This is a genomic window from Streptomyces katrae, from assembly GCF_000717655.1.
GTDB classification, from domain to species: Bacteria; Actinomycetota; Actinomycetes; order Streptomycetales; family Streptomycetaceae; genus Streptomyces; species Streptomyces katrae_B.
Genome location: NZ_JNZY01000031.1, coordinates 1 through 82415 on the forward strand (window position 1 = coordinate 1; position 82415 = coordinate 82415).

At 71.6% G+C, this 82415-nt stretch carries 86 protein-coding genes and 1 tRNA gene; 37 read left to right on the forward strand and 50 right to left on the reverse strand.

The window, feature by feature from the left end:
- The first annotated feature begins 93 nt into the window (after positions 1-93).
- Entirely contained in the window at positions 94-1473 is a 1380-nt protein-coding gene (locus IF09_RS0129565) for an NAD(P)/FAD-dependent oxidoreductase (RefSeq protein ID WP_030300779.1), read from the forward strand.
- Between the two features lie 88 nt (positions 1474-1561).
- On the opposite strand, the gene IF09_RS0129570 is transcribed toward IF09_RS0129565, so the two are convergent.
- Positions 1562-1635: transfer RNA gene (locus IF09_RS0129570), tRNA-Thr, on the reverse strand.
- A gap of 144 nt (positions 1636-1779) precedes the next feature.
- Entirely contained in the window at positions 1780-2466 is a 687-nt protein-coding gene (locus IF09_RS0129575; protein WP_030300780.1) for a hypothetical protein, read from the reverse strand.
- Positions 2467-2640: 174 nt separating this feature from the next.
- Here IF09_RS0129575 and IF09_RS0129580 point away from each other — a divergent pair, with 174 nt between their 5' ends.
- The 3 genes from IF09_RS0129580 (at position 2641) to IF09_RS0129590 (ending at position 5151) form a co-directional block, all read left to right on the forward strand.
- Positions 2641-3729, forward strand: a complete 1089-nt coding sequence (locus IF09_RS0129580) for an ABC transporter ATP-binding protein (RefSeq protein WP_030300782.1) — start codon at positions 2641-2643, stop codon at positions 3727-3729.
- Positions 3730-3910: 181 nt separating this feature from the next.
- Entirely contained in the window at positions 3911-4324 is a 414-nt protein-coding gene (locus IF09_RS0129585; RefSeq protein ID WP_030300783.1) for a hypothetical protein, read from the forward strand.
- Between the two features lie 47 nt (positions 4325-4371).
- Positions 4372-5151, forward strand: coding sequence for a nucleotidyltransferase family protein (locus IF09_RS0129590; RefSeq protein ID WP_078613526.1), 780 nt, complete (start codon positions 4372-4374; stop codon positions 5149-5151).
- 80 nt (positions 5152-5231) lie between these two features.
- On the opposite strand, the gene IF09_RS0129595 is transcribed toward IF09_RS0129590, so the two are convergent.
- The 6 genes from IF09_RS0129595 to IF09_RS0129620 form a co-directional block, all read right to left on the reverse strand.
- The gene (locus IF09_RS0129595; RefSeq protein WP_030300785.1) at positions 5232-6830 is read right to left on the reverse strand and encodes a DoxX family membrane protein; all 1599 of its coding nucleotides are present in this window, start codon (positions 6828-6830) and stop codon (positions 5232-5234) included.
- Between the two features lie 158 nt (positions 6831-6988).
- The gene (gene rlmB, locus IF09_RS0129600; protein ID WP_030300786.1) at positions 6989-7960 is read right to left on the reverse strand and encodes a 23S rRNA (guanosine(2251)-2'-O)-methyltransferase RlmB; all 972 of its coding nucleotides are present in this window, start codon (positions 7958-7960) and stop codon (positions 6989-6991) included.
- Positions 7961-8061: 101 nt separating this feature from the next.
- The gene (cysS, locus tag IF09_RS0129605; RefSeq protein WP_030300787.1) at positions 8062-9462 is read right to left on the reverse strand and encodes a cysteine--tRNA ligase; all 1401 of its coding nucleotides are present in this window, start codon (positions 9460-9462) and stop codon (positions 8062-8064) included.
- Positions 9463-9564: 102 nt separating this feature from the next.
- Positions 9565-10077 carry a 2-C-methyl-D-erythritol 2,4-cyclodiphosphate synthase gene (gene ispF / locus IF09_RS0129610; RefSeq protein ID WP_030300788.1) on the reverse strand — a complete coding sequence of 171 codons (513 nt, stop codon included), beginning with the start codon at positions 10075-10077 and terminating at the stop codon, positions 9565-9567.
- On the reverse strand, positions 10067-10813 hold the full coding sequence (ispD, locus tag IF09_RS0129615) for a 2-C-methyl-D-erythritol 4-phosphate cytidylyltransferase (protein WP_030300790.1): 747 nt from the start codon (positions 10811-10813) through the stop codon (positions 10067-10069). The genes ispF and ispD overlap by 11 nt, the downstream gene beginning before the upstream one ends.
- Positions 10814-11064: 251 nt before the next feature.
- Positions 11065-11547, reverse strand: a complete 483-nt coding sequence (locus IF09_RS0129620; protein ID WP_003953493.1) for a CarD family transcriptional regulator — start codon at positions 11545-11547, stop codon at positions 11065-11067.
- Positions 11548-12172: 625 nt separating this feature from the next.
- Between IF09_RS0129620 and IF09_RS0129625 the strand changes: the two genes are divergently transcribed.
- Entirely contained in the window at positions 12173-12856 is a 684-nt protein-coding gene (locus IF09_RS0129625) for a hypothetical protein (protein WP_030300797.1), read from the forward strand.
- A gap of 283 nt (positions 12857-13139) precedes the next feature.
- Here IF09_RS0129625 and IF09_RS0129630 read toward each other — a convergent pair whose 3' ends face one another.
- Together IF09_RS0129630 and IF09_RS0129635 are read right to left on the reverse strand one after the other, a co-directional pair.
- Entirely contained in the window at positions 13140-13820 is a 681-nt protein-coding gene (locus IF09_RS0129630; RefSeq protein ID WP_007265514.1) for a response regulator transcription factor, read from the reverse strand.
- Between the two features lie 36 nt (positions 13821-13856).
- Positions 13857-15083, reverse strand: a complete 1227-nt coding sequence (locus IF09_RS0129635) for a sensor histidine kinase (RefSeq protein ID WP_234321189.1) — start codon at positions 15081-15083, stop codon at positions 13857-13859.
- A 215-nt stretch (positions 15084-15298) separates the two neighbouring features.
- On the opposite strand from IF09_RS0129635, the gene phoU reads away from it, so the two are divergent.
- Together phoU and IF09_RS46430 are read left to right on the forward strand one after the other, a co-directional pair.
- Positions 15299-15976 (forward strand): phosphate signaling complex protein PhoU, encoded by a 678-nt coding sequence (gene phoU, locus IF09_RS0129640; protein ID WP_030300801.1) that lies wholly within the window; start codon positions 15299-15301, stop codon positions 15974-15976.
- 101 nt (positions 15977-16077) lie between these two features.
- Positions 16078-16227, forward strand: coding sequence for a hypothetical protein (locus tag IF09_RS46430; protein ID WP_199920498.1), 150 nt, complete (start codon positions 16078-16080; stop codon positions 16225-16227).
- Positions 16228-16480: 253 nt separating this feature from the next.
- Here the strand turns inward: IF09_RS46430 and IF09_RS0129650 are convergent, their stop codons facing one another.
- Positions 16481-17242, reverse strand: coding sequence for a phosphoglyceromutase (locus tag IF09_RS0129650; protein ID WP_030300803.1), 762 nt, complete (start codon positions 17240-17242; stop codon positions 16481-16483).
- Positions 17243-17394: 152 nt separating this feature from the next.
- On the opposite strand from IF09_RS0129650, the gene IF09_RS0129655 reads away from it, so the two are divergent.
- On the forward strand, positions 17395-18681 hold the full coding sequence (locus IF09_RS0129655; RefSeq protein ID WP_030300805.1) for an MDR family MFS transporter: 1287 nt from the start codon (positions 17395-17397) through the stop codon (positions 18679-18681).
- A 6-nt stretch (positions 18682-18687) separates the two neighbouring features.
- Here IF09_RS0129655 and IF09_RS0129660 read toward each other — a convergent pair whose 3' ends face one another.
- Complete coding sequence (locus tag IF09_RS0129660; protein ID WP_030300807.1) at positions 18688-19191, reverse strand: YbjN domain-containing protein; 504 nt, start codon at positions 19189-19191, stop codon at positions 18688-18690.
- Positions 19184-20566, reverse strand: coding sequence for a D-inositol-3-phosphate glycosyltransferase (mshA, locus tag IF09_RS0129665; RefSeq protein ID WP_030300809.1), 1383 nt, complete (start codon positions 20564-20566; stop codon positions 19184-19186). The genes IF09_RS0129660 and mshA overlap by 8 nt, the downstream gene beginning before the upstream one ends.
- Positions 20567-20794: 228 nt before the next feature.
- Between mshA and IF09_RS0129670 the strand changes: the two genes are divergently transcribed.
- The 3 genes from IF09_RS0129670 (at position 20795) to IF09_RS0129680 (ending at position 24445) form a co-directional block, all read left to right on the forward strand.
- Positions 20795-21604, forward strand: coding sequence for a class I SAM-dependent methyltransferase (locus IF09_RS0129670; protein ID WP_078613529.1), 810 nt, complete (start codon positions 20795-20797; stop codon positions 21602-21604).
- A 258-nt stretch (positions 21605-21862) separates the two neighbouring features.
- A complete protein-coding gene (locus IF09_RS0129675; RefSeq protein ID WP_030300814.1) occupies positions 21863-22891 on the forward strand; it encodes a C40 family peptidase in 1029 nt (342 codons plus the stop codon).
- 249 nt (positions 22892-23140) lie between these two features.
- Positions 23141-24445, forward strand: a complete 1305-nt coding sequence (locus tag IF09_RS0129680; RefSeq protein WP_030300815.1) for a PP2C family protein-serine/threonine phosphatase — start codon at positions 23141-23143, stop codon at positions 24443-24445.
- Between the two features lie 22 nt (positions 24446-24467).
- On the opposite strand, the gene IF09_RS0129685 is transcribed toward IF09_RS0129680, so the two are convergent.
- The 8 genes from IF09_RS0129685 to IF09_RS0129720 all read right to left on the reverse strand — a co-directional run bounded on the left by IF09_RS0129685 (position 24468) and on the right by IF09_RS0129720 (position 29705).
- Complete coding sequence (locus IF09_RS0129685; protein WP_030300817.1) at positions 24468-24809, reverse strand: DUF2516 family protein; 342 nt, start codon at positions 24807-24809, stop codon at positions 24468-24470.
- Between the two features lie 145 nt (positions 24810-24954).
- Positions 24955-25530 carry a hypothetical protein gene (locus IF09_RS0129690; RefSeq protein ID WP_030300819.1) on the reverse strand — a complete coding sequence of 192 codons (576 nt, stop codon included), beginning with the start codon at positions 25528-25530 and terminating at the stop codon, positions 24955-24957.
- 25 nt (positions 25531-25555) lie between these two features.
- Positions 25556-25957, reverse strand: a complete 402-nt coding sequence (locus tag IF09_RS0129695) for a helix-turn-helix domain-containing protein (protein ID WP_030300820.1) — start codon at positions 25955-25957, stop codon at positions 25556-25558.
- A gap of 51 nt (positions 25958-26008) precedes the next feature.
- Positions 26009-26428, reverse strand: a complete 420-nt coding sequence (locus tag IF09_RS0129700; RefSeq protein WP_030300822.1) for a VOC family protein — start codon at positions 26426-26428, stop codon at positions 26009-26011.
- Between the two features lie 10 nt (positions 26429-26438).
- Positions 26439-26873: a helix-turn-helix domain-containing protein gene (locus IF09_RS0129705; protein WP_037636336.1), complete on the reverse strand. Its 435-nt coding sequence runs from the start codon at positions 26871-26873 to the stop codon at positions 26439-26441.
- Between the two features lie 77 nt (positions 26874-26950).
- The gene (locus IF09_RS0129710; protein ID WP_030300826.1) at positions 26951-27727 is read right to left on the reverse strand and encodes a putative protein N(5)-glutamine methyltransferase; all 777 of its coding nucleotides are present in this window, start codon (positions 27725-27727) and stop codon (positions 26951-26953) included.
- Between the two features lie 62 nt (positions 27728-27789).
- Positions 27790-29034 (reverse strand): GNAT family N-acetyltransferase, encoded by a 1245-nt coding sequence (locus IF09_RS0129715; RefSeq protein ID WP_030300829.1) that lies wholly within the window; start codon positions 29032-29034, stop codon positions 27790-27792.
- Between the two features lie 62 nt (positions 29035-29096).
- The gene (locus IF09_RS0129720; protein WP_030300831.1) at positions 29097-29705 is read right to left on the reverse strand and encodes a hypothetical protein; all 609 of its coding nucleotides are present in this window, start codon (positions 29703-29705) and stop codon (positions 29097-29099) included.
- A gap of 163 nt (positions 29706-29868) precedes the next feature.
- Between IF09_RS0129720 and dtd the strand changes: the two genes are divergently transcribed.
- Positions 29869-30294 carry a D-aminoacyl-tRNA deacylase gene (gene dtd / locus IF09_RS0129725; RefSeq protein ID WP_030300832.1) on the forward strand — a complete coding sequence of 142 codons (426 nt, stop codon included), beginning with the start codon at positions 29869-29871 and terminating at the stop codon, positions 30292-30294.
- A gap of 35 nt (positions 30295-30329) precedes the next feature.
- Here dtd and IF09_RS0129730 read toward each other — a convergent pair whose 3' ends face one another.
- From IF09_RS0129730 to IF09_RS0129790, 13 genes are all read right to left on the reverse strand, one after another.
- Positions 30330-31298, reverse strand: a complete 969-nt coding sequence (locus IF09_RS0129730; RefSeq protein ID WP_030300834.1) for a YgfZ/GcvT domain-containing protein — start codon at positions 31296-31298, stop codon at positions 30330-30332.
- A gap of 33 nt (positions 31299-31331) precedes the next feature.
- Positions 31332-31787 (reverse strand): Fur family transcriptional regulator, encoded by a 456-nt coding sequence (locus IF09_RS0129735; protein ID WP_030300836.1) that lies wholly within the window; start codon positions 31785-31787, stop codon positions 31332-31334.
- A gap of 100 nt (positions 31788-31887) precedes the next feature.
- Positions 31888-32460: an FABP family protein gene (locus IF09_RS0129740; protein ID WP_030300838.1), complete on the reverse strand. Its 573-nt coding sequence runs from the start codon at positions 32458-32460 to the stop codon at positions 31888-31890.
- A gap of 274 nt (positions 32461-32734) precedes the next feature.
- Positions 32735-33616 carry a hypothetical protein gene (locus tag IF09_RS0129750; RefSeq protein WP_030300842.1) on the reverse strand — a complete coding sequence of 294 codons (882 nt, stop codon included), beginning with the start codon at positions 33614-33616 and terminating at the stop codon, positions 32735-32737.
- Complete coding sequence (locus tag IF09_RS0129755) at positions 33613-34581, reverse strand: hypothetical protein (protein WP_234321190.1); 969 nt, start codon at positions 34579-34581, stop codon at positions 33613-33615. Before IF09_RS0129755 ends, IF09_RS0129750 begins: the two co-directional genes overlap by 4 nt.
- A complete protein-coding gene (locus IF09_RS0129760; protein WP_234321191.1) occupies positions 34578-35351 on the reverse strand; it encodes a hypothetical protein in 774 nt (257 codons plus the stop codon). Before IF09_RS0129760 ends, IF09_RS0129755 begins: the two co-directional genes overlap by 4 nt.
- A 114-nt stretch (positions 35352-35465) precedes the next feature.
- The gene (locus IF09_RS0129765; protein ID WP_030300849.1) at positions 35466-35729 is read right to left on the reverse strand and encodes a DUF3099 domain-containing protein; all 264 of its coding nucleotides are present in this window, start codon (positions 35727-35729) and stop codon (positions 35466-35468) included.
- A 123-nt stretch (positions 35730-35852) separates the two neighbouring features.
- Entirely contained in the window at positions 35853-36143 is a 291-nt protein-coding gene (locus tag IF09_RS0129770; protein WP_030300852.1) for a DUF1416 domain-containing protein, read from the reverse strand.
- A gap of 58 nt (positions 36144-36201) precedes the next feature.
- Positions 36202-37047: a sulfurtransferase gene (locus IF09_RS0129775; RefSeq protein ID WP_030300854.1), complete on the reverse strand. Its 846-nt coding sequence runs from the start codon at positions 37045-37047 to the stop codon at positions 36202-36204.
- A 222-nt stretch (positions 37048-37269) separates the two neighbouring features.
- The gene (locus IF09_RS48605; RefSeq protein ID WP_350875872.1) at positions 37270-37359 is read right to left on the reverse strand and encodes an Ms5788A family Cys-rich leader peptide; all 90 of its coding nucleotides are present in this window, start codon (positions 37357-37359) and stop codon (positions 37270-37272) included.
- Between the two features lie 156 nt (positions 37360-37515).
- Positions 37516-38226, reverse strand: a complete 711-nt coding sequence (locus IF09_RS0129780) for a DUF2993 domain-containing protein (protein WP_030300856.1) — start codon at positions 38224-38226, stop codon at positions 37516-37518.
- A gap of 119 nt (positions 38227-38345) precedes the next feature.
- Positions 38346-39566, reverse strand: a complete 1221-nt coding sequence (locus IF09_RS0129785; RefSeq protein WP_418953082.1) for a hypothetical protein — start codon at positions 39564-39566, stop codon at positions 38346-38348.
- A gap of 715 nt (positions 39567-40281) precedes the next feature.
- Positions 40282-40536, reverse strand: a complete 255-nt coding sequence (locus tag IF09_RS0129790; RefSeq protein ID WP_030300859.1) for a MoaD/ThiS family protein — start codon at positions 40534-40536, stop codon at positions 40282-40284.
- Positions 40537-40988: 452 nt separating this feature from the next.
- Between IF09_RS0129790 and IF09_RS0129795 the strand changes: the two genes are divergently transcribed.
- From IF09_RS0129795 to IF09_RS0129815, 5 genes are all read left to right on the forward strand, one after another.
- Positions 40989-41792 (forward strand): response regulator transcription factor, encoded by an 804-nt coding sequence (locus tag IF09_RS0129795; protein ID WP_030300861.1) that lies wholly within the window; start codon positions 40989-40991, stop codon positions 41790-41792.
- Between the two features lie 24 nt (positions 41793-41816).
- Entirely contained in the window at positions 41817-42839 is a 1023-nt protein-coding gene (locus tag IF09_RS0129800; RefSeq protein ID WP_030300863.1) for a LacI family DNA-binding transcriptional regulator, read from the forward strand.
- Between the two features lie 177 nt (positions 42840-43016).
- Entirely contained in the window at positions 43017-44156 is a 1140-nt protein-coding gene (locus tag IF09_RS0129805) for a S1C family serine protease (protein ID WP_037636342.1), read from the forward strand.
- 51 nt (positions 44157-44207) lie between these two features.
- On the forward strand, positions 44208-44960 hold the full coding sequence (locus IF09_RS0129810; protein WP_030300867.1) for a response regulator transcription factor: 753 nt from the start codon (positions 44208-44210) through the stop codon (positions 44958-44960).
- Positions 44957-46390, forward strand: a complete 1434-nt coding sequence (locus tag IF09_RS0129815; RefSeq protein ID WP_030300869.1) for a sensor histidine kinase — start codon at positions 44957-44959, stop codon at positions 46388-46390. Before IF09_RS0129810 ends, IF09_RS0129815 begins: the two co-directional genes overlap by 4 nt.
- Positions 46391-46451: 61 nt before the next feature.
- Here IF09_RS0129815 and IF09_RS0129820 read toward each other — a convergent pair whose 3' ends face one another.
- Together IF09_RS0129820 and IF09_RS0129825 are read right to left on the reverse strand one after the other, a co-directional pair.
- Positions 46452-47345: a phosphatidylinositol-specific phospholipase C gene (locus IF09_RS0129820; RefSeq protein ID WP_030300871.1), complete on the reverse strand. Its 894-nt coding sequence runs from the start codon at positions 47343-47345 to the stop codon at positions 46452-46454.
- Positions 47346-47447: 102 nt separating this feature from the next.
- On the reverse strand, positions 47448-48017 hold the full coding sequence (locus IF09_RS0129825) for a TetR/AcrR family transcriptional regulator (protein WP_030300873.1): 570 nt from the start codon (positions 48015-48017) through the stop codon (positions 47448-47450).
- A gap of 126 nt (positions 48018-48143) precedes the next feature.
- Between IF09_RS0129825 and IF09_RS0129830 the strand changes: the two genes are divergently transcribed.
- A complete protein-coding gene (locus tag IF09_RS0129830) occupies positions 48144-48929 on the forward strand; it encodes an alpha/beta fold hydrolase (RefSeq protein ID WP_030300875.1) in 786 nt (261 codons plus the stop codon).
- Positions 48930-49053: 124 nt separating this feature from the next.
- Here the strand turns inward: IF09_RS0129830 and IF09_RS0129835 are convergent, their stop codons facing one another.
- A complete protein-coding gene (locus tag IF09_RS0129835; RefSeq protein WP_030300877.1) occupies positions 49054-50868 on the reverse strand; it encodes a bifunctional metallophosphatase/5'-nucleotidase in 1815 nt (604 codons plus the stop codon).
- Between the two features lie 175 nt (positions 50869-51043).
- Between IF09_RS0129835 and mshD the strand changes: the two genes are divergently transcribed.
- The 7 genes from mshD to pstB all read left to right on the forward strand — a co-directional run bounded on the left by mshD (position 51044) and on the right by pstB (position 59847).
- Positions 51044-51976 (forward strand): mycothiol synthase, encoded by a 933-nt coding sequence (gene mshD, locus IF09_RS0129840; RefSeq protein ID WP_030300880.1) that lies wholly within the window; start codon positions 51044-51046, stop codon positions 51974-51976.
- 234 nt (positions 51977-52210) lie between these two features.
- A complete protein-coding gene (locus IF09_RS0129845; RefSeq protein ID WP_030300881.1) occupies positions 52211-54484 on the forward strand; it encodes an RNA degradosome polyphosphate kinase in 2274 nt (757 codons plus the stop codon).
- Entirely contained in the window at positions 54465-55421 is a 957-nt protein-coding gene (locus IF09_RS0129850) for a CHAD domain-containing protein (protein WP_030300883.1), read from the forward strand. The genes IF09_RS0129845 and IF09_RS0129850 overlap by 20 nt, the downstream gene beginning before the upstream one ends.
- Positions 55422-55707: 286 nt before the next feature.
- Positions 55708-56844 carry a phosphate ABC transporter substrate-binding protein PstS gene (pstS, locus tag IF09_RS0129855; protein WP_030300885.1) on the forward strand — a complete coding sequence of 379 codons (1137 nt, stop codon included), beginning with the start codon at positions 55708-55710 and terminating at the stop codon, positions 56842-56844.
- Between the two features lie 126 nt (positions 56845-56970).
- Positions 56971-57960 (forward strand): phosphate ABC transporter permease subunit PstC, encoded by a 990-nt coding sequence (gene pstC, locus IF09_RS0129860; protein WP_030300889.1) that lies wholly within the window; start codon positions 56971-56973, stop codon positions 57958-57960.
- On the forward strand, positions 57960-59042 hold the full coding sequence (gene pstA / locus IF09_RS0129865) for a phosphate ABC transporter permease PstA (RefSeq protein WP_030300891.1): 1083 nt from the start codon (positions 57960-57962) through the stop codon (positions 59040-59042). The genes pstC and pstA overlap by 1 nt, the downstream gene beginning before the upstream one ends.
- A gap of 28 nt (positions 59043-59070) precedes the next feature.
- Positions 59071-59847, forward strand: coding sequence for a phosphate ABC transporter ATP-binding protein PstB (gene pstB / locus IF09_RS0129870; protein WP_030300893.1), 777 nt, complete (start codon positions 59071-59073; stop codon positions 59845-59847).
- 135 nt (positions 59848-59982) lie between these two features.
- Here pstB and IF09_RS0129875 read toward each other — a convergent pair whose 3' ends face one another.
- The 3 genes from IF09_RS0129875 to IF09_RS0129885 form a co-directional block, all read right to left on the reverse strand.
- Positions 59983-61008 carry a hypothetical protein gene (locus IF09_RS0129875; RefSeq protein WP_051833084.1) on the reverse strand — a complete coding sequence of 342 codons (1026 nt, stop codon included), beginning with the start codon at positions 61006-61008 and terminating at the stop codon, positions 59983-59985.
- A 154-nt stretch (positions 61009-61162) separates the two neighbouring features.
- Positions 61163-62161: an inorganic phosphate transporter gene (locus tag IF09_RS0129880; RefSeq protein WP_030300897.1), complete on the reverse strand. Its 999-nt coding sequence runs from the start codon at positions 62159-62161 to the stop codon at positions 61163-61165.
- Between the two features lie 5 nt (positions 62162-62166).
- The gene (locus IF09_RS0129885; protein ID WP_030157116.1) at positions 62167-62787 is read right to left on the reverse strand and encodes a DUF47 domain-containing protein; all 621 of its coding nucleotides are present in this window, start codon (positions 62785-62787) and stop codon (positions 62167-62169) included.
- 207 nt (positions 62788-62994) lie between these two features.
- On the opposite strand from IF09_RS0129885, the gene IF09_RS0129890 reads away from it, so the two are divergent.
- On the forward strand, positions 62995-63333 hold the full coding sequence (locus IF09_RS0129890; protein ID WP_030300899.1) for a metal-sensitive transcriptional regulator: 339 nt from the start codon (positions 62995-62997) through the stop codon (positions 63331-63333).
- 27 nt (positions 63334-63360) lie between these two features.
- Here the strand turns inward: IF09_RS0129890 and IF09_RS46435 are convergent, their stop codons facing one another.
- Both IF09_RS46435 and IF09_RS0129900 read right to left on the reverse strand, forming a co-directional pair.
- Entirely contained in the window at positions 63361-63513 is a 153-nt protein-coding gene (locus IF09_RS46435; RefSeq protein WP_165937309.1) for a hypothetical protein, read from the reverse strand.
- A 162-nt stretch (positions 63514-63675) separates the two neighbouring features.
- Positions 63676-64509: a hypothetical protein gene (locus tag IF09_RS0129900; RefSeq protein WP_030300901.1), complete on the reverse strand. Its 834-nt coding sequence runs from the start codon at positions 64507-64509 to the stop codon at positions 63676-63678.
- A gap of 130 nt (positions 64510-64639) precedes the next feature.
- Here IF09_RS0129900 and IF09_RS0129905 point away from each other — a divergent pair, with 130 nt between their 5' ends.
- Together IF09_RS0129905 and IF09_RS0129910 are read left to right on the forward strand one after the other, a co-directional pair.
- The gene (locus IF09_RS0129905; RefSeq protein ID WP_030300902.1) at positions 64640-64849 is read left to right on the forward strand and encodes a hypothetical protein; all 210 of its coding nucleotides are present in this window, start codon (positions 64640-64642) and stop codon (positions 64847-64849) included.
- Between the two features lie 98 nt (positions 64850-64947).
- Positions 64948-65181: a hypothetical protein gene (locus IF09_RS0129910; RefSeq protein ID WP_030300904.1), complete on the forward strand. Its 234-nt coding sequence runs from the start codon at positions 64948-64950 to the stop codon at positions 65179-65181.
- Between the two features lie 111 nt (positions 65182-65292).
- Here IF09_RS0129910 and IF09_RS0129915 read toward each other — a convergent pair whose 3' ends face one another.
- The 5 genes from IF09_RS0129915 to IF09_RS0129935 form a co-directional block, all read right to left on the reverse strand.
- Positions 65293-66009 (reverse strand): phosphatase PAP2 family protein, encoded by a 717-nt coding sequence (locus IF09_RS0129915; protein WP_030300906.1) that lies wholly within the window; start codon positions 66007-66009, stop codon positions 65293-65295.
- Positions 66010-66221: 212 nt separating this feature from the next.
- Entirely contained in the window at positions 66222-67232 is a 1011-nt protein-coding gene (locus IF09_RS0129920) for an NlpC/P60 family protein (RefSeq protein WP_030300907.1), read from the reverse strand.
- 76 nt (positions 67233-67308) lie between these two features.
- The gene (locus tag IF09_RS0129925) at positions 67309-68973 is read right to left on the reverse strand and encodes a serine/threonine-protein kinase (RefSeq protein WP_030300909.1); all 1665 of its coding nucleotides are present in this window, start codon (positions 68971-68973) and stop codon (positions 67309-67311) included.
- A gap of 70 nt (positions 68974-69043) precedes the next feature.
- Positions 69044-69883 carry a thioesterase family protein gene (locus tag IF09_RS0129930; protein WP_051833095.1) on the reverse strand — a complete coding sequence of 280 codons (840 nt, stop codon included), beginning with the start codon at positions 69881-69883 and terminating at the stop codon, positions 69044-69046.
- Positions 69884-69967: 84 nt separating this feature from the next.
- Positions 69968-70576, reverse strand: coding sequence for a LysE family translocator (locus IF09_RS0129935; RefSeq protein WP_030300913.1), 609 nt, complete (start codon positions 70574-70576; stop codon positions 69968-69970).
- A 63-nt stretch (positions 70577-70639) separates the two neighbouring features.
- Here IF09_RS0129935 and IF09_RS0129940 point away from each other — a divergent pair, with 63 nt between their 5' ends.
- Positions 70640-71158, forward strand: coding sequence for a GNAT family N-acetyltransferase (locus IF09_RS0129940; protein WP_051833087.1), 519 nt, complete (start codon positions 70640-70642; stop codon positions 71156-71158).
- A gap of 10 nt (positions 71159-71168) precedes the next feature.
- Entirely contained in the window at positions 71169-72023 is an 855-nt protein-coding gene (locus IF09_RS0129945; RefSeq protein WP_030300917.1) for a pentapeptide repeat-containing protein, read from the forward strand.
- A gap of 37 nt (positions 72024-72060) precedes the next feature.
- Here the strand turns inward: IF09_RS0129945 and IF09_RS0129950 are convergent, their stop codons facing one another.
- A complete protein-coding gene (locus IF09_RS0129950) occupies positions 72061-72471 on the reverse strand; it encodes a YunG family protein (RefSeq protein WP_030300919.1) in 411 nt (136 codons plus the stop codon).
- Positions 72472-72506: 35 nt separating this feature from the next.
- Entirely contained in the window at positions 72507-73202 is a 696-nt protein-coding gene (locus IF09_RS0129955; RefSeq protein WP_030300921.1) for a hypothetical protein, read from the reverse strand.
- 404 nt (positions 73203-73606) lie between these two features.
- Between IF09_RS0129955 and IF09_RS0129960 the strand changes: the two genes are divergently transcribed.
- The 6 genes from IF09_RS0129960 to IF09_RS0129985 all read left to right on the forward strand — a co-directional run bounded on the left by IF09_RS0129960 (position 73607) and on the right by IF09_RS0129985 (position 80747).
- On the forward strand, positions 73607-73915 hold the full coding sequence (locus tag IF09_RS0129960; protein ID WP_008742356.1) for a hypothetical protein: 309 nt from the start codon (positions 73607-73609) through the stop codon (positions 73913-73915).
- 79 nt (positions 73916-73994) lie between these two features.
- Complete coding sequence (locus IF09_RS0129965; protein WP_030300924.1) at positions 73995-74831, forward strand: hypothetical protein; 837 nt, start codon at positions 73995-73997, stop codon at positions 74829-74831.
- Positions 74821-76155 (forward strand): hypothetical protein, encoded by a 1335-nt coding sequence (locus tag IF09_RS0129970; protein ID WP_030300926.1) that lies wholly within the window; start codon positions 74821-74823, stop codon positions 76153-76155. The genes IF09_RS0129965 and IF09_RS0129970 overlap by 11 nt, the downstream gene beginning before the upstream one ends.
- Entirely contained in the window at positions 76152-77714 is a 1563-nt protein-coding gene (locus IF09_RS0129975) for an SCO6880 family protein (protein ID WP_030300928.1), read from the forward strand. Before IF09_RS0129970 ends, IF09_RS0129975 begins: the two co-directional genes overlap by 4 nt.
- A gap of 19 nt (positions 77715-77733) precedes the next feature.
- On the forward strand, positions 77734-79152 hold the full coding sequence (locus IF09_RS0129980; RefSeq protein WP_030300930.1) for an ATP-binding protein: 1419 nt from the start codon (positions 77734-77736) through the stop codon (positions 79150-79152).
- Entirely contained in the window at positions 79152-80747 is a 1596-nt protein-coding gene (locus tag IF09_RS0129985; protein WP_030300932.1) for a hypothetical protein, read from the forward strand. The genes IF09_RS0129980 and IF09_RS0129985 overlap by 1 nt, the downstream gene beginning before the upstream one ends.
- Before the next feature lie 160 nt (positions 80748-80907).
- On the opposite strand, the gene IF09_RS0129990 is transcribed toward IF09_RS0129985, so the two are convergent.
- Complete coding sequence (locus IF09_RS0129990; protein WP_030300934.1) at positions 80908-81462, reverse strand: GNAT family N-acetyltransferase; 555 nt, start codon at positions 81460-81462, stop codon at positions 80908-80910.
- 40 nt (positions 81463-81502) lie between these two features.
- On the opposite strand from IF09_RS0129990, the gene IF09_RS0129995 reads away from it, so the two are divergent.
- The gene (locus IF09_RS0129995) at positions 81503-82324 is read left to right on the forward strand and encodes a DUF3626 domain-containing protein (protein WP_030300936.1); all 822 of its coding nucleotides are present in this window, start codon (positions 81503-81505) and stop codon (positions 82322-82324) included.
- Positions 82325-82415: the final 91 nt, after the last annotated feature.

The following is an 82415-nucleotide window of genomic DNA, read 5'->3' on the forward strand; positions in this document are numbered from 1 at the left end:
CCCGCCACATCAGCCAAACGGCCACCTCCCCCGCCCCAAAACCCGACATCCGGTACCTGGACACCCCTCCGGCACGCCCTGTAGCAACTCCCCATGACGATCAACGGCGGCATCTCCTTCTGGTACGCGACGGACCAGCAGGCCCCCCAGCCACCTCGCGCCCCCCTCACCGGCCACGCCACGGCCGACGTCGTCATCGTCGGCGGCGGCTACACCGGCCTGTGGACCGCGTACTACCTCAAGACCGCCGCCCCCGACCTCCGCGTCACCGTCCTCGAGCAGAAGTTCTGCGGCTACGGAGCCTCCGGCCGCAACGGCGGCTGGCTCTACAACGGCATCGCCGGCCGCGACCGCTACGCCGAACTCCACGGCCACCAGGCCGCGCTCCGCCTCCAGCAAGCCATGAACGACACCGTCACCGAAGTCATCGACGTGGCCGCCGAAGAATCCATCGACGCCGACATCCACCGCGGCGGCGTCCTCGAAGTCGCCCGCACCCCCGCCCAGCTCAGCCGCCTCAAGGCCTTCCACGCCGCCGAACTCGCCTTCGGCGAGACCGACCGCGAGCTCTACGACGCCACCGACACCCGCGCGCGCATCGACATCGCCGACGCCGTCGGCTCCAGCTGGACCCCGCACGGCGCCCGCATCCACCCCCTCAAGCTCGTCAAGGGCCTGGCCGCCGCCTGCGAACGCCTCGGCGTGGTCATCCACGAATCCACGCCCGTCACCGAGATCGCCCCCCGACGGGCCATCACCCCGTACGGCACCGTCCGCGCCCCCTACGTCCTGCGCTGCACCGAGGGCTTCACCGCAGCCCTCAAGGGCCAGAAGCGCTCCTGGCTCCCGATGAACTCGTCGATGATCGCGACCGCCCCGCTGCCGCCCGAGGTCTGGTCCCGCATCGGCTGGGCGGACGCCTGCACCCTCGGCGACATGGCCCACGCCTACATGTACGCCCAGCGCACCGCGGACGACCGCATCGCGATCGGCGGCCGCGGCGTCCCGTACCGCTTCGGCTCGCGCACGGACACCGACGGCACCACCCAGCAGTCGACGATCGGTTCCCTGACCGCGCTCCTGACGTCCTTCTTCCCGGTCCTCACGGGAGTGGAGATCACCCACGCCTGGTCGGGCGTCCTCGGCGTCCCCCGCGACTGGTGCGCCACGGTCACCCTGGACCGCACGACGGGCCTCGGCTGGGCCGGCGGCTACGTGGGTTCGGGCGTAGCCACGTCGAACCTCGCGGCCCGCACCCTGCGCGACCTGGTCCTGGGCGAACCCTCGGACCTGACCACCCTCCCCTGGGTCAACCACCGCGTCCGCCGCTGGGAGCCGGAACCCTTCCGCTGGCTCGGCGTCCAGGCCCTCTACGCGGCCTACCGCGAGGCGGACCGCCACGAATCCGCGACCCACACCCCGACCACAACCCCCTTGGCCCGCCTGGCGAACCGCATCTCGGGCCGCCACTGACGACAAAGCGGAAGGCTCCGGGTGATCACCCGGAGCCTTCCGCTTCTGTACGAATTCCCAAGATCATCAAGCCTCTGACCAGGGACGGAGCCGCCTGTCGGAATCGAACCGACGACCTCAAGATTACAAGTCAAGCGCTCTAGCCAACTGAGCTAAGGCGGCACACGTGACACTGCGCAGCGCACAGAATCGCCTTCACTTTACACAGCGACCAGACCTCACCGCGAAGAACTTTCCGCTATCGGGCCGTCAGGCCGGGGAGGAGCAGCGGCCGAAGCCACAGGTCAAAAGCGAGGTGCTCTGCCCTCACGTCGTCCCGCCCACGGGGTACCCGGTGCGGGCCAGCTCCGTGACCGCACGGGCGGGCCCCAGGTTCGGGTTGAGGGCCTTCAGCGTGTCCTCCGTCAGGGGGCGCAGGTCCCAGACGTGCCGGATCGCCGCCGGGTCGAGGGTGGTCCCGTAGTAGTCCTCGGCGAAGGAGCGGTAGGCCTCCGCGGTGCCGGCCGCCAGGACGTGGAAGAGGTGGCCCGTGCCGTCGTCCGTGTCCGCGGGGATCTCCACCGGTCCCGCCCGCCAGGCGGTGTCGGAGGTCTCCCGCCAGAACACCACGGTGGCCACATATACGTCGTCGTCACAGAAGGCCGGCTCCCTGAGCAGCGGCCGGAACGCCTCCGGCAGGGTGTCCACGAGCCCGGGCCACAGGGCCATGTCCTCGTTCGTGTAGGGGCTCATCCAGGACTCGTGGTCGAAGCCGCGGCCGAAGACTCCGTCGGACGTGAAGAGGATCGCGTACTCGTCACCCGCGCCGTTGTTCATCAGCGCGGCCTCGACGCCCGGACCCCACCCGGGGTCGTAGTCGAAGAAGCGCCCGCCCCGGCCGTCCATGAGAACGTCCAGGGCCGCCAGCGCCCGGCAGCGATCGCGCAGGACCGGAACGTCGGGGAGGACGCGGATCAGTTCGTGGACGTCGCGAGGACGGTGCGTGCCGGTCATGCCCGTCATCCAAGCAGCGGGTCCGACAGATCGCACAGAGTTCGAAGTCACGGCCTCGGGGGTGCTGACAGGAGGAGGGGCGCCCGGTAGCGTCGGGCGGAGTCCTTGTTACTGGACTAGACCTTCCACTCGGATCGTCCGGCACGTTCCTGCCGGTAGAAGGGATTCATCACCATGGCTTCTGTCACCTTCGACAAGGCGACCCGGCTGTACCCCGGCGGCGACAAGCCCGCCGTCGACGAGCTTGAGCTGCACATCGAGGACGGCGAGTTCCTCGTCCTCGTCGGCCCGTCGGGCTGCGGCAAGTCCACCTCGCTGCGCATGCTGGCCGGCCTGGAGGACGTCAACGGCGGCGCCATCCGCATCGGCGACCGCGACGTCACGCACCTGCCGCCCAAGGACCGGGACATCGCGATGGTGTTCCAGAACTACGCGCTGTACCCGCACATGACCGTCGCCGACAACATGGGCTTCGCGCTCAAGATCGCCGGCGAGGACAAGGCGACCATCCGCAAGAAGGTCGAGGACGCGGCGAAGATGCTCGACCTCACCCAGTACCTCGACCGCAAGCCGAAGGCGCTCTCCGGCGGCCAGCGCCAGCGCGTGGCGATGGGCCGTGCCATCGTGCGCAAGCCGCAGGTGTTCCTCATGGACGAGCCGCTGTCGAACCTCGACGCCAAGCTGCGCGTGTCCACCCGTACGCAGATCGCCGCGCTCCAGCGCGACCTCGGGATCACCACCGTCTACGTCACCCACGACCAGGTCGAGGCCATGACGATGGGCGACCGCGTGGCGGTCCTCAAGGACGGTCTGCTGCAGCAGGTCGACACCCCGCGCAACATGTACGACCGTCCGGCGAACCTGTTCGTCGCCGGCTTCATCGGTTCCCCGGCCATGAACCTGGTCGAGGTCCCGATCGCCGACGGCGGCGTGAAGTTCGGCGAGACCGTGGTCCCGGTGTCGCGCGAGGCGCTGTCCGCCGCCGCGGACGCGGGCGACCGCACCGTCACGGTCGGCGTGCGCCCGGAGCACTTCGACGTCGGCAGCGAGGGCGGTCTGACGATCACCGTCAACGTCGTCGAGGAGCTCGGCGCCGACGGCTACGTCTACGGCCGGACCACCGAGGCCGCGGGCGGTCAGGACATCGTGGTGCGCGTGGGCGGCCGCCAGGTGCCGGAGAAGGGCTCGACGCTGCACGTGGTGCCGCGGGCCAGTGAGATCCACGTGTTCTCGACGTCGTCGGGTGAGCGGCTCTCCGACTGACAGCCCGGACAGGCAGGACGACAGGGGCGCTTCCTCCCGGGGCGCCCCTGTTCGCCATCCAGGGCAGACCGGCCCATTCGGGCCCACTCGTCAACCCTTAATTCGAAAAGCCACGTCGAACCATCCCCCGACCGGGTGACTGAATGTCGCCAAATCTTCACCGAGCGCTAATCTCGCCCTCGTGACCCACACTGCCCGCCGTATCGGCCGTTCCCTCGCCCTGGTCCTGCCCGTCGTCCTGGTCCTGTCCGGGACCCTCGCGGTCACCATGGTCCCCTGGGCGGACAACACCCCTTCCCAGATCCTGACCGCCTCCGCCGAGGACGTGTCCGTCCCCGCGAAGCCCCGCGCCGCGCAGGACGTGCTGCGCGAAAAGCTGCTGAGCGAACTGCGGCAGGGCGAGACGCCGGGTGACGTACTGACGCACCTCCAGCGGGAGGTGGACCGGCGGCCGTCGCTGGCCGAGCACTGCGTGGGGATCGCGCGGGCGCTGGGGCGGGCTGCGGTGGATGCGTACGGTCCGACGAAGGCGCAGTCCTTCGCGCGGCCCGTGTGCGACACCTCGTACGCGACGGGTGTCGCCTCCATGGGCTGACGGGCGTCGCCGTACTCTCCCGGGCCGGGGCCCCTACCCTGACGGCCATGACCGACCTGCCTCCCGTGTCCCGCTCCTCCGTTTCCGCGGCCGCGTTCCCGGCCTCCCTCGCTCAGGCGCCTGCTCAGGCGGTCGTGTTGGCGGGTGGCCAGGGTTCGCGGCTGCGTCCGTATACGGACGACCGGCCGAAGCCGATGGTGGAGATCCCGGGGACCGGGGTGCCGATCATCGGGCACCAGCTGGCGTGGCTGGCGGCGGAGGGGGTGACGGACGCCGTGGTGTCGTGCGGGCATCTCGCGGAGGTGCTGCAGGACTGGCTGGCCAAGGCCGACCTGCCGCTCAGGGTGACGACGGTGGTGGAGGAGGAGCCGCTGGGGCGGGGCGGCGGGCTGAAGTACGCGGCCCGGCACCTGCCGCATCCGGACCGGGCCTGGTACGCGACGAACGGGGACATCTGGACGCGGTTCTCGCTGCGCGAGATGGCGGCGTTCCATGCGGAGCGGGGGGCGACGGCGACGCTGGCGCTGGCGCGGCCGCGGATTCCGTGGGGGGTGGTGGAGACCAACGAGTTCGGGCAGGTCCTGGACTTCATCGAGTCGCCGCCGTCGCCGTATCTGATCAATGCGGGCGTGTACGTCTTCGGTCCCGAATTCGCGGCGCTGCTGCCGGACTTGGGTGATCACGAGCGTACGACGTTCCCGCGGCTGGCCCGCGAGCGGCGGCTGGCGGGCTTTCCGCTGCCCCAGGGGGCCTACTGGCGGGCGATCGACACGGCGAAGGACCTGACCGAGGCGGCACGGGAGTTGGCCGCGCAGAGCGGCTCCTGAGGCCCTGCCCGTACGTACGAAGCCGGGGCCGGCGCGCTGTGTGCGCGCCGGCCCCGGCTTCGTTTCGTCCCGTCCCGCCGTCAGCCGAGGAGGCCGCCGACCAGGCCGGGCTTCTTGGACGGCGCGTCGCCGCCGCTGCCGCTGCCCGAGCTGGAGGACGGCGGCTTCGGGGTGGACTGCTTGGGCGTGCTGCCCGAGGTCTGGCCGCTGCCGGAGCCGCGGGTCGCGGTGGGCGACTGCGAGCCGGTGCCGGCGGTCTCCTTGGTGGTGGAACCGCTGCCCGCCCGCCCCGACTTGGCCGCGGGCGCCGAGGCGCTGGCGGTGGGTTCGGCCGGCTTGGAGGGCTGCTGGGAGGCGGGCTGGCGCTGCTGTTGCTGCTGCTTGGCGGGGGCCTGCGGGAGCGGGGAGCCGGGCAGGTAGTTGCTGGGGGCCTGGCCGGGTCCGGGGACGGTGACCACGGTGGTGGAGCGGACGGCGCCGCCGAGGAGCGAGCCGACGAGGAGGGTGAGTCCGCAGACGACGGTGGCCATGATGGTTCCGCGGCGCAGGACGCGCCGGCGCAGCCGCCAGATCTCGGAGCGGGGTCCGAGGGTGCGCCAGGCTTCCCCGGCGAGACGGCCGTCGAGGGAGTAGACGGGGGCGCCGGCGATGATCAGCGGGCTCCAGGCGGCGAGGTAGATGATGTCGGGGGCGTCGTAGGCGGGGACGGTCTTCCAGCTCACCGTCATGAGGAGCGCGGCGGACAGCAGGGCGCCGACGCAGGCGGCGAACCGCTGCCACAGGCCGAGGACCGTCAGGACGCCGACGACGACCTGGAGGAAGGCGACGCTGAGGCCGGCTCCGACGGGGTGGGCGAGGGCGAAGTCGCGCAGGGGTTCGGCGAGTGCCCAGGGGTGGAGGGTGCGGAGCCAGGTGACCATGGAACCGCGTTCGCCGCCGTCGAAGTAGACGGGGTCGCACAGCTTGCCCATGCCGGCGTAGATGCAGATGAAGCCGAGGAAGACGCGCAGCGGGAGGAGGACGACGCCGAGGTTCATGCGGCGGCCGGGGTAGTACGAGGCCTGCCCGCGGGTGTCGGAGGAGGCCCGGCGGGAGTCGGTGCCGGGTCCGGCGTCGTGGCCGCCTTGGCCGCCTTGGCCGCCGTGGCTGCCTTGGCCGCCTTGGCCGCCGTAGGGGCCGCCGCCCGCGTACCGGGCGTCGTACGGGAGGTCGCGCACGGGGGTCAGCCGGCGGGTATCGTCCGGGTCTCCGTAGGTGCGCTGGCCGATGACGGTCGGCGTGGCGAGGGTGTCCTCGGCGAGGTCGTGGGCGAGGTCGATCCGGGGGATGGTCTGGGTGATGCCCCCGTCGTATTCGTCGTGGCCGCCGTGTCCGCGCCCGTGTTCGCGTACGGCCTGGATGAGTCCGCCCATGGCGGCGGTGTCGCCGGGGGCGGACCTGCCGCTCCAGACGACGGGGGCCCGGCGGCGGCCGGCACCGGCGGCGGCGACCACGGCGCCGCCGAGGACGGGCACGCGGCCGGGGGCGTTCGCGGGCTTGGAACGCGCGCTCGGGCTCGGTGCGAGCCGCACGCGGAAGCTGGCGTGGTTGACGATGACCTGTGCGGGATCGCACGGCACCTTGACCATGCTCAGCGCGGGCTGGTCGTCGAACCCTGACGTTCTGGTGTCCACACTCATCTAACCGAGTGATCAGTGTTTAGGACACTGCCTTGACAGGAGGGATGTGTCCGAGACCCGTCAAGATCAAGCCACCCCGCCCGAAAGGGGCGGGGTGGCACGCTCACGGGTCAGTTCCTATGAGCCAAGTGGATCAAGGCGGCGGGGCCGCCCGGGGATCAGACGCGGCCGCGGGTGGCCCGGCGGCGGGCCGCCTCGTAGAGCACGACGCCCGCGGCGACACCGGCGTTCAGCGACTCGGCGCCACCCGGCATCGGGATGCGGACCAGGTAGTCGCAGTTCTCCCCGACGAGGCGGCCGAGGCCCTTGCCCTCGGAGCCGACGACGATGACGACGGGACCGCCGAGCGCCTCCAGGTCCTGCACCTCGTGCGTGCCCTCGGCGGCGAGGCCGACGATGGCGATGCCGGCCTTCTTGAAGTCCTGGAGGGCGCGGGTCAGGTTGGTGACGCGGGAGACCGGGGTGCGGGCGGCCGTGCCGGCCGAGCTCTTCCAGGCACCGGCGGTCATACCGGCCGCGCGGCGCTCGGGGATGACCACGCCGTGGCCGCCGAAGGCGGAGACGGAGCGGACGATCGCGCCGAGGTTGCGGGGGTCGGTGACCCCGTCGAGGGCGACGATCAGCGGGTCGTCGCCCTCGTCGTACGCGGCGGAGGTGAGGTCCTCCGGGTGCGCGTACTCGTAGGGCGGGACCTGGAGGACCAGGCCCTGGTGGTTGAGCCCGTTGGTCATGCGGTCGAGCTCGGGGCGCGGGGCTTCCATCAGGTTGATGTTGCCGCGCTCGCCGGCGAGCTGGAGGGCCTCGCGGACGCGCTCGTCGTTGTCGATGAACTGCTGGACGTAGAGGGTGGTGGCGGGGACGCCGTCGCGCAGCGCCTCGAAGACCGGGTTGCGGCCGACGACCATCTCGCTGGTGCCCTTGGGGCCGCCGCGGCGCGGGGCCGGGCGGCGCTTGGCAGCCTGGCGGGCCATGGCATTGGAGATGCGGTTCGCCTTGTGCTTCTTGCGGTCCTCGGCCTTGGGCGTGGGGCCCTTGCCTTCCAGGCCCTTGCGCCGCTGGCCACCGCTGCCGACCGTGGCGCCCTTCTTGTTGGACGTGCGGCGGTTCCTGCGCTGGCTGTTCCCGGCCATGACCTCTACCTGTTTTCGTTGGTGCTGCGATATGTACGTATGAAGAGTGTGCCGCCCGGAGCGCCGGGCGGCACAACATGGCTGGTCCGGGCGGGCCCGGATCAGCGGGGGCCGAGGGTCCAGCGGGGGCCGCTGGGGCTGTCCTCGATGATCAGACCGGACTGGTTCAGCTGATCGCGGATGGCGTCGGCCGTGGCCCAGTCCTTGCGGGCCCGGGCGGACTCGCGCTGCTCCAGGACCAGGCGTACGAGCGTGTCGACCGCGCCGTGCAGTTCCTCGCCCCGGTCGCCCTCGCCCGCCCACTGGGGGTCGAGCGGGTCCAGTCCGAGCACGCCGAGCATCGCGCGCACTTCGGCGAGGCGGGCGACCGCCGCGTCCTTGTCGTCGGCGGCGAGGGCGCTGTTGCCCTGGCGGACCGTGGTGTGGACGATGGCGAGCGCCTGCGGGACGCCCAGGTCGTCGTCCATGGCCTCGGCGAAGGCGGGCGGGACCTCGGGGGCGGGGTCGACGGTCTTGCCGGCCTTCTCGATGACGCGCTGGCAGAAGCCCTCGATGCGCGCGAACGCGGACTCGGCCTCGCGCAGCGCCTCTTCGCTGTACTCGATCATCGAGCGGTAGTGCGGGGTGCCGAGGTAGTAGCGCAGGACGATGGGGCGCCAGTTCTTGACCATCTCGGAGACGAGCACCGAGTTGCCGAGGGACTTGGACATCTTCTCGCCGGCCATGGTGACCCAGGCGTTGTGGACCCAGTACCTCGCGAACTCGTCGCCGAAGGCCTTCGCCTGGGCGATCTCGTTCTCGTGGTGCGGGAAGATCAGGTCCAGGCCGCCGCCGTGGATGTCGAAGGCCTCGCCGAGGTACTTGTGCGCCATGGCGGAGCACTCGAGGTGCCAGCCGGGGCGGCCGCGGCCCCAGGGGGTCTCCCAGTCGGGCTCGCCGGGCTTGCTGGCCTTCCACATGGCGAAGTCGCGGGGGTCCCGCTTGCCGGTGATGCCTTCCTCGGCGGGCTGCTGGAGGTTGTCGAGCTCCTGGTTGGACAGGGCCAGGTACCCGGGGTACGAGCGGACGTCGAAGTAGACGCTGCCGTCGGCCTCGTACGCGTGGCCGCGCTCGATGAGGCCGCGCATCATCTCGATCATCTCGGTGACGTGGCCGGTGGCCCGGGGCTCGTAGGTGGGCGGGAGGCAGCCGAGGGCGTTGTAGCCGTCGTTGAAGGCCCGCTCGTTCTCGTAGCCGATGGACCACCAGGGGCGGTTCTGCTGGCCGCCCTTCGCGATGATCTTGTCGTCGATGTCCGTGACGTTGCGGATGAAGGTGACGTCGTAGCCCCGGTACGTGAACCAGCGGCGCATCATGTCGAAGTTGAGGCCCGACCGGATGTGCCCGATGTGCGGGGCCGCCTGGACGGTGGCGCCGCAGAGGTAGATCGAGACGCAGCCCGGGACGAGCGGGGTGAAGTCGCGGATCTGCCGGGCGCTGGTGTCGTACAGGCGAATAGTCACGGCATCCAGGGTAGTGGGCCTGCGGCAGTGCCCCGCGACCCTTTGAGGGCGCGGGGGCGCTTTGTTGCCGAAGAGGTGTCGTCGGGGACCCGCCGGGACGGGCTACGCAGGGTTCGTCCGGTACACCAGTGCGGTGGCGATGGCGGCGAGCCCCTCGGCCCGGCCGGTGAGGCCGAGGCCGTCGGTGGTGGTGCCGGAGACGGAGACGGGGGCACCGGCGGCCGCGACGAGCGCCTTCTGCGCTTCTTCGCGCCGTTTGCCGATCTTCGGGCGTACGCCGATCACCTGGATGGCGATGTTGCCGATCTCGAAGCCCTCGGCACGGACGATGCGGGCGGCTTCCGCCAGGAGGGTGACGCCGGCGGCGCCGGACCACTCGGGCCGGGAGGTGCCGAAGTGCGCGCCCAGGTCGCCGACTCCGGCGGCGGAGAAGAGTGCGTCGCAGGCGGCGTGGGCGGCGACGTCGCCGTCGGAGTGCCCGGCGAGGCCGTCCTCGCCCTCCCAGAACAGCCCGGCGCACCACAGCTCGCGCCCGGCCTCGAAGGCGTGCACGTCGGTACCGATGCCGACCTGGGGGATCAGCGGGGCGGCGGAACCTGCGGAGCTAGTACGCATCGGTGGCCCTCCTGCGGGCGAGTACGGCCTCGGCGAGGACCAGGTCGAGCGGGCGGGTGACCTTGAAGGCCTCTTCGTGGCCGGGGACCACCATCACGGTGATGCCGAGCTGTTCCACCATTCCGGCGTCGTCGGTGGCGCCCTCGCCGTTGACGGCGATGGTCTCGTGCGCGCGGGCGAGGGTGGCGAGGTCGAAGCCCTGCGGGGTCTGTACGGCGCGCAGCCGGGCCCGCTCGGGGGTGGCGACGACCGGCTCGGGCTCGCCGGGCTCCCCGGGCTCGACCTCCTTGACGGTGTCGGCCAGCGGCAGCGCGGGGACCACGGCCGGCGAGCCGTCGCGCACGGCCTCGACGACGGAGTCGACGGTGTCCACGGGGACGAGCGGGCGGGCCGCGTCGTGGATGAGGACGGAGGTGATGTCCGAGGGGAGGGCGGCGAGGCCGGCGCGTACGGATTCCTGGCGGGTTTCGCCGCCGGGGACGACCAGGATGTCGGTCCGGTCGGGCAGGGCGTGCTCGTCGACGAGCCGGCGTACGTCGGCGGCGCCGTCGGGCGGGGCCACGACGACCACGAGGGAGACGGCCCGGGAGCGGGCCATCGCGCGGACGGCGTGGATGAGCATGGGGGTGCCGCCGAGGGCCCGCAGGGCCTTGGGGGCGCCAGGGCCGAGGCGTACCCCGCGGCCGGCGGCCGGGATCACCGCGGCGGTGCGGTGGGGGCGCGTTTCGTCAGACATCAGTAGCTCCGAGCCAGGTTTGTGACTTCGGCCGACATGGGTATGGCCTGAAGGGTGCCGGGTGCGACGCCCTCGCCCCTTCCGTGACGACCGGTCGAGCAGGCTGTCCGGACCCGGCACGCCGGTGGAAAAAGATGTGGGTGCAGACATGCCGCAGCGCCCGGCAACAGCCCTCTCGTGGAGGAGAGGGCGTGTCATCGGGCACCGCGGCACAACCGTGTGAACGCTGTTTTCCTGGGCGGCACGCCGCGTCAGGACGCGAGAACCTCGTCGAGGAGGGCTTCCGCCTTGTCCTCGTTGGTGTTCTCGGCGAGCGCGAGCTCGCTCACCAGGATCTGGCGCGCCTTCGCGAGCATGCGCTTCTCGCCCGCGGAAAGCCCGCGCTCACGCTCACGACGCCACAGGTCACGCACCACTTCGGCGACCTTGATGACATCGCCAGAAGCGAGCTTCTCCAGATTTGCCTTGTAGCGCCGGGACCAGTTCGTCGGCTCTTCGGCATACGGTGCACGCAGCACCTCGAAGACCCGGTCCAGCCCGTCCTGGCCGACTACGTCGCGAACGCCGACGAACTCCGCATTGTCCGCAGGCACACGAACCGTCAGGTCGCCCTGGGCGACCTTGAGCACCAAGTAGGTCTTGTCCACGCCTTTGATCTGGCGAGTTTCGATGGCCTCGATCAGCGCGGCCCCGTGATGGGGATAGACCACGGTGTCGCCAACCTTGAACGTCATGTGACAGGTACCCCTTCCGTGGCTATCCAGGGTAACACGAGAACTGACTGTTATGAATGGCGTTTTCGCAGGTCAGGGCACATCTCGGGGCTTGACAACAGCGACACGAACGTGCTGCGAAGGGCTTCCGGAGGGGGGTATTCGCAGGTCGGAGGCGCTGTGCGGACCGGGCGAAACGACCACGCTACACCCGGGCGATGACCCCGCCCCTGTGTCGTACGTCCCGTTTTGCCGGTTTCGAAGCCGGGAAACCGAACTACTCCGTTCGACTGGCGACCACCCGTACGGAGCGGTTCCGGCCCAATCCGGAATTGATCACGGAGGGCCGTTCGAAGGAATCCCGGAATTGATCACGGCAGGCCGGGAGGGCGATATGCGGGCGGCACATGATCGGCAGATGAACGGCGGGGGAAGTGCCCGGCGGAAGGGCGGACGGGAGAGCCGGCGGAAAGGAAGATCGCGGGGCCGGCAGAGGGCGGCCCGTGCGCTGCGGAGGGTCGGGTGCGGGGGCAGGGCGGCGGCTCGGTAACCTAAGCGCGCTGACACACCCTTAGGACGGCTTTACCTCGGCCGCCCTGGGACTGCCCACCCTTCCGTTCCGTACGTCCAAGGAGTTGCCGCCGCCGTGAGCCGCAGCCTTCGACGCGGCGCCCTCGCCGCCACCGCCATCGTGTTCTCGATCGCCTCGCTGGCCGCTTGCGGTGCAGGCAACAACGCGGAGACGCTCCAGATCAAGCCGGACAACGCCGCCGTCACCAAGGGCGACATCAAGATCCAGAACGCGCTGGTGATCACTCAGGCCGAGAAGGGCAAGAAGGGCCCGGCCGCGGTCTCCGCGACGGTCTTCAACTCCGGCGACAAGCCGCAGACCCTTGACGCCATCACCCTGCCGGGTGGCAAGTCCAAGGTCGTCCTGAAGGGCGCCGAGGGCGCAGCCGGCAAGGTCACCGTGCCGGCCGGCGGCTCCGTGGTCATCGGCGGCAAGGGCAACGCCTCCGCCGTGATCGAGGGCGGCGAGGCCGTGCAGAACGGCAACGCGCAGAAGGTCGTCTTCCAGCTGAGCAAGACGGGTGACGTGGAGATGGAGGCGTTCGTCGTCCCGGGCTCCGGCATGTACGCGGGCTTCGGCCCGACCGAGGCCCCGGCCGCGGCCCCCGGCTCCACCCCGTCGGGCAGCCCCTCGGGCACGCCGTCGGGCAGCCCGTCCGGCTCCCCGGCCACGACCCCCTCGGGCGCCGCTTCGGGCACCCCGTCGGGCGCGGCCTCGGGTTCGCCGTCGGGTTCCCCCTCGCACAGCGCCGGCCACTGAGCCGGTAGCACCCCGTACGAAAGGGGCCCCCTCCGCTCCGGCGGAGGGGGCCCCTTTCGTATACGCACCACAGATCACACCTGCCGGCTGCGGCTTACCGCTCGGACTTGTGGCCCAGGCCGCGGACCGTCACCGGCAGCGCGGCGCGCCCGGGTCGGGCTCGAGGCCCTCCCGCGTGCGCCCCTCGCGCCGCTCGGCCCTGGAGGCCTCCCGGGCTTCGGGCCGCCGGGCCGGCTTCCGGCCGGCCGTGGCCGGCCCGGAGCCCCGCACCACCGCCGGAGGTTTACGGCTCGAACTTGTAGCCCAGCCCGCGGACCGTCACCAGGTAGCGCGGCGCGCCCGGGTCGGGCTCGATCTTGGCGCGGAGGCGCTTCACGTGGACGTCCAGGGTCTTGGTGTCGCCGACGTAGTCGGCGCCCCAGACCCGGTCGATCAGCTGCATGCGGGTCAGTACGCGGCCCGCGTTGCGCAGCAGCATCTCGAGCAGGTCGAACTCCTTGAGCGGGAGGTCCACCTTGGCTCCGGCGACGGTGACCACGTGGCGGTCGACGTCCATCCGTACGGGGCCGGCCTCCAGCGCGGCCGGGGTGACCTCCTCCGGCTCGCCGCGGCGGCGCAGGACCGCGCGGATGCGGGCGACCAGCTCCCGCGACGAGAAGGGCTTCGTGACGTAGTCGTCGGCTCCTATTTCCAGCCCGACGACCTTGTCGATCTCGCTGTCCTTGGCCGTCACCATGATGACGGGGACGTTGGAGCGGCCGCGCAGCTGCCGGCAGACCTCCGTGCCGGGCAGGCCGGGGAGCATCAGGTCGAGGAGGACGAGGTCGGCGCCGTTGCGCTCGAACTCGTCGAGCCCGTCGGGCCCGGTCGCGGCGATGGCGACCTCGAAGCCCTCCTTGCGGAGCATGTAGGACAGGGCGTCGCTGAAGGATTCCTCATCCTCGACGACGAGCACTCGGGTCACGGAAGGACCTCCGGGGCAGGAATGGCTGGTTCTGGTTCAGGCAGGGGTGGGGTGGCCGGGTGTGGGAGCGGGCTCCCCGGCCGGGGCGGCCGTGGATGCCGGGGCCTGCGCGGCTGCTTCCGGCAGGCGCAGGGTGAACGTGGAGCCCTGACCCTCCGAGCTCCATACGGACACCTCCCCGCCGTGTGAGGCCGCTACGTGCTTCACGATCGCGAGGCCCAGACCGGTTCCTCCCGTGGCGCGGGAGCGGGCCGGGTCCACGCGGTAGAAGCGCTCGAAGATGCGCTCGCGGTCCTTTTCCGGGATGCCGATGCCCTGGTCGGTCACGGCGATCTCGATCAAGTCTCCCCCGGGTGCCGCGACCCTGCGTCCGGCTATGCCGACGCGGGTGCGGGCGGGGCTGTAGTTGACGGCGTTCTCGACCAGGTTCCCGAGGGCGGCCGCGAGCTGTCCGCGGTTGCCCCAGACGCGCAGGTCGGCGGTGCCGCCCGCGGCCATGGTGATGTGCTTGGAGGACGCCGTGTGGCGGCAGCGGTCGATGGCCTCGGCCACCAGCGTGTCCACCCGTACGGGCTCGGCGTCCTCGAGCGGGTCGTCGTTCTGTACCCGGGAGAGGTCGATGAGCTCCTGTACGAGGTTGATCAGGCGGGTGGCCTCGATCTGCATGCGGCCGGCGAAGCGGCTGACCGCCTCGGGGTCGTCGGCGGCGTCCATGACGGCCTCGGACAGCAGCGAGATGGCCCCGACCGGCGTCTTCAGCTCGTGCGACACGTTCGCGACGAAGTCGCGCCGTACGGCCTCGATGCGGCGGGCCTCGGTGAGGTCCTCGACCAGGAGCAGGACGAGCCGGGAGCCGAGCGGGGCGACGCGCGCCGAGACCGCGAGGGCCTCGCCGCGGCCGGTGCCGCGTCGGGGCAGGTCGAGCTCGACCTGGCGTATCTCCCCGTCGCGGCGGGTGTCGCGGGCCATGTGGAGCATGGGTTCGACGGCCAGTTTGCCGCCGCGTACGAGCCCGAGGGCGTATGCGGCGGACGAGGCCTTGACGACCGCGTCCCCCTCGTCGAGTACGACGGCGGAGGAGCGGAGCACGGAAAGGACGGTGTCCACGCCGGGCGGGAGCACCGCGTTGATGTCGGGGCGCATGGAGCTCCGGGTGGGGCGGGCCTGGTCGCGCTCGCTCCAGCGGAACGCCAGCATCGCGATCACACCGGTACAAAGCCCGGCGATCGCTGCAGCTGCGGCGACCGCCGCGTTCACGTCCATGGATCCAGGTTAAGCAGGCACGACGGCACTTCCACAGCCGTTCGGGTGGCACCTCGAACAGTCGTCGCCCAGAGTTCACCGTGACGACGGGGTTGATTCACTTGTGATGCCGGAGTCGGACGCGTTCGCAGCTCACCGTGTCAACGTGGGGGCATGAGGCCGCCCCGGCCCGGCCCGTGGGGCAAGAGGCAGAGCAGGCAAGAGAGGGACAATCCATGCGTGACGCGTACCACGAGGAACTGGACTCGATCGGAGAAGGCCTGGTCGAGATGGCGCGGCTCGTCGGTTCGGCGATCGGGCGGGCCACGACGTCCATGCTCGACGCCGACCTGAAGCTCGCCGAGAGCGTCATCGCCGCCGACCAGAAGGTCGACGACCTCCAGCACGACCTGGAGGCCCGTGCCATCGCGCTGCTGGCGCGCCAGCAGCCCGTCGCCACCGACCTGCGCATCGTGGTGACCTCGCTGCGCATGTCCGCCGACCTGGAGCGCTCGGGCGACCTGGCCCAGCACGTGGCCAAGCTGGCCCGGCTGCGCTTCCCGGACACGGCGGTGCCGCGCGACCTGCACGCGACCATCCTGGAGATGGGGCAGCTGGCGCAACGCCTGATGGCGAAGGCGGCCGAGGTCATCATCACGAAGGACGTCGACCTGGCGCTCCAGCTGGAGCACGACGACGACGAGATGGACCAGCTGCACCGCACGCTGTTCCAGCACCTGATGGACGACCGCTGGAAGCACGGCATCGAGACCGCGGTCGACGTGACCCTCTTGGGCCGCTACTACGAGCGCTTCGCGGACCACGCGGTGTCGGTGGCCAAGCGCGTGGTCTACCTGGTGACGGGCGAGCACGCGGACGAGCTGCAGGCGCCGACGCAGGTCGAGGGCGCCTGAACCGTTCTGCCCCTGTGCGCCGTTGACGCGCCGGTGCGGCTGGGCATGAATGAGGGCGAAGGCCAGTACGACTCCCTGTACGCCGCCTGCGAGGAGGATCCATGCCCGATTCCCCCGTCCCCATCATCCCGGAGCAGGAGCAGCCGCCGAGGCCGGAGCCCCTCCGCCTCACGCTGCTCGCAGCCTGCGGCTGCGGCTCGGGCTGCGGCTGCGGCTGCCAGTCCGGCGCGCCCTGCCAGTGCGGCGGCTGACCCCGCCCGGCCCCGCATCCCGTACGTGAAGGGCCCCGACCGCATTCCTCGGCCGGGGCCCTTCGTCTGCACGTGCTTCGTGACCGTGTGCGCCCCGGATTGACGCAGTGACGGCACGTCAGCATGAGTAACGCGAGCCGGCGAAGGCTCTGCGGCCGGACGATCCCCGCGCTGAGGGCCCACCGTGGGCCCGGAGCAGACGAGAGCCCCCGACCTGCACCGTACGCGCAGGTCGGGGGCGTGATCGCTCTTCTTACTTCTTCTTGCCCTGGTTCTTGACGGCTTCGATGGCGGCCGCCGCGGCGGTCGGGTCGAGGTAGGTGCCGCCCGGGTTGAGGGGCTTGAACTCGGCGTCCAGTTCGTAGGCGAGCGGGATGCCGGTCGGGATGTTCAGACCTGCGATGTCGGCGTCGGAGATGCCGTCCAGGTGCTTGACCAGGGCGCGCAGGGAGTTGCCGTGCGCGGCCACCAGGACCGTGCGGCCCGCGAGGAGGTCCGGGACGATGCCGTCGTACCAGTACGGGAGCATGCGGACGACGACGTCCTTGAGGCACTCGGTGCGCGGGCGCAGCTCCGGGGGGATGGCCGCGTAGCGCGGGTCCCCGGACTGGGAGAACTCCGTACCGTCCTCGAGGGCCGGCGGCGGGGTGTCGTACGAGCGGCGCCACAGCATGAACTGCTCCTCGCCGAACTCGGCGAGGGTCTGCGCCTTGTCCTTGCCCTGGAGCGCACCGTAGTGGCGCTCGTTCAGGCGCCAGGAGCGGTGGACCGGGATCCAGTGGCGGTCGGCGGACTCCAGGGCGAGCTGCGCGGTGCGGATCGCGCGCTTCTGGAGGGACGTGTGGACCACGTCGGGGAGCAGGCCGGCGTCCTTGAGCAGCTCACCGCCGCGGACCGCCTCCTTCTCGCCCTTCTCGTTGAGATTGACGTCCACCCAGCCGGTGAACAGGTTCTTCGCGTTCCACTCGCTCTCGCCGTGGCGGAGGAGGATCAGCTTGTGCGGTGCGTCGGCCATGCGTACGAGCCTAATGGACGCGCGGGGGCGCTCGCGCGCGGTGTCCACGCCCGTGGATTGACGGTGCGCGTCAATCCGGTGGCCTTCGCGGACCCCCCACCCGTAGGTTGCGGTGAGCAGGAGCGCCACTTACATCGCCGGGGGGATTCCGTATGTCCGTTGCCAGTCTCAGACGGGCGGCGCGCGAGAGCGTGTCGGGTCTGCCACGGGAGTTCTGGTGGTTGTGGACCAGCACGCTGGTCAACCGGCTCGGGGCCTTCGTCGCCACGTTCCTGACCTTGTACCTGACCGTGGACCGGGGCTATTCGGCCTCCTTCGCCGGACTCGTGGTGGCGTTGCACGGGCTCGGCGGGGTGATCTCCTCGCTCGTCGCGGGCGTGATGACCGACCGGCTGGGCCGGCGCCCTACGCTGATGGCGGCTCAGGCCTCGACGGCGTTCTCGGTGGCGCTGCTCGGGTTCATGGAGCACCCGGCGGCCATCGCGGCGGTGGCGCTGCTGGTCGGCATGACCTCGAACGCCTCGCGCCCGGCGGTCCAGGCGATGATGGCGGACATCGTCCGGCCGGAGGACCGGGTACGGGCCTTCGCGCTGAACTACTGGGCGATCAACCTGGGCTTCGCCGTCTCGGCGACGGCGGCGGGCTTCGTCGCCGAGTACAGCTACCTGGCCGGGTTCCTCGGGGAGGCGGCGCTGACGCTGGTCTGCGCGGTGCTCGTGTACGTGAGGCTGCCGGAGTCGCGGCCGGATCGGACCTCCGCGGAGAAGGCGGCCGCCGAGCCGGAGATCGGGCTCGGGACGGTGCTGCGCGACGGGCGCTTCATGGGCGTGGTCGGACTGTCGTTCCTGATCTCGCTGATCTTCACGCAGGGCTCGTTCGGGCTGCCGCTGGCCATGGGCTCGGGCGGCTTCTCCACCGGGGACTACGGGCTGGTCGTCGCCGTCAACGGGGTGCTGATCGTGCTCCTGCAGCTCCCGGTCACCCGGTTCCTCGAGACGGGCGACCCGCAGAAGCTGCTGGTGGTCTCGGCGCTGCTCGCCGGTTACGGGTTCGGGCTGACGGCCTTCGCCGGGTCGGTGTGGAGCCTGGGGCTGACCGTCTGCGTGTGGACGCTGGCCGAGATCATCAACTCCCCGACCCAGATGGGCCTGGTCGCCCGGCTCTCCCCGCTGCACGGGCGCGGCCGCTACCAGGGCATGTACACGATGTCCTGGGCAGTGGCCTCGCTGGTCGCTCCGCTGATGGCCGGGTCCATGATCGACCGGTGGGGCGCGGGCTGGCTCTGGGCGTCCGTGGCGCTGCTGGGCACGGTGGCGGCGCTGGGCTACTGGCTGCTGATGCGGAACCTGGCCGGAGCCGAGCCCGGGTCCGTGGTCTCGGCATCGGCTGCGGCGCCGGCGGCCCCCGCCCCCGCCCCGGCCACCGCCGTCGAGGCCTAGGCCGGGTCAGGACGACGGCTGCGTCAGGTGCTTGAAGGCGTCCAGGTTGTACGTCGGCTCGCCGCGCGAGACGCGCCATTCGTACTCGCGGCGGATCGCGCTCGCGAAGCCCAGCTCCAGCAGGGTGTTGAACGCGCCGTCCGCCGCCTCCAGGACCGTGCCGAGCAGCCGGTCCAGGTCCTCCGGGGTGACCACGGACAGCGGGAGCCGGGCCGTCAGGTAGACGTCGCCGAGCCCGTCGACCGCGTAGGCCATCCCGTACAGCTTGAGGTTGCGCTCCAGCAGCCAGCGGTGGACGCCCGCCTCGTTCTCGTCGGGGTGCCGGATGACGAAGGCGTTCACGGACAGGGAGTGCCGGCCGACCCGGACCGAGCAGGTGGTGCTCAGCTTGCGGGTGCCGGGGAGCTGGACCACGTACGAGCCCGGCTCCGGGTTCTCCCACGCGAGTCCGGCCTCGGCGAAGGTGCTCTCGATGATCGCGGCGGTGTCGGCGGTGTCAGCGTCAGCCATGGTGGGAGCGTACGCGACGGCGGTGATCGTGCATGGCTGCGGTGTACACGTCCGCCGTGCCGCTCGCCGCCGTGTCCCAGCCGAAGAACTGCGCGTGCCGCGCGGCCTCGGCGCCCATCCGGCCCGCGAGCCCCGGGTCGTCCACGAAGCGCCGGAGCTCCCGTGCGTAGTCCACCGGGTCGTGCCCGGGTACGAGGAGTCCCGTCACGCCGTCGTTGACGGCGACCGGCAGCCCGCCGACCTCGGCGGCCAGCACCGGCGTGCCGGTGGCCTGGGCCTCGATCGCCACGAGTCCGAAGGACTCGCTGTACGAGGGCATGACCAGCACGGACGCCGCCCGGAACCAGTCGGCGAGGGCGTCCTGGCGGACCGGCGGGTGGAAGTGGACGAGGTCGGCGATGCCGAGCTTCGCCGCGAGCTTCTGCAGCCCCTCCGGCTTGGCGAGGCCGCTGCCGCTGGGGCCGCCGACGACGGGGACGAAGAGCCGGCGGCGGAGCGAGGGGTCCCGGTCGACGAGCTCGGCGACCGCGCGCAGCAGGATGTCGGGGGCCTTGAGCGGCTGGATCCGGCCGGCGAAGAGCGGGATGACGGCGTCCTGCGGCAGGCCGAGGCGGGCGCGGGCGGCGGCGCGGCCGTCGCCGACGGTGAAGCGGTCGAGGTTCACGCCGGGGTGGACGACGGCGACCTTGCCCGGGTCGGCGTCGTAGTGCCGGACCAGCTCTTCGGCCTCTTCGGTGGTGTTCGCGATGAGCCGGTCGGCGGCGGCCACGATCTGGGTCTCGCCGATGACGCGGGCGGCGGGCTCGGGCGTGTCGCCCTCGGCCAGCGCGGCGTTCTTGACCTTGGCCATGGTGTGCATGGCGTGGACGAGGGGGACGCCCCAGCGCTCGGCGGCGAGCCAGCCCACATGGCCGGAGAGCCAGTAATGGGAGTGGACGAGGTCGTAGTAGCCGGGCCGGTGGCCGGCCCAGGCCTGCATGACGCCGTGGGTGAAGGCGCACAGCTGGGCCGGGAGCTCCTCCTTGGCGAGGCCTTCGTACGGGCCCGCGTCCACGTGCCGTACGAGGACGCCGGGGGCCAGCTCGACCACGGGCGGGAGGCCGCCCTCGGTGGCGCGGGTGAAGATCTCGACCTCGATGTTGATCGCGGCGAGGCGCTTGGCCAGCTCCACGATGTACACGTTCATACCGCCGGCGTCGCCGGTGCCGGGCTGGTGCAGCGGTGAGGTGTGCACGCTGAGCATGGCGACGCGGCGCGGCTTGCGGTGGTGGCCGACGGCCGGGAGGCGCAGGCGCGGCGGGTCGTGGCGGGTACCGCGGGCGGCGGCGATCCGGCCGCCGAGGCTGCCGCCGAGGCGGGACACGTACTGGCTCAAGAGAGCAGTTCCTCTCGCTCGGACGGCGGCGTGCTGGACGGGACGGGCATGCAGGGCAGCGCTGCGGAGCGCGCGGGGGCGCCCTCCAAGGAGTGCAACCGGTACGGCCGTGTCCCGCATTCCGGGAGCCGGTGTTTTTTCCTCGCTGTTTGCGGCGCGGTCTGCCCTCTTTTCATCCGGCGGGGGCCCTTTTTCCTCCGGCGGGGGCCCTCCGCTTACGCTCGGCGCATGTCCTCCCGCTCCGCCCCGCCCCCGCGCCGCCCTGTGGGCACGGTGACCCGCGGGACGACGAACCCGAACCGGCTGCGCCGGATGGACCGCTGGATCGCGGCCACGCACGGGGCGGTGCTGCGGCGCGCGCAGGCGCCCGTCGCGGTGGACCTCGGCTACGGGGCCGCGCCGTGGACGGCGGTGGAGCTGCTGGCCCGGCTGCGGGAGGCGGCGCCGCGCGTACGGGTGGTCGGCATCGAGATCGAGCCGGCGCGGGTCGCGGCGGCGAAGCCGTACGAGCGCGAGGGGCTCAGCTTCCGGCACGGCGGGTTCGAGGTGCCGCTGGAGGGCGGGGCCCGGCCGGCGCTGATCCGCGCGGCGAACGTCCTGCGCCAGTACGACGAGGAGCAGGTGGCGGCGGTGTGGGAGCGGCTGTGCGCGCGCCTGGCCCCGGACGGGCTGCTCGTCGAGGGGACTTGTGACGAGATCGGGCGGCGCCATGTGTGGGTTGCGCTGGGGCCCGAGGGGGCGCGCACGGTGACGTTCGCGACCCGGCTGGGCTCCCTCGAGCGCCCTTCGGACCTGGCGGAGCGGCTGCCGAAGGCGCTCATCCACCGCAACGTGCCGGGCGAGCCGGTGCATGCGTTCCTGCGCGACTTCGACCGGGCGTGGGCGGCGGCCGCCCCGTACGCCTCGTACGGGGCACGGCAGCGCTGGATCCGGACGGCGCGGGCGCTGGCCGCCGACTGGCCGCTTGCGGACGGCCCGGGGCGGTGGCGGCAGGGGGAACTGACGGTGCACTGGGAGGCGTTGCGCCCGGCGGGGTGAATGTGACGCGCGCGGGGAACCGGTTACCGGGGTGGCCCGTTGAGCCGTCGGGATGTGTGTGGGGGACTGGGGAAGATCGGGATGGCGCCTGTGAGGGTGTTGGAATTCACCGACTCGTGGCACCATCCCGAAGGCAGCGCAAAGTTACTGATGAATAGTCAGATCTGATGTCGGATCCGGTGCGGATCTGACGTCGGGTCGGACTCGGGGCACCTTGGGGGGACCATGGGGACCGTGGAGCGTAGGCGGCGCAGCGGTATGTCCGCTCTCACGCTGCTGTGTACGACGGCGCTGCTGGCCGTGGTGGGCATGAGCGGTGCGGCGCAGGCGGCGCCGCTTCCGGAGCCGGGCGCCAAGTCCCTCGAGCAGGTGCGCAAGGAGATCGACGAGCTGTACCGCCAGGCGGGCACGGCGACGGACGCGTACAACCTCGCCGACAGTGAGGCCAAGGCCCAGTCCGCCAAGATCGTCGAGATCGCGAAGCAGGTGGCGGCGGGTCAGGACCGGATCACGACCCTGAAGAACCGTGCGGGAGCCGCCGCGCGCGCCCAGTACCGCTCGGGCGGGATGCCGGCCGGCGCGCAGCTGGCGCTGAGCGGCACCCCGAGCCAGTTCCTCGACGGGGCGGACCGGATCCGCCGGGGCGAGAAGGCCGCCACGGACCTGATGTCCGAAATGAACCGCACGCAGAGCGACTTGCAGCAGTACGCGAAGGACGCGAGCGCTCAGTGGGAGAAGCTCGAGGCCAACCGGATCAAGCAGGAGACCTCGAAGAAGCAGATCGAGGAGAAGATCAAGGCGGCGGAGGCGCTGGAGAGCAAGCTGCAGGCCGAGGAGAAGGCCCGGCTGATCCAGCTCGAGCAGGAGGCGCAGTACAAGGCGCAGACGGCATGGCTGTCGACGGGCGTGCTGAAGGAGATCAACAGCTCGGCGTCGGAGTCGGGGAAGAAGGCGATCCAGTACGCCACGGCGCAGATGGGCAAGCCGTACGTGTGGGGCGCCGAGGGCCCGGACTCGTTCGACTGCTCCGGCCTCACCTCACAGGCCTGGCGCGCGGCGGGCAAGGGCATCCCGCGCACCTCGCAGGAGCAGCTGCGGCTGCTGCCGAAGGTCGCGATCAAGGACATGCGGCCGGGTGACCTGATCATCTACTTCGACGACGCCAGCCACGTCGGCATGTACGTGGGCGACGGCGCGATCGTCCACGCCCCCCGCCCGGGCCGCAGCGTCACCCTGACGGGGGCGGGCTCGATGCCGATCAAGGCAGTGGTCCGCCCGGACGCGTAACCGCAGCCCGCGGGGTGGGAAAGGCCGTGCCGGAGGGAACCCGCGGGGGGTTCCGCGCGTCTCGCCAGGCGGGACGACGACGGCCTCCGTCGTGACGTTGGTCATTCAGTGGTCAGTCAGTGAGGCGCATTCCCCCGCGATAACGGCATATGACGGCGGCCTTGGCCCGGAACGCCATTCCGTTCTGCGGCCACCGACCGCTAGGGTCTGCCGGACGCACCCTCGGGGGGAGGGAAGGAACCGGAGACGATGGCCGTACCCGTACCGCGGCAGAGGGAGACCCCCGCCACGGAGAGCGCGCAGGCCGCCCAGGCGGTCCTGGCCGCTCAGCTGCCCGCGGCGCCGCACGCCACCACACCCCAGGCGTCCCTGACCCTGCTGGTGATCGAGGACGATCCCGCAGGCGGGCTCACGGTGCCCGAGATCCTCGACGCCGACCGGCACCGCATCCGGCTCCGCACCGCCCGCAACCTCACCGAGGCCGCGCGCCTGCTCACCCACGACGTGCACTGCATCCTGCTGGACCTCTCCCTCTCCGGGACGGGGTCCACCGCCGGCGGCTCCCGTACCGCGGTCGTCGACGAGCTGGCCACCCTCCGCGAGGTGCTCCGGATCGCGCCCGGCCACGCCGTCCTCGTCCTCACCGCCGAGGCCGACGCCGAGCGCGCCGCCGAGGCCGTCCGGGTCGGGGCGCAGGACTTCCTCTTCCGTGACGAGCTGGACGGCCGCCTCCTCAGCCGGGCGATCCGCTACGCCGTGGAGAGAAAGCGGGCGGACATCGCCCAGTACAAGCTTGCAGAATCGAAACTTCGGGCCCAGGAGAACGCACGCCTCGAGCGCGGCCTGCTCCCCAACCCCCTCCTCGAGGGGTCGGACCTGCGCTTCGCCGCCCGCTACCGCCCCGGCCGCAGCCGCGCGCTCCTCGGCGGGGACTTCTACGACACCGTCCGCACCCCCGACGGCACCGTCCACGCGATGATCGGCGACGTCTGCGGCCACGGCCCCGACGAGGCCGCCCTCGGCGTCGAGCTCCGCATCGCCTGGCGCGCCCTGACCCTGGCCGGTCTGTGCGGAGACGACCTGCTGGCCACCCTCCAGGAGGTCCTGGAGGTGGAGCGCCCCTGCGAGGAGATCTTCGCGACCCTGTGCACGGTGGACATCTCCCCCGACGGCCGCCGAGCGGGCCTGTGCCTGGCCGGCCATCCGGCGCCGCTGATATCCCGGCCGGGCCGCCGGGCGCAGCTGCTGCCGTACGAGAACAGCGGTCCGGCGCTCGGCCTGCTGCCCAAGGCCCGCTGGCCCCGCCGGCAGGTCGAGCTGGGCGGCACCTGGAGCCTGATGCTCTACACCGACGGCCTGATCGAGGGCCGCATCGGAGACGGCAAGGAGCGGCTCGGGCAGGACGGCATGGTCGAGATGATCAACCGGCACCTGGATGAGGGTCTGAGCGGCGAGGGCCTGCTGGAGGCCTCCGTCACCGAGGCCCGGCGCCTCAACGGCGGCGAGCTCACCGACGACGTGGCCGTGGTCCTGCTCTCCCGCGCGGAGGGCTGACCGGCGGGCGAGCGGCGGCGGGTCAGCGCCCGCCGTTGTACGGGCCGTACGGGCCGTCGCTGCTGCTGCCGCCCTTGCGCCGGCCGCCACCGCCCGAGACCTGCTTGAGGGCCGGGCGTACGTCGACGAAGAAGACGATGGTGGCCACGAGGCCGGCGATCTGCAGGAACAGCATCCCCAGGAAGAAGTCCACCAGCACGGTGACCCCGAGGATGACCAGCCAGAACGTCTTGGTCTGCTTGTCGGCGGCGCGGTACGCGTCCTCGCGCGCGAGGACCGCGAAGACGAGGGCCACGACGGCGAGCGCCAGCATGGCGAACCCGAGCAACGGGAGCACTCCGTTATCGAACCCGTTCATCAACATCGCCTTTGACCGCCCTCTCACGCTGCGCACGCCTGATGCCGCCTGCCTCCACGCTACCGGCAGAGCGGCCCCCGCAGACGACAACGGGCCGGACACCCCGCTGGTGCCCGGCCCGCCGTCACGGAATCCGCTTCCGGTCCGCGGTTCAGCTCTCGTCGCCCGCCATGACGGCGGCCTTCTTCGTGTTGTTCCTGCGGGCCGGGGACTTCCGGGCCGAGGGCTTCTCCTCGTCGGAGCCCGCAGCCTCGGTGGAGGCGTCGGCGGGCTCTTGCGCCGGCTGCTCCGGCTTCGGCTCGACGGCGACCGCGATGTCGACGATCTCCTCGGAGACCTCGCCGCGCCAGGTGCGTACGGCCTGCTCGCCGTGCTCGGCGACCTTGTCGTACGTCTCCTTGGCGCGCACCGCGTACTCGGCGGCCACGCCGACGCCGCGCAGCGCCAGGTCCTGCGCGGTCTCCCCGAGCTTCTTCGGGTCGATCGCGGTGAGCACCTCGGCGAACTTGGCGGTGACCGCCTCCTGCGCCTCCCTGGCCTTCTCCTGCACGATCTTCGGGTCGGTGTTCTTCACGGCCTCGATGCGTGCGGGTGCCTCGGCGCGCAGCTGCTCGATGAGCCCGGGCACCTTCTTCGCCTGCTGCACCGCGAGGTCGGCGGTGCCGGCGGCGAAGTAGAGCGGAGTCGGGTCGGTGAGGGTCTTCTTCAGGTCATCGGCGATGGCCATGTGGCTGGTCCTCCCGGATCACAGTTCAGTTCGTAGGGTGCATGTCGGTGTCGTCGTCGTCCGCGCCGGCCGGTTCGGCCTCGGCCGCGTTCTCCTTGCGGAACGAGTCGTAGATCTGGAGCAGCACCTGCTTCTGCCGCTCGTTGATGGACGGGTCGCCGAGTATCGCGGCCCGCGTCTCCACCTCGTCGCGATCCCGCTCGTCGAGGATCCCGGCCTGCACGTACAGCGTCTCCGCGGAGATCCGCAGCGCCTTGGCGAGCTGCTGCAGGATGTCCGCGCTCGGCTTGCGCAGCCCGCGCTCGATCTGGCTCAGGTACGGATTCGACACCCCCGCCGCGTCGGCCAGCTGCCGCAGCGAGAGCTGGGCCTGCCGCCGCTGTTCGCGGAGGTACTCGCCGAGATTTCCGACGTTGAGCGATGCCATGCGTCGATCCTGCCGGACTTTGCTAACTATTGCAAGCGTGTGCTTGCAAAATCACCCAGCGGTGCGCGGCTGGTTGAAGCGCAGCATGTTGCCGGCCGGGTCGCGGAACGCGCAGTCGCGGACCCCGTACGGCTGGTCGGCGGGCTCCTGGAGCACCTCGCCGCCGGCGGCGCGGATGCGCTCGAAGGCGGCGTCGACGTCGTCGGTGGAGAAGATCACGCCGCGCAGCATGCCCTTGGCGAGCAGCTCGGCCATCGCCTGCTTGTCGGCCGGCGAGGCGTTCGGGTTCGCGGCCGGCGGTTCGAGGACGATCTCCACGTCCGGCTGCGCGGGCGAGCCGATGGTCACCCAGCGCATCCCCTCGAAGGCCACGTCGTTGCGGACCTCCATGCCGAGGGCGTCGCGGTAGAAGGCGAGCGCCCTGTCGTGGTCGTCGACGGCGATGAAGCACTGGGACAGCTTGATCTCCATGCCACCGACGCTAAGGGCGGGCGCCGGTTTCCGCTCCTCCGCCCGCGGCCGTTCCCCTTCTGACCGGCCGGGTGTGGATCTTGGCGATGCACGCCGGGACGGCCGCGCCGGGGTCGTGGCGGCGGGCCCGGTACGCGCTCGGGCTCTCGCCGACCAGCTCCGTGAAGCGGGAGCTGAACGACCCGAGCGAGGTACAGCCGACCTCGAAGCAGACCTCCGTCACGCTGAGGTCGCCCCGCCGCAGCAGCGCCTTGGCCCGCTCGACGCGGCGGGTCATCAGGTAGCTGTACGGGGTCTCCCCGAAGGCGGCCCGGAAGCTGCGGGAGAAGTGCCCGGGCGACATGAGGGCGACCCGCGCCAGCGCCGGGACGTCCAAGGGCTGCGCGTAGTCCCGGTCCATCGCATCCCGGGCCCGCCGCAGCCGCACGAGATCGTCGAGGTTCACCCTGCCAGCCTAAGGCGGCGGTGGCGACGGTGGCGGGAGACCGCGACCACCGCCAAAGAGGGGGCGCGGCCGGGGGCTCAGGCCGTGCGGGTGCCGATCACCACCGTGGCGTGCAGTTCCTCCGACGTGGTCGCGCGGACGGCCAGGCCCGCCGCCGAGAGGGCCGAGGCCGTCCGCGGGGACTGGCGGGCGCTCGTCTCGATCAGCAGCCGGCCGCCCGGCGCCAGCCACGGCAGGGCTCCCGCCGCGACCCGGCGGTGGACGTCCAGGCCGTCCGCGCCGCCGTCCAGGGAGGTCAGGGGCTCGTGGTCGCGGGCCTCCGAGGGGAGCAGCCCGATCTCCTCCGTCGGCACGTACGGGGCGTTGACCACCAGCAGGTCCACCCGGCCGCGCAGCGAGTCCGGGAGCGCGGCGTACAGGTCGCCCTCGTGGACCCGCCCACCGTACGGCGCCACGTTGAGCCGCGCGTACGCCAGCGCCGCCGGGTCGATGTCCGCCGCGTGCAGTTCCACCCGGGCGCCCAGCTGCGCCGCCACCGCCGCGCCCAGCGCGCCGACCCCGCAGCACAGGTCCAGGACGACCGCGTCCAACCGGCCCAGCGCCACGGCCTCCTGCACCAGGAACTCCGTGCGCCGGCGCGGTACGAACGCCCCCTCGCCCACGCGCATGCGCAGCCCGCAGAACTCCGCCCAGCCGACGACGTGTTCCAGCGGTTCGCCGCCGGCCCGGCGGGCCACCAGGTCCGCCAGGTGGCCGTCGTCCCCGGCGGCAGCCGTCAGCAGCTCCGCCTCCTCCTCCGCGAAGACGCAGCCCGCCGCGCGCAGGGTTTCCACAATCGAAGCCACGTAGTCCAGCCCACTCCTCGGTCGTCCACCAACGATCCCATGCCCTCTCACGCCCCCTCGTGCCCGCGGCATCAGAACATCGTCGGGCACCACGGGCGGCGGGCCGTGCGGAACACCGCGTCAGCGAGCGCCAGCGCCCCCGGCCGCTCCTCCGCGATCCGCCCCAGCGCCCCGAGCCGCACCGCCGACTCGTCGCCGAGGTACAAGGAGCCCAGCTCCGACACGTCGAGCCGCAGATCCGCCGGCTCCTCGGTGACCGTGCACTCCCCCGTGCCCGCGTCGAGCCGGTAGCGGCCCGCGGCCGGCCCCGCCGCGTCCGTCACCTCGAGCACGAGGACCCCGGGCACGGCGTACGTCCGCGCGCCCAGGGCCCGTACGACGTCGATCACCCGCACCCACAGGAAGTCCGAGGCGGTCACGATCGTGGCCGCGCGCGGGTCGGGCAGCAGGTGCGGGACGAGGTCGTCGGGGGCGCGGTAGCCGGTGCGGACCTTCAGCACCCAGTCGATGGAGCACAGGAAGTGCCACAGGGCGCGCTCCGCGTCCGGCGTGACGGCGATCAGCTCCTTGACCTGCACGGTGTTGAGCGGGACCTTCGCGTCCGTCCAGTGGTCATCGGACGTGTACACGGCGATGCCGGCCGGCTCGCCGTCCGCCGTCCGGTACACGGCGTGGAACTTGTCCTTGTACGGGCGCAGCGACGTCTCCTCCAGCCCGCAGGCCAGGCGCCACCAGCGCGCGTCCCGGCTGACCGCGCCCGGCGAGAGCGCCCGCAGCCGCTCGTGCAGCCCGGGGCCGAGCGCGTGCGCCTCGGCCACGTCCACCAGCTCGATGCTCCCGCCGTCCGCGGGCCCGGACCAGCGCGGATCGAGCCCGGTGCGGCTCACGTCGATCTCCCACTCGGCGATCGAGGCCGCGGACCCGAAGCCGTACCGCCCGTAGATCGGGTACTCGGCGGATATCAGCGTGGCCACCACGTCGCCGCGGGCCTGCGCCGCCGCCAGCCCGGCGGCCATCATCCGGGTCAGCAGGCCTTGGCGGCGGTGCGTGGGCAGTACGGCGACATTGGTGACGGCGCTCGCGGGCACGGCCGCGCCGCCCGGGACGGTCAGCTCCTGGGCGAAGGAGCGGAAGGTGGCCACGCAGCGGCCCGTGCCGGCGTCGAAGGCGCCCAGCGTGCGCTCCAGGTCGGTGTGCTCGGCCCGCTGGGCGATGTCGGACTCGGTGACGCGCTCGGGGCGCAGGAAGCCGGTGTTCACGGCTCTGAGCCACTCGGGGAGTTCGGATGCGGCGATCGGCCGGACGTCTGCACTCATAACCGGCCACGCTAACCGCAGCCCCGGACGGAGTCGCCCGAATTTCCCTGCGCCTGGACCGCCTACACCAGCAGGTCGTCCACCTGCGCCTCGCCCTCCCGGTAGCGCCGGGTGATCTCCGCACTGCAGTCGTCCGCCGTGCGCTGCAGCTGCTGCCGGCGCCGCGAGACCTGCTGCTCGTAGCCCACCAACCGGCCCATCGCGTCGTGCAGTTCGCCGTCGGTACGGGCGTCCAGGTCCGACAGCTCCACGTCGGACAGCATCTCCGCGGCCAGCAGCCGGAACTCCTCGCTGTGCGGGGTGCCGAGCGTGACGTGCCGGGCGGAGGCGCTGCGGCTGGAGGGCGCGTCGGCGAGGATCTCCGAGAGCCGGTCGACCACCGGCGGCTCCGGGGGCACCGGCGCCTCCGGGTCGCTGCGCCGGGCCAGTTCGGCGCGCAGGATGTCGATCCGGCCCTGGAGGAGTCTGCGTACGTAGCTCAGATCGGCCTCGTCGCGCTGCGCGTCGCGGCGCAGCGTGCGCAGTTCCGGCAGCCCGAGCGCGGTGGCGGGCGTGGTCGGCGCCCGATCCTCGCCCGTGCGCTGCGCGGGCGGTCGGACCGCGCCGGCCGGAGTGGCCGCAGTTGATGCAGGTACGGGTGATGCAGGTACGGAGGTACCCGAAGTATTCATGTGAACGTGTCCGTCCCCTCGACCGGTGCATGGGGTCTCGCCCGGCCCGTGGGACCGGAGGGAAGCACCGCCTGCGTGCATCGTGCCACTCTCCGTGGTGCAGGTGCAGTCCCACCCCACCCGATCGGCCCCTGATGGGTGCACGCCTGATACACAAGGTGGTATGCGAGCAGTGGTGCAGAGGGTGAACGGCGCGAGCGTCGTCGTGGCCGGCGAGACCGTGGGCGAGATCGTCGGCGAGGGGTTGTGCGTGCTGGTGGGGGTGACCCACGACGACACCCCGGAGAAGGCGGCGCAGCTGGCCCGCAAGCTGTGGTCCGTACGGATCCTGGAGGCGGAGAAGTCCTGCAGCGACATCGGTGCACCGCTGCTGGTGATCTCGCAGTTCACGCTCTACGGGGACGCCCGCAAGGGCCGCCGCCCCACGTGGAACGCGGCGGCGCCCGGCGAGGTCGCGGAGCCGCTGGTCGACGAGGTCGTCGCGCAGCTGCGCGCACTGGGGGCGACGGTGGAGACGGGCCGGTTCGGCGCGGACATGCGCGTCTCGCTGACCAACCACGGCCCGTTCACCATCGTCATCGACGTATAGTGCCGTGGCCTTTCCGGTCACAGCACTGGACGCCGTTACGGCGCCACGACGACCTCCTGCGCGGCGGCCGTCTTCCCGGCCAGCAGCGGGGCGTCGACCGGCACGTTCCGCTTGACCAGCGCCAGGGCGATCGGGCCCAGCTCGTGGTGGCGGACCGCGGTGGTCACGAAGCCCAGCTGGCGGCCCTCCTCCCCGTCGGCGGCGAGCCGGATCGGGGTGCCGTGTGCCGGGAGCAGCACCTCGGAGCCGTCCAGGTGCAGGAAGACCAGGCGGCGCGGGGGCTTGCCCAGGTTGTGGACGCGGGCCACCGTCTCCTGGCCGCGGTAGCAGCCCTTCTGGAGGTGCACGGCGGTGCCGATCCAGCCGAGCTCGTGCGGGATGGTGCGGTGGTCGGTCTCCAGGCCGAGCCGCGGCCGGTGCGCCTCCACGCGCAGGGCCTCGTACGCGAGCAGCCCGGCGGCCGGGCCGTGCGCGGCGGCGAAGGCCTCCAGCTCGGCGCGGGGCAGGAAGACGTCGCGGCCGTGCGCGGTCTCCCGTACGGCGTACTCCTTGGCGACCTCGGCGATGGAGCCGGCCGGCAGGTGCACGACGGCGAAGTCCTCGGTGCGGTCGGCCACTTCGACGCGGTAGAAGAACTTCATCGACTCCAGGTAGGCGATGAGCGCCTCCTGGGTGCCGGGCTCCACGTGCGCCCACACGGTCTCGCCGTCGTCGACGAGGTAGAGCGCGTGCTCGATGTGGCCGTTGGCGGAGAGGATCAGCGCCTCGGTGGCCCGCCCGGGCGGGAGTTCGGTGAGGTGCTGGGTGAGCAGCAGGTGCAGCCAGCTCAGTCGCTCCGGTCCGGTGACGGTGACGACTCCGCGGTGCGAGAGGTCGACGAAACCGCGGCCGTCGGCGAGCGCGCGTTGTTCGCCGTAGAGCTCTCCGTAGTGGGCGGCGACGCCCTCGTCGCGGCCTTCGGCCGGTACGGCGCCGGGGAGATGGAGCAAGGGGCTGCTGGTCATGCCACCAAGCCTACGACCCGGCCCGGCCCGCTCCTATGCCGGAGCGTCGTGCTGCTTTGCGGCGCACTTCTTGCAGAGCCCGAAGATCGCAAAGTGTTTCATGTCGGTCTCGAAGCCGAAGGTGGCGCGCAGCTTCGCGGTGAACTCGGCGGCGATGTCCACGTCCGCCTCGATCACCTCGGTGCACTCGCGGCAGACCAGGTGGATGTGGTGGTGCCGATCGGCGAGGTGGTACGTGGGGGCGCCGTGCCCGAGGTGGGCGTGCGAGACGAGCTTCAGCTCCTCGAGGAGCTCCAGCGTGCGGTAGACGGTGGAGATGTTCACTCCGGAGGCGGTCTTGCGCACGTGCGCGAGGATCTCGTCCGGGGTTGCGTGCTCCAGCGTGTCGACCGCTTCCAGCACGAGCTGGCGCTGCGGGGTCAGCCGGTATCCGCGCTGCCGCAGGTCGGTCTTCCAGTCAGCACTGCCGGTGTCTCCGATGGTCCCCACCCGGCCAGTGTAAGCGCGCGAAGGGGACCACGGGCCGGCCCGTGGTCCCCTTCTTGCACAGTCTGTGGAAAGCCGTTCGACGCGTCGGAGGCTCAGCGGCTCAGCGGAAGAAGGCGATGCCGTCGTCCGGCATGTCCGGCAGGTTGCGCGCCATCTCGGCGACCTCCTCGGGCGTGACGACCTTCTTGAGCTGGGCCGACATGTACGGACGCAGCTCGACGTCCGGCGTGGCCTTCTCGCCGACCCACATCAGGTCGCTCTTCACATAGCCGTAGAGCCGCTTGCCGCCGCTGTACGGGCCGGAGGCCGCGGTGCGCGCGACGGCGTCCGTCACCAGGTCGATCTGCGGCTTCTGGTCGGCGAGCTCGCCGTACCAGACCTCGACGACGCCCTGGTCGCGGACCATGACGATCTCGACCTTGCGGTCCTTGTCGATGCGCCAGTAGCCGGACTCGGACTCCAGCGGCCGCACCTTGTTGCCGTCGGCGTCGAGGACCCAGCTGTGGGAGGTGTACTCCAGGAAGTCCCGGCCGTCGTGGCTGAAGACGACTTCCTGGCCGAAGTTGCACTTCTCCTCACCGGGGAAGTCGAAGACGCCCGCGCCCTCCCAGGTGCCGAGGAGGAAGGCGAGGGGGACGAGGCCCGGGTTCAGGTCGGACGGGATCTGGATCATGTGTGGCTGCTCAGGCGATCTGTGGGGAGGGGTTCCGGGTCCGGGAGGGCGGCCGATCGGAGATCAGCGCTGGCCCTGGTACAGCTTCTTCACTGCGAGGCCGGTGAAGGCGAGCACGCCGACGCAGACCAGGATCAGCAGGGAGGTGAAGAATGCCTCAAGCACGGGGTGCTCCTCGGAGTGATGGGGGCGTGTACGGGGCCGGTCCCCAAGCCTACTGGCCCGGGGGCCGGCGCACTCCGTGAGGTAGGCCGCAGCCGCCTCCTGCGAGCGGTCAGCCCAGCAGCTGGCTCTGCAGGACCACCGTCTGGTGGAAGGGAACGGCGGCCACCTCGCCCTTGCGGGTCTGGAGGATCACGGCCTGGACGTCACCCGCCTGGAGGCATCCGAGCTTGGTCTGCTCGTCCCCGCCCGCGGACTTGGGCTCCTGGTACAGGCTGATGGCGCTGCTGCTGAGGGTGCCGGCGTAGCCCACCGTCTGCCCCTCCATGGTGGGCTGCGTGCTCTTGACCTTGCTCCAGGCCAGGTCCATCTCCAGGACCGGGGCGCCGGCGAGCTGCGTGTTGATGTTGCAGCCGCGGAAGGTGTTCACGAAGCCCGAGGAGTGGAAGCGCAGCAGGTAGATGTGCGTGCGCGTGCCGTCGGGGGTGATCCAGCCCCGGCCGGCGATCTGGCGCAGACCCTCGTACTCCAGGCCCTCCTTCAGCTTCGCCCGGCTGTCGGGGGCGTACTCCTCGAGGAAGGCGTCGGTGGACACCAGCCGGTCCTTGTCCGCCTTGAGCCCGGCATCCGGCCCGGCGCCCTCGGGGGCGGGCAGCAGCAGACCGGTGAGCGGCGCGTAGTGCCTGTCGTCCTTGTTGTCCTTGCCCGCGGGCAGCGGGGCGCCGGCGGGCAAGGCGGGCTTGGCCAGAGCGGGGTAGACCCAGCGGCCGTCGTCCTTGGTGGACAGGCCGGGGAGGTCGGTGCGCTCGGCCCGGCTGATCCCGTACGTGACCCCGGTGCCGACGGCGGCGAAGACCACGACGGCGGCCGTCCACCGCAGGGCGGCGAACAGCTTGCGACGGTCCTTGGGGGCGGTCGGCGCCGCTGCCTCTGCCGGCGCCGCTGCCGGCGGCTCCGCCACGGCAGCGGTGTCGGCGGTGTTCTGCTCGGTCACACGGACTCCCCGGGGGACTTCAGGTGGTTCAGCTGCTGCTTGAACAGGCCGGCGGCGTCGTTCGCGGAGAGGGGCTTCGGCCCGTACATCCGGAAGCTCACCAGCACGTCGCCCTGGAGGGCCTCGCAGTCGATGGTGTCGATCTTGTTGTGCTCTTCCTTCTTCTCTTTGCCGAGGACCGAAAGCGAGCACTTGGCGTCGGGGAAGCCCTCGATCTTCGGCGCGTCGCGGTCGCCGCCGAGCAGCTCGAGGATCTTCTTGCTGAACTCGGAGAACTTCGCGAGGGCCTGCGGGTCGGCCTGGGTGAGCTGGATCTCCATCACCTGCTGGTCGCGGAGATGGTGGTAGCTGCGGGCGGCCACGCCTTTGAGCTTCAGTCCGTCCAGCGCCTTGTCCCGTTCCGCCCGCTCCTCGCCGGAGAGCCCGGTGTCCGCGTCCTTCACGGCCTGGAGCGCCCGCTCGCCCGACACGTAGAAGTCGTTGCCCTCGGGGTCGAGGTCGGGACCGAGCTCGAAATCTGCGGAGAGCGGCAGCAGCTTGCCCGTCAGGGCGTTCGGCGGCACGGTCGGGACCGGCTCCGGCGTACCGGCGGGCCTGGGATCGGCGCTCGCCGCGACCCAGTACCGGGTCGGCGCGGTGCGGTCGGCGTCGGCCATCCGGCCGGCGGCCCAGAGGGCGCCGCCGGCGAGGACGGCGATGCCGAGCCCGCCCGCGATCAGCGCCACGGTCCGGCGGCTCCCCGCCCGCGGCGCGACGGCGGACGCCGCCTCAGGGGCGGTCGCTTCGGCCGGGGCGGTCACCTCGGCCGGGGCGGTCGCCCCGGTCGGTGCGGTCGCCCCGGTCGGTGCAGTCACCTCGGCCAGTACGTCCGGCGCAGCCGTCTCGGTTGCCGCGATCGCCTCGGCGGCCTCAGCAGGCTCGGCCGCCTCCGCCGTCACGTCCTTGCTGTCCTGCAGGTCGCTCACAGCCGCTCCCACTGTCGCTTCGCGATCTCGACGATGTCCTTCTCGTCGAGGACACCGCGGTTGTTCATGTAGCTGACCTCCATGACGATGTCCCCGCGCCGGGCGAGGACCCGGGCCGCCTTCACCGGGAGGTAGCCCGGCTTCTCCCGCGGCGCGGAGTCCACCCACAGGTGGCCGAAGTCGGCGGGCACGCCGGGCAGGTCCTTGCCCGAGTTGCCCGCGTACCTCTCTTCCGCCAGGTAGTCGTGGGCGTGCTGGTACCAGTCGGCACCGGAGCGGTCCCGGTACTGCAAGAGCCGGACGGTGACGAAGTTCCGGTCGTCCTGCGCCCATTCAAGTTCGGCGATCCGCCGTACGTCGTGCCGGAGCTGGCCGCCGAGGCCGCCGCCCGGCTTCTCGTAGTAGTCCGCCGAGAACTCGTCCGGGGACACCGTCCCCGACGAGCGGACCTCCACCCCGGCCGGGGCTTCGATCAGAAGCTTCGCCAGGTCGTCGTCCGTCTTGTGCCAGCGGTTGGCGTTGAGGGAGCGGGCGCTCGTCGACTCGTTCGGAGCCTGCGGCTTCGGCTGGTCGATCTCCTGCTGCGCCAGCGGCGGCAGCGGGGTGGGCTCGCGGTCGTACTGGATCGCGTAGCCGGTGACCGTACCGGCGAGCACGCCGAGCACGGCGGCGCCGGCGATCAGGAGGACCGTACGGCTGCGGCCGCGGGGGCGGCGTGCTGCGGTCTCCTCCCCTTCCGGCTGCTCAGGAAGGGTCTGTTCGTGTTCCAAAGGAAGTCCCCCCACAGGACGTGAGGCACTGGGTGGGTACCCGTGCGTACCCATGACCCGTCCGCGAGGGGAGCAGTTGTACGAATGCTTGTCACGTTTTGATGTCTGGGGCCTTCAGTCCTCGTGACGCCGCTTTCCGTCCAGTTCGTCCCACCACTCGTCGGACTTCGGGTCGCCCGAAGGGTCGTCCCACCAGCGGTCGTCCGGCCCGCGCCGGTTCGCGATCATCGCGGCGACCGGCGGGATGACCATGGCGACCACGCACAGGGCCACGGCCGCCTCGACCGAGAACAGCCGCACGAAGGACCAGGCGGAGACGAACAGGAAGATGCATCCGCCCATGAGGAGGAAGTAGACGCGGCGCCGCCGGGCGTACATGCCTCCAGGGTAGGCCCGCAGCCGGACGGCGCGAAGGGCCGCACCCCGTTCCAGTGGCGTCCAACCCCCTGGGGTGCGGCCCTTCGGCCGGTTCAGCTGCCGCTGCGTGCGCAGCGCGGGTCGTCAGACCGCGATCGCCACGTCCGTCACTCCGCCGGCCTCGGCCACGACCACGGCGCGGTCCGCCTGGGCGCCGGGGACCAGCGCGCGCAGGGTCCACGTGCCGGTCGCCGCGTAGAAGCGGAACTGGCCGGTCGCCGAGGTCGGGACCTCGGCCGTGAACTCGCCGGTCGAGTCGAGCAGGCGCACGTACCCGCTGATGGGCTCGCCGTCCTTGGTCACCTGACCCTGGATGGCGGTCTCACCGGGCTTGAGCGTTGCGAGGTCGGGCCCGCCGATCTGTGCTCCACACATGTTCTCTGTCCTGTCCTAGAGAGGTCGTACGGTCTACGGGGCGTCGCGTGCCCGGGAACTACTTGTTGGCGCCGAGCTCGATCGGCACGCCGACCAGCGAGCCGTACTCGGTCCAGGAGCCGTCGTAGTTCTTGACGTTCTCCTGGCCCAGGAGCTCGTGCAGCACGAACCAGGTCAGCGCGGAGCGCTCACCGATGCGGCAGTACGCGATGGTGTCCTTCGACAGGTCGACCTGCTCGGCCTCGTAGAGGGCGGTCAGCTCCTCGTCGGACTTGAAGGTGCCGTCGTCGTTGGCGTTCTTCGACCACGGGATGTTGCGGGCGCTCGGCACGTGGCCGGGGCGCTGCGACTGCTCCTGCGGGAGGTGCGCCGGGGCGAGCAGCTTGCCGGAGAACTCGTCGGGCGAGCGGACGTCGACCAGGTTCTGGGCGCCGATCGCGGCCACGACGTCGTCGCGGAAGGCACGGATCGAGGCGTCCTGCGGCTGGGCCTTGTACTGGGTGGCCGGGCGGTTCGGGACCTCGGTGCCGTCGACCAGGTCGCGGGAGTCGAGCTCCCACTTCTTGCGGCCGCCGTCGAGGAGGCGGACGTCCTGGTGGCCGTACAGCTTGAAGTACCAGTAGGCGTAGGACGCGAACCAGTTGTTGTTGCCGCCGTAGAGGACGACGGTGTCGTCGTTGGAGATGCCCTTGGCGGAGAGGAGCTTCTCGAAGCCCTCCTGGTCCACGAAGTCGCGGCGGACCGGGTCCTGGAGGTCCTGCTTCCAGTCGATCCGGACGGCGTTGGTGATGTGGTTCTTGTCGTACGCGGACGTGTCCTCGTCCACCTCGACGATCACGACGTTGGCGTCGTTCAGGTGGGCCTCGACCCAGTCGGCGTCTACGAGGACGTCGCTGCGGCTCATGGTGTTCTCCTCCGGGGCAGTGTGCGGCGGGGCGTGCTGTGCAGGTGCAGTGCAGGTGCTGCGGAGCGGTCTGCAGGTCCTGGGTGCTGCTGGTGCGTGCCGCGGCGGGCGGCGCCCCTCGGACACTGCGCGGGGAGGCGTCAGCGGGGAGGAGGGGGCGGCTGCGGTGCGGTCACGCGGGAAGGACGGTCGTCCGGCTGATGGAGCGGAAGCGCTCACAGGTCACATGGATCGACAGAGCATGGCGGCGACGCGACACAGGTCTACTGCCCGTCGCTTCGTGAGGTCCGCCTGCTGATGCTTCATAGCCATGGATCGTAGGGACGAATCGGCCGCCCTGTCACCGGCGTGTCATATTCCGAGACGGGATCGTCCGAATATTGGGATGCATATGCCCCCGGGCGGCTGCCGCACCGCCTCCGGGGGCCTTCGCAGGGCCCGTCCTTCTACGGATCGGACCATGCCGTCTCACGATCCGGCCAGCACCACGTCCGATCCGCTCAGCGTGAGGTGGACACCGGCCTCGTCCGAGGTCAGCGTGGTCAGCTTGAGCCCGGACGGCAGTCCGCCGTCGAGCCGGCGGTCGAAGTCGGTCTTCTTGCGGACCGCGCTCTCGATCCCGGGCAGGCCCTCGCCGGGCACCTCGTCGGCCCGGACCCGGACCATCTTGCCGCCGCCCGGCGCGTCCACGAGCGTGACGGTCGACACCACGCCGGGGGAGAGCTTGCGGCCGAGGACCTCCACCGTCGCCGTGACCTTCACCTTGCCCGGCGCACCGCCGTAGGTGACCGTCACACCGGTCTGCGAGGCCTCGGTCAGGTCCCGGTACGTGACGAGGGCCGTGCCCTCGGCCCGCTCGGCGGTGCCCCCGCTGTAGTCCCCGTTCAGCTTCACGCTGCGGAAGCTGGCGTCGAGCTGCGAGAGCCGCGTCTTGCGGCCGTCCGAGACGGCCTCGACGCCCTTCAGCTTCACGTCGACGCGGTCGAGGTCGTGGCTGAGCGCCTGGGTCAGGAAGGGGAACCCGTGGATGTCCACCTCCGTGCTCCCCGCCAGCCCCTGGCGGGCCTGGATGCGCTCGGCCAGCCGGTTCTCGGCATAGTTGACCGCCCAGCGGTCGGCGCCCGCGAACAGGGCGCCCAGCACCACTCCGATGATCACAACAACACGCAGGAACCGCACGTGCCCCTCCCCCTGTAGATCGGTACGTGCGTTCTAGTGGACCATGATCGGCCGTACGGAGGCCGTCAGCGGCGGTGTGATGCCTGCCGCGGCCGGCCGGCCGTACGGGAGGTCCGGCCTCAGCCCACGACCCGTCCGATCAGGTAGACGGCGGGAGCGGCGGCCGCCAGCGGCAGCGCGACACCGGCCGTCATGTGGACGAACTTGGACGGGTAGTCGTACGCGGCCACCCGCAGCCCGATCAGCGCGCACACCCCGGCGGCCAGCCCGACCAGCGCCCCGCCCACCCCGACGGAGGTCAGTCCGCCCACCGCGATGCCGGCGCCGGTGGCCGCGGCCAGCGAGACGCCGACGGAGGCCGGCGTCGGCAGCGGCAGCGCGCGGGTGAACACGGCGACCGCGACGGCCGCCGCGCCGACGCTGACGGCGGCGGAGCCGGCGGCCAGGTAGCCGGCGCAGACGATGGCGAGCGCGGCGGAGGCCACGGAGGCCATCAGCCCGTACATCCGCTCGTCGGGGTCGGCGTGGCTGCGCAGCTGGAGGACCAGCGTGAGCAGCACCCAGGCCCCGAGGGTGCCGATGATCGCGCCGGGGCCGTACGGGTCGCCCAGGGCGAGCACGGCGGCGTCGGCGACGAGCGCCCCGAGGAAGGCGAGGGCGATGCCCTGCCGGGCGGGCCACATGCCGTTGAGCCGGAACCAGCCGGCCGCGGTGAGCGCCTGGAGGGCGACCAGCGGGGCGAGCAGCGCGAGGTCGCCGAAGGCGGCGGCACCGGCCAGCAGCAGCCCGAGGGCGGCGGTCAGTATCGCCGGCTGCGGGCCGGGGTCGATGATCGGCGAGCGGCCCTCGGCCCGCGCCTGGGCGGGATCGACGGCGCGCAGGGTGTTGCCGGCGAGGGTGGGCGGGGAGTACCCGGGCTCCTCGCCCGGGATCTCGGAGCCGACGGGGCCCGCGGGCTGCTCCGCCGGAGCGGGGGCGGCCGTGGCGGCCGGCTCCTCGGCGCCCGGGCCGGGGCCCGGGTACGGCGGCAGGAAGGCGGTCTGCTCGGCGGCGTCGCCCGCGGGCGCGGCAGCCTGCGGCGGGAGATAGGCCGTCTGCTCGGCGGCGGAACCCTCGCCCCAGGCGGCACCCCCGCTCGGCGCCCAGTCGGCGGCGGGAGCCTGGGCCGGGGCGTGGGCTTCGGCTGCGGGCACCTCGTCGCGGAGGCTGCTCGGCGCCCAGTCGGCGGCAGGGGCCTGCGCCCGGGCGGCGGGAGCCTCGTCGCGGAACCAGCCCTCGGGCGCCACGGGCGGCGCCTGCGGCTGCGGGCCGGCCGTGTCGTGGCCGGGGTACGGCGGCAGGTACGCGGTCTCGGCGGCCGCGGCGGCATCCCGGCGCCCGGCCGCGGCCGGGCCGGGGTAGGGCGACGCGTACGGAGTCTCGGCGGCCGCCGGCGCCCCGGGGCCGGGGTACGGCGGGAGGTAGGCCGTCTGCTCGGGGGCACCGGCCGCCTGGGGCGGGAGGTAGGCCGTCTGTTCGGCGGCGGAACCCTCGGACCAGGCCGCGCCCGGGCCGCCGCTCGGCGGCCACTCGGCCGCGGGCGCCTGGGCCTGGGCCTGGATCTGGGCCTGGGCCTGGGCCTGGATCTGGGCCTGGGCCTGGGCCTGGACGGCGGGGGCCTCGTCCCGGAACCAGCCCTCGGGAGCGACCGGCTGCGGATCGGCCGCGGCCGGGCCCGGGTAGGGCGGCAGGTACGCGGTCTGCTCGGCCGCCGCGGCGGACCCGGCCGGCCACGAGGTGCCGGCGCCGCCCTGGGGCCAGCCCTCGGGGGTCTGGGCCTGGGGATGTGCCTGCGCGGCCGGGGCCTCGTCCCGGAACCAGCCCTCGGGAGCCGCGGGCTGGCCGGGCAGCGCCCCCAGCGGCGGCTGGACCGGCTGCACCTCGTGGACCGGCTGGTAGCCGGTGTCCCAGGTGTCCGACTGCCAGGTCTGGGTCCCGTACGGGTCCTGCCGGTCGTTCCGGGGCTGCTGCCGGTGCTGCTGTCGTTGTTCCTCGGGAGTGCTCATCGGTTTCCGCTCACCCGCCCGCGAACGGCGGGAGCACCTCGACGGTGCCCCCCTCGGTCAGCGGAACGGCATCGTGCGGGCGCTTGCCCACGGGCTCTTCGTTCACGAGGAAGGAGCAGCGCTGCAGGACCCGGGTCAGCTCCCCGGGGTGGCGCTCCCGCACGGCGTCGAGCGCCTCGGCCAGTGTCTGCGCCGAGTACGGCTCCTCCGCCGTCTTGGCCGCGGCCTTGGCCGCCGCCCAGTAGCGGATGGTTCCGGTTGCCACTGCAGCTCCTATCGTCGGCTCTCTACCGTCGGCCTCCATCATGAACCCTCCGGCGCGCTGATCCGGTGCGCCTCCGCGCGCCCCGTATGCGCCCGGGCGGCCCGCCGTACGTCCATCGATCCGGTGAAACCGGGGCATAAGCTGGGCGTAAGGGTGGCAGGAACCACAGCAGAGGCCAGGCCGAAGCCTCGGCCCCGCACCAGCGGGTGGGCTATTCTGCTGGCGAGAGGATCCGGGCAACGTTGCCCCCGGGTCCTTTTGTGCTTTCAGCACGTTGAACGGACCGAGAACAGTGGCGTCCGTCCGGGACCCCAGGGCGCGGGGACCGGCAAGGCGCCGCACGCACCACGTACGAAGCAGTGCCGCGAAAGTCCTCGACGGGACCGAGGAGGAACCGACGTGATGGACCAGCGAACCGTGCAGAACCGCCCCACCTGGGCAGGTGGTCGGGCATGAGCTCTCTCCTGCTGCTGACCAATGCCCTGCAGCCGTCCACCGAGGTGCTGCCCGCCCTCGGCCTGCTGCTGCACAACGTCCGGGTGGCCCCCGCCGAAGGCCCCGCGCTCGTGGACACCCCCGGCGCGGACGTCATCCTCGTCGACGGCCGCCGCGATCTGCCGCAGGTGCGCTCGCTGTGCCAGCTGCTCCGCTCCACCGGCCCCGGCTGTCCGCTGATCCTCGTCGTCACCGAGGGCGGCCTCGCCGCCGTCACCGCCGACTGGGGCATCGACGACGTCCTCCTCGACACCGCGGGCCCGGCCGAGGTCGAGGCGCGGCTGCGCCTCGCCACCGGCCGCCAGCAGCTGGGCTCCGACGACTCCCCGATGGAGATCCGCAACGGCGACCTGTCGGTCGACGAGGCGACGTACTCGGCGAAGCTGAAGGGCCGGGTCCTCGACCTCACCTTCAAGGAGTTCGAGCTCCTCAAGTACCTCGCGCAGCACCCGGGCCGGGTCTTCACCCGGGCCCAGCTGCTCCAGGAGGTCTGGGGATACGACTACTTCGGCGGCACCCGGACGGTGGACGTCCACGTAAGGCGGCTGCGCGCGAAGCTCGGCCCCGAGCACGAGTCGCTGATCGGTACGGTCCGCAACGTCGGCTACCGCTTCGTCACGCCGGAGAAGGTCGAGCGGGCGGCAGCGGAGGCGGCGGCCAAGGCCGCGGCGCAGGCTTCGGCCCAGGCGGCGGCCGGCGTCCCCCGTATGGAGGAACCTCCTGTGATCGTCCAGTCGGCAGGACGGCCTGCCCAGAGGTAGGTCACCCCGCGTAGACTCCCGAGCGTGGCCAAGGTGACGCGGGATGACGTTGCACGACTTGCGGGTACGTCTACCGCCGTCGTGAGCTACGTCATCAACAACGGACCCCGGCCGGTCGCCCCGGCCACGCGCGAGCGTGTACTCGCCGCGATCAAGGAGCTGGGCTACCGCCCGGACCGCGTCGCCCAGGCGATGGCGTCACGGCGCACCGACCTCATAGGCATGATCGTCCCCGATGCGCGGCAGCCGTTCTTCGCGGAGATGGCGCACGCGGTCGAGCAGGCCGCCGCCGAGCGCGGAAAGATGGTCCTGGTCGGGAACTCCGACTACCGGGACGAGCGCGAGGTGCACTACCTGCGGGCCTTCCTCGGGATGCGGGTGTCCGGGCTGATCCTGGTCAGCCAGGGCATGAGTGAGCGGGCGGCCTCGGAGATCGAGGCGTGGGACGCGCGGGTCGTGCTGCTGCACGAGCGGCCGGAGGCGATCGACGACGTCGCCGTCGTCACGGACGACATCGGCGGCGCGCAGCTCGCCACCCGGCACCTGCTCGAGCACGGGCACGAGTACGTCGCCTGCATCGGCGGGGTGGAGAACACCCCGTCGGTCGGCGACCCGGTCGCCGACCACGTGGAGGGCTGGCGCCGGGCGATGCAGGAGTCGGGCCGCTCGACGGAAGGCCGCCTCTTCGAGGCCCCGTACAACCGGTACGACGCGTACCGGGTCGCGCTGGAGGTCCTGTCGGGCCCGGACCGCCCGCCGGCGATCTTCTGCGCCACGGACGACCAGGCGATCGGCGTCCTGCGCGCGGCGCGCGAACTCCGCATCGACGTGCCGGGGGAGCTGGCGGTGGCCGGCTTCGACGACGTCAAGGAGGCGGCCCTGACGGACCCGCCGCTGACGACGATCGCCTCGGACCGCCCGGCGATGGCGCGGGCCGCGGTGGATCTGGTCCTGGACGACGCCCTCCGGGTGGCCGGATCCCGCCGGGAACGCCTGAAGCAGTTCCCGTCGGCCCTGGTGATCCGCCGCTCCTGCGGCTGCCACTAACCCTTTTCACATGCCCCGCAGGGCTCGGCCCTGGCGGCCCCCACCCTCTTCGCGTACCCCTCGCACCACCCGGCCCTGGCGGTGGGCCGGCCGGCTTATGTCGGGCATACGCGGTTCTGTCGGGGTTCTCAGGGGGGACTCAGGAAGCTCTCATGATCCGCGGACAGAGTCGTGGTCATGACCGAGAGCCTCCGCCGCGACGGCGAGTACCCGCAGGAGAACGGCCCGACCCAGAGCGCGCCCCTCGGCGGGGCCTACCCGCCGCCGCCCGCCTACCCGCCCCCGGCGGCACCCGGCCGGCACGAGGCGCACCAGCCCCCGGCAGCCCAGCCCCCGGCAACTCCGCCGCCCCTTGCGGGCCCCGCGCACGCGGCCCGGGCCCGGCGGCCCGTGGCGCTGCTCGCCGCCGTGGCGCTGGCCGCCGCCGTCGTCGGGGGTGGCACCGCCGCCGCCGTGCAGCAGCTGCTCGGCAGCCAGGCCCGCAGCGGCGGCGGCGTCAACGGCACCAACGTCTCGCGGTCCAGCAGCGGCACGGTCTCCGGAGTGGCCGAGCAGGTCAGCCCCTCCGTCGTGCGGATCGACACCCGCACCGGCTCCGGCCAGGGCACCGGCTCCGGCATCGTGGTCACCGCCGACGGCGAGATCGTCACCAACAACCACGTGATCGACGGTGCCACCGAGATCCAGGTGACGATGAGCGACGGCAAGAAGTACACCGCCAAGACCGTCGGCAGCGACCCCGACAAGGACCTCGCCCTCATCAAGCTCCAGGGTGCTGGGGGCACCTCCCAGGCCGAAGGCCTGGGGGGCGGCCTCAAGCCGGCCAAGCTCGGCGACTCCGACGGCCTCAAGGTCGGCGACCAGGTCGTCGCCATCGGCTCCCCCGACCGCCTCACCGGCACGGTCACGAGCGGCATCGTCTCGGCCCTGAACCGCGAGGTCAACGTGCCCAAGTCCGAGCAGCAGGCACCCCAGCGGCAGCGCAGCAACGGCGGCGGCTGGCCGTTCTCGTACGACGGTCAGCAGTTCAACGGGAACACCGGATCGAACACCACCTCGTACAAGGCCGTCCAGACGGACGCCTCCCTCAACCCGGGCAACTCCGGCGGCGCCCTCGTCAACATGAACGGCGAGATCGTGGGCATGCCCTCCGCGATCTACTCCCCCTCGAGCGACAGCTCCACCGCCGGCAGCGTCGGCCTCGGCTTCGCCATCCCGGTGAACACGATCAAGGCCGACCTGGCCTCCCTCCGCAAGGGCGGCACCGGTAGCAGTGACAGCAACAGCGTCGGCGACGGCTTCGGGACCTCCTCCTAGGGCTGCCGTGCGAGCCTGGTACGACCGACCACGACCCCTGGGGGACCGCAGATGATTCCGGCCGAAGGCGACCCGCACCGCATCCTCGTCGTCGACGACGAGCCCGCCGTGCGGGAGGCGCTGCGCCGCAGCCTCGCCTTCGAGGGGTACGCCGTGCAGACCGCCGTCGACGGGCTCGACGCCCTCGACAAGGCGGCCTCGTACGAGCCCGGCCTGATCGTCCTCGACATCCAGATGCCCCGTATGGACGGACTGACGGCGGCCCGCCGGCTGCGTGCCGCCGGCAGCACCACCCCGATCCTGATGCTCACCGCCCGCGACACCGTCGGCGACCGCGTCACGGGCCTCGACGCGGGCGCCGACGACTACCTCGTCAAGCCCTTCGAGCTCGACGAGCTCTTCGCCCGCGTCCGCGCCCTGCTGCGCCGCAGCGCGTACGCCGTCCCGCGGCCCGGCGGCGTCGAGGCCGAGGAGACGGACACGCTGGCGTTCGGCGACCTGCGCATGGACCTCGCCACCCGCGAGGTCACCCGGTCCGGACGCCCGGTGGAGCTCACCCGCACCGAGTTCACGCTGCTCGAGATGTTCCTGGCGCACCCGCGCCAGGTGCTGACCCGCGAGCAGATCCTCAAGACCGTCTGGGGCTTCGACTTCGAGCCGAGTTCCAACTCCCTGGACGTGTACGTGATGTACCTGCGGCGCAAGACCGAGGCCGGCGGCGAGCCCCGCCTGGTGCACACCGTGCGCGGGGTGGGCTACGTCCTGCGCGCCGCGGGGGCCGGCGACTCCGGAGGGCACGAGTGAGCCCGGTCGCCCGGTTCCGTGCGCTGCCGCTGCGCTCGCGGCTCGCGCTGCTGGTCACGGTCGCGGTGGCGGTCGCCGTCGCGGCCGTCGCCGTCGTCAGCTGGTTCATGGTGCGTACGCAGCTGAAGGGCCAGCTGGACAGCTCGCTGCGCTCCACCAACGCCAGCGCGCAGGCCAATCAGACGCTGCCCCAGCTCGGCTGCCGGGAGCAGGTGCCCGGCGCGATCGTGAACAACCTGAGCGCGCAGGTGCAGATCGTGCTGCCCACGGGCGGGCGCTGCTGGGTTGACGGCAAGAACACCCTCCCGGTGACGGGGTACGACCTCGAGGTCGCCCGGGGCGAGCGCGGCCCGGTGCTGTACGACGGCCACACCACGGACGGCACGCCCGTACGGGTCTACACCCAGCCGGTGAACGTCACCGGCCCGGTGGGCGGCAGCGTCGCCATCTCGGTCGCCAAGCCGCTCGCCGACATCGAGAAGCCGCTGTCCACGCTGGCCTGGGTGCTGCTCTTCGTCTGCGGGGTCGGTGTCGTCGGCGCGGGCGCGGCCGGCCTGTGGGTGGCCCGTACGGGGCTGCGGCCGGTCGACGAGCTCACGGGCGCCGTCGAGCACATCGCCCGGACCGAGGACCTCACCGTGCAGATCCCGCACGACGGCGACGACGAGATCGCCCGCCTGTCGCGGTCCTTCAATTCCATGACCGCGGCGCTCGCCTCCTCCCAGGAGCGGCAGGCCCAGCTGATCGCGGACGCCGGCCACGAGCTGCGCACGCCGCTGACCTCGCTGCGGACCAACATCGAGCTGCTCGCGCGCAGCGAGGAGACCGGCCGGGCCATCCCGCCCGAGGACCGCAAGGAGCTGCTGGCCTCGGTCAAGGCGCAGATGACGGAGCTGGCCGCGCTGATCGGCGACCTCCAGGAACTGTCCCGTCCGGACGCGGCCCCGCCCGCCAGGCTGGAGGTGGTGGCGCTGCAGGAGATCGTGCGGACCGCGCTGTCCCGGGCCCGGCTGCGCGGCCCCGAGCTGGACTTCACGTCCGACCTGGAGCCCTGGTACGTGCGGGGGGAGGCGGCGGCGCTGGAGCGGGCGGTCGTCAACGTCCTCGACAACGCGGTGAAGTTCAGCCCGCCCGGCGGCTCGGTGGAGGTCTCGCTGCGGGCGGGCGAGCTGACCGTACGCGACCACGGTCCCGGTGTCCCGGCCGAGGACCTCCCGCACGTGTTCGAGCGGTTCTGGCGGTCCCCGTCGGCCCGGGCCCTGCCGGGCAGCGGACTCGGGCTGTCGATCGTGGCCCGTACGGCGCAGCGCGCCGGCGGCAGCGCCGAGCTGCGCGCCCCCGTGGACGGCGGCCCGGGCACGGAGGCCCTGCTGCGCATTCCGGGGGCCCCGGCCCCGCCGCCGGCCGACCGGCCGGACCCGGCCGGCTGACAGGGGCCGGACCCGGCCCGGAGCCGGACCCGGCCCGGGGCGTCCCGGCCGAGTACCGGGCTCAGTTGTGCCGGATCAGGGAGGCGACCAGGCCCGAGCGGGTGTTCGGAAAGTCCATCGGGACGATCCCCAGCCCGGTCCGGCCGGCCAGCTCACCGCCGTCGACGAAGGCGTGCACCTGCGGGTTGAGCCGGTCGGAGTTCCAGCGCGGCGGCATGTAGGCGGCGGTGCTGACGTAGTTCACGAACAGCTTGCCGGGCTGCTGGACGGCCTTGCGGAAGTGGTTCTCGATCCGGCCGCGCTTGGCGAAGGGCTCGGTGTTGTAGTCGTCCTGGATGTCGAAGACGTTGCCGTCGCCGTAGCGCAGTCCGGGCAGGCCGCCGTTGTCGGCGAGGAGCACGACCTTGCCGCGGGCCTCGCCGAGGGTGGGCAGGCTGTCGGCGATGCGGAAGAGCGGGCGCCAGCCGCGGTGGTCGAGGTAGTCGTCGAAGACGGCGCGGAAGGTGGCGTCGCTGTCCGCCGAGTACTCCTGCTTGAGCCGCATCAGCAGGGTCTCGGAGGGGTGCGCGGCAAGGAAGTTCGCGCAGGCGGCGAGGACGTCGCCGAACATCAGGTCCTGGAAGAAGGCCGCGTGGTGGATGGCGAACGAGCCGCCCGTGACGCGGCAGCGGACGTCGAGGAAGCGGATCCCGGAGTCGAGCTGCTGGGCGATCGAGATGTTCTGGCAGGCGACGTAGAGGCCGCCCTTGGTGGCGCCGGAGTCGTGCGTGCCGGGGATGGTCATCCGCTGCAGGGCCGTTGAGTCGCCGAGTCCGGCCATCCAGTCCTGCGTCCCGAGGGCAGCGCGGGTGCCGAGCGTGCGCGCGGAGGCGGGGGCCGCCGCTCCGAGGCCCACGGCCGTGCCCGCGCCCGCCGCCATCGCCCCGACCAGAAATGCCCGACGATCCAGTGCCATGTCCGCCCCTTTGCCGACCCGGTGATGGATTCCCAGCCACGGCTGGGAGGTGCCCCCGGATTCTGGCGTGCGGGACCCGGCTTTACTACCCTCCGGTAGCACTCACCTTTCGAGCAACTCGGCCATGGTGCGCAGCCCTTGGGCGAGCTCCCGCCCGTTCGGCGCCTGCTCCGGGTCGGTCAGGGTCTGCACCATCACCCCGGTCAGCAGGGCGATGTGCACCGACCCGAGGGCCCGTACGTCCTCCTCGGCGACCGCGTCCTCCGGCACCCCGCGCAGCTGCGCGGCCACCATGCGGCGGGAGCGGCGCTGACCCTCGGCGAGGGCCGCGAGCAGCTCGGGCGAGGACTGCGCGTGGACGAAGGCCTCGACGTTGGCGATCCAGAGCCAGCGCATGTCGCCGAAGTCCTGGATCTTGCGGTCCCAGGTGTCGGCGTACCGCTCCTCGGTGGTGTCGCCCTGGCCCGCGAGCCGACCGGACCCGGCGGCCCATTCGTCCATGGCGGCGAACAGCGCGAGGTTGAGCAGGGCCTCGCGGGAGCCGAAGTGGTAGCCGATGGCGGCCATGCTCACCTTCGACGCCGCGGCGATGTCGCGCACGGTCGTGCGCGAGTACCCCTTCTCCTCCAGGCAACGGCGCGCTCCGGCCAGCAGGTCCTCGCGATTTCCCATGCCGGGATCGTAGCCGTGCAGCGACTTGGGCAAGCGCCCAAGACAAACGTATTGCGCACCTGCCTAAACACTGGCAGTCTTCCTTGCGTCACCGCCACAGCAGGACACACAGGGGAGAGCGGAACCATGCGCCACACGCTGACGATCGACGGCCGCACGCTGTCGTACCGGGACTTCGGCGGCCCGGGCCGCCCGCTGCTCGCCCTGCACGGGGGCATGTCCGAAGGCCTCGCCTTCGCCGGCCTGACCGACGTCCTGGGCAACGACTGGCGGGTCATCGCCCCCGACCAGCGCGGCCACGGCGACTCCGGCCGGGCCGCCGACTACGGCCGCGCCGGATACGTCTCCGACGCCGTCGCCCTGCTCGACCACCTCGGCCTCGATGCCCCCGTCGCCCTCCTCGGCTACTCCCTCGGCGGGCTCAACGCCGTCCACCTGGCAGCCGCCCACCCCGAGCGGATCTCGGCGCTCATCGCCGTGGATTCCACCGTGGAGGTCCACCCCGTCCCGCAGGGGGCGGTCTTCGACTTCCTCCACGGCATGCGGTACACCGCCCCCACCCGCGAGGAGCTCCTCGCCGCGGCCGGGCCGGTGGGCTCCCGGTTCGTCGAGCAGGTGCTGCGCCCGCTCCCGTCCGGCGAGGGCTGGCGGCTGCCGTTCCACCCGCAGGACATGCTCGACTCCATCGAAGGCTGCCGCGGCGACCACTGGGACGCCTGGCTCGCGAGCAGCTGCCCGGCCGTGCTGATCCACGGCACCGGCAGCCAGGCGCTCACCCAGGACACGGCCGACGCGATGGTCGCCCGGCGGCCCGGGACCTCGTACGCGCCCCTGGACGGGGACCACTTCGTGCCGTTCACGGACCCGGCGGGCTTCCACGAGGCCGTGGGGAAGTTCCTCGCGACGCTCTGACGGCCATGACCGTCCCGTCACGGGGGTACGGGGCAGATGCCGAAGGGGCGGCGGGCCGCAGGGCCCGCCGCCCCTTCGGGGGTGGTTGTTGCGTACAGACCGTCGCCGGTGCCGTACGCAGGTGTTACTTGACGACCGTGATGCGGTCCGCCGCCGGCGGGGCGATCGGAGCGGCCTCGGTCGACTTCGCCAGGTAGGCGTTGAACGCCTCCAGGTCGGGCACGCCGACCAGCTTGTTCTTGTGCTCCTTCAGGACGGTGAAGCCGTCACCGCCGCCCGCGAGGAACTCGTTCATCGCGACCCGGTAGGTCTTGGCGGGGTCGATCGCCGCGCCGTTCAGCTTCACCGAGTCCACGACGATGCGGTCCGCGCCCGTCTTCGTCATGTCCAGGGTGTAGGTGAAGCCCTTCGAGACCTGCAGGATCTTCGGGTTCGCGCCGTTGACCGGGCCGCTGACCTGCTGCTGGAGCGCGGTGATCAGCTGCGCCCCCGTCAGGTCGACGATGTTCATCAGGTTGTTGAACGGCTGGACCGTGTAGGACTCGCCGTACGTCACGACGCCGTCGCCCTCGGCGCCCGCGGCCTTGTAGGCCAGGTCGGCGCGGATGCCGCCGGGGTTCATGATGGCCAGCTGCGCGCCGCCCTTGGCCGCCGGGGCGGTGGCCTCCAGCTGCGCGTCGGCGATCAGGTCGCCGAGCGGCTTCTCGGGCGCCTCGGAGCCGCGGCCCGCGATGTCCGCCGAGATGTAGCCCATCGGACGGCCGGCGACCGGGGCCGCGAGCGCGTTCCAGCGGGTGATCAGCTCGGTCATGTCCGGTGCCTTGGGCTGGTCCCGGGTGACGACCTTGTTGACCGGCTTCGGCGCGAGGGCCGCCGTACGGACGATGTCCTTGGTCTGGCGGTCGTACGTCAGCGTGGTGTCCGTGAACAGGCGGCCGTAGGAGGCGGCCGAGGTCACCATGCGCGGGTTGCCGGCCGGATCCGGGATGTTGCAGGCGTACGCCTGGTGCGTGTGGCCGGTCACCAGCGCGTCGACCTTCGGGTCCACGTTCTTGGCGATGTCCACGATCGCGCCCGAGATGCCGGCGCCGGCGCCCGGGGTGTTGCAGTCGTAGTTGTAGGCGCCGTTCGCGGGCAGGCCGCCCTCGTGGATGAGCGCGACGATCGACTTGACGCCCTGCTTGTTCAGCTCGGCGGCGTACTTGTTGATCGTCTCGACCTCGTCGCCGAACTTCAGGCCCTTGACGCCCTCGGCGGTGACGACGTCCGGAGTGCCCTCCAGGGTGACGCCGATGAAGCCGATCTTCACGTCCCCCTTCTTCCAGATGAAGGTGGGGTTCATCATCGGACGCTTGGTCTTCTCGTCCGTGACGTTCGCCGCGAGGTACTTGAACTCGGAGCCCGTGAACTCCTTGCCCATCTCGAAGCAGCCCTCGACCGGGTGGCAGCCGCCGTACGCCATGCGGCGCAGCTCGGTCTTCCCCTCGTCGAACTCGTGGTTGCCGACGCTGGTGACGTCCAGCTTGAGCTTGTTGAGCGCCTCGACGGTGGGCTCGTCGTGGAAGAGACCGGACAGCATCGGGCTGCCGCCGATCATGTCGCCGGCCGCGGCCGTGACGGAGTACTCGTGGCCCTTGCGGGCCTCGCGCAGGCTGGTCGCCAGGTACTCGACACCACCGGCGGGTATCGCCTTGGCGGTGCCGTCCGGCTGACGCTCGCTCACGGTGCCAGAGGAGCCCTGCGGCGGCTCCAGCGTGCCGTGGAAGTCGTTGAACGACAGCATCTGCACATCGACGGTGCGGCTCTTGCCGGCACCGCCACCACTCGCGGCACCGGCCGGCAGTGCGGCCGCGACCATCGCTCCGGCCCCGGCCGTGACGGCGATGGCGGCGAAGGTCAACCGGCGGGTTCGGCGGTGCCGTTGTGGCGTCGCTGACATTTAGTCCCCTTTTGGACAGCGGTGAAACTCGGGAGGTCGGCGGCAGCCTATGGTCAACGCGCGTAGCACGACAGGGGGTAAGGGTGTCAGCCTGGTTACATGCAGAACACGGCTCACCGTCGGCCCGCTGCACGCACACCACCGCGGGCGCCTCCCGCGGTCGTACGCTCGATGCATGACTGACGACGCAGCAGCGGCCCTGGAGCCGGGACGCCAGATTGAGACCCTCGACGAGCTGACGGGGGAACAGGCCACGGCCGTGCTCACCCTCATCGAGGACGCGGCGCGCACGGACGGCACGACCGCCGTGTCCGAGCAGGGCCGTCTCCAGCTGCGCGGCGGGCGCCGCGAGGGGATCCGGCACTTCCTGCTCACCGAGAAGGGCCGGCTCGCCGGATACGGGCAACTGGAGGACACCGACCCGGTGGAGGCCCCCGCCGCCGAGCTCGTCGTCCACCCCGCGCTGCGCGGGCGCGGACACGGGCGGGCGCTGGGCTCGGCCCTGCTGGCCGCCTCCGGCAAGCGGATCCGGGTATGGGCGCACGGCGGCAAGTCCGCCGCCCGCCACCTCGCACAGGTCCTCGGCCTGACCCTGTTCCGGGAGCTGCGCCAGCTGCGCCGCCCGCTCGGCCCGGAGGGGCCCCCGCTGCCCGAGGTGGTGCTGCCGGCAGGAGTGACCGTACGCACCTTCGTGCCCGGCCAGGACGACGCGGCCTGGCTCGCGGTCAACGCGGCCGCCTTCGCCCACCACCCCGAACAGGGCGCGCTGACCCAGCGGGACCTGAACGACCGCATCGCGCAGCCGTGGTTCGACCCCAAGGGCTTCTTCCTCGCCGAGCGGGACGGGGAGCTCGTCGGCTTCCACTGGACGAAGGTCCACGCCGAGGAGCGGCTCGGGGAGGTCTACGTGCTCGGCGTCCGCCCCGGCGCCCAGGGCGGCGGCCTCGGCAAGGCCCTCACCGCGATCGGCCTGCACCACCTCGCCGGGGCGGGACTGCCCACCGCGATGCTGTACGTGGACGCCGACAATCCGGCGGCCCTCGCCGTCTACGAGGGCCTCGGCTTCAGCACCCACGAGGTCGACCTGATGTACCGCACCGAGAGCTGAGCCGCAGCCACGGGGGATGCCCGTACGGGTGCGCCGGAGGCGCGCGGGGCCCGTACGGGTGTATTCCGGGCGCGGAAAAGACGTACTCGTGCACCACCCGGAGCCTGGAAGCAATGCGCCATTCACCGGACCTTAAGACGCGCTTGCGACTCTCCCCGCATGCAGCCCCGACTCCCACTGACGGCGACCACTTCCGACGCGCCCGTCCTGCCGCTTGCGCGGAACAATGGAGTCATGAGCCACCAGCCCAGCGCAGGCCCCACCGAGGTCCCCGCCCAGCACCCGTCTCACACGTCCACCGCCGCCTCCGCCGGTCCGGCGCCCAAGCCTGCGCGGATCGGCTCCATAGCCGCGCACCGCCCGCATTCCGGCCAGGGGCCCGGGCTGGCACCCGATCTCGACGCCGACCTGGACGCCTACGACGACAAAGAGGGCGGCGAGCTCCCGCCGGGGCGGTTCCTCGACCGCGAACGCAGCTGGCTGGCCTTCAACGAGCGGGTCCTGGAGCTGGCCGAGGACCCGGCGACCCCGCTGCTGGAACGCGCCAACTTCCTGGCGATCTTCGCGAGCAACCTCGACGAGTTCTTCATGGTCCGCGTCGCCGGCCTCAAGCGCCGCATCGCGACCGGCGTCGCCACCCGTTCGGCCTCCGGGCTGCAGCCCCGCGAGGTGCTCGACCTGATCTGGACGCGCTCGCGCGAGCTCATGGCGCGGCACGCCGCCTGCTTCCAGCAGGACATCTCGCCGCAGCTCGCCGAAGAGGGCATCCACCTCATCCGCTGGCCGGACCTCACCGAGAAGGAGCAGGCCCGCCTCTTCACGCTGTTCCGGAACCAGATCTTCCCGGTGCTCACCCCGCTGGCCGTGGACCCCGCGCACCCGTTCCCGTACATCTCCGGGCTCTCCCTGAACCTGGCCGTCGTCGTCCGCAACCCGGTCAGCGGCCACCGCCACTTCGCCCGCGTCAAGGTCCCGCCGCTGCTCTCCCGCTTCCTGGAGGCCTCCCCGCAGCGCTACGTCCCCCTCGAGGACGTCATCGCCGCGCACCTGGAGGAGCTCTTCCCCGGCATGGAGGTGCTCGCGCACCACATGTTCCGGGTGACCCGCAACGAGGACCTCGAGGTCGAGGAGGACGACGCCGAGAACCTGCTCCAGGCCCTGGAGAAGGAGCTCATGCGGCGCCGCTTCGGCCCGCCGGTGCGCCTGGAGGTCGAGGAGTCCATCGACCCCGGCATCCTGGACCTCCTCGTGCAGGAGCTGAACGTCTCCGCCGCCGAGGTCTACCCGCTGCCCGGCCCGCTGGACCTGACCGGCCTCTTCGGCATCGCCTCCCTGGACCGGCCCGAGCTGAAGTACCCCAAGTTCGTCGCCGGCACCCACCGCGACCTCGCCGAGGTCGAGTCCGCGTCCGCGCCCGACATCTTCGCCGCGCTGCGCGAGCGGGACGTGCTGCTGCACCACCCGTACGACTCCTTCTCCACCTCGGTGCAGGCCTTCCTGGAGCAGGCCGCCGCCGACCCGGACGTCCTCGCGATCAAGCAGACGCTGTACCGGACCTCCGGCGACTCCCCGATCGTGGACGCCCTGATCGACGCCGCCGAATCCGGCAAGCAGGTCCTCGTGCTCGTCGAGATCAAAGCCCGCTTCGACGAGCAGGCCAACATCAAGTGGGCCCGCAAGCTGGAGGAGTCCGGCTGCCACGTCGTGTACGGCCTGGTGGGCCTGAAGACCCACTGCAAGCTGTCGCTCGTCGTCCGCCAGGAGGGCGACACCCTGCGCCGCTACTCCCACGTCGGCACCGGCAACTACCACCCCAAGACCGCCCGCCTGTACGAGGACCTCGGCCTGCTCACCGCCGACCCGCAGGTCGGCGCGGACCTCTCCGACCTCTTCAACCGGCTGTCCGGGTACTCGCGCCGCGAGACCTACCGCCGGCTGATCGTCGCGCCGCGCTCGCTGCGCGACGGGCTGATCTCGCGCATCGACAAGGAGGCCGCCCACCACCGGGCGGGCCGCCCCGCGTACGTGCGGCTCAAGATGAACTCGATCGTCGACGAGGCCCTGATCGACTCGCTCTACCGGGCCTCCCAGGCAGGAGTGCCCGTCGACATCTGGGTCCGCGGCATCTGCGCCGTGCGCCCCGGGGTCCCCGGGCTCTCGGAGAACATCCGGGTCCGCTCGATCCTCGGCCGCTTCCTGGAACACTCCCGGGTCTTCGCCTTCGGCAACGGCGGCGAGCCCGAGGTGTGGATCGGCAGCGCCGACATGATGCACCGCAATCTCGACCGCCGCATCGAGGCACTGGTCAGGGTCGCCGACCCGGCCCACCGCGCGGCACTGGACCGGATGCTGGAGACCGGGATGTCCGACTCCACCTCCTCCTGGCACCTGGGCCCGGACGGCGAATGGACCCGGCACAGCACGGACCACGAAGGCCAGCCGCTGCGGCACGTTCAGGAGATGCTCATAGACGCCCGGAGGCGCCGGCGTGGCTCTGCCAAACCATGACCTGACAGCGCGCGGAGAGGGCTCCGCGGGTGACGTGCTCGGCACGTACCTGCGGGCCCAGGCCACCGCCTTCCTGCGCGGGCTCCGCCTCCACGAGGAGAGCGGGGCCGACGCCGCGGAGAGCGGCGATGCGGCGCGCAGCCTGCGGGGGGCTGCGCGCCGGATCAGCGGGTCCCTGACCACCTTCCGGGTGGTGACCGAGTCCTCCTGGGCCGACGGGCTGCGCACCGAACTGGTGTGGCTGTCCTCGACCCTGGCGGACGAGCACGCGTACGCCGCCCGGCTGACCCGGCTGCTGGACGCCCTGCACCGGCTGTCGGGCTCGCCGGACGTGCCCGCGCCCCGCGGCGCCTCGGGTGCGCTGACGGTGGGCTCGGCGCGGGCGGCCGCCCTGCTCGAGCGGCAGCTGACGCTGGCCCGGACCCGCGCCCACTCGGCGACCCTGCAGGCGCTCGGCTCGTCCCGGTTCCACGCGGTCGCGGACGCGGTGGCGGTCCTGGCCTCCGAGGTGCCGCTGGACCCGGCCGCGGCCCGGGGGCGGGTCGACGAGGTCCTGGTCCCGCTGGCGGAGGTGGCCCGGACCCGGCTGGCGACGGCCGTCTCGGCGCTGCCGCATGCCGCCGAGGCCCACCCGTACGACCCGGACCAGGACGGCTGCTGGCACGAGGTGCGCCGACTGCTGCGGGTCCACCGCTACGCCCGGGAGGCCCTGGGCGAGGACGTGGCCCGGCTGGCGGTGGCCGGCGACGCCCTGGACCGCCACCGCGACGCCGCCGAGGCCGCGGCCGCCTCGGCGACGGCGGCCCGCACCCCGCGGATCGCCCCGGCGACGGCGTACGCGCTGGGGGTGCTGCACGCGGACCAACGCCACGAGGTGGAAGCGGCCCGGTTCAGGTTCCAGGACCTGTGGCAGCCTGCGGCGGCCCCCGCCGTCTGACCGAACGGAATCAGCCACCCTCGGGCGGTCACATAACGGTAACGGCGGGACAACGGCGGATGACACTGCAGCGCAAACCCGCCCCTCCACACCAGGCCGTCCGCCATGGTTCACCGTCCGTTCATTTGCCCCGGTCGGCCACTTCACCTGATCTGCCTAATTTCAGTGGTGCACGGAGCGCGTCGCGGACCGGAACGAGCGGCACGTCGTGCAACCGACGTAGTCCTCTTCGCACGCCGCCCCGATACAGAAAGCGGCCGGCGGCTTCTGGAAGGAACACCCGAAAGTGAAGCTTCAGCGCAAGAACATGCTTCGTGCCTCCGCCCTCGGGGCGCTCGTCGTGTCCGGCGCCCTGGTCCTCACGGCGTGCGGCTCGGACGACAACACGAAGGATGGCGGCGCCAGCGGCAAGCCGTCGGCCGCCGCCGCGGGCGACATCAAGTGCGACGACGCCAAGGGCAAGCTCCTGGCCTCCGGCTCCTCCGCCCAGAAGAACGCCGTGGACCTGTGGGTCAAGGCCTACATGGCCGCCTGCCCCGGCGTCGAGGTCAACTACAAGTCCTCCTCCTCCGGTGAGGGCATCGTCGCCTTCAACCAGGGCACCGTCGGTTTCGCCGGCTCGGACTCGGCGCTGAAGCCCGAGGCGGTGGAAGAGTCGAAGAAGGTCTGCACCGGCGGTCAGGGCATCGACCTGCCGATGGTCGGCGGCCCGATCGCGCTCGGCTTCAACGTCGCCGGCGTGGACAAGCTGAACCTGGACGCCGCCACGATCGCCAACATCTTCAACGACAAGATCAAGAAGTGGGACGACGAGGCGATCAAGAAGCTGAACCCCGGCGTCACGCTTCCCTCCACCGCGATCCAGCACTTCCACCGCTCCGAGGACTCGGGCACCACCGAGAACCTCGGCAAGTACCTCAAGGCCGCCGCTCCCGAGGCCTGGACGTACGAAGCCGCGAAGAAGTGGCCGGCCCCGGGCGGCCTCGGCGCCAGCGGCTCCGCGGGTGTCGCCACCCAGGTCAAGCAGGTGGACGGCTCCATCGGTTACTTCGAGCTCTCCTACGCCAGCGCCCAGGGCATCAAGACGGTCGACCTGAACACGGGCGCCGCCGCTCCGGTCAAGGCCTCCGCCGACAACGCCTCCAAGGCCATCGCCGCCGCCAAGATCGCCGGGACCGGCTCGGACCTGGCTCTTAAGCTTGACTACACCACCAAGGCCGAGGGTGCCTACCCGATCGTCCTGGTGACGTACGAGGTCGTCTGCGACAAGGGCAACAAGCCCGAGACGCTCGCCACCGTCAAGTCCTTCCTGAACTACACCGCCTCGGACGCGGGTCAGAAGGTTCTCTCCGAGAACGGCTACGCGCCCATCCCGGCCGAGATCAACACCAAGGTCCGCGAAGTCATCAAGTCGCTGTCCTGATCACTGAACCCCAGGTGCCGGGCAGCTCCCGTCCGAGCTGCCCGGCCTCCGGGGCCCTCCCCTCCACCCAGGGGATCCGGTGCACCGCCGCCAGGGGGTCTTCCCCCCACCCAGACCGGAAAGACCATGGCTTCCACCACACCCACCCAGATAGACCAGGCTCCGCCTGTCTCCAAGAGCGCGAGGTCCACCGGTCGTGCCGGTGACAAGATCTTCGCCGGGCTGTCCAAGGGCTCCGGCATCCTGCTCCTGGTGATCATGGCGTCGATCGCCCTCTTCCTCACCTACCGTGCCTCGATCGCCCTGTCGAAGAACGAGGGCAACTTCCTCACCACCTTCGACTGGAACGCGTCGGCCAACCCGCCCGTCTTCGGCATCGCCGTCCTGCTTTTCGGCACCGTCGTCAGCTCGATCATCGCGATGGCCATCGCGGTTCCGATCGCTGTCGGCATCGCCCTCTTCATCTCGCACTACGCGCCGCGCAGGCTGGCCGCCCCCCTCGCGTACGTGGTCGACCTGCTCGCCGCCGTGCCGTCGATCATCTACGGCATCTGGGGCGCGCTCTTCCTCGTCCCGCAGCTCGGGGGCCTGAACCTCTGGCTCGACGAGTACATGGGCTGGACCTACGTCTTCGACAAGACCCAGGTCGGCGTCGCGCGCTCCCTCTTCACCGTCGGCATCCTGCTCGCGATCATGATCCTCCCGATCGTGACCAGCGTCAGCCGCGAGGTCTTCCTGCAGGTCCCGCGCATGAACGAGGAGGCCGCCCTGGCCCTCGGCGCGACCCGCTGGGAGGTCATCCGCATGTCGGTGCTGCCCTTCGGCCGCTCCGGCGTCATCTCCGCCTCGATGCTCGGCCTCGGCCGCGCCCTCGGCGAGACCATGGCCGTCGCCACGGTCCTCTCCCCGAGCTTCCTGATCAACGGCCACATCCTGGACCCCGGCGGCGGCACGTTCGCCCAGAACATCGCCGCGAAGTTCGACGAGGCCAACGAGTTCGGCCGCGACGCGCTGATCGCCTCCGGTCTCGTGCTCTTCCTGCTCACCCTGCTGGTCAACGGCGCGGCCCGGCTGATCATCGCCCGACGCAAGGACTTCTCGGGGGCGAACGCCTGATGAGCCACGCACTCCAGGACCAGCGCCCCACCGGGGCCCGCACGTCCGTAGCCCCCGCCGGCCTCACCCGCGGCGGCCTGCCCCGCTGGGCGCCGGCCGCCATCGCCGCCCTCTCGATCGCCCTCGGCTGCGGCATCGGCGTCGTCGCCGACCTCCACAGCAAGATCCAGTGGGGCCTGATCGCCTCGATCCTGTTCGTCGCGATCACGTACACCGCCAGCGCGATCGTCGAGAACCGCCGCCAGGCCAAGGACCGCGTCGCGACCTCCCTCGTGTGGGTCTGCTTCGTCCTCGCCGTCATCCCGCTGCTCTCGCTGATCTGGACCACCATCAGCCGCGGTATGGAAGCCCTCTCCGGGGACTTCCTCAGCCACTCGATGAACGGCGTCACCAGCTTCGAGGAGGGCGGCGGCGTCTACCACGCGCTGCTCGGCACCATCGAGCAGGTCGCCCTCGCCACCGCGATCGCCGCGCCGATCGGCCTGCTGACCGCCGTCTACCTCGTCGAGTACGGCAAGGGCCGGCTCGCCAAGGCCGTGACGTTCTTCGTCGACGTCATGACCGGCATCCCGTCCATCGTCGCGGGTCTGTTCATCCTGACGACCTGGAACCTGGCGCTCGGCTTCGGCCCGTCCGGCTTCGCCGGCGCCATGGCCCTGTCGATCCTGATGATGCCCGTCGTGGTCCGCTCCACCGAGGAGATGCTCAAGCTCGTCCCGAACGAGCTGCGCGAGGCCGCCCTCGCCCTCGGGGTGCCGAAGTGGCGCATGATCCTCAAGGTCGTGCTCCCCACCGCCATCGGCGGCATCGCGACCGGCGTCATGCTGGCCGTCGCCCGCATCGCCGGTGAGACCGCGCCGATCATGCTGCTGGTCTTCGGTACGCAGCTGATCAACGGCAACCCCTTCGAAGGTGCTCAGTCCTCGCTCCCGCTGTACATCTGGGAGCAGTACAAGGTCGGCAGTGACGCCTCCTACGACCGGGCCTGGGCCGCAGCGCTCGTCCTGATCGCCTTCGTCATGATCCTCAATCTGGTGGCCCGCGGCATCGCCCGCTGGAAGGCCCCGAAGACCGGTCGCTGACGCGACCAATGAAAGCGAAGTGACCCTCATGGCGAAGCGAATCGACGTCAGCGGACTGTCCGCCTTCTACGGCGCCCACAAGGCCATCGATGACATCTCGATGACCGTGGAGCCCCGCTCCGTGACCGCCTTCATCGGCCCGTCCGGCTGCGGCAAGTCCACCTTCCTGCGCACCTTGAACCGCATGCACGAGGTCACCCCCGGCGGCCGCGTCGAGGGCAAGGTGCTGCTGGACGACGAGAACCTGTACGGCGCCGGTGTCGACCCGGTCGCGGTCCGCCGCACCGTGGGCATGGTCTTCCAGCGCCCGAACCCCTTCCCCACCATGTCGATATTCGACAACGTGGCGGCGGGCCTGCGCCTCAACGGCAGCTTCAAGAAGTCCGAGCTCGCGGACATCGTGGAGCGGTCCCTGAAGGGCGCCAACCTCTGGAACGAGGTCAAGGACCGCCTGAACAAGCCGGGCTCCGGCCTCTCCGGCGGCCAGCAGCAGCGTCTGTGCATCGCCCGCGCCATCGCGGTCGAGCCGCAGGTCCTGCTGATGGACGAGCCCTGCTCGGCCCTGGACCCGATCTCCACCCTCGCGATCGAGGACCTGATCGGCGAGCTCAAGGAGCGCTTCACGATCGTCATCGTGACGCACAACATGCAGCAGGCCGCCCGCGTCTCCGACCGGACCGCCTTCTTCAACCTCTCGGCGGTCGGCCAGCCCGGCAAGCTCGTCGAGATCGACGACACGGACCGGATCTTCTCGAACCCGTCCGTGCAGGCGACCGAGGACTACATCTCGGGCCGCTTCGGCTGAACCGGAGCCCCTCGGATGTGAACACGTCCTGCGGTGCTGCATGGCGGTGCCACCGCAAGGCGAAAGAAAAGGGCCGGCTCCCCCTGGGTGGGGGGAGCCGGCCCGACTTCGTTCCCGGGCGCCGGGGCCCGTGGATCAGTCCTCGTCGCCGCGGTCGCCGTCAGGGCGGGCCGGCGGGGCCGACACGGTCCCCGGCCGGGCGACGAGCGAGTCGGTGCAGTTGGGGATGGCTCCGGCCGGAGCGCAGTTGTCCGGGTGGTTGTTCTCCACGGTGGTGCGGGTCAGGGTCACCGCGCCGCCTTCGGTGCGGATGCCGCCGCCGCTTCCGGGACCACCGCTGGCGGTGTTGTCATGCACCTTGGAGTCGCGCAGTGTGGCCGTGGCGTCCTCATCGAGGCTGATGCCGCCGCCCTGCAGGGTCGCCAGGTTGTAGCGCACCTTGGTGTTGACGAGTGTCAGCGTGGTGCCGGATCCGACGTTGCGGATGCCTCCCCCTCGGACGGCGCTGTTGTGCTCCACCACGGACCGGGTCAGAGTCGCCGTGGCGCTGTTGAACAGGGCGCCTCCGTTGCCGGTGGTGGCGGTGTTGTCCTGCAGCCTGGAGTCGGTCACGGTCAGCGTGCCGACGAGGTTGTCGATGCCGCCGCCGAAGCCGCTGGCGGTGTTGTGGCGCACCGTGGAGTGATCGAGATTCACCGTGCCGTTGCCCTGGTTGCTGATGCCGCCTCCATTGGCGGAGGTGTTCTCGCTGATCTCGGAGCGGGCCACCGTCACCGTGGCGCCGAGATTGTTGATGCCGCCGCCCTCGGTGCTCGAACGGCCGCCGATGATCCTCAGCTTCTCCAGCTTCACCCGCACCCCCGCCCCGCTGACGGTCAGCGTGCTGCCGGCCTGGTTGCCGTCGAGGACCGCGTCCGCGTCCTGCCCACTGGTCAGGGTCAGGTTCTTGGTGATGGTGAAGGGGCCCACGCAGTGCCCGGACAGCCGCAGGGTGGCACCCGCCGCCGCGTTGTTGATCGCGGTCTGCAGGCTCTGGCTGGAACAGCGGACCGTGATGCCCTCCGTGGCGTGCGACGGGGCCGCACCGACCAGTCCGGCCAGGCCCACCCCCATCGCCGTGGCCGCGACCGTGATGAGCTGCCCCGAGCGGACTGTGCGCATGCCTGTTCTCCTGTCCTCGTGTGCCTGACGGAGGCTCACGCTAGGCAGCAGGGACCACGATGGCCGGTGACAGTCCGCAGGGGTCCCCCGGATGACCGAGCGGTGTGCGCCGAAAGGCGGGCGGCATCAGGGGGACGCCCTGGCAGGGGGCCGGCTAGACGAAGGCCAGGTCGACGATCCAGAAGCTGAGCGCGGCGACCAGCGCCGCGGCCGGCATGGTGATGAACCAGCCCATGACGATGTTCTTGGCGACGCCCCAGCGGACCGCGTTGACCCGCTTGGTCGCGCCCACGCCCATGATCGCCGAGGTGATCACGTGGGTCGTGGAGATCGGCGCGTGGAACAGGAACGCCGAGCCGAACATGATCGAGGCGCCGGTGGTCTCGGCGGCGAAGCCCTGCGGCGGGTCCAGCTCGATGATCTTGCGGCCCAGGGTGCGCATGATGCGCCAGCCGCCCGCGTAGGTACCGAGCGACAGCATCACGGCGCACGCGAGCTTGACCCAGACCGGGATCGCGTCGCCGTTCTCCTGCACATCGGCGATGACCAGGGCCATCATCACGATGCCCATCGTCTTCTGCGCGTCCTGCAGGCCGTGGCCGAGGGCCATGCCGGCCGCCGAGACCGTCTGCGCGATACGGAAACCGCGCTTGGCCTTGTGCGGGTTGGCCCGGCGGAACATCCACAGGATGGCGACCATCACCAGATAGCCGACGACCAGGCCGACGACCGGTGAGACGAACATCGGGATGACGACCTTGTCGACCACTCCCGACCAGATGACCTCGGTGCCGCCGGCCAGCGCCGCGCCCACCATGCCGCCGAACAGCGCGTGCGAGGAGGACGAGGGCAGCCCGAAGTACCAGGTGATCAGGTTCCACACGATCGCGCCGACCAGCGCCGCGAAGAGGATCCACATGCCCCGGTTGCCCTGGGGCGTCTCGATCAGGCCCTCGCTGACCGTCTTGGCGACGCCGCTGCCCAGGAAGGCACCGGCGAGGTTCATCACCGCGGCCATCGCGAGGGCGGCGCGCGGGGTCAGCGCGCGGGTCGAGACCGAGGTCGCGATCGCGTTCGCCGAGTCGTGGAAACCGTTGGTGTACGTGAAACCGAGCGCGACACCGATGGTCACGATCAGAGCGAAGGTGTCCACGAGGTTCAGGACTCCTTGACCGCGATGGTCTCCACCGTGTTCGCGACGTGCTCGAACGCGTCGGCCGCCTCTTCGAGCACGTCGACGATCTGCTTGAGCTTCAGCACCTCGATGGCGTCGTACTTGCCGTTGAAGAGCTGTGCGAGCAGCTTGCGGTGGATCTGGTCGGCCTGGTTCTCGAGGCGGTTGACCTCGATCCAGTACTCGGTCAGGTTGTCCATCGTCCGCAGGTGCGGCATCGCCTCGGCGGTCAGCTCGGCCGCCCGCGCCAGCACCTCGATCTGCTGCTCGACACCCTTGGGGAGCTCCTCGACCTGGTAGAGGACGACCAGGTCGACGGCCTCCTCCATGAAGTCCATGATGTCGTCGAGCGACGACGCCAGGTTGTAGATGTCCTCGCGGTCGAACGGCGTGATGAAGGAGGAGTTCAGCTGGTGGAAGATCGCGTGAGTGGCGTCGTCCCCCGCGTGCTCGGCTGCCCGCATCCGCTCCGCGATCTCGGCCCGGGCGGAGGAGTCCGCTCCGAGCAGTTCCATGAGGAGCTTGGAGCCCGTGACGATGTTGTCCGCGGATGCGGCGAACATGTCGTAGAAGCTCGTCTCCCTGGGGGTCAGACGAAATCGCACGTGAGGTCCTCGGGCTGCATTGGATTCGGTCAGGCTGATGCTAGGCGCATCCCCCGGCCACGGCTAACCGGCGGTTCCGGGCGGTTCCCCAGTGTCCTCCATCAGGCAGAGTGAGGACCACGGGCCCCTGCCCCTTCGCCCGGGGCCCGGTACCCTATACCCATGAGGGGTATGTACACCCCTCAGGTCCGGACCACGGGAGGACGCATGACTGCCATCGAGGCGGAAGGCTCCGGAGCCGACGTCGCCGCCACCGCCGGCGCGGTGCACGGCTACCACCACCAGAAGGACGAGCACCTCAAGCGGCTGCGCCGGATCGAGGGCCAGATCCGGGGTCTGCAGCGGCTCGTCGACGAGGACGTCTACTGCATCGACATACTCACCCAGGTCTCGGCGAGCACGAAGGCCCTCCAGTCCTTCGCGCTCCAGCTGCTCGAGGAGCACCTGCGGCACTGCGTCGCCGACGCGGCCGTCAAGGGCGGGGACGAGATCGACGCCAAGGTCGAGGAAGCGACGAAGGCCATCGCGCGCCTGCTGCGCACCTGAGCCCTCCGGCCCGCGCTGCGGATGCGGCTACAGCCCGAGACCCATCAGGACCTCGTCGATCCGGTCCTGGCTGAGCCGCTCCTCGTCCGCCGCGGAGGCCGCGATGATCAGTTCGCCGCACAGCTCGATCTCGGCGAGCGCCACGTGGTCCTGCACCGTCGTACCGCCAGCGGGAGTCACGCGTGTCACCTCAATCTGCCGTCATCGGTCATCGGGCCATCGGTCGTCGACGCTCGATTTCTCAGCGTAGGGAGGACGGGGCGCTGTGCGCATGACACGGATGGACCATTTCCGGATACCGGGCCATGGCCCGATCGCGCCGCCCCGGGACCGTCCGGCCGGCTATTCGGCGATCTTCCCGGCGTAAATGTCCTCGCTCGCGGGCAATACGACGGTCACCGGCGTCCCGAACCCGTAGAGCAGCGTGGTGGAGGAGACATCGATCACGCCATTGTTGACGTAGGTGAAACGGTGCCGGACCTTCCGCAGCCGGCCCTCCTCGTCGAGATAGACGTCGAAGGGGACCACGTCCTTGCTGAACCCTTTCGCCGCCGCCTCCAGCGCCCCGCGGACCGCCGGTGAGGCGCTCTTCGCGGCCTGCCCGATGTCGGTGGTCCCTCGGTAGTGCCGCACCTTCGTGCCCGCCACCTCGGTCTCGCCCACGTACGTCGCCTCCTGTACGCCGCGCAGCAGCTCGGCGGCGGCCAGCGGATCGGTGGCCCCTCCCGTGACGAGGTTGCCGTCCGCCAGGGCCGTCGTGTCGACGCGGACCCACTTGTCGGCGGGCACGCCCGCGCCCCGGTTCTTCATGTAGAGGGCGCCGGGTACGAGCAGCTCGGTGATGGGCCGGTGCTCGTCCTTGCCGGCCGCGTCGGCCGGGAGCATCACCAGGAGCTGGCCCATCCGGTTCTTGAAGTCGACGCCGCCCTCGCCGCGGATCGTGACCCGGGTCCCGCCGGTGGCCATCTCCATCGCCGTACGGGCCTGCGCGCTGCCGGTCTTCGCCAGCAGGTCGGCGGCTCCCCGGACGATCGCGGCCGGGTCCGCGGCGGGCCGGTCGTCGGCCTGGCCCGGGCCTCCGCACCCGCTCATCGCGGCCACGGTCACGGCCATGCCGAAGGCGAGCACCGCCTCACCCGCCCGCCCGCGCCGCCGCCTGTGCTGGTGCACCACCATCGCCTGCCAACCCCCAACGCGTGACCGCTGTTTGCCCGAGGCCCCACCCGCTCCGGTTAACGAGGTCCGGGGTTTCCCGTCACGGGCCGCCGCGGTCCCGGGCGCGTCCCGGACCCAGTACCGTGGGGGTGTGGATCCGCACACCAAGGCGTCGCTCGTCCCTCCGCTTGAAGCCGTGCCGCTCCCCCGCACCACCGGGCGGCCACCCGCCGGGCACACCACGAGCACCGCCGAGCGCGGTTCGTTCTGCCTGGCCCTCTGCACCTGCGGCTGGAGAGGCCCGGCCCGCCGCTCCCGCGACCTGGCCCGCAAGGACGCGGACCGGCACACCTCGGGCTAGCTAGGGGCAGGGGCTCGGGCAAGGTCCGGGGAGCTTCTTGATCGCCCGTTCGGACGGCCCGGCTGGCCGAGGCCCGCGGGAGCGGATGCCCTGGAACCATGCCAGGACCCGCACCCCGCGTCGCCGCCCTCCTCTGGGCCCTGCTCATCGCCCTCACGCCCGCCGCCGTCGCCTCGGCGAGCCCGACGGGCTCGGCCGACGGCCCGGCCGACGTGGCCCTGGCCGTCGGAGCGACCACCACCGCGTCCGTGGCCACCGGTCTGTGGCTGCGCTCCCGCTACCGCCGCGAGGGCGGCCCGGAGGGCCACGGCGCGGAGGGCGGCGACCCGTGACGCCCCGCCTCCGGCCCAGAGCGGTCCGGCTGTGCTTCGGCGGAGCGGGGCTGTGCCTGCTGGCGGCCGTCCTGATCTCCGTATGGGACGCGTACGGCCGATCCTGAAAAGCTACGCCGCGAGGTCCTTCTCGTGCGTCAGGCAGCCCGGCGGCGGGGTCTGGGGCTGGGCGAGGTCCACCGGGCGGGGCAGGGCGCGGCGCTTGGCGCGGACCAGCCGGCCGGCGCGCGGGGCGCGGGCCACCGCCCGCACGAGCGGGTTCAGCAGTGCCATCGCGAGCGGCGCGAGCACCAGCACGACGGCCGTGCCGAGCGCGAAGCCGCCGATGACGTCGGTCGGGTAGTGGACCCCGAGGTACACGCGGCAGACGCCCTCGGCGAGGGCCAGGCCGATCCCGATGAGCCCGATCTTGCGGTTCGCGATGAACAGGCCAACGCCCAGGGCCATCGCGAGGGCGGCGTGGCCGCTGACGAAGGAGAAATCGCCCGGGCCGGCGTACGGTGCGAGCACGTCCAGGCCGCTGTGCTCGGCGAACGGCCGCGGACGCCCGACGAAGGCGCGCAGCGGGACGTTCACGAGAAGCGCGAGCGCGGCGGCGATCGGGGCCCACACCAGCGCGGCGAACGACTCGACGGCCGTGGACTCGTCCTGCCGGCGCGCACCGTGCCAGCACCACAGGACGAGGAGCACCAGGGCCAGCGGGATCCCGTACGCGCTGACGAGACCGACGGCCCGGTCGACCCCGTCCGGGGCGTGCCGGGCCAGTCCGTTGATGTCGTACAGCAGGCTGACGTCCACGTTCGGCCCACTACTGGTGAGTCCAGCCATGGCGATGCGGCCCCTTGCCCTTGCTCGGTCCCCTCGGGCGCACCCCTGTGTGCGCCCCTGAACCCCCCCGTTGATCAAGCCTGCGTCCATGGAACGCCCGTTCTGAACGCCACGTTCCACTCTCCACCGAATGATCACGGCAACGTTATCGAAGAGTGACTCATCGTCGCAGCTCAGGGCCTCGGGTTGACGCAGCGTGGCGAAGGGCGCGGCTAGGGGGACTTGGCGTCGGCGGTGCGGTCGGGAAGGGCCTCGGCCCCGTCCTTCGTCACGCGGGTCGCGCCGAAGTAATCGGGGGTGTCGATCTTGTCGAAGCGGATCACAGCGCCGGTGTACGGGGCGTTGATCATGTATCCACCGCCCACGTAGAGGCCGACGTGCCGGATCTCCCGAGAGTTCGTCAGATCATCGGAGAAGAACACCAGGTCACCGGGCAGCAGTTCGCCGCGCGCGGGATGCGGCCCGGCGTTGTACTGGTCGTTGGCGACGCGCGGCAGCTCGATCCCCACCGATTCGTACGCCGCCTTGGTCAGCCCCGAGCAGTCGAACCGCCCGTCCTGGTCCGGCGTACCGTTGCCGCCCCACAGGTACGGGGTCCCCAACTGCTTCTGCGCGAAGTAGATGGCCCCGGCGGCCTGCTGCGAGGGCGCGACCCGCCCGACCGGCCGCTCGAAGCTCTTCGCGAGGGTCGTGATGGTCTTCACGTACCCCTGGGTCTCCTTGTACGGGGGCACACCGCCGTACTTGATGACCGCGTACGCCCCCGCGTTGTAGGCCGCGAGCATGTTGCCCGTCGGGTCCCCGGGCACCCCCGCCACGTCCTTGGCCAGCTCGCAGTCGTACGAAGCGGCCGAGGGGATCGCATCGTTGGGGTCCCAGATGTCACGGTCGCCGTCACCGTCCCCGTCGATGCCGTGACCGGCCCACGTGCCCGGGATGAACTGCGCGATGCCGCGGGCGTCGGCCGGGCTGACGGCGCTCGGATTCCAGCCGCTCTCCGAGTACAGCTGGGCGGCCAGCAGCGCAGGGGTCACGGCCGGGCACAGCGTCCCCCACTTCTGCACCAGGTTCTGGTACTTCGCGGGTACGGCCCCCTTGGCCAGTCCGACCGCCCGGCCCCCGGCCGCCCCGGCACCCACGAGGCCGGCCGCGGCGGAGTACGTACCCACCACGATCAGCACGAGGAAGCTCAGACAGAGTCCGATCCCGATCCCGCTCGCCATCCAGAATCTGCGCACCCGTCAACACTCCCCCATCCCCGTCACCTTCACGTGCGAATCGCTCGTGTCGCCGGAAGCGCTAGCCCACTCGGAAGCCCGTGCAGCGGATGCTCGCGTACTTCGTAGGATCATCTTCAACGTGGTAGAAGACCACCGTCCAGTCCCCCGGGTCGTTGGCGAGGGGCACGCCGGGGTACGTCTTGCCGTTCACGTGCTCCGCGAAGTCGTCCGGGTACTTGAGCGTCAGGAACTCGCCCGTCTTCCACTTGCCGTAGATGTCGACGGGCTTGCTGGTGAAGCCCACGGCCCGGTTGTCCATGGGGAAGGGCTTGCCGGTGAACGGGTCGAGGTCGTGCGGGGACCTGACCGCCACCGACACGTAGTACGGATCGGGTCTGGTCGCGCTGTTCTCCGCGTACTTGATGCGCATGCTGATGTTCACGGACTTCCCCGAGACCTCGGCGCCGGCCTGCATGTCCGCACCGGGCGGCTTCTGCTCCGGCCCCAGGTTGCACGCGCCGGTGCCGTGCGCGGCGCGCTCCGGGTCGGTGGAGGGCAACCAGAAGTAGTGCGAGATCTGGTTGCCCTCGATGTACTCGGCAGGCGGCTTGCCGGCGCTCTTGGACACCGAGGGCGCGGCGCCCCCCGCGGCCGGCGTCTGCCCGGGCGTACCCGTGGCACCCGCCGCACCGTCCTTGCCCCGGCTCCCCTCACCGTTCCCGTCGAACGGGGCCAGCTTCCAGGCCGCCAGCGACAGGGCCGCGACCACCGCCACGGCCGCCACCCACACACCCGTCCGCCCACGCCGCGGCGGGATCCCGGCCGTGTACTGCGTCGGCGTGTAGCCGTACGGCAGGCCCGGCCCCTGCGTCCGCATCTCGTGCACCGGCACGGCCTCGCCCAGCGCGCCCAGCCCCACGTACACGGGATCGTCGATCAGCGCGTCCCGTACGCCGCACCGGCCGATCACCTCGGCCAGGGCCGGCCGGGCCGCCGGGTCCTTCGCCACGCACGCCTCGATCAGGGCCGCCAGCCCCGGCTCCACCCCGGCCACGTCGACCGGCTCGTGCACCGCCCGGTAGCTCACGCTCGGCGCGGCGCCCGTACCGAACGGCGGCCGCCCGGTCGCCGCGTACGCGAGGGTCGCGCCCAGCGCGAAGACGTCCGCGGCGGCCCCCGCCTCGGCCCCGAGCAGCACCTCGGGCGCGGTGTACCCCGGGGTCCCCGGGGCCTGGCCGTCCTGGGTTAGGGCCGTCTCGCCCACGCCGCGCGCGATGCCGAAGTCGATGAGCTGCGGGCCCTGCGCGCCCAGGATGACGTTCTGCGGTTTGAGGTCCCGGTGCGTCACCCCGTACGCATGGACGCTCGCCAGCCCCTCCGCGAGAGCCGCGAACAGCCGGCGGCAGGTGTCCGCGGGCAAACCGCCGCGCTCCGCCACGGCATGACCGAGCGTCGGACCCGCCACGTACTCCGTGGCCAGCCAGAACGGCGGCGCCTGCAGCGAGGCGTCGATCAGGTTCGCCGTGTACGCCGACCGCACCGCGCGCACGGTCTCGGCCTCACGCCGGAACCGGGCCAGGGCCTCGGGGCGGCCGGTGATCTCGTCCCGGATCACCTTCACGGCGACCAGACGCCCGCCGGGCGAGCGCCCGAGGTACACCTGCCCCATCCCTCCGGCACCGAGCCGGGCCAGCAGCGCGTGCGCCCCGATCCGGGCGGGGTCGAGGTCTCTCAGGGGCTCCATTGACCCGAGCCTGCCACACCGACTGCCGTGCCACGGAACCGGGTTGACCACGAAGGCCGCCGCGAACGCGTCACGCTGAGCGCGCTGCCGGGAGCGCGGTGCCAGGAACGCGGCGCCAGGAGCGCGGTGCGACGAACAGGCTCTGCGCGCTCCGCCCGATCGGCCCCTTCTCGTCGTGCAGCCGGGCGTCGGCGAGCCCGATCCCGCCCGCGTCCACACTCGTACGGGCCTCCACGCAGGCCCACTCGCCCACCGGGTGGCGGTGCAGGTGGACGGTCAGGTCGCCGTTGATGAACACGTACCGCCCGAAGTCCATGACCGAGCTGATCCCGTTGCCCGAGTCGGCGGCGATCAGGACCCGGTCCAGCGGCCTGGTCTCCTCCCCGGCGACGAGCGGCACCTTCATCCGCATCCAGCACGTGCCGGGGCCCAGCTCCACGAACGCGCCCTCCGTGAACCGGGTCTCCATCGCCGAGTGGTAGCCGGTCTCCCACGGCACCGGGAAGAACGGCGTCACCTCCACCTCCCCGGGCGGCGGCAGCTGCGGGCCCGGGGCCACCCCCGGCACGGCCTCCTCGGCCACCCGGATCCGCAGCGCCCGCGCGAGCATCACCGGCGCCGCCCCGGCCGGGGCGAGGGCGGCCTCGACCACCTCCGTGCCGCGGCCGGCCCGGAGCACCGACGTGGTGATCTCCAGCGGGCCGATCGGCACCGGCCGCAGGATCTCGTACGTGATCCTCGCGATCCGCATGTCCGCGCGGGCGCCCTCCCGCTCCTCCACGGCCCGGCCGAGCAGCGCGGCCGGCGGCCCGGCATGCTGCGAGCCGGGGTCCCACGGCCCGCGCGTGTACTCGGTGGCCAGGAACCGCCCGGCATCGACCCGTTCGAAGAACGCCTCGGAGATCGCCATGCCCGGCACGCTACCGACAGGTAACCCGCCCCGCCAGGCCTTCACGGAACAACGGGGCCTCGGCCGGAACACCGGCGCAGCACCTCAGCGGGCGAAGCCCAGCCCGACCCCGAGACCCACCAGCACCGAGCCGATCGCCCGGTTCAGCGCCTTCTGCGCCTTCAGCATCCGGTCGCGCAGACGGGAGTTCGAGAAGAACAGCGCGACCGCACCGAACCACCCCAGGTGCGCCGCCGACATGAACAGCCCGTACCCGGCCTGCTGCCAGACCGGCGTGTCCGGGTTGACGACCTGCGTGAACGTCGACACCACGAACAGCGTGGTCTTCGGGTTGAGCACATTGGTCAGGAACCCGGACCGCAGCGCACCCACCCGGGTCAGCTCCGGCTTGGACTCCAGGTCCACGCTCAGCTCGGCCCGCGCCCGGAAGGTCCGGATCCCGATCCACACCAGGTACGCGGCACCCGCCAGCTTGATCGCCGTGAACAGGGCCGTGGAGGAGGCGATCAGGAGACCGACCCCGAGCATCGTGTACGAGACGTGCACCAGCACGCCGGCCGCGACACCGGCCGCCGCGAAGAGCCCGGTGGGCCGCCCGTACAGATAGCTGTTCCGGACGACCATCGCGAAATCGGCGCCGGGACTGATCACGGCGAGGAGGGTGATGACGGCAACTGCGATCACTTCTGTCATGTACGGATGCTCACCGCACCGGCCCCCGCGATCAACCGGGTTCCGTACACGAATACTCGAGACATGAACACGACGCCTTCCTCCCCCTCCACGGCACCCGCGCCCCTCTCGCTGCGCCCGTTCCGCCCCGCGGACGACGCCCCGGCCCTTCACCGCTGGATCACCACCCGGGCCGAGCTCGTCACCTGGGCGGGGCCCTCCTTCACCTGGCCGCTGGACGACGCCCAGCTCACCGCCTACGCCGCCGAGCCGGACCGCCACACCTGGACCGCGGTCTCCCCCGACGGACGCCCCCTCGGCCACATCTCCGTACGCGGCTCCCGCCTGGGCCGCGTCCTGATCGCCCCCGAGGCGCGGGGCCGGGGCCTCGGCGAGACCCTCCTCACACTCGCCGTCGCCCGCGCCTTCGACGAGCTGGGCCTGACCTCGCTCGACCTCGGCGTCTACGCCCACAACACCGCGGCCGTACGCCTCTACGAGAAGCTCGGCTTCCGCACCGAGCAGGTACTGGAGGACGTGGAGGAGGTCGACGGCGTCCGCTGGTCGGCCCTCCAGATGCGGCTCACCGCCCCCGACCGGTGACAATGAAGGGGTGTCCGCCACTCCCGCCACGCCCGCCGTCCCCTCCGGGGCCGCCCTCCCGGCGCTCCCCGTCCTGCAAGCAGACTGCTCGAACTGCTTCGCGCTCTGCTGCGTCGCCCTGCCCTTCGCCAAGTCCAACGACTTCGCGGTGAACAAGGCCGCCGGAACGCCCTGCAAGAACCTCCGGCAGGACTTCCGCTGCGGCATCCACACCCGGCTGCGCGACAAGGGATTCCAGGGCTGCACCGTCTTCGACTGCTTCGGCGCGGGCCAGCAGGTCTCCCAGGTGACCTTCGGCGGCCGGGACTGGCGTACGCACCCCGGCACGGCCGCCCGGATGTACGAGGTCTTCCCGGTCCTGCGGCAGCTGCACGAGCTGCTCTTCTACGTCACCGGCGCGCTCGCCCTCCCGGCGGCCGCCCCGGTCCACGCGGACCTGAACCGCGCGCTCGCCGAGACCACGCAGTGGACCGCCGCCGACGCGGACGCCCTCACCGCCCTGGACGTGAGCGACCTGCGCGGGCGCATCAACACGCTCCTCCTGCGCGCCAGCGAGCTCGCCCGCGCCAAGGCCCCGGCCCGCAAGAAGAACCACCGCGGCGCCGACCTGATGGGCGCCCGCCTCGCAGGCGCGGACCTCCGCGGCGCCAACCTCCGCGGCGCCTACCTCATCGCCGCGAACCTCAACGGCGCAGACCTCCGCCTGGCGGACCTGATCGGCGCGGACTTCCGCGACGCCGACCTGCGCGGGGCGGACCTCCGCGACGCCCTCTTCCTGACCCAGCCCCAGCTCAGCGCAGCCCGGGGCGACGCCAGGACCAAGATCCCCCCGACGCTGGCCCGCCCCGCGCACTGGCCCGCGTAACCCGCCCCGGGAACCCGGACTCCCGCCGCTTCCGGGCTCAGCCGCCGATCGCGCCCAGCCTGGCCTCGACCCGCCCGCGCAGCAGCTGGTACTCCTCCCAGCGCCGCGGCAGCCGCCCCTGCGGCCGCGGCCCCATCAGCCGCCCCTCCGTCACCACCTGTCCCCGGCGGAACTGCTCCCGCGTCAGGTCCACCTGTATCCCCCCGGGGAGCACGTTCCACGTATGGAACCCCTGCTGCTCCCCCTCGAGCCAGACCTCCCCGACCATCAGCCCGCCCCCCATCAGGTCCTGCACCACCAGCGAGGTGATGTCGCAGTGCCCCCAGGCAGGGTTGTCGGCCGTCCAGGGCGCCCGCTCGACGTCATCGGGCGAGCAGGTCTCGGCCGACCACCCCGCTCGGATGGCCGCTTCGATGTCCTTCAGGGTCCACGGAGTTGCGGTCGTCATCCGTCCACTGTGCCGCGCCCCACTGACAACGGCCCTCAGGGCCTGATGATGGCCGTCCACCCCGACGGACAGGTGAGCGCGCCCGTCCCCGTGTACGTGCAGTGGTTCTCGAACACGTCGCCCTGGGTCGTCAGCACCTTCACGAACACCGTGGCTCCCACGGTGTTGACCGACACCCCGCACGCGTTCCGCGGATGCCCCGGGTTCAGCGCCGTGGTGAGGTCCCGCCAGGTGTAGGCGCCGACCGGCGCCGTGTCGCGCACACCGAGGAACGTCCTGCCCCGGTGCAGGACGGCACTGAACTCCAGGTTGCTCGCCCCGGGGGCCGTGTCGATGTCCTGGCACGGCCCGTGCGGCCCCCGCGGCCCGGGTGGACCAGCCGGCCCCCGGTCACCCTTCGGCCCGCGGTCGCCCTTCGGCCCGCGGTCGCCCTTCGGCCCCCGGGCACCCTTGGGACCGGCGCACGAACTGGCAGGCGCCGCCTTGCCGGCCTTCCTCGTCTTGACGACCTTGACGGCCTTGGTGGCCTTGGCGGCCTTGGCGGCCTCCGGGGCCGGCAGCGTTCTCGCATCCGGCTCAAGACACCTGCTGCCCCAGCCGGGCGCCACCGCCACGACAGCCCCCTCGGCAGCCGCCGCCGGGACCGAGGCGCCCATGAGCGCGACCGCCAGCGGAACTGCGAATCCGCCGGCCAGCCACGCACGCCGACCGGCCTTCACTGCGGAACCCATCCGTCACTCCTTGCGTCGTCCCATCGAACGGCCTGGAGCATCTCCCGCAACACGCCGAAGAGATGGAACGACTGACGGAATGTCGGACGAACGTCAGCGGCTCGGCCCAACGACACGCCCGCACACTGCGCCGAACGGCGGCCCCCCGAGCGGCCCCCCGCAAGCCGAGAGGGCAATCATTGCCCGGGGTCACCCCCCGTGATACACAGAGTGACCATACGTTCTACAGAATGCCCACCGCCCGTGCCCAGGTCAGAGCGCGCGAGCGGGCCAAGGGCCGGGAGATCGGGTAAAGAGAGCCGTCAAGTCGACGTACGACGACGGTTTCATCAGCGAAGATAGTACGTGACCCCTGCCGTCGGGCACGGGCGACCGGAACTACCCATACAGGGGCGGTGAGTTACATGATCCTGGCAGCCGAAAAGGGCGACATCACCACCATCATCGGCGGAATCGCCCCGAACTGGGGGCCGTTCGGCAGTCTCGGCAACGAAGCGAAGGTCATGATCGAGGTGGTCATGGCCGTTGCGATCCTCCTCTGCCTCGGCATCGCCATCTGGGGCGCAGCCAAGCAGCGCATCGGCGCGACCGCCCTGCGCGACACGTTCAGCGCGGAACAAGGCAAGGGCCTGATCGTCGCCGGCCTCACCGGCGTCTTCATCATCGGCTCCCTCGGCACCCTCTTCACCATCGTCTACGGAATGGCCGTCTAGCCGGGCCGCCCACCGGCTGCCGGACCTGATGAGGAATCACCACACCACCGTCGTACGACGCAGAGGGGGCGGACACGGAATGAGCAACGAAGACCAGTACGGCGGTGGCGACGGCTACGGCGACGTCGGCGGCACGGGCCAGACCCGCACCCGCCTCCCCGACGCCCCCTCGGACCCGTACGGCACCCCGCGCCGCACCCCGCGCGCCTCCCGGGGCCTGGTCACGGTGGTCGGCGTGGTGGTCCTCCTGATCGCCGCGATCGCGTTCGCGAACCAGTCCGGCGACACCCCCACCACCCCCTCGGCAGAAACCACCCCCCCTGCCCCCGCCTCCACCCAGGCCACGGGCACCCGCCCGGTGGACGGCAAGAACGGCGGCATCCCGAAGGGCTTCGCGCACGACGAACAGGGAGCCCAATCGGCCGCCGCCAACTACGCGGTCGCGCTTGTTTCCGCGGACATCCTGAAGCCACAGGTGCGGCGCCAGATCGTCCGCCAGGTCTTCGTCGCGGACAAGGTGTCCGAGCTCGAGAGCAGACTTGATCAGGCCTACGGCAAGACGTTCCTGGACCAGGCCGGACTGGACGCCAACGGAAATGCGGCGCAGGGCCTGACGTACATCTCTCGGACCGTACCGGTCGGCACCAAGACGACCAAGTACTCCGACACCACTACGTCCATCGACGTCTGGTGCACAGGCGTTTTCGGCACTGCAGGCGTCGGCTCCACCAACCCGGTCAGCAACGACTGGTTCACCATGACGCTGACTCTCCGCTGGGCGGAGAACGACTGGAAGGTCGAAAGCTTCGCCCAGAAGGACGGGCCGGCCCCCGTCCACACGGACCGCACGGCCTCCACGGCCGAGGAGATCGCAAAGGCTGCAACGGAGTTCGGAGGGTTCACCTATGCCCGGTAGCCGCACCCTCCGCCTCACCGGGGCCCTGGCCGCTGTACAGGCGACAGTTGTGCTCCTGTCGGCCCGCGCCTCCGCGGCCCCCACCCCACCGACGTCCCCGTCCCCGTCCCCTTCGGCCTCGCAGCCCAATGACAACCGGTGCGACCTGATCGTGGGCCCGGCCAAGGACTACTGCGAGCGCGGCAGCGGAGCCACCGGCGGAGCCCCCCGCACAGGCCTAGCGCCCAGCGACCCGGCCGACGCCCTCAACCCCCTCGCCTCCCTGGCCAAGGGCTGCGCCGACGCCGCCGCCTGGATCGTCACCGAGCTCAGCAAAGCGATCAACGGCTCCGCCAACGTCGACTTCACCAACGGCGCCTTCCTCAAGCAGTACGCCATCGTCTTCGCCGCCTCCACCATCCTCACGCTGGTGCTCTGGCTCTTCGCCGTCGCCAAGCGCGCCATCCGCGGCGTCCCCCTCACCACCGCCATCTCCGAAGCCGTCGGCTTCCTCTGGCTCACCGTCCTCGCCTCCGCCTTCACCCCCCTGATCCTCTACACCGTCGTCTCCGCCACCGACGGCGTCACAGAAGTCATCGCCTCGGCGGGCGGCGGCCAGACCGACGTCTTCTTCGGCTCCTTCATCGAGGCCCTCAAGAAGGGCGACTCCATCGGCGGCGGCCCGATCATGCTGATCGTCGTCTCCCTCGTCACCGTCCTCGCCGCCGGCGTCCTCTTCCTCGAGCTCTTCATCCGGGCCGCCCTCCTCTACGTCGGCGCCCTCCTCGGCGTCGTCGTCTACGCCGGGCTCGTCGACCGGAACCTCTGGGGCCACGTCCGCCGCTGGGCCGGCATCATGATCGCCGTCATCCTCGTGAAGCCGGTCATCGTCATCGTCCTCGGCCTCGCCGGAGCCCTCGCCGGCGAGAAGGGCCCCAATGCCTTCTCCGCCGTCGTCTCCGGCCTCGCCATCATCCTCCTGGCGATCTTCGCGTCCGCGATGATCTACCGCTTCGTCCCCGGCTTCGGCGACGAGATCGCCTCCGCCCGCGCGGGCCGCAGCAAGGCCACCGACGGCGCCCAGGCCGCCGCCGTGATCAGCTCTCCGGCCTCCCTCGTTTCCCAGGGCATCAAGACGCACAGCAGCCGCGGCGCCCACCGCGGAGGCGGTGACGGCGGCGGCTCCGGCGCCCCCCGCCCCGCCAACCCCCTCTCCGGAGGCGTGGCCGCCCACAGCAGCCGCCCCACCTCCGGCGGCGGGGCCGGCGGCGGATCTGTCCCCTCCGCCGCACCCCCGCCCCGCACGAGCTCGAGTACGAGGAACCCAGGAGGTGACGGGCGTTGACGACCCAGTCACACCAGCTGCACCCGGTCGCGCCCCGCCGCACGTATCTCATCGGCCGGGCCCGGCCGAACGCGATCGTCGGCAAGAACCGCGAGAGCGGCGAGATCGCCCTGATCATCGCCGGCGCGTTCCTCGGCATGATGAGCGGCCTGCTGGTCCCCGAACTCACCCTGCGCATCGTCAGCCTGGCCGGCTTCCCCATGGTCGCGCTCGCCGCCGTGTACGTCCCGTACAAGGGCCGCACCTTCTACAAGTGGTTCGAGATCAACCGCAGCTACAAGCGCACCCTGCGCCGCGGCACGACCTACCGCTCCGGCGCCATGGAAGCCGGCGTCCGCGCCGCCGACGGCCGCGAGGTCGAGGTCGGCCCGCCCCCCGGCATCGGCCGGATCAACTGGCTCGCCGCCCCCTTCGGCCCCGACGAGATCGCCGTCCTCCTCCACGCCGACCGCAGAACCGTCACCGCCGCCATCGAGATCGAAGGCCCCGGCGTCGGCCTGCGCGACAGCGAGGACCAGGAAGCCCTCGTCGACCGCTTCGGCACCCTCCTCAAGCACGTGGCCAACGGTGACGGCTTCGTCACCCGCCTCCAGATGCTCGCCCGTACGCTCCCCGCCGACCCGGACGCCCACGCCAAGGACGTCGCCCAGCGCGGCGACACCCACGCCCCCGTCTGGCTGCGCGACTCGTACGACCAGCTCCAGTCGATGGTTTCCACCTCCTCCGAGCAGCACCGCGCCTACCTCGTCGCCTGCATGCACTACACGCGCGAGCTCGCCGCCGAGGCCCACACCATCGCCCGCGCCGGCACCCCCCACAAGGGCCGCAAGCTCGACCGCGACGCCGGCCTCGCCATCGTCATGGCCCGCGAGCTCACCGACATCTGCGCCCGCCTCGCCGAGGCCGACATCCGCGTCCGCCAGCCCCTGGGCCAGGGCCGACTCGCCTCCCTCGTGCACTCCATGTACGACCCGGACCACCCCATCGACCACATCCAGGCCATGACCAAGCGCAACGCCTGGCCGGCCGAGCTCGACGCGGTGGAACCCACGTACCTGCAGGCCAAGACCCGCGAGTCCTCCACCCGCGCCCCCTGGTGCCACGCCACGGCCTGGGTGAAGGAATGGCCGATGACCCCGGTCGGCGTCAACTTCCTCGCGCCCCTCCTCGTCCACACTCCGGACGTGATCCGCACCGTCGCCGTCACCATGGATCTGGAGCCCACCGAGGTGGCCATCGAGCGCATGCTCACCGAGAAGACCAACGACGAGGCCGACGCCAGCCGCGCCGCCAAGATGAACCGGACCGTCGACCCCCGCGACATCGCCGCCCACGGCCGGCTCGACCAAAGAGGTGAAGATCTCGCCAGCGGTGCGGCGGGAGTGAACCTGGTCGGGTACATCACGGTGTCGTCGCGATCGCCGGAGGCCCTCGCCCGTGACAAGCGCACCATCCGCGCCTCGGCGGGCAAGTCGTACCTGAAACTCGAATGGTGCGACCGCGAGCACCACCGCGCCTTCGTCAACACCCTGCCGTTCGCCACCGGCATCCGACGCTAGCTGGAGGGAAGTGCCGCCCATGCGAGATCCCATGTCCGCTCTGACGGACGCCTTCACCAGCTTCCTGTTCGGCAAGGTCGAGACCACGCGCCTGCCCGTACGCACCTCCACCGGGCAGGCGCAGGCCGTCTACCTGCCCACCGCCGCACCCGGCCTCGGCGACTCCGGCGTCATCATCGGCCGCGAGGTCTACAGCGGCAAGGGCTACATCTACGACCCCTTCCAGCTGTACGGGCAGCAGCTCCCGGCCCCGCACTGGCTGGTCCTCGGCGAGTCCGGCAACGGCAAGTCCGCCCTGGAGAAGACGTACGTACTGCGCCAGCTCCGCTTCCGGGACCGCCAGGTCGTCGTCCTCGACGCCCAGGGCGAGGACGGCGTCGGCGAGTGGAACCTCATCGCCCAGCAGCTGGGGATAACCCCCATCCGCCTGGACCCCATCGCCGCCAACGACGACGGGATCCGCCTCAACCCCCTCGACCCGGCGATCACGACGACCGGCCAGCTCGCGCTGCTCCGGACCATCATCGAAGTCGCCATGGGCCACGGCCTCGACGAACGCTCCGGCTTCGCCCTCAAGGTCGCGCACGCGTACGTCGTCGACGCCATCCGCGACCGCCAGCCGGTCCTCACGGACATCGTGGAACAACTCCGCCATCCAAAGGCCGAGTCCGCGGAGGCCATGAACGTCGACATAGACGATGTCCGCGCCTGGGGCCTCGACGTCGCCCTCGTCCTCGACCGCCTGGTCGACGGCGACCTCCGCGGCATGTTCGACGGCCCCACCACCGTGGGCATCGACCTCGACGCCCCCCTCATCGTCTTCGACCTGTCCCACATCGACCGCAACTCGATCGCCATGCCGATCCTGATGGCGATCGTGGGCGTCTGGCTGGAACACACCTGGATCCGCCCGGACCGCAAGAAGCGCATCTTCCTGGTCGAGGAAGCCTGGCACATCATCAACAGCCCGTTCGTGGCCCAGCTGTTCCAGCGCCTCCTCAAGTTCGGCCGCCGCCTCGGCCTGTCCTTCGTAGCCGTCGTCCACCACCTCTCGGACGTCGTCGACGGCGCGGCCGCCCGCGAGGCCGCGGCCATCCTCAAGATGGCCTCGACCCGCACGATCTACGCCCAGAAGGCGGACGAGGCCCGAGCGACGGGCCGGGTCCTGGGCCTGCCCCGCTGGGCGGTGGAGATCATCCCGACCCTCACTCCCGGCATCGCGGTCTGGGACGTCAACGGCAACGTCCAGGTGGTCAAACACCTGATCACCGAGGCGGAACGCCCCCTGGTGTACACGGACCGCGCCATGACGGAATCCTCAGCCCAGCCCCAGCTCCCCGACGACCTCCTGGCAGCCGAACTGGAGGCGGAGGAAAGAGCCCTCCTGATGGAACGCCACCGCAACGGCGGCCCGGGCCCGGCAACAACGGTGGCGTAATGCACGACGAACGGAACGGAAAACCAGGCGGCATCCCGGACGCCCTCCTCCTCGCCCTCCTCGCCTTCCTCCTGGGCCTGGCGGCCCTCGTCTGGACCTCCACCGGCCTGGCCGCGCTCTTCTCGAAGGGCGCCTGGCCGTCCACGGTGACGTTCACCCGCACCCCCGGCGCAGTCCGCGCCCTGATAACCCAACCGCACGACGTCCCAGGAGCCTGGCCCGACACGGCGCCCTCGGCCCTCTCGGGCTGGGGCCTCTTCTGGGGCCTCTTCATCAGCCAACTCCTGGTTCTCTTCGTCCTGACGATCTTCGCCATGGGCATCGTCGCCCGCACGAAATCCCGCCGAGCCAACCCCACCGGAGCGCCCGTCCCAGCCGGGGCGCACCACCCGGCCCAGCCGCCCGTCCCAGCCGGGGCGCACCACCCGGCCCACTCGCCCATTCCAGCCGGGGCGCACCACCCGGCCCACCCGCCCATTCCAGCCGGGGCGGCCGATCCAGCCCCGGCGGCGTTCGAGGGGCAGGGGCCCGGGGGCAGCGCCCCCGGCAACTCCCGCCCGGCGACCCCGACCCCGCTCCCCGGCCCGGCCCCGCTGCCCATCCCGGCCGGGCCGGCCGATCCAGCCCCGCCGGCGTTCGAGGGGCAGGGGCCCGGGGGCAGCACCCCCGGCAACTCCCGGGCCAGCCTGGCCTACGCCGCTCCCCCGGAGCGCCACCGCCTGGCCGCCCAAGCCCTGGCGGCAGCCCCCGGCGCGGCCCTGGTCCTGACCTCCTCCCCCGCCCTCTGGGCAGAGACGAAGGACGCCCGCGCCAAACTCGGCCCGGTCCTCCTCTACGACCCCTCGCACCTCTGCGACACCCCGGCCCGCATGCACTGGAACCCCGCCGACGCCTGCGCCGACCGCGACACCGCCGCCGCCCGCGCCACCGCACTCCTGGCCCCCGTACGCCCCCAGGCCCGCATGGACGCAGCCGTCGCCGACACCGCGGAAACGCTCCTGCGCAGCTGGCTCCAGGCCGCCGCCCTCGACGACCGCCCGTTCAAGCAGCTGCACCGCTGGGCCCAGGGCAACAGCGCCCAGGACCCGGTCCGCATCCTCCGTACGCACCCCCAGGCCGCCCCCGGCTCCGCCGGCGAACTCGAGAGCGCCCTCACCGCGCACCCCGAACGCCGCGAGCAGGCCCAGAGCCTGACGGCCCGTGCCCTCTCCTGCCTCACGTCCATCCACATCCGCGAGGCCTGCAACCCGAACCGAACAGACGCACTCACCCTCGCATCGTTCGTGAGCGAAGGGGGCACCCTCTACATGGTGGGAGAACCGCTGGAAGACCCCCGCACCCACCCGGGTGCGATGCCCCTGCTCACCGCACTCGCCGCGAGCGTGGTCGAGCACGGCCGCCGCATGGCCGCACGGTCATCCCACGGCCGGCTCGACCCACCACTGACGCTGGTCCTCGAGGACGTCGCGGCCGTGGCCCCGATTCCCCAGCTCCCCGAGCTGCTCCAGGACGGGACCCTCCCCCTGCTCGCCCTGTGCCGCAGCCGCGAACAGGCCCGCGCCCGCTGGCCGGAGGCAGCTGCGCTCCAGTACTAAGGGCTGTCCCGTAATCCCCGGCGGATCAGCGCACGGCGTCAGATGCGGGGCATCGCAAGGCGGAGGGGCGTCCGCATACTGGGCGTATGCGGACGTTCCGACAACGCAGCGAGGCGCCGTAGCTGTCGTCGTGCGCCCGCCGGGGACTACGGGACAGCCCTTAGGGACGCGGCAGCACGTACTCGAACTCCTTGGCCCCCGGATCCGCCGGCACCGGTACGACCTCCCCGCTCGCCCGGAACCCGATCCGCCGGTAGAACGCCCCGGCCCGCTCGTTGTCCTCGTGCACGAAGAGCCGTACGCGCTCCAGCGCCGGCCCCTCCAGCGACCAGGCCCAGTCCAGCGCAGCCGCGAACAGGCCGTCGGTCACCCCGGTACCCCGCTGCTCCGCCCGTACGAACACACCCACGACATGCCCCTGGGTCTGCTCGACGACCCGCTCGAAGAAGTCGCTGGTCCCGCCCTCCTCGACCAGGACGGTCACGGACCCGACCCACCGGCCGTCCGGAGCCTCGGCCACGAACTGCCGCGCGCGCCGCCCGTGCGAAGCCCCCTGCGCCCGGTCCTGCCAGAACTCATCGGCCCTGGCCTCCGCTTCGGCCAGGGTCTCCAGGAAGGCCACCGGCGCCGCCGGATCCCGCAAAGCGGCGATCCGCAACTCCTTGACCTTCTCCCATTCGTCGCCCCGCACCGCACGCATCACATACTGATCCATAATCGCGGATCCAATCACAGGACTGATGCACACTGCATCCATGAATCCACACGTCCGGGCCCTCCGCCACGTCACCGATCGCGCGTCGGGGCCCCCACTGGACCCGACCCTCACGGTGACGCTCAACTTCCACCCGGACCGCGTCTTCGGCGACCGCCCGATCCTCACCGCGCTCGCCGAGGACGGCGTGTACCGTTCGCAATTCGTCACGGGCACCAGCAACGGCGGCCTCACCGCCCATGCAGGCGGAGCGCGTTGGCACTGGGAGAGCCGCATCTTCGGAGGCGCCTACGACGACGCGCCGGCCGAAGCCCGCCCCGTCTACGGCGCCTTGAACTTCCGCCGCCGCCCGGTCGGCGCCGCTCCCCGCTTCGGCTCCGCTCACTTCCGCCTCACGGCGGAGGCCCTGCACCGGACCACGTTCTGCTATCCGGACAGCTACCTCGAGCCCGAATCCTTCGGCGTCGCGGACCGCATGTCCCTGATCGCCCTCGCGGAGGCCGACGACCAGGACGCCCTGGACGACTACGTCGAGGCCCAGATCCACGCCCCCGTCCGGCTCGACCGTGACGTCGCCGCGCTCGTACTGGACCCCAGCTATCGGGACACCGAGGTCGAAGCGGCAGCCGAGAAGCTCCCCTGCGCGCTCGAATGGCACGCCGGCTTCCACCTCACCGTCGAAGAACTCCGCCGCCACCCCGACTACCGCGGCCAGGCGTACGTCGACCTCGGCGAGGCCATCGCCGTGGCCGGGAACCTGACGCCCCGCATCCTCGGCGAGGCGGCCCGCACCGGCCGGTACGACGAGCAGGCCCTGAAGCGGGTCTGGCACTGCCTGGCCCGTTTCGGCCAACGCCCGTAAACGCAGAAAAGCCCCGCACCATAAGGTGCGGGGCTTTCCCACAATGATTGTTCGGCGGCGTCCTACTCTCCCACAGGGTCCCCCCTGCAGT

Bases quoted from the DNA above. Each gene is read 5' to 3' on its own strand.
- IF09_RS0129565 (WP_030300779.1), top strand. From the start codon at position 94: ATGACGATCAACGGCGGCATCTCCTTCTGGTACGCGACGGACCAGCAG.
- rlmB (WP_030300786.1), bottom strand. From the start codon at position 7,960: ATGGCCGGGAACAGCCAGCGCAGGAACCGCCGCACGTCCAACAAGAAG.
- IF09_RS0129830 (WP_030300875.1), top strand. From the start codon at position 48,144: ATGCGCCACACGCTGACGATCGACGGCCGCACGCTGTCGTACCGGGAC.
- IF09_RS0129985 (WP_030300932.1), top strand. From the start codon at position 79,152: ATGCACGACGAACGGAACGGAAAACCAGGCGGCATCCCGGACGCCCTC.
- IF09_RS0129875 (WP_051833084.1), bottom strand. From the start codon at position 61,008: ATGCGCACAGTCCGCTCGGGGCAGCTCATCACGGTCGCGGCCACGGCG.
- IF09_RS0129695 (WP_030300820.1), bottom strand. From the start codon at position 25,957: ATGGCATCGCTCAACGTCGGAAATCTCGGCGAGTACCTCCGCGAACAG.
- pstC (WP_030300889.1), top strand. From the start codon at position 56,971: ATGGCTTCCACCACACCCACCCAGATAGACCAGGCTCCGCCTGTCTCC.
- IF09_RS0129590 (WP_078613526.1), top strand. From the start codon at position 4,372: ATGACCGACCTGCCTCCCGTGTCCCGCTCCTCCGTTTCCGCGGCCGCG.
- IF09_RS0129660 (WP_030300807.1), bottom strand. From the start codon at position 19,191: ATGGCTGACGCTGACACCGCCGACACCGCCGCGATCATCGAGAGCACC.
- ispF (WP_030300788.1), bottom strand. From the start codon at position 10,077: ATGCGTACTAGCTCCGCAGGTTCCGCCGCCCCGCTGATCCCCCAGGTC.
- IF09_RS0129805 (WP_037636342.1), top strand. From the start codon at position 43,017: ATGACCGAGAGCCTCCGCCGCGACGGCGAGTACCCGCAGGAGAACGGC.
- IF09_RS0129970 (WP_030300926.1), top strand. From the start codon at position 74,821: ATGCCCGGTAGCCGCACCCTCCGCCTCACCGGGGCCCTGGCCGCTGTA.
- IF09_RS0129670 (WP_078613529.1), top strand. From the start codon at position 20,795: ATGTCCTCCCGCTCCGCCCCGCCCCCGCGCCGCCCTGTGGGCACGGTG.
- IF09_RS0129770 (WP_030300852.1), bottom strand. From the start codon at position 36,143: ATGTGTGGAGCACAGATCGGCGGGCCCGACCTCGCAACGCTCAAGCCC.
- IF09_RS0129930 (WP_051833095.1), bottom strand. From the start codon at position 69,883: ATGGCGATCTCCGAGGCGTTCTTCGAACGGGTCGATGCCGGGCGGTTC.
- IF09_RS0129655 (WP_030300805.1), top strand. From the start codon at position 17,395: ATGTCCGTTGCCAGTCTCAGACGGGCGGCGCGCGAGAGCGTGTCGGGT.
- IF09_RS0129575 (WP_030300780.1), bottom strand. From the start codon at position 2,466: ATGACCGGCACGCACCGTCCTCGCGACGTCCACGAACTGATCCGCGTC.
- IF09_RS0129685 (WP_030300817.1), bottom strand. From the start codon at position 24,809: ATGTTGATGAACGGGTTCGATAACGGAGTGCTCCCGTTGCTCGGGTTC.
- IF09_RS0129635 (WP_234321189.1), bottom strand. From the start codon at position 15,083: ATGGACGTGAACGCGGCGGTCGCCGCAGCTGCAGCGATCGCCGGGCTT.
- dtd (WP_030300832.1), top strand. From the start codon at position 29,869: ATGCGAGCAGTGGTGCAGAGGGTGAACGGCGCGAGCGTCGTCGTGGCC.
- IF09_RS0129990 (WP_030300934.1), bottom strand. From the start codon at position 81,462: ATGGATCAGTATGTGATGCGTGCGGTGCGGGGCGACGAATGGGAGAAG.
- IF09_RS46430 (WP_199920498.1), top strand. From the start codon at position 16,078: ATGCCCGATTCCCCCGTCCCCATCATCCCGGAGCAGGAGCAGCCGCCG.
- IF09_RS0129835 (WP_030300877.1), bottom strand. From the start codon at position 50,868: ATGTCAGCGACGCCACAACGGCACCGCCGAACCCGCCGGTTGACCTTC.
- IF09_RS0129810 (WP_030300867.1), top strand. From the start codon at position 44,208: ATGATTCCGGCCGAAGGCGACCCGCACCGCATCCTCGTCGTCGACGAC.
- IF09_RS0129825 (WP_030300873.1), bottom strand. From the start codon at position 48,017: ATGGGAAATCGCGAGGACCTGCTGGCCGGAGCGCGCCGTTGCCTGGAG.
- IF09_RS48605 (WP_350875872.1), bottom strand. From the start codon at position 37,359: ATGGCTATGAAGCATCAGCAGGCGGACCTCACGAAGCGACGGGCAGTA.
- IF09_RS0129900 (WP_030300901.1), bottom strand. From the start codon at position 64,509: ATGGTGGTGCACCAGCACAGGCGGCGGCGCGGGCGGGCGGGTGAGGCG.
- mshD (WP_030300880.1), top strand. From the start codon at position 51,044: ATGACTGACGACGCAGCAGCGGCCCTGGAGCCGGGACGCCAGATTGAG.
- IF09_RS0129620 (WP_003953493.1), bottom strand. From the start codon at position 11,547: ATGACGTTCAAGGTTGGCGACACCGTGGTCTATCCCCATCACGGGGCC.
- IF09_RS0129775 (WP_030300854.1), bottom strand. From the start codon at position 37,047: ATGAGCCGCAGCGACGTCCTCGTAGACGCCGACTGGGTCGAGGCCCAC.
- IF09_RS0129845 (WP_030300881.1), top strand. From the start codon at position 52,211: ATGAGCCACCAGCCCAGCGCAGGCCCCACCGAGGTCCCCGCCCAGCAC.
- pstA (WP_030300891.1), top strand. From the start codon at position 57,960: ATGAGCCACGCACTCCAGGACCAGCGCCCCACCGGGGCCCGCACGTCC.
- IF09_RS0129910 (WP_030300904.1), top strand. From the start codon at position 64,948: ATGCCAGGACCCGCACCCCGCGTCGCCGCCCTCCTCTGGGCCCTGCTC.
- IF09_RS0129675 (WP_030300814.1), top strand. From the start codon at position 21,863: ATGTCCGCTCTCACGCTGCTGTGTACGACGGCGCTGCTGGCCGTGGTG.
- pstB (WP_030300893.1), top strand. From the start codon at position 59,071: ATGGCGAAGCGAATCGACGTCAGCGGACTGTCCGCCTTCTACGGCGCC.
- IF09_RS0129820 (WP_030300871.1), bottom strand. From the start codon at position 47,345: ATGGCACTGGATCGTCGGGCATTTCTGGTCGGGGCGATGGCGGCGGGC.
- IF09_RS0129995 (WP_030300936.1), top strand. From the start codon at position 81,503: ATGAATCCACACGTCCGGGCCCTCCGCCACGTCACCGATCGCGCGTCG.
- IF09_RS0129680 (WP_030300815.1), top strand. From the start codon at position 23,141: ATGGCCGTACCCGTACCGCGGCAGAGGGAGACCCCCGCCACGGAGAGC.
- IF09_RS0129765 (WP_030300849.1), bottom strand. From the start codon at position 35,729: ATGTACGCCCGGCGGCGCCGCGTCTACTTCCTCCTCATGGGCGGATGC.
- IF09_RS0129720 (WP_030300831.1), bottom strand. From the start codon at position 29,705: ATGAATACTTCGGGTACCTCCGTACCTGCATCACCCGTACCTGCATCA.
- phoU (WP_030300801.1), top strand. From the start codon at position 15,299: ATGCGTGACGCGTACCACGAGGAACTGGACTCGATCGGAGAAGGCCTG.
- IF09_RS0129925 (WP_030300909.1), bottom strand. From the start codon at position 68,973: ATGGAGCCCCTGAGAGACCTCGACCCCGCCCGGATCGGGGCGCACGCG.
- IF09_RS0129920 (WP_030300907.1), bottom strand. From the start codon at position 67,232: ATGGCGAGCGGGATCGGGATCGGACTCTGTCTGAGCTTCCTCGTGCTG.
- IF09_RS0129890 (WP_030300899.1), top strand. From the start codon at position 62,995: ATGACTGCCATCGAGGCGGAAGGCTCCGGAGCCGACGTCGCCGCCACC.
- IF09_RS0129980 (WP_030300930.1), top strand. From the start codon at position 77,734: ATGCGAGATCCCATGTCCGCTCTGACGGACGCCTTCACCAGCTTCCTG.
- IF09_RS0129700 (WP_030300822.1), bottom strand. From the start codon at position 26,428: ATGGAGATCAAGCTGTCCCAGTGCTTCATCGCCGTCGACGACCACGAC.
- IF09_RS0129740 (WP_030300838.1), bottom strand. From the start codon at position 32,460: ATGATCCAGATCCCGTCCGACCTGAACCCGGGCCTCGTCCCCCTCGCC.
- IF09_RS0129915 (WP_030300906.1), bottom strand. From the start codon at position 66,009: ATGGCTGGACTCACCAGTAGTGGGCCGAACGTGGACGTCAGCCTGCTG.
- IF09_RS0129795 (WP_030300861.1), top strand. From the start codon at position 40,989: ATGAGCTCTCTCCTGCTGCTGACCAATGCCCTGCAGCCGTCCACCGAG.
- IF09_RS0129955 (WP_030300921.1), bottom strand. From the start codon at position 73,202: ATGGGTTCCGCAGTGAAGGCCGGTCGGCGTGCGTGGCTGGCCGGCGGA.
- IF09_RS0129940 (WP_051833087.1), top strand. From the start codon at position 70,640: ATGAACACGACGCCTTCCTCCCCCTCCACGGCACCCGCGCCCCTCTCG.
- IF09_RS0129730 (WP_030300834.1), bottom strand. From the start codon at position 31,298: ATGACCAGCAGCCCCTTGCTCCATCTCCCCGGCGCCGTACCGGCCGAA.
- IF09_RS0129965 (WP_030300924.1), top strand. From the start codon at position 73,995: ATGAGCAACGAAGACCAGTACGGCGGTGGCGACGGCTACGGCGACGTC.
- ispD (WP_030300790.1), bottom strand. From the start codon at position 10,813: ATGTCTGACGAAACGCGCCCCCACCGCACCGCCGCGGTGATCCCGGCC.
- IF09_RS0129650 (WP_030300803.1), bottom strand. From the start codon at position 17,242: ATGGCCGACGCACCGCACAAGCTGATCCTCCTCCGCCACGGCGAGAGC.
- IF09_RS0129580 (WP_030300782.1), top strand. From the start codon at position 2,641: ATGGCTTCTGTCACCTTCGACAAGGCGACCCGGCTGTACCCCGGCGGC.
- IF09_RS0129690 (WP_030300819.1), bottom strand. From the start codon at position 25,530: ATGGCCATCGCCGATGACCTGAAGAAGACCCTCACCGACCCGACTCCG.
- IF09_RS0129715 (WP_030300829.1), bottom strand. From the start codon at position 29,034: ATGAGTGCAGACGTCCGGCCGATCGCCGCATCCGAACTCCCCGAGTGG.
- IF09_RS0129935 (WP_030300913.1), bottom strand. From the start codon at position 70,576: ATGACAGAAGTGATCGCAGTTGCCGTCATCACCCTCCTCGCCGTGATC.
- IF09_RS0129595 (WP_030300785.1), bottom strand. From the start codon at position 6,830: ATGAGTGTGGACACCAGAACGTCAGGGTTCGACGACCAGCCCGCGCTG.
- IF09_RS0129950 (WP_030300919.1), bottom strand. From the start codon at position 72,471: ATGACGACCGCAACTCCGTGGACCCTGAAGGACATCGAAGCGGCCATC.
- IF09_RS0129960 (WP_008742356.1), top strand. From the start codon at position 73,607: ATGATCCTGGCAGCCGAAAAGGGCGACATCACCACCATCATCGGCGGA.